103 protein-coding genes and 12 tRNA genes are annotated in these 115,343 nt (G+C 43.9%); 45 read left to right on the top strand and 70 right to left on the bottom strand.

The genetic code is table 11. The annotated features are described in order from the left end of the window. Positions 1-599 precede the first annotated feature (599 nt). From C6Y39_RS14635 to C6Y39_RS14625, 3 genes are read left to right on the top strand one after another with little or no spacing between them, the layout of a single operon-like run. Positions 600-869 (top strand): PepSY domain-containing protein, encoded by a 270-nt coding sequence (locus tag C6Y39_RS14635; RefSeq protein WP_105931968.1) that lies wholly within the window; start codon positions 600-602, stop codon positions 867-869. Between the two features lies 1 nt (position 870). Next, positions 871-1,545 carry a response regulator transcription factor gene (locus C6Y39_RS14630; protein WP_105931967.1) on the top strand — a complete coding sequence of 225 codons (675 nt, stop codon included), beginning with the start codon at positions 871-873 and terminating at the stop codon, positions 1,543-1,545. Further along, entirely contained in the window at positions 1,542-2,873 is a 1,332-nt protein-coding gene (locus C6Y39_RS14625) for an ATP-binding protein (protein ID WP_105931966.1), read from the top strand. Before C6Y39_RS14630 ends, C6Y39_RS14625 begins: the two co-directional genes overlap by 4 nt. A 263-nt stretch (positions 2,874-3,136) precedes the next feature. On the opposite strand, the gene C6Y39_RS14620 is transcribed toward C6Y39_RS14625, so the two are convergent. After that, positions 3,137-4,177, bottom strand: coding sequence for an AI-2E family transporter (locus C6Y39_RS14620; RefSeq protein ID WP_105931965.1), 1,041 nt, complete (start codon positions 4,175-4,177; stop codon positions 3,137-3,139). Positions 4,178-4,250: 73 nt separating this feature from the next. Here C6Y39_RS14620 and folX point away from each other — a divergent pair, with 73 nt between their 5' ends. Further along, positions 4,251-4,619 carry a dihydroneopterin triphosphate 2'-epimerase gene (gene folX / locus C6Y39_RS14615; RefSeq protein WP_105931964.1) on the top strand — a complete coding sequence of 123 codons (369 nt, stop codon included), beginning with the start codon at positions 4,251-4,253 and terminating at the stop codon, positions 4,617-4,619. Positions 4,620-4,642: 23 nt separating this feature from the next. After that, entirely contained in the window at positions 4,643-5,533 is an 891-nt protein-coding gene (locus C6Y39_RS14610; protein WP_105931963.1) for a TIGR01777 family oxidoreductase, read from the top strand. Between the two features lie 339 nt (positions 5,534-5,872). On the opposite strand, the gene C6Y39_RS14605 is transcribed toward C6Y39_RS14610, so the two are convergent. Together C6Y39_RS14605 and C6Y39_RS14600 are read right to left on the bottom strand one after the other, a co-directional pair. Continuing rightward, positions 5,873-8,395 (bottom strand): ABC transporter permease, encoded by a 2,523-nt coding sequence (locus tag C6Y39_RS14605; protein ID WP_105931962.1) that lies wholly within the window; start codon positions 8,393-8,395, stop codon positions 5,873-5,875. Then, entirely contained in the window at positions 8,396-9,094 is a 699-nt protein-coding gene (locus C6Y39_RS14600; RefSeq protein WP_105931961.1) for an ABC transporter ATP-binding protein, read from the bottom strand. 16 nt (positions 9,095-9,110) lie between these two features. On the opposite strand from C6Y39_RS14600, the gene C6Y39_RS14595 reads away from it, so the two are divergent. The 3 genes from C6Y39_RS14595 to C6Y39_RS14585 all read left to right on the top strand — a co-directional run bounded on the left by C6Y39_RS14595 (position 9,111) and on the right by C6Y39_RS14585 (position 11,319). After that, a complete protein-coding gene (locus C6Y39_RS14595) occupies positions 9,111-9,767 on the top strand; it encodes an arylesterase (protein WP_105931960.1) in 657 nt (218 codons plus the stop codon). A 45-nt stretch (positions 9,768-9,812) separates the two neighbouring features. Further along, positions 9,813-9,995, top strand: coding sequence for a hypothetical protein (locus C6Y39_RS14590; protein ID WP_105931959.1), 183 nt, complete (start codon positions 9,813-9,815; stop codon positions 9,993-9,995). Between the two features lie 349 nt (positions 9,996-10,344). Beyond that, complete coding sequence (locus C6Y39_RS14585; RefSeq protein ID WP_105931958.1) at positions 10,345-11,319, top strand: transposase; 975 nt, start codon at positions 10,345-10,347, stop codon at positions 11,317-11,319. Positions 11,320-11,339: 20 nt separating this feature from the next. On the opposite strand, the gene dusC is transcribed toward C6Y39_RS14585, so the two are convergent. From dusC to gltX, 9 genes are all read right to left on the bottom strand, one after another. Next, positions 11,340-12,278: a tRNA dihydrouridine(16) synthase DusC gene (dusC, locus tag C6Y39_RS14580; RefSeq protein WP_105931957.1), complete on the bottom strand. Its 939-nt coding sequence runs from the start codon at positions 12,276-12,278 to the stop codon at positions 11,340-11,342. Between the two features lie 305 nt (positions 12,279-12,583). Then, a complete protein-coding gene (locus C6Y39_RS14575; protein ID WP_105931956.1) occupies positions 12,584-12,754 on the bottom strand; it encodes a DUF1289 domain-containing protein in 171 nt (56 codons plus the stop codon). Then, positions 12,751-12,972, bottom strand: coding sequence for a hypothetical protein (locus C6Y39_RS14570; protein WP_105931955.1), 222 nt, complete (start codon positions 12,970-12,972; stop codon positions 12,751-12,753). The genes C6Y39_RS14575 and C6Y39_RS14570 overlap by 4 nt, the downstream gene beginning before the upstream one ends. A gap of 59 nt (positions 12,973-13,031) precedes the next feature. Next, on the bottom strand, positions 13,032-13,937 hold the full coding sequence (locus C6Y39_RS14565; RefSeq protein ID WP_105931954.1) for a M14 family metallopeptidase: 906 nt from the start codon (positions 13,935-13,937) through the stop codon (positions 13,032-13,034). Positions 13,938-14,264: 327 nt separating this feature from the next. Next, a tRNA-Glu gene (locus C6Y39_RS14560) sits at positions 14,265-14,340 on the bottom strand. 148 nt (positions 14,341-14,488) lie between these two features. Continuing rightward, positions 14,489-14,564, bottom strand: a tRNA-Glu gene (locus C6Y39_RS14555). Positions 14,565-14,712: 148 nt separating this feature from the next. Further along, positions 14,713-14,788 (bottom strand) — tRNA-Glu (locus C6Y39_RS14550). An 89-nt stretch (positions 14,789-14,877) separates the two neighbouring features. Further along, a tRNA-Ala gene (locus C6Y39_RS14545) sits at positions 14,878-14,953 on the bottom strand. Between the two features lie 85 nt (positions 14,954-15,038). Continuing rightward, positions 15,039-16,448: a glutamate--tRNA ligase gene (gene gltX / locus C6Y39_RS14540; protein WP_105931953.1), complete on the bottom strand. Its 1,410-nt coding sequence runs from the start codon at positions 16,446-16,448 to the stop codon at positions 15,039-15,041. A gap of 603 nt (positions 16,449-17,051) precedes the next feature. Here gltX and C6Y39_RS14535 point away from each other — a divergent pair. From C6Y39_RS14535 to C6Y39_RS14515, 5 genes are all read left to right on the top strand, one after another. Then, positions 17,052-17,127 (top strand) — tRNA-Val (locus C6Y39_RS14535). 36 nt (positions 17,128-17,163) lie between these two features. After that, positions 17,164-17,239, top strand: a tRNA-Val gene (locus C6Y39_RS14530). Positions 17,240-17,277: 38 nt separating this feature from the next. Continuing rightward, positions 17,278-17,353, top strand: a tRNA-Val gene (locus C6Y39_RS14525). Between the two features lie 38 nt (positions 17,354-17,391). Continuing rightward, positions 17,392-17,467 (top strand) — tRNA-Val (locus tag C6Y39_RS14520). Positions 17,468-17,858: 391 nt separating this feature from the next. Next, positions 17,859-19,481 (top strand): response regulator, encoded by a 1,623-nt coding sequence (locus C6Y39_RS14515; RefSeq protein ID WP_105931952.1) that lies wholly within the window; start codon positions 17,859-17,861, stop codon positions 19,479-19,481. Between the two features lie 44 nt (positions 19,482-19,525). On the opposite strand, the gene C6Y39_RS14510 is transcribed toward C6Y39_RS14515, so the two are convergent. Further along, on the bottom strand, positions 19,526-20,053 hold the full coding sequence (locus tag C6Y39_RS14510; RefSeq protein WP_105931951.1) for a GNAT family N-acetyltransferase: 528 nt from the start codon (positions 20,051-20,053) through the stop codon (positions 19,526-19,528). A gap of 125 nt (positions 20,054-20,178) precedes the next feature. Further along, the gene (moaA, locus tag C6Y39_RS14505) at positions 20,179-21,147 is read right to left on the bottom strand and encodes a GTP 3',8-cyclase MoaA (RefSeq protein ID WP_105931950.1); all 969 of its coding nucleotides are present in this window, start codon (positions 21,145-21,147) and stop codon (positions 20,179-20,181) included. Positions 21,148-21,497: 350 nt separating this feature from the next. On the opposite strand from moaA, the gene C6Y39_RS14500 reads away from it, so the two are divergent. From C6Y39_RS14500 to C6Y39_RS14490, 3 genes are all read left to right on the top strand, one after another. After that, positions 21,498-23,354, top strand: a complete 1,857-nt coding sequence (locus tag C6Y39_RS14500; protein WP_105931949.1) for an ABCB family ABC transporter ATP-binding protein/permease — start codon at positions 21,498-21,500, stop codon at positions 23,352-23,354. After that, positions 23,355-23,570 carry a DUF3820 family protein gene (locus tag C6Y39_RS14495; protein ID WP_105931948.1) on the top strand — a complete coding sequence of 72 codons (216 nt, stop codon included), beginning with the start codon at positions 23,355-23,357 and terminating at the stop codon, positions 23,568-23,570. Between the two features lie 73 nt (positions 23,571-23,643). After that, positions 23,644-23,967 (top strand): hypothetical protein, encoded by a 324-nt coding sequence (locus C6Y39_RS14490; RefSeq protein WP_105931947.1) that lies wholly within the window; start codon positions 23,644-23,646, stop codon positions 23,965-23,967. Here the strand turns inward: C6Y39_RS14490 and C6Y39_RS14485 are convergent. The 8 genes from C6Y39_RS14485 to C6Y39_RS14450 all read right to left on the bottom strand — a co-directional run bounded on the left by C6Y39_RS14485 (position 23,964) and on the right by C6Y39_RS14450 (position 31,753). After that, on the bottom strand, positions 23,964-25,328 hold the full coding sequence (locus C6Y39_RS14485; protein ID WP_105931946.1) for a TrkH family potassium uptake protein: 1,365 nt from the start codon (positions 25,326-25,328) through the stop codon (positions 23,964-23,966). The genes C6Y39_RS14490 and C6Y39_RS14485 overlap by 4 nt on opposite strands. Beyond that, the gene (locus tag C6Y39_RS14480) at positions 25,325-25,981 is read right to left on the bottom strand and encodes a potassium channel family protein (protein ID WP_105931945.1); all 657 of its coding nucleotides are present in this window, start codon (positions 25,979-25,981) and stop codon (positions 25,325-25,327) included. The genes C6Y39_RS14485 and C6Y39_RS14480 overlap by 4 nt, the downstream gene beginning before the upstream one ends. Continuing rightward, complete coding sequence (locus C6Y39_RS14475) at positions 25,981-26,676, bottom strand: response regulator transcription factor (protein WP_105931944.1); 696 nt, start codon at positions 26,674-26,676, stop codon at positions 25,981-25,983. Before C6Y39_RS14475 ends, C6Y39_RS14480 begins: the two co-directional genes overlap by 1 nt. 4 nt (positions 26,677-26,680) lie before the next feature. Beyond that, a complete protein-coding gene (locus C6Y39_RS14470; protein ID WP_105931943.1) occupies positions 26,681-27,679 on the bottom strand; it encodes a sensor histidine kinase in 999 nt (332 codons plus the stop codon). A gap of 145 nt (positions 27,680-27,824) precedes the next feature. After that, positions 27,825-29,168, bottom strand: a complete 1,344-nt coding sequence (locus C6Y39_RS14465) for a class II 3-deoxy-7-phosphoheptulonate synthase (protein ID WP_105931942.1) — start codon at positions 29,166-29,168, stop codon at positions 27,825-27,827. Between the two features lie 177 nt (positions 29,169-29,345). Further along, a complete protein-coding gene (locus tag C6Y39_RS14460; RefSeq protein WP_105931941.1) occupies positions 29,346-30,281 on the bottom strand; it encodes an ATP-binding cassette domain-containing protein in 936 nt (311 codons plus the stop codon). 10 nt (positions 30,282-30,291) lie between these two features. Then, entirely contained in the window at positions 30,292-31,263 is a 972-nt protein-coding gene (locus C6Y39_RS14455; protein WP_420808494.1) for a FecCD family ABC transporter permease, read from the bottom strand. Positions 31,264-31,279: 16 nt separating this feature from the next. Continuing rightward, the gene (locus tag C6Y39_RS14450; protein WP_105931939.1) at positions 31,280-31,753 is read right to left on the bottom strand and encodes a low molecular weight protein-tyrosine-phosphatase; all 474 of its coding nucleotides are present in this window, start codon (positions 31,751-31,753) and stop codon (positions 31,280-31,282) included. A gap of 93 nt (positions 31,754-31,846) precedes the next feature. On the opposite strand from C6Y39_RS14450, the gene pepE reads away from it, so the two are divergent. After that, a complete protein-coding gene (gene pepE, locus C6Y39_RS14445; RefSeq protein ID WP_105931938.1) occupies positions 31,847-32,569 on the top strand; it encodes a dipeptidase PepE in 723 nt (240 codons plus the stop codon). Here the strand turns inward: pepE and bioD are convergent. From bioD to bioB, 4 genes are read right to left on the bottom strand one after another with little or no spacing between them, the layout of a single operon-like run. After that, complete coding sequence (gene bioD, locus C6Y39_RS14440) at positions 32,540-33,301, bottom strand: dethiobiotin synthase (protein ID WP_105931937.1); 762 nt, start codon at positions 33,299-33,301, stop codon at positions 32,540-32,542. The genes pepE and bioD overlap by 30 nt on opposite strands. Beyond that, positions 33,298-34,308 (bottom strand): methyltransferase domain-containing protein, encoded by a 1,011-nt coding sequence (locus tag C6Y39_RS14435; RefSeq protein WP_105931936.1) that lies wholly within the window; start codon positions 34,306-34,308, stop codon positions 33,298-33,300. Before C6Y39_RS14435 ends, bioD begins: the two co-directional genes overlap by 4 nt. A 2-nt stretch (positions 34,309-34,310) precedes the next feature. Continuing rightward, the gene (locus tag C6Y39_RS14430; protein ID WP_105931935.1) at positions 34,311-35,684 is read right to left on the bottom strand and encodes an aminotransferase class I/II-fold pyridoxal phosphate-dependent enzyme; all 1,374 of its coding nucleotides are present in this window, start codon (positions 35,682-35,684) and stop codon (positions 34,311-34,313) included. Continuing rightward, complete coding sequence (gene bioB / locus C6Y39_RS14425; RefSeq protein ID WP_105931934.1) at positions 35,684-36,808, bottom strand: biotin synthase BioB; 1,125 nt, start codon at positions 36,806-36,808, stop codon at positions 35,684-35,686. The genes C6Y39_RS14430 and bioB overlap by 1 nt, the downstream gene beginning before the upstream one ends. Before the next feature lie 98 nt (positions 36,809-36,906). Between bioB and bioA the strand changes: the two genes are divergently transcribed. The 4 genes from bioA (at position 36,907) to C6Y39_RS14405 (ending at position 40,774) form a co-directional block, all read left to right on the top strand. Then, positions 36,907-38,172 (top strand): adenosylmethionine--8-amino-7-oxononanoate transaminase, encoded by a 1,266-nt coding sequence (gene bioA / locus C6Y39_RS14420; protein ID WP_105932054.1) that lies wholly within the window; start codon positions 36,907-36,909, stop codon positions 38,170-38,172. 116 nt (positions 38,173-38,288) lie between these two features. Next, positions 38,289-38,810 (top strand): DUF2937 family protein, encoded by a 522-nt coding sequence (locus C6Y39_RS14415; protein WP_105931933.1) that lies wholly within the window; start codon positions 38,289-38,291, stop codon positions 38,808-38,810. Between the two features lie 268 nt (positions 38,811-39,078). Next, entirely contained in the window at positions 39,079-40,290 is a 1,212-nt protein-coding gene (locus C6Y39_RS14410; RefSeq protein WP_167390665.1) for an ABC transporter substrate-binding protein, read from the top strand. 202 nt (positions 40,291-40,492) lie between these two features. Beyond that, the gene (locus C6Y39_RS14405) at positions 40,493-40,774 is read left to right on the top strand and encodes a hypothetical protein (RefSeq protein ID WP_105932053.1); all 282 of its coding nucleotides are present in this window, start codon (positions 40,493-40,495) and stop codon (positions 40,772-40,774) included. Between the two features lie 61 nt (positions 40,775-40,835). Here the strand turns inward: C6Y39_RS14405 and C6Y39_RS14400 are convergent, their stop codons facing one another. Both C6Y39_RS14400 and C6Y39_RS14395 read right to left on the bottom strand, forming a co-directional pair. Beyond that, positions 40,836-42,056, bottom strand: coding sequence for a GNAT family N-acetyltransferase/peptidase C39 family protein (locus C6Y39_RS14400; RefSeq protein WP_338065016.1), 1,221 nt, complete (start codon positions 42,054-42,056; stop codon positions 40,836-40,838). A gap of 107 nt (positions 42,057-42,163) precedes the next feature. Further along, the gene (locus C6Y39_RS14395) at positions 42,164-43,651 is read right to left on the bottom strand and encodes a RimK family protein (RefSeq protein ID WP_105931930.1); all 1,488 of its coding nucleotides are present in this window, start codon (positions 43,649-43,651) and stop codon (positions 42,164-42,166) included. Between the two features lie 251 nt (positions 43,652-43,902). Between C6Y39_RS14395 and C6Y39_RS14390 the strand changes: the two genes are divergently transcribed. Beyond that, on the top strand, positions 43,903-44,871 hold the full coding sequence (locus C6Y39_RS14390; protein WP_105931929.1) for a calcium/sodium antiporter: 969 nt from the start codon (positions 43,903-43,905) through the stop codon (positions 44,869-44,871). A gap of 114 nt (positions 44,872-44,985) precedes the next feature. On the opposite strand, the gene C6Y39_RS14385 is transcribed toward C6Y39_RS14390, so the two are convergent. Further along, the gene (locus C6Y39_RS14385; RefSeq protein ID WP_105931928.1) at positions 44,986-45,474 is read right to left on the bottom strand and encodes a hypothetical protein; all 489 of its coding nucleotides are present in this window, start codon (positions 45,472-45,474) and stop codon (positions 44,986-44,988) included. A 387-nt stretch (positions 45,475-45,861) separates the two neighbouring features. On the opposite strand from C6Y39_RS14385, the gene asnS reads away from it, so the two are divergent. Next, positions 45,862-47,259 (top strand): asparagine--tRNA ligase, encoded by a 1,398-nt coding sequence (asnS, locus tag C6Y39_RS14380; protein ID WP_105931927.1) that lies wholly within the window; start codon positions 45,862-45,864, stop codon positions 47,257-47,259. A 79-nt stretch (positions 47,260-47,338) separates the two neighbouring features. On the opposite strand, the gene C6Y39_RS14375 is transcribed toward asnS, so the two are convergent. Then, entirely contained in the window at positions 47,339-48,364 is a 1,026-nt protein-coding gene (locus tag C6Y39_RS14375; protein ID WP_240618907.1) for a phage scaffolding protein, read from the bottom strand. A 150-nt stretch (positions 48,365-48,514) separates the two neighbouring features. On the opposite strand from C6Y39_RS14375, the gene C6Y39_RS14370 reads away from it, so the two are divergent. The 7 genes from C6Y39_RS14370 (at position 48,515) to C6Y39_RS14340 (ending at position 58,265) form a co-directional block, all read left to right on the top strand. Next, positions 48,515-49,657, top strand: a complete 1,143-nt coding sequence (locus C6Y39_RS14370) for a paraquat-inducible protein A (protein WP_146128609.1) — start codon at positions 48,515-48,517, stop codon at positions 49,655-49,657. Then, positions 49,654-51,306, top strand: coding sequence for an intermembrane transport protein PqiB (gene pqiB, locus C6Y39_RS14365; protein WP_105931924.1), 1,653 nt, complete (start codon positions 49,654-49,656; stop codon positions 51,304-51,306). Before C6Y39_RS14370 ends, pqiB begins: the two co-directional genes overlap by 4 nt. Before the next feature lie 194 nt (positions 51,307-51,500). Further along, positions 51,501-52,100 (top strand): PqiC family protein, encoded by a 600-nt coding sequence (locus C6Y39_RS14360; RefSeq protein WP_105931923.1) that lies wholly within the window; start codon positions 51,501-51,503, stop codon positions 52,098-52,100. Positions 52,101-52,112: 12 nt separating this feature from the next. Continuing rightward, positions 52,113-53,240: a GGDEF domain-containing protein gene (locus C6Y39_RS14355; protein WP_105931922.1), complete on the top strand. Its 1,128-nt coding sequence runs from the start codon at positions 52,113-52,115 to the stop codon at positions 53,238-53,240. 118 nt (positions 53,241-53,358) lie between these two features. After that, positions 53,359-54,507: an efflux RND transporter periplasmic adaptor subunit gene (locus tag C6Y39_RS14350; protein WP_105931921.1), complete on the top strand. Its 1,149-nt coding sequence runs from the start codon at positions 53,359-53,361 to the stop codon at positions 54,505-54,507. Positions 54,508-54,516: 9 nt separating this feature from the next. Beyond that, complete coding sequence (locus C6Y39_RS14345; RefSeq protein WP_105931920.1) at positions 54,517-57,687, top strand: efflux RND transporter permease subunit; 3,171 nt, start codon at positions 54,517-54,519, stop codon at positions 57,685-57,687. Between the two features lie 89 nt (positions 57,688-57,776). Then, entirely contained in the window at positions 57,777-58,265 is a 489-nt protein-coding gene (locus C6Y39_RS14340) for a GNAT family N-acetyltransferase (RefSeq protein ID WP_105931919.1), read from the top strand. Positions 58,266-58,549: 284 nt separating this feature from the next. Here C6Y39_RS14340 and C6Y39_RS14335 read toward each other — a convergent pair whose 3' ends face one another. Both C6Y39_RS14335 and C6Y39_RS14330 read right to left on the bottom strand, forming a co-directional pair. Continuing rightward, entirely contained in the window at positions 58,550-60,625 is a 2,076-nt protein-coding gene (locus C6Y39_RS14335; RefSeq protein ID WP_105932052.1) for a TonB-dependent receptor, read from the bottom strand. A gap of 464 nt (positions 60,626-61,089) precedes the next feature. Then, entirely contained in the window at positions 61,090-61,704 is a 615-nt protein-coding gene (locus C6Y39_RS14330; RefSeq protein WP_105931918.1) for a TetR/AcrR family transcriptional regulator, read from the bottom strand. 211 nt (positions 61,705-61,915) lie between these two features. Here C6Y39_RS14330 and C6Y39_RS14325 point away from each other — a divergent pair, with 211 nt between their 5' ends. Beyond that, positions 61,916-63,004 (top strand): efflux RND transporter periplasmic adaptor subunit, encoded by a 1,089-nt coding sequence (locus C6Y39_RS14325; protein ID WP_240618906.1) that lies wholly within the window; start codon positions 61,916-61,918, stop codon positions 63,002-63,004. Positions 63,005-63,007: 3 nt separating this feature from the next. After that, positions 63,008-66,049, top strand: coding sequence for an efflux RND transporter permease subunit (locus tag C6Y39_RS14320; RefSeq protein WP_105931916.1), 3,042 nt, complete (start codon positions 63,008-63,010; stop codon positions 66,047-66,049). Between the two features lie 102 nt (positions 66,050-66,151). On the opposite strand, the gene C6Y39_RS14315 is transcribed toward C6Y39_RS14320, so the two are convergent. Next, positions 66,152-66,571, bottom strand: coding sequence for a CBS domain-containing protein (locus tag C6Y39_RS14315; RefSeq protein ID WP_105931915.1), 420 nt, complete (start codon positions 66,569-66,571; stop codon positions 66,152-66,154). A gap of 189 nt (positions 66,572-66,760) precedes the next feature. Continuing rightward, positions 66,761-67,258: a M48 metallopeptidase family protein gene (locus C6Y39_RS14310; RefSeq protein ID WP_105932051.1), complete on the bottom strand. Its 498-nt coding sequence runs from the start codon at positions 67,256-67,258 to the stop codon at positions 66,761-66,763. A gap of 389 nt (positions 67,259-67,647) precedes the next feature. Between C6Y39_RS14310 and C6Y39_RS14305 the strand changes: the two genes are divergently transcribed. The 4 genes from C6Y39_RS14305 to asd all read left to right on the top strand — a co-directional run bounded on the left by C6Y39_RS14305 (position 67,648) and on the right by asd (position 72,451). Further along, positions 67,648-68,889 carry a hypothetical protein gene (locus tag C6Y39_RS14305; protein ID WP_240618905.1) on the top strand — a complete coding sequence of 414 codons (1,242 nt, stop codon included), beginning with the start codon at positions 67,648-67,650 and terminating at the stop codon, positions 68,887-68,889. Between the two features lie 9 nt (positions 68,890-68,898). Further along, positions 68,899-69,342 carry a hypothetical protein gene (locus C6Y39_RS14300; RefSeq protein ID WP_240618904.1) on the top strand — a complete coding sequence of 148 codons (444 nt, stop codon included), beginning with the start codon at positions 68,899-68,901 and terminating at the stop codon, positions 69,340-69,342. Beyond that, positions 69,335-70,939: a sensor domain-containing diguanylate cyclase gene (locus C6Y39_RS14295; RefSeq protein WP_105931913.1), complete on the top strand. Its 1,605-nt coding sequence runs from the start codon at positions 69,335-69,337 to the stop codon at positions 70,937-70,939. Before C6Y39_RS14300 ends, C6Y39_RS14295 begins: the two co-directional genes overlap by 8 nt. A gap of 387 nt (positions 70,940-71,326) precedes the next feature. Then, positions 71,327-72,451: an aspartate-semialdehyde dehydrogenase gene (asd, locus tag C6Y39_RS14290; RefSeq protein ID WP_105931912.1), complete on the top strand. Its 1,125-nt coding sequence runs from the start codon at positions 71,327-71,329 to the stop codon at positions 72,449-72,451. 134 nt (positions 72,452-72,585) lie between these two features. Here asd and C6Y39_RS14285 read toward each other — a convergent pair whose 3' ends face one another. Next, positions 72,586-72,942, bottom strand: coding sequence for a VOC family protein (locus tag C6Y39_RS14285; protein ID WP_105931911.1), 357 nt, complete (start codon positions 72,940-72,942; stop codon positions 72,586-72,588). Positions 72,943-73,067: 125 nt separating this feature from the next. Between C6Y39_RS14285 and C6Y39_RS14280 the strand changes: the two genes are divergently transcribed. After that, positions 73,068-75,593 carry an ATP-binding protein gene (locus C6Y39_RS14280; RefSeq protein WP_240618903.1) on the top strand — a complete coding sequence of 842 codons (2,526 nt, stop codon included), beginning with the start codon at positions 73,068-73,070 and terminating at the stop codon, positions 75,591-75,593. A gap of 4 nt (positions 75,594-75,597) precedes the next feature. Here the strand turns inward: C6Y39_RS14280 and C6Y39_RS14275 are convergent, their stop codons facing one another. Beyond that, the gene (locus tag C6Y39_RS14275; RefSeq protein WP_240618902.1) at positions 75,598-76,788 is read right to left on the bottom strand and encodes an OprO/OprP family phosphate-selective porin; all 1,191 of its coding nucleotides are present in this window, start codon (positions 76,786-76,788) and stop codon (positions 75,598-75,600) included. A gap of 163 nt (positions 76,789-76,951) precedes the next feature. Next, positions 76,952-77,968 (bottom strand): 2-dehydropantoate 2-reductase, encoded by a 1,017-nt coding sequence (locus tag C6Y39_RS14270; RefSeq protein WP_014978771.1) that lies wholly within the window; start codon positions 77,966-77,968, stop codon positions 76,952-76,954. Positions 77,969-78,188: 220 nt separating this feature from the next. Between C6Y39_RS14270 and C6Y39_RS14265 the strand changes: the two genes are divergently transcribed. Then, entirely contained in the window at positions 78,189-79,250 is a 1,062-nt protein-coding gene (locus C6Y39_RS14265) for a patatin-like phospholipase family protein (RefSeq protein ID WP_240618901.1), read from the top strand. A 103-nt stretch (positions 79,251-79,353) separates the two neighbouring features. Here C6Y39_RS14265 and C6Y39_RS14260 read toward each other — a convergent pair whose 3' ends face one another. Then, on the bottom strand, positions 79,354-81,867 hold the full coding sequence (locus C6Y39_RS14260; protein ID WP_105931909.1) for a TonB-dependent receptor: 2,514 nt from the start codon (positions 81,865-81,867) through the stop codon (positions 79,354-79,356). A 448-nt stretch (positions 81,868-82,315) separates the two neighbouring features. Between C6Y39_RS14260 and C6Y39_RS14255 the strand changes: the two genes are divergently transcribed. Then, positions 82,316-82,750: a hypothetical protein gene (locus C6Y39_RS14255; protein WP_105931908.1), complete on the top strand. Its 435-nt coding sequence runs from the start codon at positions 82,316-82,318 to the stop codon at positions 82,748-82,750. 187 nt (positions 82,751-82,937) lie between these two features. Here C6Y39_RS14255 and C6Y39_RS14250 read toward each other — a convergent pair. The 17 genes from C6Y39_RS14250 to aspS all read right to left on the bottom strand — a co-directional run bounded on the left by C6Y39_RS14250 (position 82,938) and on the right by aspS (position 95,304). Then, positions 82,938-83,027 (bottom strand) — tRNA-Ser (locus tag C6Y39_RS14250). A gap of 122 nt (positions 83,028-83,149) precedes the next feature. Then, positions 83,150-84,205 carry a quinolinate synthase NadA gene (gene nadA, locus C6Y39_RS14245; protein ID WP_105931907.1) on the bottom strand — a complete coding sequence of 352 codons (1,056 nt, stop codon included), beginning with the start codon at positions 84,203-84,205 and terminating at the stop codon, positions 83,150-83,152. A 302-nt stretch (positions 84,206-84,507) separates the two neighbouring features. Beyond that, positions 84,508-84,583: transfer RNA gene (locus tag C6Y39_RS14240), tRNA-Lys, on the bottom strand. A gap of 38 nt (positions 84,584-84,621) precedes the next feature. Next, positions 84,622-84,697: transfer RNA gene (locus C6Y39_RS14235), tRNA-Lys, on the bottom strand. A gap of 24 nt (positions 84,698-84,721) precedes the next feature. Further along, a tRNA-Lys gene (locus C6Y39_RS14230) sits at positions 84,722-84,797 on the bottom strand. A 292-nt stretch (positions 84,798-85,089) separates the two neighbouring features. Then, a complete protein-coding gene (gene ybgF / locus C6Y39_RS14225) occupies positions 85,090-85,884 on the bottom strand; it encodes a tol-pal system protein YbgF (RefSeq protein WP_105931906.1) in 795 nt (264 codons plus the stop codon). Continuing rightward, positions 85,884-86,450 (bottom strand): peptidoglycan-associated lipoprotein Pal, encoded by a 567-nt coding sequence (pal, locus tag C6Y39_RS14220; protein ID WP_014948870.1) that lies wholly within the window; start codon positions 86,448-86,450, stop codon positions 85,884-85,886. Before pal ends, ybgF begins: the two co-directional genes overlap by 1 nt. Before the next feature lie 40 nt (positions 86,451-86,490). Then, positions 86,491-87,846 (bottom strand): Tol-Pal system beta propeller repeat protein TolB, encoded by a 1,356-nt coding sequence (gene tolB / locus C6Y39_RS14215; RefSeq protein WP_105931905.1) that lies wholly within the window; start codon positions 87,844-87,846, stop codon positions 86,491-86,493. 4 nt (positions 87,847-87,850) lie between these two features. After that, positions 87,851-88,720 carry a cell envelope integrity protein TolA gene (gene tolA / locus C6Y39_RS14210; protein WP_105931904.1) on the bottom strand — a complete coding sequence of 290 codons (870 nt, stop codon included), beginning with the start codon at positions 88,718-88,720 and terminating at the stop codon, positions 87,851-87,853. Positions 88,721-88,727: 7 nt separating this feature from the next. Continuing rightward, positions 88,728-89,147 carry a protein TolR gene (gene tolR, locus C6Y39_RS14205; RefSeq protein WP_105931903.1) on the bottom strand — a complete coding sequence of 140 codons (420 nt, stop codon included), beginning with the start codon at positions 89,145-89,147 and terminating at the stop codon, positions 88,728-88,730. Positions 89,148-89,176: 29 nt separating this feature from the next. After that, positions 89,177-89,866, bottom strand: a complete 690-nt coding sequence (tolQ, locus tag C6Y39_RS14200) for a protein TolQ (RefSeq protein WP_025254600.1) — start codon at positions 89,864-89,866, stop codon at positions 89,177-89,179. Next, complete coding sequence (gene ybgC / locus C6Y39_RS14195) at positions 89,856-90,254, bottom strand: tol-pal system-associated acyl-CoA thioesterase (RefSeq protein ID WP_105931902.1); 399 nt, start codon at positions 90,252-90,254, stop codon at positions 89,856-89,858. The genes tolQ and ybgC overlap by 11 nt, the downstream gene beginning before the upstream one ends. Before the next feature lie 597 nt (positions 90,255-90,851). Beyond that, positions 90,852-91,856 (bottom strand): Holliday junction branch migration DNA helicase RuvB, encoded by a 1,005-nt coding sequence (gene ruvB / locus C6Y39_RS14190; protein ID WP_105931901.1) that lies wholly within the window; start codon positions 91,854-91,856, stop codon positions 90,852-90,854. Positions 91,857-91,924: 68 nt separating this feature from the next. Beyond that, positions 91,925-92,545, bottom strand: a complete 621-nt coding sequence (gene ruvA / locus C6Y39_RS14185) for a Holliday junction branch migration protein RuvA (RefSeq protein ID WP_105931900.1) — start codon at positions 92,543-92,545, stop codon at positions 91,925-91,927. A 36-nt stretch (positions 92,546-92,581) separates the two neighbouring features. Continuing rightward, positions 92,582-93,100 carry a crossover junction endodeoxyribonuclease RuvC gene (gene ruvC / locus C6Y39_RS14180; RefSeq protein WP_105931899.1) on the bottom strand — a complete coding sequence of 173 codons (519 nt, stop codon included), beginning with the start codon at positions 93,098-93,100 and terminating at the stop codon, positions 92,582-92,584. Continuing rightward, positions 93,100-93,540 (bottom strand): dihydroneopterin triphosphate diphosphatase, encoded by a 441-nt coding sequence (nudB, locus tag C6Y39_RS14175; protein ID WP_105931898.1) that lies wholly within the window; start codon positions 93,538-93,540, stop codon positions 93,100-93,102. Before nudB ends, ruvC begins: the two co-directional genes overlap by 1 nt. Positions 93,541-93,543: 3 nt before the next feature. Next, positions 93,544-95,304 (bottom strand): aspartate--tRNA ligase, encoded by a 1,761-nt coding sequence (gene aspS, locus C6Y39_RS14170; protein ID WP_105931897.1) that lies wholly within the window; start codon positions 95,302-95,304, stop codon positions 93,544-93,546. A gap of 247 nt (positions 95,305-95,551) precedes the next feature. Here aspS and C6Y39_RS14165 point away from each other — a divergent pair, with 247 nt between their 5' ends. Both C6Y39_RS14165 and C6Y39_RS14160 read left to right on the top strand, forming a co-directional pair. Beyond that, complete coding sequence (locus C6Y39_RS14165; protein ID WP_105931896.1) at positions 95,552-96,403, top strand: DUF72 domain-containing protein; 852 nt, start codon at positions 95,552-95,554, stop codon at positions 96,401-96,403. A gap of 83 nt (positions 96,404-96,486) precedes the next feature. Continuing rightward, on the top strand, positions 96,487-96,963 hold the full coding sequence (locus C6Y39_RS14160; protein WP_105931895.1) for a GAF domain-containing protein: 477 nt from the start codon (positions 96,487-96,489) through the stop codon (positions 96,961-96,963). Between the two features lie 110 nt (positions 96,964-97,073). On the opposite strand, the gene C6Y39_RS14155 is transcribed toward C6Y39_RS14160, so the two are convergent. The 8 genes from C6Y39_RS14155 to C6Y39_RS14120 form a co-directional block, all read right to left on the bottom strand. Further along, positions 97,074-98,414, bottom strand: a complete 1,341-nt coding sequence (locus C6Y39_RS14155) for a sigma 54-interacting transcriptional regulator (protein WP_105931894.1) — start codon at positions 98,412-98,414, stop codon at positions 97,074-97,076. Beyond that, positions 98,411-98,995, bottom strand: a complete 585-nt coding sequence (locus C6Y39_RS14150) for a hypothetical protein (RefSeq protein ID WP_105931893.1) — start codon at positions 98,993-98,995, stop codon at positions 98,411-98,413. Before C6Y39_RS14150 ends, C6Y39_RS14155 begins: the two co-directional genes overlap by 4 nt. A gap of 1 nt (position 98,996) precedes the next feature. Then, positions 98,997-100,394, bottom strand: coding sequence for a sensor histidine kinase (locus C6Y39_RS14145; RefSeq protein WP_105931892.1), 1,398 nt, complete (start codon positions 100,392-100,394; stop codon positions 98,997-98,999). A gap of 61 nt (positions 100,395-100,455) precedes the next feature. Beyond that, the gene (locus C6Y39_RS14140; RefSeq protein ID WP_240618900.1) at positions 100,456-100,737 is read right to left on the bottom strand and encodes an EF-hand domain-containing protein; all 282 of its coding nucleotides are present in this window, start codon (positions 100,735-100,737) and stop codon (positions 100,456-100,458) included. 312 nt (positions 100,738-101,049) lie between these two features. After that, positions 101,050-103,119, bottom strand: a complete 2,070-nt coding sequence (locus tag C6Y39_RS14135) for a putative bifunctional diguanylate cyclase/phosphodiesterase (RefSeq protein WP_105931891.1) — start codon at positions 103,117-103,119, stop codon at positions 101,050-101,052. 171 nt (positions 103,120-103,290) lie between these two features. Next, positions 103,291-103,740, bottom strand: coding sequence for a tellurite resistance TerB family protein (locus C6Y39_RS14130; RefSeq protein WP_105931890.1), 450 nt, complete (start codon positions 103,738-103,740; stop codon positions 103,291-103,293). 151 nt (positions 103,741-103,891) lie between these two features. Further along, the gene (locus tag C6Y39_RS14125; RefSeq protein ID WP_105931889.1) at positions 103,892-105,568 is read right to left on the bottom strand and encodes a fused response regulator/phosphatase; all 1,677 of its coding nucleotides are present in this window, start codon (positions 105,566-105,568) and stop codon (positions 103,892-103,894) included. 21 nt (positions 105,569-105,589) lie between these two features. Then, a complete protein-coding gene (locus C6Y39_RS14120) occupies positions 105,590-105,895 on the bottom strand; it encodes an STAS domain-containing protein (protein ID WP_105931888.1) in 306 nt (101 codons plus the stop codon). A 169-nt stretch (positions 105,896-106,064) separates the two neighbouring features. On the opposite strand from C6Y39_RS14120, the gene yciH reads away from it, so the two are divergent. The 3 genes from yciH to pheA all read left to right on the top strand — a co-directional run bounded on the left by yciH (position 106,065) and on the right by pheA (position 108,752). Further along, positions 106,065-106,397 (top strand): stress response translation initiation inhibitor YciH, encoded by a 333-nt coding sequence (gene yciH / locus C6Y39_RS14115; protein ID WP_105931887.1) that lies wholly within the window; start codon positions 106,065-106,067, stop codon positions 106,395-106,397. A 61-nt stretch (positions 106,398-106,458) separates the two neighbouring features. Next, a complete protein-coding gene (locus C6Y39_RS14110; RefSeq protein ID WP_105931886.1) occupies positions 106,459-107,259 on the top strand; it encodes a response regulator in 801 nt (266 codons plus the stop codon). A 311-nt stretch (positions 107,260-107,570) separates the two neighbouring features. Beyond that, positions 107,571-108,752: a prephenate dehydratase gene (gene pheA, locus C6Y39_RS14105; protein WP_105931885.1), complete on the top strand. Its 1,182-nt coding sequence runs from the start codon at positions 107,571-107,573 to the stop codon at positions 108,750-108,752. A gap of 59 nt (positions 108,753-108,811) precedes the next feature. Here the strand turns inward: pheA and tyrA are convergent, their stop codons facing one another. Beyond that, a complete protein-coding gene (tyrA, locus tag C6Y39_RS14100) occupies positions 108,812-109,966 on the bottom strand; it encodes a bifunctional chorismate mutase/prephenate dehydrogenase (protein WP_105931884.1) in 1,155 nt (384 codons plus the stop codon). Positions 109,967-110,007: 41 nt separating this feature from the next. Then, positions 110,008-111,096: a 3-deoxy-7-phosphoheptulonate synthase gene (locus C6Y39_RS14095; RefSeq protein WP_105931883.1), complete on the bottom strand. Its 1,089-nt coding sequence runs from the start codon at positions 111,094-111,096 to the stop codon at positions 110,008-110,010. A gap of 473 nt (positions 111,097-111,569) precedes the next feature. Between C6Y39_RS14095 and C6Y39_RS14090 the strand changes: the two genes are divergently transcribed. Further along, positions 111,570-112,286 carry an enoyl-CoA hydratase/isomerase family protein gene (locus C6Y39_RS14090; RefSeq protein WP_105931882.1) on the top strand — a complete coding sequence of 239 codons (717 nt, stop codon included), beginning with the start codon at positions 111,570-111,572 and terminating at the stop codon, positions 112,284-112,286. Positions 112,287-112,362: 76 nt separating this feature from the next. On the opposite strand, the gene C6Y39_RS14085 is transcribed toward C6Y39_RS14090, so the two are convergent. The 5 genes from C6Y39_RS14085 to rpsP form a co-directional block, all read right to left on the bottom strand. After that, positions 112,363-113,013 (bottom strand): trimeric intracellular cation channel family protein, encoded by a 651-nt coding sequence (locus tag C6Y39_RS14085; protein ID WP_105931881.1) that lies wholly within the window; start codon positions 113,011-113,013, stop codon positions 112,363-112,365. 129 nt (positions 113,014-113,142) lie between these two features. After that, positions 113,143-113,502: a 50S ribosomal protein L19 gene (gene rplS, locus C6Y39_RS14080; protein WP_024015986.1), complete on the bottom strand. Its 360-nt coding sequence runs from the start codon at positions 113,500-113,502 to the stop codon at positions 113,143-113,145. A gap of 18 nt (positions 113,503-113,520) precedes the next feature. After that, positions 113,521-114,282: a tRNA (guanosine(37)-N1)-methyltransferase TrmD gene (trmD, locus tag C6Y39_RS14075; RefSeq protein ID WP_105931880.1), complete on the bottom strand. Its 762-nt coding sequence runs from the start codon at positions 114,280-114,282 to the stop codon at positions 113,521-113,523. Next, positions 114,283-114,804 carry a ribosome maturation factor RimM gene (gene rimM / locus C6Y39_RS14070; RefSeq protein WP_105931879.1) on the bottom strand — a complete coding sequence of 174 codons (522 nt, stop codon included), beginning with the start codon at positions 114,802-114,804 and terminating at the stop codon, positions 114,283-114,285. 23 nt (positions 114,805-114,827) lie between these two features. Next, complete coding sequence (rpsP, locus tag C6Y39_RS14065) at positions 114,828-115,079, bottom strand: 30S ribosomal protein S16 (RefSeq protein WP_105931878.1); 252 nt, start codon at positions 115,077-115,079, stop codon at positions 114,828-114,830. Between the last annotated feature and the right edge of the window lie 264 nt (positions 115,080-115,343).

Here is a 115,343-nt window from a genome sequence, read left to right as displayed (position 1 = left end):
ACATTTAATGATTACCGATCAAACTACTGCAACCTGGAGCCAGTTCAATTTTGAAGCACCTACCGCAGGAATAGAGCTGTGATTAGTCTTCCGATAGCCACTATGGACAGACACTTTTTTGCAATGCGTGAGTAAAGTTTACTCTGTGTTCCTGGGGGAAGTCGTCATAGCCACAGCGTGCGTAATTATGGACAGACACTTACTTCGTTGATCTGATGGGTTGTTGTTGAAATCGCGGGAAATCGTAAATAGAGAAACCGTGGACAGACACTCTTATTGCATTCGTTTGAAGATTGTTTTGAAAGTGCTCCTACTTTCATTGTCAATTAAGTGTGTGCCCTAAACTATCACTGCTCAAATGTCTGCCCAAAGCTTTCTAAATTTCTGTCCCAATTTTTCGAGAGAATTTTTTTAACCTCTAACCTTTTTAAGTGTCTGTCCGTTTTTTCTTGCGCCTTTTCTTGGTACGCAAGTAACTGATGCGTTATATACAGTTTTTGCTTGGCAAGGTAGACTTGACCTAATTCAGAATAGATTCAGTTTACCAAGTTATACTTATCTGTAGTTTGGCCTGAGTAGGACAATTATTGTGAGGGTGTATGACATTATCGCTTCGAATTTTGGTGTTTTGTGCAGCGTTAGCACTGTCAAGCATTGCCCCCGCTATGGCGTTACAAAGTTCAGGCGGTGATATCTCAAAAAGCGAGGCCGCTGAGCGTGCACGAATAGCAGCAGATGGTCGTGTTTTAAAAGTTGAACAAACCTCGCAGAACTACCGGGTTAAAGTTTTGAAGAAGTCTGGTCGCGTTGTCTCAGTCGAAGTCGACAAACGCTCAGGCAAGGTCAAACAAAGTAAAGGTAAGGATTAATATGCGTATTCTCGTAGCTGAAGATGATAGCCGACTATTGACCCAACTTGACGCTTTATTGCAGCAAAACGGTTATAGCGTTGACTTGGCAGATAATGGCGAACACGCGCTATTTCTTATAAAAGAATATAGCTATGACCTTGCCATTGTTGATATAGGAATGCCAAAGCTTGACGGGTTTGAGGTCATCAAAAAAGCGCGTCATGCCGACATTTCATGCCCTATTCTAATACTAACTGCAAGAGATCGGTGGCAGGAGAAAGTTGAAGGTTTGGATGCAGGTGCCGACGACTACCTCACCAAACCATTTCATAATGAAGAATTACTGGCCAGAGCCAAGGCGTTAATCAGGCGGGCTTCAGGACAAGCTAACCCGACGATACAATTTGGTCCTATTGCTTTAGATACGGTAAGTGAAGAGCTGTCGCTACATGGGCAAGCACTAGACTTAACGGCATACGAGTATAAAGTGATGGAATACTTGATGCTAAACCCCAATAAAGTTATTTCAAAAACTGAGCTTACTGAACACATCTACGATCAAGACTTTGATCTAGACAGTAATGTGATTGAAGTATTTATCGGTAGGTTGCGTAAAAAGCTCGATCCTTCGGGCGATTTGAAGCCAATTGAAACCCTAAGAGGTAGGGGCTATCGGATAAATAAACATTTATGAGACAATTGTCACTTCGCCTGCGAAGCATCTTTTTCGCGGTTGTTATTTTGGCATTTTTTGCGCCATTTACTGTTATCATTCTTGACGAAGCCTACACTGAAAGCCTGACACAAGCCAAAATGAGCGAACTTAGATTAATGAATTTAGGTTTGCTTTCTGCATTTGAGTTGGATGGTGACCAACCTTACATGCCTGAAATCCTTTACGAGGAACAATTAAATCTACCAGGTTCAGGATACCTCGGAGTTATCGTATTTCGAGACGAAGTCATTTGGCAGTCAGCATCTGCCCTCGAATACACCTTTTCATCACCAGAAATAGAGGTCGCGGTCGGAAACGAGCTATTTTTGGAGTCATTCACGCCAGCATTTAAAGAAAACGCTTCGTACTTTGTCTACGCTTTTACCGCAGAATTTGCTTCTAGTAGAGACTTTGAGCCAGTACGATTTTATATCTTTAATGACAAGGCTCTTTTCGAAAGCGAACGTCGTACTTTTATTAATACCACGTGGCAGTGGATATTCACACTCTGCTTCGTGCTTCTCGTCTTTATTATTGTTGGTGTAAGCGTGGTACTGCTGCCCGTAAGAAAGCTAATTGCTGAAATATCTCAAACAGCCAATGGTGTTAAACCACAGCTAAATTCACGCTATCCTGTGGAGTTTGACTCATTGAAACAATCTATCAATGGTCTACTTCAAAGTGAAGCGGCACAAAGAGCGAGGTATAAGAATAGCCTGGGTGACTTGGCTCATAGTCTAAAAACCCCGCTGGCTGTGGCCTCTGGCTACCCTCAGCTTCCGACTGAGGTGGATGAAGCGTTAAAACAGATTGACCAAATAATCAAGCGACAGCTCAAAAGAGCCAGTGCAGGAAAGTCTGGCTGGCAAAAAGCCGTTCCGATTACACCTCTTCTACACAAACTTGCCGATGCGATGGATAAAGTCTATCAAGAAAAAACACTTAACATTGAGTTTGACGTTGACGAAAACATTGCATTTAAAGGAGACGAAACCGATCTCATGGAGCTTTGTGGCAATCTTCTGGATAACGCATGTAAAGCAGCGAAACGAAATGTCATAGTTTACGGCGAGATAAATGAAAAGTGGCTTATTTTAAAAGTGGATGATGACGGGCCGGGGATCCCCGACGATAAAAAAGTATTTCTTTTAGAGCGAGGAGCACGCTTAGACACGTACGCTGAAGGACATGGCATCGGTATGGCGCTAGCTGCCGATTTAGTTTCTATTTACGAAGGAAGAATGCACATAGAGGATAGTACTCTCGGTGGCGCAAGCATCATTGTTGAATTCCCAAACCACGGTTAACATCGAGCTAAGATGTCTAGTGCATAAATTTCTTTAGTTTGAGGCGTTATTCAATCGAAAAAAATTAGGGACAGACACTTAGTCTCATGAAATGTGTCTGTCCAACCTAAACAATTTAATAAATGCTGTGGCTGTCCATTTTAGGCAAGCTTATCAACGTTCCCTAAATTGATGCTTAAATCACTTCTATATCAGCGCAAAAGAAAAGAAGTGTCTGTCCACTATTTCACTCACTATTTCACTACTCACCCCAAACACTGTGTTTATGATGAGGCTTTTTGGCCTTCACTCGACAGTAGTACAGCCAGCCACTTACTCTCTTCTCGTGACTCAAGAGCGATTTTCACAACCATTGTCAGCGGAACAGATAAAAGCATACCAACCGTCCCTAATAGCCATCCCCAAAAAATGAGCGAGAGAAATACGACAAGAGTCGACAACCCCATGCCTTTACCCATTAACTTTGGCTCTACCATATTTCCCATAATCGTATTAACTAGCACAAAGCCTAATGCAGCGAACCCTGCCGACGCTGGCCCTAATTGAACAAAGGCGATGAGTACTGCTGGAACTGCGGCAATGATTGAGCCTATGTTAGGGATAAAGTTCAGCATGAAGGCCAATACAGCCCACAGCATGAAGTGGTCTACGCCCATTACGTATAACCACGTACCTATAATTAAGCCTGTTCCAAGGCTTACCACTGTTTTTATTGCTAGATAACTATTTACAGACCTAATGAACTTATCAATATGCTGCAACTTCATGCCAGGGTCAGCTAGGGCAATATGTAAACGACGAGGTATGCTATCTGCTTCGAAAAGCATAAATATCACGGTTAGTAGTATCAAAAATAGGTTTGAAAGCACGCCCCCCATACCACTTATAAAGTTTGTTGCGACTGACATGGCCGTTGCAGGGTCCAAGTGAGAGGCAATCAGCTCTCTATTGATGTGAATATTGAATTCAGCAAGCTTGGCAACCACCCATGCAAATTCAGAATCGAGCTTGCTTCTGTATTCGGGAAGGTTCTCGCGAAATTCAGTCATTGACTGCCCTACTAGGCCAGCCAAAAGAAAACCAAATACCACTATGAGCAGTATAACAAAGGTAATCGAGAGCCATTTCGGCACGCCAAATTTAGAGGTCCAGCGAATTATTGGACTACAAGCTATGGCAATAAAAATAGATAAAAAGAAAGGTACCATAATTGTACTAGCGGCTTTTACGCCTGCCATTACAACCACTAAGCATGCTAAAACGATAAGAATCTTTGCTGTTGGCGAGCGTAGTTCCATTGACATATTGTGCTACATTCCTGACTGAAACGACTACACTTTACAACGACTTATAGACAACTACAAACAAGAGACTCCAATGAATTTTAATCTTGCCACTATAAAAATTAAAAACCTAAGACTACGTACTTACATTGGCATCAATGAAGATGAGATAAAAAACAAACAAGACGTTGTTGTTAATGTAAAAATTGACTACGACGCCGAAAAAGCTACTAATACGGACGATATGTCCGATGCTTTAAACTATAAGACCATTACAAAGGCGATTATTAAACTAGTTGAGGACAATCGATTTTCACTTTTAGAAAAATTAACAGCGGATGTGTTAAGTATCGCGGCTGAGCATTCATCAGTGCGTTACGCAGAGGTGGAAGTTGATAAACCCCACGCATTGAGGTTTTCTGACTCAGTTTCTTTAACGCTTTCATGCAATAAATCTGAATAGACTTATCCTCTAAGGAGCGTGTGTTGAACATATTAATGACTGGCGGCACCGGACTAATTGGCAGCGAGTTTATTCGACAATTTTCGGATGAACATACATTTACTGTCGTTTCCCGAAATATTGCTAAAGCAAAAGAGTTACTGGGGAACGGCGTTGAGTATGTGGAAAGTGTTGCCGCTGTTCAAAACTTCGATACGTTTGATGCAGTAATAAATTTAGCGGGTGAACCGATTACTGATAAACGGTGGACAGACACACAAAAAAAGAAAATTTGCGACAGCCGCTGGAACATAACTGCTGAATTGGTTTCAAAAATTAACGACAGCACTTCCCCTCCTGATGTCTTTATATCGGGCTCAGCTATCGGCTTTTACGGAAACCAAGGAGATAGGGTTGTTTCTGAGGATACGCCTCCTCACAACGAATTCACTCATGAGTTGTGTGCGAAATGGGAGGCAATAGCTAACAGCGTTGTTCAAGAAAACACTCGTGTAGTGACACTTAGAACAGGGGTTGTTTTAACCGAAAAGGGAGGTGCGCTAGACAAAATGGCTTTGCCTTTCAAGTTAGGTACAGGCGGAACATTAGGCTCTGGCAGACAGTATTTAGCTTGGATCCACCTGCAAGACATGGTTCAAGGAATTTCATTCTTACTTAATAACAGTTCATGCAGAGGCCCTTTCAACCTGACCGCCCCAGTTCCTGTGACGAACAAAGAATTTTCAAAGTCACTTGCAAAAGCACTAAAGCGGCCTTGTCTATTCAACGTGCCTAGCTTTGTGATGAAAATAGCCATGGGAGAATCTTCGACAATGATTTTAGAAGGCCAGCGAGTTATCCCTGAAAAACTAGTTGCTGCAGGATACAAGTTTACATTCCCTTCTCTAACAGAGGCGTTAAGCGACATTTATTAGTGCTACACCGCGCTAATCCAATAATAGTTCTCTCATTATGGACTGACACTTAATTGTAACAAAGTGTCTGTCCAATTTGCTTCTCAACTTGCTTCTCCGATTCTCTCCTCGTCTAGCTCCACCGCTAACACCAGTTATCCTTCTCAAAGAAATTTCCCGATGCTTATTATAAAACCGTACCGCTCTCGGAAATCACGATAAGAGTATTGACAGGGAAACTATGGACAGACACTTACCCCTGGTCATTTTAAAGCGACAGAACTTTTGGAGTAGCTGACAAAAGATAGCAACAGACAGACACCCATGGATTTAAAGTGTCTGTCCACAGTATTTATTTTCTTAAACCATATTACGAAGCATTTGACTGGTATTTAATTTCAGTAATCTCCAGCACCCCACTGCACCTAGAATACCGACCACTACAGCACCTACCGCCGGAGCTATAACCCAATATTCAGGGTGAAGACTAGCTTGCATCTGGAACACTGAGGTTTGAAGTAGGTATAAACTCAACTCATTCGCCATGGCTGCCATAAAGCCAGCAACCACACCTATGATCACGAATTCGAAGATGACGCTTTTGCGAATTAGTCTGCCCTTCGCGCCAAGGGTCCGTAATATCGCAATTTCCTGACTTCGCTCATCCATACTTGCCTGAACCTGAGCAATTAAAACCAAGCTTCCCGCGAGTAAGACGAGTACCAGAATAAACTCAACGGCCACAGATACTTGGTCAACAATCTCCCTCAATTGGTTTATCCGCGCATCAACATCAAACATAGTAATTGACGCAAAAGGCTTCAGAAGATTAGTCAATTCAGCTTTTCTTTCAGTGGGTAAATAGAAACTAGTGATATAAGTTGGACTGAATGCCGCCATTGCATCCGGATGTATTACAAAAAAGAAGTTTGGCTGCATAGTTTGCCAATTAACCTTACGCAAGCTCGTTACCTTCGTTTCAACTATTTCGCTCCCTACATTGAACGTTAGCCTGTCGCCCATCTGAATATTCAAACGTTCCGCAACGCCCTCTTCAACAGAGACGGGAAACAAGCCGTCGGCAAACGTCTCATCGCTATCGCCATGCCATTCACCTTCTAAAACTTCGTTTTCTTTTTGCAGCGTGTTGCTCCAAGTAAGGTTTGCTTCTCGACCTAGTCCTCTACGCCCTTCTCTATTGGGCTCGTCCTCTTTAGATACGTCGGTATTGACTCCTTCTCCGTTAACGGAAACGAAACGCCCTCGTATAACTGGATAAAATTCTTCTATCTTCACTCCGTTGTCAGAAAAGTGTCTGTCCAATTTTGGTTGGATATCAGGTGTGATATTGATCAAAAAGTAATTCGGTGTCCCCTCTGGCAGTTGTGAACGCCATTGCGAAACCATGTCATTTCGCATGACCAACACCACGAGTAGCAACATGATTGTGACCGAGAAACTGATAAGTTGAACACTGTTATCCATAGCGCGGCGCTTGATTCGGGCCCAAGCTAATTGCCATGGCCCCATTTTTCCGCTGCCAAGTTTCCGTCCCACCGCTATTAACCCAAACGTAGCACCGAGCAAACCAAGCACCAACGTCGAGCCAGATACAAACAAAATTGCGCTGATTTTTAGATCCTGACTATACATCCACATTAGCGTGAATATAGCGCCACCTGATGCAGCAAACTGAATACCTCTTGAGCGTAAATTGGTAGAAATATCCTTACGTAACACGCGAAGCGGGGGCACCGAAAATAGCTGAAGCAGTGGGTACAAGGAAAACAAGAGTGCGCAAGTAGCCCCCGTTGCAACTGCAATTACTAGCGGCCGCCAGTGCCAAACGTCAAGAGAAACATCAACTTTGTCTGCTACAAGTGAAACCACGATTTGCTGACCTATGAATCCAATCACCAAACCAATTAAAATCCCAAGAGCCGTAATCAACAAAATTTGATACAGATAAATTTTGCGAATAGTTGCACTGGTCGCGCCAAGTGTTTTCATTATTGCTACGGGGTCAAAGTGACGTTGTGCATAACGCTGGGCAGCAACGGCTATTGACACCGCAGCCAAAACGATTGCCAGTAGACTGGCTAAAAGGAAGTAACGCTCAGCACTTGCCACTGAACGACCTATCGCTGATTCATCGTCTTCAACCGTACGCCATGAATGCAGGTCATCGTTTAACTTCGGTAACAGCCAGCTGTTAAAATTACTAATATCACTCGCGTCACCAGCAAAAAATCCTACGTAACGCGCCCTACTACCCGGCCCTGTAACCGCTGTTTTTTCTAAATCTGCAAGGTTTATGAGTGCAATAGGATCAGTATTGAATACGCTGAAGCCTGCATCAGGAATGTCTACCAGCACCTTGGTAACGGTAAAGTTTCCGTCTCCAATTTCGATGCGGTCTCCGATAGATAAGCCAAGACTTTGAAATAGACGAGATTGAACCCAAGCCTCTCCGCTTTGTGGCAACTCTGAAGTGTCACGTTTCTCGCCAAAAGGCTCATCAGTAATGTTTACCGTTCCCTTCAATGGGTACGTGTTATTAACTGCTCGCAAGTCCACTAGCGACATTGCATCGCCGTTGAACACCATCGAGCGAGTTGATACCTGTTTCGCTGTCGATAAACCTTCTTGTTGCGCTTTGAGCAACCATTCCTCATCGAGCGGTTCATCTGATCGAAGTTGTGCGTCAGCCGCGATAAATGCCGCTGAGCGAGATTTGAGCGCACCCTGCAGTCGTTCACTAAAGAGTGATAGAGATAAAACAGCAGCTACCGATAATACAATGGCCAACAAGATGATAGTAAGTTCACCCCGTCTAGCCTCATGTTTAAAAAGCCGCCAGGCCAAGCTGAAAGACGTCGACATTTACACCGCCTCTTTCTTGTTCGCACTTTTACTTTGCGTTGTTTCTACAAGTTCGCCTGCGTTCATGGTTAACTGTCTATCGCAGTGTTCAGCAAGTTCATTATCATGAGTGACCAATACTAGTGTGGTCCCCTTTTCTCTATTCATTTGGAAGAGCAACGCCTCTATTTTCTCACTGTTTTTAGCATCTAAATTTCCTGTAGGTTCATCAGCGAAAAGGATTTTAGGGGAGGTGATAAAAGCACGAGCAATCGCGACCCTTTGTTGCTCCCCTCCTGATAACTGATTTGGAAAGTGATGGGCACGATGTTTAAGCCCAACTTGCTCTAAAATATCAATAGCAAGCGCTTTAGGGTTGTCAAGCCCAGCAATTTCCGCTGGCAACATCACATTCTCTAGCGCAGTAAGACTTTGAACCAGCATAAAGCTTTGAAAAATAAACCCTACTTTATTCCCCCTAAGTACCGCTCGCTCTTCTTCATCCATGTTGTGTAGCGCTTCGTTATCTAGGAATATTTCTCCCTCTGAAACTTGATCTAGTCCGGCTAACAACCCCAATAAGGTTGATTTTCCAGAACCTGACGCACCGATAACGGCAACTGACTCACCTGACTTGACTTCAAAAGAAATTGGGCGAAGGATCTGCAACGAACCTTCACTCGTATTTACAACTTTAGTTACTGAATTAGCTTTTATCATAAGGGGTTATCAATTCGTGTTAGTTAAGTTTCGTAATTTGTTCGTTTTTCTACTTATTCTTTTAATACCTTGCCACGCGTTATCAGATCAAGCTGAGCAGGACGATTCAGGCGAAAATGCGGTATTACTCATCTTGGGTGACAGCTTATCTGCAGCATATGGCTTACAGCAACATGAGGGATGGGTCAGTTTGTTACAAAACATGTGGCATGACGATGAGATTAAGATTGATATCGTAAACGCTGCGGTAAGTGGTGAAACGACTGATGGCGGATTAGCGCGTCTTCCTCGCTTGTTAAATCAGCACAATCCTTCCCACGTTCTAATTGAATTAGGCGGAAACGATGGTCTTCAGGGTCACAATATCGCAAAAATAAAAAGCAATCTAAATGCGTTAGTTGAAGTTGCTAAAGAAAGTAACGCAACCGTTTATCTTCAAGAAATGCAGATCCCCTCAAACTATGGTGGTCGATACACGAAAATGTTTACAGAGAATTACGAAAAGGTTGCTAGCGAAAACAACGTTGAGAAAATACCATTTTTTCTACAAGAGATAGCTTTGGATAAAGACTTAATGCAAAGCGATGGTATTCATCCAAATGCAAGTGCTCAGCCCTTAATAGCAACATTTATGGACAGACACTTAAGAAGTTTAATACTCGATGGTCAATAATTGTGCTACCCTATAAACTTAGAATTCATCTCGTGAGGTTCGGTTATGGACTTATCTTCAGTCAAGTCAACACCAGTTTCGACAATTTTGGAGTCTAGCCAACAAACTCCACAGCAGAACGCAACTAAAAGCGAACAAGAAACTCCCACAACGCAGCCGGAAAACACGCAGCAAGCGGCAACTACACCCGACAGTCGAGTGGGGTCAAGAATTAACGTTGTCGTTTGACCGCTAAATTCTGACCAATAAAAGAGTCGATATCGGTATATAAATCCCAAATTGAATCTGAGGGACAAATTGAATCTGAGGGACAGACACTTATTCTCTTCGATAATACTTAATTGTACTTAATTGGACACACACTCATCTTGAAGAGGCCACACATCTAGGTTTACAACGAGTGTCTGTCCAATGTTTTTAATTTAAACATAACGACTTTTATTTCCCTTTTCTTTTCCAGAAGGTTCCATAGGTATTACCTTTCAATTTATATTGCCTGTTTAAAACTGTCCCAAAGACCACTTAAATTTCATTTCTTACATTTCATAATGCAAGTAAATAACTTTGGGATACGGATATGCCTTTACCTAGATATAAACAAATTAATACTGATGTTACGCCTTTTTATCACTGTATCTCCCGCTGTGTGAGGCAATCCTACCTTTGCGGACGAGACTCTCGCACGGGTATTAGTTACGAACACAGAAGAAAGTGGATACAAGATAGACTGCATAATCTCTCACAGGCTTTCGCTATAGATTTATGTGCCTATGCGGTTATGCACAACCACGTGCATTTAGTTCTTCACGTAGCGAAAGGGAGAGCCGATAAGTGGTCGATGAAGGAAGTGCTGTTGCGCTGGAGGATGTTTTATAAATGTCCCCCCTTAGTACAGCGATATTTCGATGAAATTGATTCGATAAAACCTGATGAAATGCTTGAGCTAAAATCGCTTTCGGTAATCTACAGAGAACGATTGCAAAGCATCAGTTGGTTCATGCGAATGTTAAACGAATATATAGCCAGAAAAGCGAACAAGGAAGATAGCTGTAAGGGATATTTCTGGGAAAGACGCTTTAGATCGCAGGCAATACTTGATGAAAAAGCATTGGCCAGCGTTATGGCTTATGTAGATTTAAACCCCATACGCGCTAACATAGCCAATACACTCAATAGTTCTCACTTTACAAGTATCCAATATCGATTGAATGCACAACGTTCCAACAAAGTGCCAAAGTTCCTAATGCCTTTTAATGATAAACGCATAGATGGAAAACTAGCGCTACCTTTCGACTTTCCAGACTACCTTCAGCTTCTCAACAACACGTTAAAGCAGGAGAATTCAAGTATTAAACAAAACCTCCCTCAGTTTCCAAGCCGACTACTTACAAGAATCGGCATGACGAGAGAAAATTGGCGAATGGTAACCAGCAATTTCGAAACACTTTTCACTGGCCCAGTCGGATGCCCTGAGCTTATGGATAATTTTGCCAATTGCTGCGACAGAGGATGTCGTCCGAACGTGTCGAACGCTCGAAAGTATTTATCTTGAATTAATGCGACGATGTAATCCTATATATCGGCCTGACGGGCTAATACATCCACAATATCTTGAGATTTTGTCAGACGCCTAATGTCATTAAATAAGACGTCTGCTTCTGGATATTGTCTTTTTAAATAGCCACACCACTGCTTTATACGGTTGGGGTAATATTTTCCCTTATCGCCGAATATTTCATAACCCGAATATTGTATGAGTAAAGCTGCTAGCTCTGTCCATGGCATAGGTGCTTTATCACTTTTAATGCAGAGCGCTAGATTCGGCATAGCCAAAGCGCCTCGACCTATCATAAGGTTAGTGCACCCAGATTCGTCTTGGCATCGTTTCGCATCTGCTGAATTCCATATTTCACCGTTTGCCACGAGCGGAATATCAGTGTGCTGTTTAATTTTTGCAATCCAATCCCAGTACGCAGGTGGTTTGTAGCCTTCTGTTTTTGTTCTTGCATGCACCACTAGTTCGGAAGCTCCAGCTTCCGTGATTGCGACAGCATTATCGATAGCTAACGACTTATCTTCAAAACCTAGCCTGATTTTAGCCGATACAGGAATATCTGAAGGAACAGCATCCCTTACTGCTTTCACGATGTCGTAAAGTGTTTGAGTTTCTTTGAGTAAAACGGCGCCGCCCTTGCTTTTATTTACTGTTTTAGCTGGGCAACCAAAATTAAGATCAACGCCAGGAGAGCCAAGTTCTACTGCGGTTTGGGCATTTTCAGCAAGCCACTCTGGGTGCTGACCTAATAACTGAACTCGTACTGGAATTCCAGATGGTGTTTTTCCACCATTGTAAAGTTCGGGACAAAGTCTATAAAAGGTTTTTTTAGGCAGCTTTTGGTCAACGACCCTAACGAACTCAGTAACACATTGGTCGAAGCCACCTACGCGAGTCAGCATATCTCTCATCAAGTGATCTACAACGCCCTCCATGGGGGCAAGCATTACTTTCATTGTGTATTTCTCGAACTGCTAAAACAGAAAATTGGCGCGGGAGTGTACCAAAAAGCGACAATGCCAGCCAGGCTTTGGTGTTTTGTTTCGCAACTTATATGACTGTCCGGTTATTGGCAGACTAACCGCCATTCTGAACTGAGCATATGAGGTGGTTGTTTGCTCTCTGTTGGAATAAGCTGCGCTAATCAATCCTGAGTGCCTGTGTAGCGGGCAATATTCAACGGTCAATATCAAGTGTCTGTCTGATTATCAACTTAAGCCATGAAACTTGAGGTAGCTTTAAGTTTAGTCAAAAACGGTAATTAACTCGGCCTAGTCTTTTCTAGACTCGCTAGCCGAACGAATACAGCCTGCTTTTGATTTTCAGTGTATGTCCGCCAGTTTGTGATTTCTTCAATAGTGCGGTTACAGCCAGCACAAATATCGTCATCAGTTAGTTTGCAGAGAGCTTTACATGGAGATTCTAAATTCATAATACATTGGTTTTATCAAAATCTTCTTTTTTACTGTTTGACCGAGCAGCCTCAATAACCGCTAGCGTATTGGCTGAGAGCTCTTTGTTGGACCACAAACAAACGTGACAACCAAAACGAGAATCGAGATACGACGTAAATTCAGTGTCTGTCCCACATTCATGCCTCACTAAATTTTGCTTTTTACCGTCGTAAATAACCGCTGAATACGTAAACACAAAGAGCCTCCTAAAAAAGAGGCTCAAATATACATCTAGACGTCTAAACGTTCAAGCGTCTAACTTAAATAATCGAGTGCTGCACAAATGGCAGTTACCTGGGCGTCATTACAGTTTTCAGGTGTTGCATTATCACTATCAGGATAAACTTCTGTCGTTGTTACATACAGGGCATCTGTCATGCCCCCGCAAAGGTGCAACGCCTTCTTGTCATAGCAAATTACACCTTCACTCACCACATCTGCACCTATAATCTTTCCGTTCTCATCTGCTGGTGCGATATGTGTTACTTTTCTCACAGCATCAATCACAGCTTTTTGGAACTCTATTTGTGGACTTGGCGTGTTAGCAACCGTGTAGAAACCATCTGGAATGTTCCAGTTGTCATGGGTTACCCCATCCCGCGCAGCCAATGCTGGTCTAAACTCGCTGTTATCCGTGTCTGTCGTTTCGTGTAAATCAATATGAAGCGAAAGAGATAACGCTAAATCAGATACTAATTGCATAAGTTGAGCAGACTCTGGTGCAGGAGAGTCACCGTAAAACGAGCGATTTGGATCCAATGCTAACGGATTCCATCTGTTTATTGTTTCATATCCCCAAGGACTCACACATGGTACAACTATGATGTTTACTTGATCCGCATACTTCGACAGCTTAGTTTCAATAAACTGAAGTGCGCCTTGCACACCACTTGTTTCATAGCCGTGAACACCGCCTGTAACAAGCGCAGATGGCTTTTTAGCGTCAATACTCTTGGGGATTACGGCATATAGTGGATAGCGCGCAGTATCGTAGGGCAGCGCGCCATACTGCTTTAACTCAAACCCTTCAGGGATAATATTAAAAAGTTTATTAAGCACTTCCTCTTGATAGCTTCTTTTCACAGTCTGCTGTGCTTTCCATTGGGCTTTTTCTTCTTCGCCCCATGGCTCACCCGGAGTTCCAATTGGATAATTCTGCATATAGCACCTCTTTAGTAATTTAAAGATCATATCAGTTAGATGGGCGTGAGTATCTATTCCACTAAAGATTCATAAATGTTTATGACATGAGATCTTTACGCATCAAATCTTAATAATAGTTTTCGATTAAACGTGTTGACCATTCCTTGATAAGAATTTCCAAATTCTACAAAAGAGGATGGTGTAAACATTGGCTTGGTGGCTTAGGAAAGGAAAGACGAGTGTCTGTCCATCGCGTTTTAGAGGACAGAAAAGAAATAAATGTCTGTCCATTGCGTTTTAGAGGACAGAAACAAAAAAACCAGCCAAATGGCTGGTTTTTTGATATGGCGTCCCCTAGGGGATTCGAACCCCTGTTACCGCCGTGAAAGGGCGGTGTCCTAGGCCTCTAGACGAAGGGGACTGAAAATTTTACTTCGAAAGCTTTACTTTCGATAATTTTAATAAAACGAAGTTAGCTAAGTAACTTTTCTCTACCAAAATTTTCAGTCAGAAGTTGGATATCAACTCCAGCCTATTTCACAGTTTTAATCGACTGTGACGCGACAATATGGCGTCCCCTAGGGGATTCGAACCCCTGTTACCGCCGTGAAAGGGCGGTGTCCTAGGCCTCTAGACGAAGGGGACTGAAAACTTTTCTTCGAAAGATATACTCTCGATTATTTTAGCAAAGTGAAGTTAACTAAGTGACTTTTCTCTACCAAAATTTTCAGTCAGAAGTTGAAGAACAACTCCAGCCTATTTCACAGTTTTAATCGACTGTGACGCGATAAAATGGCGTCCCCTAGGGGATTCGAACCCCTGTTACCGCCGTGAAAGGGCGGTGTCCTAGGCCTCTAGACGAAGGGGACTGAATTCTTTTTTCGAAACTAAATTTTCGAATTTTCAGTCCGAAGTTTAAAAAACTTCAGCCTATATCAAACCACAGCTTAGTGTGACTTGGTGGAGCCAGGCGGGATCGAACCGCCGACCTCCTGCATGCCATGCAGGCGCTCTCCCAGCTGAGCTATGGCCCCATCATGGTACCAGTCATTTTGTGTGACTGTTCCGTGACAGCGGGGCGCATTCTAGGCATCCCCCCCTGTCATGTCAACGGTTTTTTTATGAATTTTCTCTGTTTGCTATAAAAGTAAGCGCTTTGTCGATTCTCTCGCCAATTTTCTGTTTTGAGATAAGATTCAACGTGATATCCAAAGACGGAGAATTACCTCCCCCGGTCACAGCTACACGCAGCGGCATACCTACTTTGCCCATGCCCACTTCTAATTCTTCCGCAGTACTATTGATGGCGGTCTGAATATTTTCTGGGTTCCACTCTTCTATTGCCATTAATTTATCTTTAGCAAGCTCTAACGGACCTCTAGCAACTGGACGAAGGTGCTTTTTCGCCGCGTTCGCTTCAAAATCTTCATAGTCTTGATAAAAGTACGTAGAAATCTCTGCCAGCTCTTTGAGTGTTTTTACTCTGTCGGCTTGAATAGCAATCACAGACTCAAGAGCAGGACCTGCCGTTAAATCAACATTTAACTCATCAAAATGCCATTTAGCATGTGAAGCAACTTCACTCGCTGGCAATGTCTTAATGTAGTGTTGATTTAACCAGATTAACTTTTCTGTATTAAATGCAGAGGCAGATTGACCGATGGCGTCTAGGCTAAATTTCTCAATCATCTCGTCCAGTGAAAAAATTTCTTGGTCGCCGTGAGACCACCCTAACCTAACCAAATAGTTAAGCACAGCTTGAGGTAAAAAGCCGTCATCGCGATATTGCATTACGCTTACCGCACCGTGACGCTTTGACAATTTTTTACCGTCGTCACCTAATATCATAGAGACATGGGCATATTCAGGGACAGGCGCACCTAGCGCTTCAAGGATATTTATTTGACGCGGCGTATTGTTGATATGATCTTCACCACGAACTACATGGGTAATTCCCATATCCCAATCGTCAACAACAACGCAGAAATTATAAGTAGGCGTACCGTCAGAGCGCTGGATGATAAGATCATCGAGTTCTGTATTACTAATTTCAATTTTTCCACGCACGTGGTCATTAATAACCACTTTGCCTTCTAGAGGGTTTTTAAAGCGGATAACAAAAGGCTGACCTTCAGGATGATCAGTTCTGTCTCTCCACGTACCTGGGTAACGAGGTTTCTCACCGCGTTCTTTTTGTGCTTCACGAATGGCGTCTAATTCTTCAGAACTCATGAAGCATTTATATGCCTTACCTTCATCTAGTAGTTTTTGAATTAGCTCTTTGTATCTATCGAAACGCTCTGTTTGATAGATAGGGCCAGTATCCCAAGTTAGACCTAACCATTGCATGCCATCTAATATTGCCTGCTTAGCTTCTTCTGTGGAACGTTCAATATCTGTATCTTCGATACGAAGAACAAATTCACCGCCCTTGCCTTTAGCAAGAAGCCAAGAATAAAGCGCAGTACGTGCGCCACCAACGTGAAGATAGCCTGTTGGGCTGGGTGCAAATCGTGTAACAACCGACATGGTCACTCTCTATTGTTAATGTATTTCTAAAGTTAAGTGCATTCTACCAGTGTCCGTGCTACTTCAAAAGTAAGTTAAGAACAGAAGAAAAAAGAAAGTCTAAGAAAGAATTGGGAATAGATAAAAATTGGACAGACACTTATCGTTGCAGCCCCCTTTCGCTTCGATGCTCATCCACCATTGTGGACACACACTTTTGTCCTCCTAGAGAACATCTTCTGTATGGTCGTTTGTTCTATTGTTGATGAGGTCACTAATGGAACGGATTTAAGGAACGTAATAGACAGACATTTATTATTTTTAAGTGTCTGTCCATTTTGCTTTTCATTTTGCTTTTCATTTTGCTTTTAAGATAAATTGTCTATGTTGAAACAAATAAGTGTCTGTCCATTTTTTCCATTTCACTTCTGCTTTTTTAATCACATAGTTTTTAAACGCTCACACACTTCTAAAACGCTGTTCTTTTCATCAATTTAGTTAAGATGCAGCCAGAGTGTCTAAAATTCGGGCACACAGTCATTTTTCTTTAATTTTATTGTTGACACTAACGGAACCGACTCTATAATACCGCCCCACTTGCTTAGGCAAGGTTTAAAGAAATATGGACGCTTAGCTCAGTTGGGAGAGCATCGCCCTTACAAGGCGAGGGTCACTGGTTCAAGCCCAGTAGCGTCCACCACTTTCTCACCGTGGTTAAACAGTGAAATCAAAATGCGGACGCTTAGCTCAGTTGGGAGAGCATCGCCCTTACAAGGCGAGGGTCACTGGTTCAAGCCCAGTAGCGTCCACCACTTTCTCACCGTGGCTAAACAGTGAAATCAAAAAATACGGACGCTTAGCTCAGTTGGGAGAGCATCGCCCTTACAAGGCGAGGGTCACTGGTTCAAGCCCAGTAGCGTCCACCACTTCCTCACCGTGGCTAAACAGTGAAATCAAAAAATACGGACGCTTAGCTCAGTTGGGAGAGCATCGCCCTTACAAGGCGAGGGTCACTGGTTCAAGCCCAGTAGCGTCCACCATCTCTCCTGGTTCGAAACTTATCTTAAACATTCCTTTCGTCATTCTGGACATTCACCAGGCGTAAAATGCATTAGATATTGAAAACATCGCAAATAAATCCAGTCTTTACTTGTATTCCCCCATTTCTTAGATAAATGTTCAAAGCAGTCCACGTTTTAATCTCTCTCAATAAATTCCCTTGTAGAATCCTCAACCGTCGTCAATAAAAACATCTATGCCCCTGTCCACTTCCCCTGTGTCAAAACAGATATGAGGGTTCAAACTCTCAATTTTGAAAGTCGTTATTACTATAAAGAGCCGAGTTATGCGATAGTCTTCATAAAGCACTATACTTAGACAGCCGATACCATGGTAAGGTAATAAAACTCCTGCTTCCGAGGCTTTCACTTTATGAAACTACAGTTAGCTAAAAACACCAAGCTATTGATTGCTGAGGATCAGGTTCTGGCCAAAAGCCACATACACTATGCGCTTGAGCAATTGGGCTTTAGGAACATGGATTATGTAGATAGGCCTTCTCATGCTTTATCTGCAATACAAGAGCATGATTACGACGCGATTATCTGTTCCTATAATTTACGCTCCGAGCAGGGTGGATATTTTTTACTAGAGCAGCTTAATGTAGCACATACCCTTCCCCTTACAAGCGCATTCATTTTCACAAGTGCTGACACTTCAACCGAAGTCGTACACGCTATTATCGAGCTACAGCCTGATGAGTTTATAGCAAAGCCTTTTTCAGTAAATGAGCTTGATAGAAGGCTCTCGCGAGTGTTATCTAGAAAAAAGGCACTGAAAAACGTCTATGCGTTCATGGATAAAAAAGACTATGAAAAAGCATTAGCTGAAATAGAGTTTTTCTTGTTGCAGCCTGAAAATGCTGACCACTTTCCACTTGCAATGAAAATTAAAGGGGACTTGTTTCTTCTCACTCAACAATATCAAACAGCCATCGCCTTCTTTGAATCTATTATTAATGTTCAAGATTTTAACTGGGCTAAAATGGGAATAGCTAAAAGCCTTATTGCGCTCAATGAATTCGATGATGCAGAAAGAGAGATTATCCAGCTGGCAACGCGTCCAGACTCTGCATTAGAAGCCTATGACCTTCTAGCGACGCTTCAAATCAAACTTGCGGCTTTCGATGATGCGTTAGAATGCACGTCATTGGCGTGCGCCATGTCTCCGCGCAACATAGAACGGCATCAACGAGCAATAAATTTAGCGCGAATAACCCATGACTACGAGAGTCAGTTCAATAGTGCTAAAAAAGTAGTGCGTTATGCGCGAGGTTCTATTCATGATAAGCCCGAGATTTATCTATGCGCAGCTCGCGCTGGCGTTGATTTCGCAATGACGTCAGAGCCAGAACATGTAAACAATATCGTTAAGCAGACCAATGAGTACTTGCGTCAATTAAAAAAGTCGCACCCTAGAGCAACGCTCAATGATGAATTGGCAGTAATAGACGCAAGGTTACATTATTTAAAAGATGACTCAGCTAGGGCTCAATCGCTGCTTTCAGACTTTCACGTAGATTACGACCAACACCATTCTACTGAAGCTTTGCTAGACAGAGCGAAAGCGCTGCATGAAGTGGGGATGAAAAAAGAATCACTCGCCATATTAGATGCCATCTCCACCAGAGAGGAACCGACCTCTGATGGCACAAACCTAATGAGCGCTTACCTAAAGCAAGAAAAGGCAGAAAAAGAAGCAATTTCACTTAGCCCCAAAACACTCAATAATACGGCTGTAGCACAATATAAACGGGGCGATTTAACACAGTCGTATACTACTTTTTCTCAGGCGTTTCGAGTGATGCCAAAGAATCCGTCCATTGCATTGAATTATCTGCAATCGATTATACGAGCAAGGAAATCAAATACTTCTTTGCCTCCTAATACTTTGGCTGATATTAGAAAATGCAGGGAAACGCTAGAGACAGCGCAACTATCAGCGGATCAGCAATCCCGCTATGACAACGTTAAAACTATTTTGAAGGGCGAATAATCGCGTTTAAAGCGCAATTCGCCATGTGCTTTAAGAAGGAAACGTTAGCTTTTGTAAACCACTACGGTTTCGTGGAAAATTTTGTCTTTATATTCTTGTTCGTGACTAAATGTCATTCCCAATTTTTTCATAATATTGATAGATGCACTGTTTTGGGGGTTGGCAATGGCAGAGAATTTTTCAACACCTATTTCATACAAAGCGTCTTTTACAGCTCCAGCTGCCTCAGTAGCGTACCCTTCCCCCCAAGTATGGCGCTTAAACCGCCAGCCTAACTCCATGTTGTCGCTTTCTGGGCTCTGAGTGAAGAAGCCGAAAGGACGAACTAAAATCCATCCAATACTTTCTTTATCCTCTAACGTCTCAACTCGCCATAGGCCCCAGCCTAAAGCAGGATTTGAATACGCTTGAAATCGTGGAACGAAAATATCAACAATCTCTTCTTTCGTTGACTTTCTGCCGCCATTAATAAACTTCATGACGAGCTCATCCTGGTCGAGCTCCCACAAAAAATCGGCATCTTTTTCGGTGATGTAATGATAGGAAAGGCGCGCACTGTCCTTGATATGCATAAACTTCCTTTATATTTATTATTTTACTTATACTTATAAAAGTGAATATAGCTTATTTCTGCAACAAACCAAATAAATTAAACCTAATATGTTACAGATTTTTGAGGACGACCAAGACCACAACACTATCCCCCAAGCATTGCTAGGTGCTTAGTTGCCCCTGTTTTTCCTTCATGTAAATAATGCGTTTCGTGCTTTTGTCCGAGCACGTTTTTCAAAAAGGCTATAACCTCGTCCACATCGCCCTTAGTCAGAAGCTGCCTCATATCGATTCCGTTTTCGCTAAATAAGCATAGATGCAGCTTTCCTGGGGCTGAAACACGAAGACGATTACATGATTTACAAAAGTCCTTGCTGTAAGGCATGATCAGGCCAATTTTTCCGGCATAGTCGGGATGGTAAAACTCTTGAGCTGGGCCAGCATCTTTTCTGCGTAGCAGAGGCTGCCATCCCATCTCCAACAAGGTGCGTTTAAGCGGCGATCCGCTTTGATGCTGCTTGTTGAAAAAGGTGTGTAAATCCCCTGTTTCCATAAGTTCTATGAAGCGAAGGGTTACTGGCATATCTTTAAGCCACGCTAAGAAACGATGAAGCCGGCTGTCAGAGAAATCATTGAGCAGTACAGAATTTACTTTTACATCAAGACCAGCATCGATCGCCGCATCTAAACCGCGGAGCACGGCTTTAAGCTTATCTTGACCAGTAATGGCTGCAAATTGGCGAGGATCTAGGCTATCAATGCTTACATTGACTTGGTCGAGACCCGCATCTTTCCATTGGTGCGCAAACTTTTCCATTCGTGCACCATGGGTTGTCATTGCTACCCGCTCAATTCCTGGTGTATGGCTGGTTAGGTGTAGAATATCGAGAAAATCTCGTCGTAACGTTGGCTCTCCTCCGGTTAAGCGCACTTTAGATGTGCCTAGCCTAGCGAAAGCCTTAAGCAAGGTGTCTATTTCATCGAGTGTCATGAACTGATCACTAGACGGACCTTCATATCCATCAGGCAAACAGTACTGACAGCGGAAGTTGCACGCTTCGGTCACTGACAAACGTAAATAGTGAAACTGTCTACCGAAACTATCTTCTAACAAACTAACTCCTTAAACGTGGACGATATCTCTTCGAATATGCTCGCAACTTGCTGAATAGAACGACAATCAAAAGGCTACTCAGCAAGGTTACTAAATTAAACTGCCTCTTAGTGTACGCGCCGCATAGCTAAAATTAAACACATTCATGGCTATAAATAAGACCGTTTTAATCTCTAGTCCATTTCAATACGTACACCAACCAGTAAAATTCACTATACTAGTAAGTGTTACTCTTCATCGGTTTAAAGAAATCACAACGTTGATTTGTGTTAACACCTTATCCAGCTAGCCACATATGTTGCAAACATCCAGTTAATTACTTTGAATTTAACAATTAAGCACAATATAAAATGAGAAAAAATCGTTTTCCTACTAATCACGATGAACCTGTTAAATGGCACGTTCTTTCGCAACTTTGGCCTTATTTACTTGAGTTTAAACAACGGGTTTTTCTGGCACTACTTTGCTTAGTAGCAGCTAAACTTGCCAGCATCGGTCTACCCTACGTGCTGAAATATACTGTAGATAGTTTGAATGGCGATTTAACTAAACTGGCCATCGCTGTCCCTATCAGCCTTATTGCGGCATATGGAACCTTGAGATTACTAAACGTTTTACTAGGCGAAATACGGGATACCTTATTCGGCCGTGTAACCGAGCGCGCTATGCGTCGACTTGGTTTAAAAGTGTTTAAACATTTACATAATCTCGATTTAGGGTTTCATTTAAATCGACGAACTGGTGGTCTGTCTAGAGACATTGAGCGCGGTACTAATGGCGTCAGTTTTCTCATGCGCTTTATGGTGTTCAATATTGTTCCTACGCTACTAGAAATAGCGTTAGTCGTCGGTCTATTATTATTTCAATTTGGCGTTTCTTTTGCCCTTATCATTGTTTGCAGTGTTATTGCCTATATTGGCTTTTCAATGAAAGCTACCGACTGGCGCACTCGCTTTGTTACTCAAATGAATGAAGCTGACTCAACCACCAACTCTCGCGCGGTAGACAGCCTGCTGAATTTTGAAACCGTAAAATACTTTAATAACGAGTCTTTTGAAGCTAATCGCTACGACACGGATTTAGCTGCGTGGGAAAAAGCGAGAAGAAAAAATCGCTTGTCTTTATTCGCCCTAAACGGTGGTCAAGCGGCCATTATTGCTATTGCGATGACTTCAATGATGGCGAACGCTGCCCTTGGGGTCATGAATGGAGAAATGACCATCGGTGATTTTGTGCTTATCAACGCTTTTACCATGCAGATATTCATGCCGCTAAACTTCTTGGGTTTTGTCTATAGAGAAATTCGCGGAAGCCTTGCTAATATTGATAAATTATTTGAACTACTAGCTCAAAAACCCGCCATTAAGGATGCAGATAACGCCACTGAATTAACCTGCACGAATCCAGCCATCGCCTTTAATGACGTGCTCTTTTCCTACAGCGAGAATCGCCAAATTTTGAAGGGCCTGAGCTTTGAGGTGCCACCCGGCTCAAAAGTTGCCGTTGTCGGTGAAAGCGGTGCAGGTAAATCGACGCTGATGAAACTCCTCTTTCGCTTTTACGAGCCAAATGAAGGGAACATTACTATCAATGGGAAAGACATTTCATTGCTCACTCAACAAAGCTTGCGCGCTCATATCGGTATTGTGCCGCAGGACACGGTGCTTTTTAACACCACGTTGCTGGAAAATATTCGCTATGGCAACCCCGATGCTGCTGATGAAGAAATACAACAAGTATTGAAGCTGGCTCACTTAGAGGCCTTTGTAGCAAGCCTTCCTGATAAGCTAGAAACCACTGTGGGCGAACGCGGCCTCAAACTTTCTGGCGGTGAAAAGCAGCGAGTTTCTATAGCCCGCGCATTGTTAAAAGGTGCTCCTATCATGATATTCGATGAGGCCACCAGTTCATTAGACAGCACGTCTGAGCGTGCTATATTGTCGGCTCTACGCGACGCGGCGAAAGGCCACACGAGTTTAGTGATAGCCCACCGACTCTCTACCATTGTTGATGCAGATAAAATATTGGTTTTGAAAAATGGGGCTATTGTAGAGGAAGGGACACACACCCATTTACTTGAGCGTCAAGGTGAGTACGCCACACTATGGCAAGCCCAGCAGCGCGACAGTGAAGAAGATATTGAGGAAAACGCTGAGAACAGTGTTGAAACTCACCCCAGCAATATCGGTGAAGGAGATAATGCATAGATGGATCCAATGCTTATTAAATCTGCTATCAATCAGGTTATGCCTTTTGGGAAATATGCTGGAAGGCGTTTATTTCATTTACCCGAGCCTTATTTGGTGTGGTTTCACAAACAAGGCTTTCCCGAAAACAAGCTGGGTGAACAACTTGCTTTAATGTATGAAATAAAGTTAAACGGATTGGAATCAGTTGTAGAGCCTCTGCTAGAAGATGATTAAATGTCAGCTGGAAAACAAAGAAGCATCGCCCTCGTAATGTTGAAATGCGTAAATTAAAGCGAAAAGACTATTTATGTTTGCAAGACCCAGAAAACAACGCCGAAGTGATGTAAACGAACGCATCAAAAAAATTCACAGTGCAATAGCCGACAAACTACTATCTCACCCAGAGCTTTTTGAGCACGCCGAACAAACCTTAGAAGCGCGTTATCAAAACAAAATGATGCGTTACGGCAGTTATCTGATGTGGAAGGGAATTATTGAAGCTCGCGATGAACCCGCCGTATTTAAAGCGCTTTTATTGGCTGACGATGAGCGTACAGCCAACTTAAGAAGAGAAACTATCTTTACCGGAATTTTGAGTGAAGAAGAACGCGCCGCTATTTTTGCAGGTTAACCAATTGCTAGCTTAGCTTCTGGGTATTTAATGCGGCTTATTCGAGGGCTGGCAATAAAATAAGCCAATGTTAAAGGCCCTAATCTACCCGCGTACATCAGTAAGATAATGATCCACTCACCACTGTTTGACAGCTCGCCAGTTAACCCTCTGGAAAGACCCACGGTCCCAAGAGCAGAAACCGCTTCGAACACGATATCCAAAAAGTCAGCTTTTTCTGACATTAATAAAAGAAAAATAGCTATCCACGTAATACCTATGGAAATCATCGTAAGCGCTAGCGCTTTGCTGATAGTGTCATTTGAAATTGTTCTACCAAAAAGTCGTGGCGCAGCTCCCCGCTGAATATAGTTATATGCGGCAATGATCAAAACGATGAAAGTCATAAGTTTTATACCGCTTGCGGTACTCATTGAGCCCCCGCCGATAAACATTAGCAACAACATTAATGCTGTCGTTGGATCTTCTAACGACGCTATATCCAGCGTATTAAATCCGGCAGTTCTTGGAGTAACAGCTTGAAACCATGATGCCCATAATGCGCTTTGAGTATCGAGGTTCGCCAAGGTTGCAGGATTATCACTTTCAATAATAAAGATAAGCAAAAAGGCGGTTACATTGACAATTAGCGTACCCAATATCATTGTCTTGGCATACACAGAGATGCGTTGCCATCTGCGCTTTTTATGAAGCTCTATCCAAACGGAGAACCCGAGACCACCAATAATAAATAATGCAGAAATAGTGATGTTGATAATCGGGTCTCCCACATAGGCGGAAAGACTATCCCCACTTAGTGCAAATCCTGCGTTGTTGAACGCAGAGATGGTGTAAAAAAACGCGTGAAATAACGCTTCACTTACTCCTTTTTCCTGCATCCAGTAGGCCGACAGAATACAAAAACCCACTAACTCAACGAAGAAGGCAAAAATCAGTACCGACTTTGCTGTAGACACAAGCGTTGATAAATCTGTTTGATTAAACGCCTCCTTCACTGCCGATTGCTGCAAGAAACTTATTTTACTTCCTAAGGCAATGAGCGTGACGATGGCAAACGTCATCAACCCTAAGCCCCCCAGCTGAATTAAAACCGCAATCACCGCTTGTCCAGCAGTTGTAAAAACAGATCCGGTATCGACTACCACAAGACCCGTTACTGTCACCGCCGATGTGGAAGTAAATAGGCTTTGGATCCACGAGATGGGCTCATGAGTCATTATTGGCAATTTTAGGATAACGGTGCCTAAGAAAATCACCGCCACAAAGCTTAGAGAGAGAATAAGGGGCGGCCCTACCTGAATTTTGTTGATACCTTTAGGCGAGCGCTCTATCGGTCTGTAGCCAGGATCCCATCTGTTCATTGTGCTAGCCTAGGCGCTATTTTAACAAGGTTCTCTCTATGGCCGCAGAGAATAATGGTATCTTTCGAAGTAACTTCAAAGTCTAACGATGGATTATGATGTAGCTGGTGACCTCGCTTAACTAACAAACAAGAGACTTGCCCCTTACCGACGGACAGCACGTCTTTTAAGCGCTGTGAAGAAAAGTGATCAGACAAAATGACATCAACGATATAAACGCCGTGCCCTATACCCAAGTAGTCATTCACCATTGGGTAGTTAAGCGCTTGCGCCACCCTTGCTCCCATCTCTTCTTCAGGATGAATAATTTTCGACACACCCAGCTTGGATAAAATAGCGTGGTGAGCAGAGCTATTAGCTTTCACCCAAATATTGGCTACGCCCAAGTTTTTTAGTGCCATTGTACACAGTAAGCTAGCTTGCATATCCTCGCCAATAGCAACAAGCACGGCTTCGCTCTGACACAAGTTTAATTCCTTGAGTGCACGCTCATCACTGGCATCACACACAACGCACTGCGTAAACTCACCTGCATACTGTTCAACCAGCTTTTCACTTTGGTCAATTCCTGTAACGGTGTGCCCCATATGAATTAACTCTAAACTGGCCGTTAAGCCAAACTTGCCAAGCCCAATTACACTAAAGTGCGACATTAATTAGCCTCCGGTTTATCAACCGCTATTCGGTAGCCTTGTTTAGGCATTGTCTCTATTAAATTTTTCTCGAACGGATCTGTTTTCTTTCTCAGCTGTCTTACAAGAACGCGGATGTAGTGGGTGTCTTCACTGTGATGTAGACCCCATATTCTTCTTAACAACTCTTGCTGGCTAATAAACGCCCCAGGCTGTTTTGTAAGCTCGTCAAGAAGCTGAACTTCTTTTGGGGCCAGCGCGATAACTTCGCCTTCAACGAGCAGCCGTCGCTCGGTAATATCCAATGCTATCTTGCCAATCTGTCGTGTGGGCGTTGTGGGCTCAACCACAGGATTGAAGTCTCTAAGCAGTACTTTCACCCGGGTGACAAGCTCTCTGATCCCAAAAGGCTTGCTAACATAGTCATTGGCCCCCCGGGACAACAGGTCGACTTTGTCTAACTCCTGATCTCTTGCAGACAACACGAGCACTGGCAGGCGACTGGATTCTCTAATGCGTTTAAGTACTTCACTCCCCTCACCATCAGGTAACCCTAAATCGAGTATGACAAGGTCAGGACGGTGCTGATTAAACAATGACAAAGCTTCTCGAACCGAAGCAGCTTCAACACAAAGGTAGCCTTCTGCACCTAGCGCAATGCTCAGCATCTGACGAATATTCGCATCATCTTCAACAAGTAGAATGGTGTGGCTCATTGCGCTAATCCCTTTTTGGAATTGTAATACTGACAAGAAGGCCTGGTGTGGTATTCGACAGCTTTATAGCACCGCCATGGGCGTGAACTATGCCTGCTGCTACGCTTAGCCCTAAGCCAATGCCGCCTTTTCCACTATCGCTGCGACGACTGGTTTGAAAAAGCTGTATTGGCGCTTGTAGCTGTTCATCGCTGAGCCCTTCGCCTTTATCAGCTATTTCAAACTCAAACTCTCCATCAGAGTGGCTAACCACCAGCAATACACTGTCATCGCTGAATTTAAGGGCATTATCAATTACGTTAAATAAAGCTTGTTCAAACAGTGATTCAGACACGGTTATACCGTGACTGTCACTGTTGTTGATCACTTTTAGTCGACCACTGTTAATACGACTTTCAAGGTTAGCTAAAAAGGCAGTCAGGTTTACATGGGTTAAATTTAGCGCTAACGCGTTATGCTCAATTCGTGTGGCTTGAAGCAGGTTCTCAACGTAAACATAAAGGCGTTTACCTTCATCGTGAACCCCTTTTAACAGTGCCTGTCTCTCAATGTCATCAAGCTTGTCTTGATATGTCATATAGGTTTCAACAGAACCGATAATGGTAGAGAGCGGCGTACGCAAATCGTGGGACACAGATCGCAGGACACTAGATTGTGTTTTAACAACCTGTAGTGCATGTTGTTGAGAATTGACGTAGACAGCAAGCTCGCTAATGAGGATGGCTACAATGATGAAAACGACAAAATTAATGCTGTCTTCAACTTCTGCAATTTGAAATGAGTGCAAAGGCTCGGTGAAAAAATAATTAAAGCTCAGTGCTCCGGCTACCCCTGCAAGCAAGCCGTAAAACCTTGAGGTCGTTAACGCCACAATGGCACACGCAAGCTGTAGAATGAGCAGAATACCGCCAAGCGGCAGTAACCAGTTACTAAGTGCTAAACACCCTAAAATAGCCACAGCCATAATAAAGAGTGTATAGAAACCGTGTTTAAATTGGGTCATAGGTCAATCGTGTTTACTTCAACACAATGAGCATATCAACCTAACCGCAAATATACGCGTAAAATTTAGGTAAAAAAAACGGCATCTCAATGATGCCGTTTCTTCAAATTGCCAATGCGATGTTGGTCACTTTAAGCATTACGCATTACGCATTACGCAAATGATCAGCCACCAAGAATGCCATTTCAAGCACCTGGTCTGCATTTAAGCGTGGATCGCATTGCGTTTTGTAGGCTTGCGCTAAGTCTTCATCACTTATTTTATATGCGCCGCCAGTGCACTCAGTAACGTGCTGACCGGTCATCTCAAGGTGAATACCACCAGCGTGCGTGCCTTCTGCTTCATGGGCTTGGAAGAACTGTTTAATTTCTTTCAAGATTGCATCGAAGTTACGGGTTTTATAGCCGCTAGAGGCCGAAAACGTGTTGCCGTGCATCGGGTCAGAGCTCCACACAACATGTCGGCCCTCAGCTTTCACTTTACGCAATAAGCGTGGCAAATTGTCGGCTAAATTATCGGCGCCCATTCGCGTAATTAGCGTTAAACGACCTGGATCGTTTAGCGGGTTAAGCGCATCAATCAAACGAATAAGCTCGTCTTCTTGCATGCTTGGCCCCACTTTCACACCAATTGGGTTGTGAATGCCACGGAAAAACTCAACGTGCGCATGGTCAAGTTGACGGGTACGCTCGCCAATCCACACCATGTGAGCCGAACAATCGTAAGGCTTACCGGTAAGGGTATCGATGCGTGTTAGCGCCTGCTCATAGTTCAACAGCAATGCTTCATGCGACGTGAACAGTGAGGTCTCGTGCAGCGTAGAACTGGTTTGTGCGTTAATACCAATAACATCCATAAACTCAAGGGTGTCTTGAATACGGTTGGCCATATCAGAGTAACGCTCTTTAAGCGGATTGTTTTCAACAAACGCCATGTTCCAGCGGTTTACCTCATGAAGATCAGCCAAACCACCTTGTGCAAACGCACGAAGTAGATTCAAAGTAGATGCACTGCGATGATAAGCTTCTAACAAGCGATCAGGGTCTGGACGACGGGCCGCTTCGGTGAATTCAAAGTTATTGATAATATCGCCGCGATAGCTTGGCAAGGTCACACCATCGCGGGTTTCGAAATCCGACGAACGAGGCTTAGCATATTGACCCGCCATACGTGCAACTTTGGTTACGGGGCAGCGGCCAGCAAACGTCAGTACGATTGCCATTTGAAGAATAACTTTGAACGTATCGCGAATTTTAGGTGCGTTAAACTCGTCAAACGATTCCGCGCAATCACCACCTTGTAAAAGAAAGCCTTTCCCCAGGCTTACTTCGCCTAACTGACGTCTTAGCTCACGAGCTTCAGCAGCGAATACCAGCGGTGGATAAGAACTCAGTGTTTGCTCTACTTCTTTTAAACGTACTTTGTCGTCGTACTCTGGTTGCTGAAGAATAGGTTTATTTCTCCAACTGTCTACTTGCCAATTACTCAACGGTGTTCTCCTGATAAAAATTACGTAGGGCAAACGTTTAAGTGAAAATATTTATTGAAGCCCAAGCTTCAATAGAAAGACTGTACCGCGCTTCTTTATATGTCTGTAGCGCTTTAATCTAATCAGTCTAATGTGAAAATATGAATCTAAAAAAATGCTGGAGGCACTTTACCACATTTATTCTAGGGAAATAGGTGCGCAAACTTGAATTTCTAGAAAGTTATCGCGCTTGCTTATAGCAAAATGGCATTCAAACACTTTTTCAAGGTTGGTTTGAGTTGCTACCTCGAGCGGTCTGCCCGACGCCACCATGCGACCACTTTGCATAAGCCATAAGCTGTCGCAATAGTTAGCGCTCAGGGCAATATCGTGAGACGTCATAAGTATGGTATTCCCTTTTTTACAAAGGAATTTCACTAAACTCGCTAAGGCATACTGATGCCTTATATCAAGCCCTTGTAATGGCTCGTCTAAAAGCACTATACCTTCGCCGTGTTCTAGCTGAGGCCAAATTTGCAATAGCGCTCGGCAGATTTCTACTCGCTGACGTTCGCCGCCAGAAAGCTGGGTGAGAATTTTATTGGAGAAGTCGGAGACTTCTAGCGCTTTTTCTAAAACAGCAGGTATAAGCACGCTTTGCTGGGCGGACGAATAAAAGCTTAAGTATTCCTTTACCGACAAGTGAAAACCACTCTCACTTTGCTGAGCTAGTAGGGTACGCACACTCGCAAGCGTTGCCAGCGACCAATTGTCCATTGGCTTGCCAAGCAACGTGACGTTGCCCTCGTCAGCTTCAATAAGGCCAGCAAGGATAAGCAACAGCGTTGATTTTCCTGCCCCATTTGGTCCTATGATATGAATACATTCGCCTTTTTTCGCACTAATCCCCTCAACCCAAAGCCGTGAAGCGACTTTCACATGCTGTACGCTCAAAACAATATGATCTTCCGCTTGGTTTTGGCCATCTGCTGCGCTCTTGTCATCAGCTACTTCGTCTTTGCTACTGACTTTTTGCTTGGAATTCGTGCCAATGATATCACCCTCAATAGCATTTATTTGTGGGTTAGTGGAAGAAACCGGGCGTTGCTGAGCTGTAAAATTCTTCGTCGTCATTTCACTTCCACTACCCTTTTATTTGACCTTTAGCTAAAGCCCAAATTAATAATGGACCGCCTAACGTGGCCGTTACCATAGATACCGGAAGTGTAATGGCACGGGTAAGTTCAGAACTTAACGCGACGAGTGTTAACAAGCTTGCGCCGCTTATTGCACTTAGCGGTAACAAATAACGGTTATTGTGCCCGATTAGTAAGCGTAAAATGTGTGGAACTAACAAGCCTACAAACGCGATAGAACCTGCCATAGACACCGCAGTACCTACAGCAACAGCACAAACAATGAGTGCGCGCTCAGTGAGTTTTTCTACATCCACACCACTACTTTTTGCTGCAAGCTCACCCGCGTACAGCTTGTTTAAATCGGCGGCAAAATGAAGCTGTAATGCAACAGCGGCAGCTATGAGAGGGCCCCCCACTGACAAAATTAACCAGTTAGTTTGGTACAAACTTCCCATTAACCAGAAGGTAAGGTTGCGAAGAGCATTGGCGTCGCTAAACATGTAAAGCCAAGCGATGACAGCGCCGCTTAGCGTAGAAATAGCAACACCAGCAAGAATGACGGCTGTAGAAGAGCCCAGCAACTTCCTCGCTATGCGGTAAATAATAAATGTGGAAAGCAGCGCACCAACAAAGCACCCTAATGGCAGCAGGTAATGAAGATATGCTGATGCCCACCGTGGTGTTAACAGCAACAAAAGTGCAGCGACCAAACTGGCTCCGCTAGTTATACCAATAATGCCGGGGTCCGCTAAGGGATTTCGCAACACCACTTGCAATGTTGCGCCGCTTACGGAGAGCGCAGCGCCAACAAGGCACGCTGTTAGTATCAACGGTAACTGTAATTGAACGGTAATATGCTGTTTTAAATCTAACGGCGCTTCAGAGCACCACGTCGACCCTATTATTCCCGCGACACCTAATAAGAGCGCTAGACTCACAAAAATTATTACAACATTGACGACGTTGCGCCTTATCAACGTAATTTCCGCCTTACTATATTTGGGTTTGTTTAATATGAGCGATTAAGCCGTCTGACGCTTCTTCAATAAGGTCTAATACGAGTTCAAAACCTCTTTTCCCGCCATAATATGGATCTGGGACTTCTTTATCTTCAACGTCGGCAAAGTCTAAGAATAGTTTGATTTTACTATGATGCTGGCCTGGCGCCATGCCGTGAAGGTTTGCAAGGTTGCTATTATCCATTGCTAAAATATAGTCAAAACGCTCAAAGTCGCTTTCATCCACACGACGACACTTTAGCCCTTTAAAACTATAACCGCGCTCTACACCGGCAGCCTGAGAACGCTTATCTGCGGGCTTTCCAATGTGATAACCATGCGTACCGGCTGAATCAATATCAATATCCAAACCCGCTTCCGCAGCTTTCTTTTTAAAAACGGCTTCCGCTGTGGGAGAACGACAAATATTTCCCAAGCACACGAATAACACCGATGTAGATTGTTTCATTCATTGTCCTATTTCAATGCAGTGACGGAGCGCGACTAAACTTTATAGTTCGTTTCACGTATGATACGCCGTCTGAAAAATTGTGGAGTTAGTATGACCGCACACGTACTTATGCTTAGTAGCTCTCGCCAAGGTGACGAGGCCTACCTAGAACACGCTAGAGCGCTTATTTTTGCACACTTAGGCGACGTACGCGACCTTCTATTTGTTCCTTATGCTGCTGTAACTCAGTCTTACGACGAATATGTAAGCGCTGTGGCCAATGCCCTCCCTGAGTGCAATGTGGTCGGATTGCACACCGTCGATGACCCCGTTACTGCCATCAATCATGCGAAGAAGAACGGGCAAGCCATTGTCGTAGGTGGCGGTAATACCTTTCATCTGCTTTCGACGCTTTATGCTAATGCGCTTATTGTGCCAATAAAGCACGCCATTGCCGATTGTACGCCGTATATTGGCTGGAGCGCTGGCTCAAACATTTGTGGGCAATCAATTAGGACCACCAACGATATGCCTATTATTGAGCCACCGAGCTTTGATGCGTTAGATATAGTGCCGTTTCAATTGAACCCGCACTATACCGACTACCAGCCACCCGGTCATAATGGCGAAACACGCGACCAGCGATTAGCCGAATTCACAGCGCTAAACCCAACGACACCCGTGGTGGCCATTCGCGAAGGTACAGCGCTTCGCCTATCTGAAAATCAACTTAAATTAGTTGGCGAAAAAGATGGTTTTATCTTTTTAGGTAGTGAAAAAGCACCAATTAATTCAGGTGATGATTTAACGTATTTGCTCGATAGCGGCGAATAACGCCTCTTCATTGGGTTCAGATTGATAGGGAGTTTCTGCTAGCAGCGGTTCGGGTAACATGGCTTTAAGAGAATAAAGATTTTCTTGGTATCGTGTCATGTTACCTGTAACGTCGTTTGCCACCCATCCTTTAATAGCAAGCCCATCAGCGCGAATTGCCTCTGCGGTGAGGAGTGCGTGATTCAAACAGCCCAAGCGCATACCCACTACTAAAATCACGTCCATTTTAAGCGATTTCACGACATCAGAAAGATAGTACGTGGGCGTATATTCATCGCCCACTGTTAGTGGTAACCGCCAACCGCCAGCGCCTTCCATCAGTAAGAGATCTGGCTGATAGGTTTTGAGCAAATCAAGCCCTTGCGCAATTTTGTCGAAAGTTAGCGTCACGCCTTCCTCAAGGGCCGCAATATGTGGCGCAATCGCTGGTTTGAGAGCAATGGGGTTTATTTGTCGCAAAGGAAGTGTCTGTCCACTTTTTCTGTTTTTATTGTCTGCCTTTAAGCCGCCAACATCTTCGATGACTTCGCCAACGCGTATTTTGGCGCTCGCTTTTTGAATATTCAACGCGTCTTCATTGACCCACTCACCATTTACCAACTCGCATCCGGCTGCGATAGGTTTGTAACCAATGGCACGTAGTGATAAGCGTTGCGCGGCGTTTAATAGTTGGCAGGTGACATAGGTTTTCCCTACTTCTGTGTCGGTACCGGTAATGAAATACTGCTTCATCGTTTTTCCAATCTAAAATGACTCACGCGGTAGGTAAGTGGCAACTTACTTTCTATACCACTCGCATTACGGTAAGCCATGGCTAACTTTTTGACATCTCTGCGATTTAGCGGGGGTTGCTTTCGCCCTGTTGCCCCTGCACCCACGCCTTTCACTGAGCGCAGCAGAGACATAATGTCGCTATGCATATCTACATAGTCTTTGGTGATGACCCGTTTTAACGAAAGCCCCGACTGCTTAAAGCTGTATCCCCACTGAGCTGCTGTTGGCATAACAGTATCCGCTTGCGCGAGCTGCGCTACTTTGCGCGCGGTTTTAAGCTCATCAAATGAACCAGCCACCATAATGGCAAGCTCAGCTACACCGCCTTTTTTTAGTACTCTCGCTATTTGCTTGGCTGCAAGACCTGTATCGCTAACCCACTGAAGCGCCATAGACGAAAACACCGTTGAAAATGTGTTCTCCGAAAAAGGTAAGTCAAGCACACTCCCCTGAATAAAAATGGGGTCAGAGTACTTTTTACGAGCAAACGCCAACATGCCCTCGGCAATGTCCACGCCGGTTGCAGCTGCCCCTTTATGATAAAGCGCCTGCGTGTGAATACCTGTGCCACACCCAATATCAAGGGCTTGCCCCTGCAAACGATGAGGTAAATTAGTCAGTGCCTGCTCGGCGATAACACGCTGAATAGATGCAATACTATTGTATTGCTTTGCGGCTTTAGAAAAGCGATGGGCGATATCTTTCTCGTTAATCAGTGGTACGGTATCGACGGATTGAGCTGCTGGGGAGCCATCAGCCAATAAAAGGCCATCAGCTAATAGAGAGCCATCAGCCAAAAGAGAACCACCAGCTGACAGAAAGCCATCAGCTGACAAAAAGCCCTTAGCTTGAAATGCCCCCTTAATGGCAAGAGTTCCAGAAGATGTATCATGAGACACTTTACCGTCAGGAGTACATAGAGGCTTTGAAGGTATAACTGGTTTTAGCGCGGAGCTTGATGACATCGCTAGATCTCGCTTTTACCGGTGTCATTTGGTACGCCAATTTCGGTACTCGCAGCGCTTACTATTGAACTCTCAGTTTCCTTCAAGCGATTCAACGATAGCTCAAAAGCATCAATTAGCACATCAATGTCTTGGAAGGTATGGTTTGCAGTTAAGGTTACACGCAATCTGTCTTGATTTTTCGGTACTGTAGGCTGCCTTATTGCCGTTACCCAAATACCGCGTTGCTTCAACCCTTCACTTAGCGCCAAGGCCCGTTCGGGGCTACCTACAATGATAGGCTGAATTGCACTTTGCGACTGCCCCAACGTTATTTCACCTGTTTCTTCTCGCTTTTCATTCACTTTAAGTGTCTGTCCAAAACGTTTATGAAACGATTCTCTGAAATAAACGATATTGTTATTCAGCGTTTCTCGACGTGCCGTATCGCTAGCAATATGAGTAAGGGAATACAAGGTTGCGACTGCTTGTGCCGGCGGCATAGCGGTAGAATACACATAGTGTTTTGAGAAGTTCACAAGGTAATCAATCAGCGTTTGGCTTCCTGCGATAAACGCACCAGCCGTGCCCACCGCTTTACCAAATGTCCCCATCACAATAGGCACCTGTTGCTGGCTTAAATTTAACGCTTCGGCTGTGCCAAACCCGTTATCACCTAGCACACCCATGCCATGTGCATCGTCTAATATGAACCACGCGTCATATTTAGAGGCAAGCTCTGCTATTCTCTCGCAGGGCGCCACGTCACCGTCCATACTGAATACCCCCTCACTGGCAACAAGAATATCTTGCTGATTTGTGTCAATGAGAGCATTTGAACCTCTATCCGCATCAGATACTTGGTTATGACATGCGCCCGACAGCAGGCTCTCTAAATGACTGAGGTCATTGTGCTTAAAGCGACGAAGCTTAGCGATTTCAGAAACACACTGCGCCCCTTCTAAAAACGATGCATGCATTAGCTTGTCAGCGATAATCAGACCCGAGCTCACGCCTCTTTTAACGTGAGAAATGTGGGGAAAAAGTGCCATGCACAAGGCTTGATTAGCGGCAAAGCCAGAGTTAAACAACAGCGCAGCTTCTCGGTTTAAACCATCGGCGATGTAAGCTTCAAGCGCCAAGTGGGCCTGAGTGTGCCCCGTTACCAAGGGAGATGCTCCGCTGCCGCCCCCAAATTGCGCCAGCCCTTCAACCCAACTTTGCAATACCCCTTCGTGCTGGCGCATGCCTAAATAGTCGTTGCTTGAAAAATTGAGATAATGCTCACCATTAATGCAAATAATGCTATCTTTTTCGTATTGTTGGCAGTGGCGCTGACGCAGCAAGCCTTGTTTGGCTCGAACATTCAGTGAATCGTTTAACCAATTAAAGGCCATTACGCCTCCGTAACGTGCTGTTTTCTTGCCGCTACCTTAGGCTTGGTTGCATCAATAAACAAGTCATTGCCGCCGCTAGCTTGCTCTTGTTGCTGAATGATTTCTTCTTCTAGCACCTGTTGATGTGCTTCATCCGAGAAGTCTCGCGTGCGCTCAGTGTTAATACCAAGCTTTTTGAAAAGCATGACATCTTCATGCGTATCTGGGTTTGAAGTAGTTAAGAGCTTGCAACCATAGAAAATGGAATTCGCCCCTGCCATAAAGCACAGCGCCTGCATCTGTTCATTCATGGCTTCACGGCCTGCAGACAAGCGCACATGTGATTTAGGCATCATGATACGGGCCACTGCAATTGTGCGAATAAACTCAAAATAATCCAGGTCTTCTACGCTATCCAGTGGTGTACCTTTTACTTTCACAAGCATATTAATTGGCACGCTTTGAGGCTGTTCGGGAAGATTAGCGAGTTGTACCAGCATACTAGCACGATCACTCACGGTTTCGCCCATACCGACAATACCACCAGAGCAAACGTTCATGCCTGCTGCACGCACGTTCTCAAGAGTATTCAAGCGATCTTGATAGGTACGGGTAGTAATGATGTCGCCGTAGTATTCAGGAGAGGTATCAAGGTTGTGATTGTAGTAGTCCAAACCCGCTTGTTTTAGGGCCACGGCTTGGTCACGGGTTAACATACCCAGCGTCATACAGGTTTCTAGACCCAGACTTTTGACCTCTTCAACCATTTTCAAAATATAAGGCATATCTCGGTCGCGGGGGTTTCGCCAAGCTGCGCCCATACAAAAACGCGTTGACCCCACTTGCTTTGCCTCTTTCGCTCGCTGAATGACCTTTTCAATTTCAAGCAGCCGCTCTTTTTCAAGGCCAGTATCATACCGGGCGCTTTGAGGGCAATATTTGCAGTCTTCAGGGCATGCCCCAGTTTTGATCGACAAAAGCGTGCTTACCTGCACTTCATTAGGATTAAAATGCTGCCTATGCACTACTTGTGCATCGAACAGTAAATCGTTAAATGGCATTGCAAACAAAGCTTCTACTTCAGCCTTGGTCCAATCGTTTCGAATAGTGGTAGTTTGCGCGGTCGGTGCGTATGCCAATGTCATTGACTGTCCTTTACTAATTATTATTGCTGGCTTAGTCTATGGCTCAATATCGAGTTGTCAACTCTGACCAATTCAAAAACTTTACTAATGGTTATTTTGTGAGCAATATAGAATTTGATAAACAGCATATCTGGCACCCATATACTTCCGCAGTTAATCCCCTTCCCTGTTATGAAGTCGTAGGCGCAAAGGGCGCAGAGCTTACATTAGCCAGTTCTGAAGTATTGGTAGATGGGATGTCGAGCTGGTGGGCAGCTATTCACGGCTACAACCACCCTGTACTTAACGACGCAGCGCACAAGCAAATTGACGCATTTTCTCACGTTATGTTTGGTGGCATTACTCATCAGCCAGCAGTGGATTTATGTAAATCTTTACTCAGCATGGTGCCTGCTGGTTTAGAGCGGGTGTTTTTAGCAGACTCAGGCTCAGTCTCTGTTGAAGTAGCGATTAAAATGGCGATTCAATACTGGGCATGTCAAGGAAGACCAGAGAAATCGCGCATTGTTGCACCTCGCAATGGCTACCACGGTGATACCTTTGCAGCCATGAGCGTTTGCGACCCGGTAAACGGTATGCATAGCTTATTTGAAGGCGTACTAAGCAAACAAATATTTGCACCAGCTCCCCAGACGCGCTTTGGACAGACTTTTAGTGAAGATGACATTCTTCCACTCGAAGAGATTTTCGAAAAGCATCACCACACCATGGCTGCTCTTATCCTAGAACCCATTGTTCAAGGTGCCGGAGGCATGCGTATTTATCACCCCGAATACTTAAAGCGCTGTCGCCAGCTTTGTGACACCTATGATGTGCTATTAATTTGCGACGAGATTGCTACTGGCTTCGGTCGTACAGGAAAACTATTTGCATGTGAGCATGCGGGTATTTCGCCCGACATAATGTGTTTAGGCAAAGCGATTACCGGCGGATATATGACGCTGGCGGCAACGCTATGTACAGAAGATGTGGCTCTCGGGGTGTGCCAAGGTGAGCCAGGGGTTTTCATGCACGGCCCAACTTACATGGGGAACCCTTTAGCTTGTGCCGTGGCAAACGCTAGTTTGTCATTAATTAATGAGAATCACTGGCAGCATCAAATTCCTACTATTGAGAAACAATTACAAACCGAGTTGGCAAAATGTGCAGACTTACCCCGCGTTGCTGATGTTAGGGTGCTAGGCGCTATAGGAGTTGTTGAGACGGTAAATCCCGTCAATGTTGCCGAAATTCAACGCCACTTTGTGAAACAAGGGGTGTGGATACGCCCTTTTGGGAGATTGGTATACATTATGCCTCCCTATATTATATCTCCAGACCAGCTAAGTAGGTTAACCCACGCTATCTATACGGCTTTGAAATAGTAAACGGGCTAGATAGCAAGCGCTGTGTTGGAAAGCTGTAATATCGGTGGCAACAACTATTCTCGTCATTGATATTTTGTGAACGAATTGAAATTAAGATCCATGGTGAGTGTTCAATGGTAGTGCGTATTCTCGATAAAGTGGTATTTGCAGTTTTATTCATTATCACGCTGCAGGTGCCTATTTTAGCCGATCACTACCGGCAATACTTAAACGGCTACTATGATGCGCTGCGAGATGAAGTCTCAAGTTCTTCTGAACTTGCCAAGCAATACGGCTTTTCATCAGTAGATGCTATGTTGGACAGCCTTCAAAAAAATAGCGAACCTGTAGTCAGAGAGAACGCCTCAATGAAAGCGTCTCGCTTTGCGCAAATCACCACTCTTGAACAAGGTATGAGAAAGTTAGAGCACGGACACTATTTTGAACAACTCATATTTATGGCTTCTCCTTCTCAGTATGGAACACTTAATCGCGTTTTAGACAACTTCAGACCATCAGTACCACTAACCCCATCTTCTATTGTATTTAGTTTAGTCACCGCTATTTTTTTAAACTTATTGATTTGGACACCGCATTTTTGCTATTGCCAAGTTAAAAAAGTAAGAAACAAGCCAAAACGCTATTCTTACAGATAGTGTCTTAGTCAGCGTGGGATAATTTTCTATAACCTAACACGATTTAATTTTCCTTTTTCGCAAAGCCATTCTCTTGTATCTATTTCATATACATACAAAAGTTGAATAGGCATATTGGATAAACTATCTATAGTTGTTGTATGGTCTTGGTTGCTGCATGTATAAATTAATCAAGGCTCAATACTGTTAAGGGAATAGTAGAAAAATAATGCTGAGACGCCGTTTTTATAATTTGCTTTTCTGTTTTGCAATGATCGTTTCGATTGCAATGATCACACAAAGTGTAATGATCACACCAAGCTTTGCACAACAGCTAAACGTTGGTGTCTCGGTATCAACAAGCGCACAAAGAGAAGCCTTTTACACACTAGCGCGCGATTTTGAAACCCTCCATCCTAACAGCAAAGTGCAGTTTACCGCGCTAAGTAGTGAAGATTATAAACTTGCGTTTCCCACTATGTTGGCCAAAGATAAACGTTTTGATGTGCTGTATTGGCATGCTGGGCAGAGGCTTTTTAATTTCGTCGAAAAAGAGTTTATTCATCCCATAGACGATTTGTGGCTGGAAAACGAACTTGATAATGCGTTCGACGGAAACGTCAGACAAAACCTTAGCTATAATGGCCGCTATTACGCTGTTCCCATCTCGTATTATCAAATTGGTTTTTATTATTCAAAAGAAATATTTGAGCGCTTATCGTTAAGTGAACCAAAGACGTGGCAAGAATTTATCGCCCTATGTGAAATCATCAAAGCCGACGGCGTTTCACCTATTTTTATTGGAACGAAAAGCAACTGGCCCGCCACTGCTTGGTTCGACTATCTTAACCTCCGATTAAACGGGCTCGATTTTCATCACGCGTTAACGCAAGGGAAAATTCCCTTTAATGATGAACGCGTTAGGGATACCCTCAACGTTTTGCAAGCGTTAAAAGCGAGAAAATATTTTATTGCAGAGCATCAAGATTTTCATTGGCGAGAAAGCTTACCGCTGTTATCAAGAGGCTTAGTTGGTATGTCGTTAATAGGTAATTATGTTATTCAGGATATACGAAAGGACATGCTACCTAAAATCGGCTTTTTCCCCTTCCCTCAAATTAGTGAAGGAGTTGGTAAATACGAAGAGGCTCCCATTGACGTACTTGTTATCCCCAAACAAGCGAAAAACTTATCTTTAGCCAAAAAGTTTTTAGCCTTTGCTGCAAGTCACGAGGTTCAAACCAAGCTAAACAAAAAGCTTGGCGTCATATCTCCAAATAAATCTTCACAGCAACAGACCTCACCGCTTACCAAAGAAGCCTATCTTGAGCTGTCAACGGCGGAAGGTTTCTCGCAATTCTTTGATAGAGACGCCAATGAAGCCTTTGCCAAAGAAGTCATGCCTATCATTGATGAATTCATGGTTCATGGCGACGTAACGATTGCCATTACAAAACTAGAATTGGCACGCAGTCAGCATTTTCCAACTACTACTCTCTAACGCTCCGCTTTCAAATACCTTCCTGTTACGACAAGGCAAATCAAGCTGCCTGAGTTTTTATTGAACATGGCATCAATAATGCAAACTTCTACATAAGAGCAAGAAGTGAAGATTTGAACGGTTGGTTTATTTAAAGCAACGAACTAAAACTTCATTTATATATCAGTAACTTGCTTAAAAAATGGAAAAAGGAGAAGTAATTATGCCAACAGATGCTCAATTATTGATCGGAAAAGTGTTGCAAATTAAAGACAAAATTACAGCTAAGCGTCATTGCATTCCAAGTGATTTAAAAGCGGAATGGCGTGCCTTGGACGCACAAACTGCGTGTTTTGAAAGTGAGGCGCTTTATAGAAGTGCAGTGAAAGGTCAGGAAATGAACAAGCACATAGACTATGCAGGTTCAGTGAAAGAGCTTTCTCAACTTGTTTCTAAGCTAAAAACGCTAAACAACAAGGTTAATGTTACACAAGTTCACCACTAAGGTCTCTTGACGCCTTTGTTATCTTAAGACCTTAGCTAAAACCTAACTTTTGTACTAGGTTTTATTTATTCAATTTAAGGAGGACCAATGTTCTTACTTTACGCGTGCCATAACTGGCAAGTCTTAAAAAATCATCGCGAGCAACCGGAATGTGCTGATACTCAACGGGTTGACCTTCGCTTGCGTCAGGATCATGAAGGTAGTAGCAGTGAGCGTCACAGCTCGTAACTGCTACCCAATGGGGCACTTTCTTTTTATCGAAAGCATATGTGCTAATAAGGCACAAAACAGCACCACCAGATTTTAAAGTTTGGTCAATGATATCGACGCGCCAGTCTGAAATTTCGACAGAGATCCCTCTGGCAGAAGCGTCTGTCATAAATTGTGCCTCGACGTTTTCGACAATCGCTTTTTTGTTGGAGTCACGTACGCCATCGACAAAAAGCGGCACATTTTGGTTGATAACCACATCTGCCGTGTAGCCTTCGTTTACTGCCGCTAACGCTAAGCCAACTGGATGGCATCCTCCGTGTCCCGACATCATGAAAATAGTTGTTGCGGTGCGCCACAGAGAAAGTTCTTTTTCCTGAGTCATTTCAAAGTTATTGTCTAGCGCGCACATTGCCATCATTAGTGCTGATGGGCCACAGGTAAAATCTGTAGTTTGCTGATACCAAGGATAAACCCCAGGTTTAACCGATTTACTTGGGACCAATACCTTTTGCATGCGTAATGCGTCTGTATGATCGTCGTAATAATCGGTATACATACCAAATTGACTGAACCCTAGCTTTTTATAAAGCGCAATGGCACCAGCGTTACCAACTGCCACTTCAAGGCGCATAAATCGCTTTCCCCGCAAAAGCGCCCGCTCCCCCAAGCTGTTTATTAACTTTTCAGCGATTCCCAAGCCTCTCGCTTCAGGAAGTATTGCAATAGAATACAGTCGGGTAAGCTGTGTACCACGACGAAGCAAAAGCAAACCGTAACCGACTATACTTTGCTCATCACTATCGCCTGTATGCACGCTTTCAAGTGTATTGTCAGTCGTTTGACCACTTTTCCCGCCCTTATTTTCTTCAAAGTCGCTTAGCGAAGTAGGCGATTCACGTTCGGCAATAATAAGCTCGGCATGCGGCGCCTCTATATAAAACTTAAATCGGCTTTTACTGAGCCTGTCTGTAGTAAAACAGGTTTTCTCAATGTGCTGAAGAGCCGCAAGATCTTGCAACGTGGCAACGCGTAGCGAAACCCTAGGCTTCGCACAAGAGACGGGTGACATTTCCCCTTCAGCGTTCGACGTATTATCAGGCAAGTTTTCCATCACCGGATTTTCGCTATTCATAGTATGCACACTGCCCTCTTTACTCACAGCTTCAGCCGATGTAATCATCGCCCTCTTTGCTCCAACCTGTCGGCAAACTCCTGCATAATTAACTCGTACAATTCTTTGCCTAAATATTTATCTTCTACACCCGAATCGATACTTGGATTGTCGTTCACTTCAATCACATAAACGGCGTTGCCGGTCTGTTTTATATCTACGCCGTAAAGACCATCGCCTACCGCTTTGGCGGCTTTGATAGCAGCTTGAAGTACTGGCTTAGGTACTTCAAACGTAGGCATTGTGGCAAATCCACCCGAAGAGAATCGATCGCCCTGGTGGTTATAGATTTGCCAGTGGTTGCGCACCATAAAATACTGGCAAGCGTAAATAGGTTTGCCACCTAGCACACCAATTCGCCAGTCGAACTCAGTGAAAATATATTCCTGAACTAAAACCAGCGCAGACTCTGCCAACATTTGTTCTAAGCGCACTTTCAACGCATCTTTATTTTCAGCTTTGTGTACACCACGGGAAAACGAGCTTTCCGGCAGTTTTAATACCAGCGGTAATCCAAAGTCAGCTATTAATTTATCGCACACTTCATCCGTGGCGCTTGATACGAAGGTCGCTTTCGGCGCTGGTACTTTTTGATAGGCAAATGCATCCTGCAAGTACACCTTGTTACAACAGCGCAGAATTGACTGCGTGTCGTCCATCACCACAATTCCTTCTCTTTCAGCGGCTCGCGCTAAACGATAGGTATGATGGTCAATTGCTGTCGTTTCACGAATAAACAGGGCGTCATAGTGTCCAAGCTCTTCTTGCGACAGGCGACTTACTACATCAGCCCGAAACCCCACTTTTTCAGCCGCTTTCACGAAATTTTTAATAGCACGTTCATCACTGGGCGGCGTGCTTTCTTCCGGATTAACCAAAATCGCCATGTCCCAGCGCGTTCTCTTGCTGGTTTTACCTGCTTTCCATTGAATTTTTGTATGTGCTTCGAGCTGCTCAATAAAACGAGCCTGTTGCTTGGCATCTAAATCTTTAAACGCTTTCGCCTGGACACTGGCAAAGCCTTCTATTTGAACCTTCCCACTGTTCTTGGGCGACATTTTGGTATCAGTAACCGTTGGACTTAAGAACAAAGCGGGATACGGATATTTTTCAAACGCCTGGCGTGCCAAACGCTTAAAACGCTGATCTTTCACTTCGCCAAAAAGTACTAATATAGGTTCATCAGTTAATTCAGTATTGTCTTGCGGTACCGACAACGAAAAAACAATGCGATCGATACTTTTCTCTTCCGCCATACGTAAATCATTTATGGTGTTTACTGAAGGCAATACAGAGTGATTACGTGCCTGGGCCAACAATGAACAATAGTAGCCCTCACTCAAATAGCGTGTGGTATCGCAGATGTTAATGACCCGCGTCTTGGGCTCGTTCAGTTTAGGGAATTCAGCAAGGTAATCCTGAAAAGTAAGCACGGTTAAAGCGGTGTTACGAAAAGGAGTAACATCATCAGTAACAATCAAGGTATTGTGCATGTATATCGCTTCTAAAAAATGTGTGGTTGGTTACAATTAGCTTAGTGCTTGCTTAAATAACAAACACAGTGAAAGTGGCGCTGAGTTTACGCTCAACTTATTTTTTTCAAAGCAGAATTAGCACGGCTTTTTTTCATCGTTAAGACAACAAAAACTTATGTGCTAATAAATCTATCGAAACAGCTTTTATTTATTAATTTTGCCTATACATAGAGGTGGGCAAAAAGACACAAATGGTTTAAGGAGTACATATGCTATTAGCCAGCTTGGCTATTTTAATCGGGTTACCGGTTTTACTTTGGAGCGCAGGGAAGTTCGTAGGTGGAGCAGCATCTGTCGCTAACCATTTTGGTTTATCGCCTCTTCTTATTGGCATGCTGATTATTGGGTTTGGCACATCTGCCCCTGAAATCATTGTTTCAATTTTTGCCGCCATTCAGGGAAACTCTGGCATTGCGTTGGGTAACGCCTATGGCTCTAACACAGCTAACATTCTACTGATCCTAGGCTTGACCGCGCTCATCAGCCCTATTGCAGTAAAATCTGAGATCATCAAAAAAGAGCTGCCTGTATTATTAGGCATTACATTTTTTGCAGTATGGCAAATATGGGATCTAAACGTTTCTAAAGACGATGCGTTTTCATTGCTAGGGTTATTCATCTTACTGATTTCATGGAGTATTTATCACGGCATGAAGGGCGACAAAGACGCCTTGGCTGATGAATATGATGAAGAAATCAATAGTAACGAAGGCACGGTTAAGACGCACGTAATGTGGTTAATCGCGGGACTACTCTTGCTGGTTGCAAGCTCTCGTATGCTGGTTTGGGGCGCGGTAGAGGTAGCAACTTTCTTCGGTGTAAGCGATACGATAATAGGTCTTACTATTATTGCTATCGGCACCTCATTACCTGAATTGGCTTCATCATTAATGGCGGTTAAAAAGGGTGAACACGACCTTGCCATAGGTAACGTGATTGGCTCGAACATGTTTAATACATTAGCGGTGGTTGGTATTGCCGGGACAATTCAGCCCATGGCGGTAGCATCAGATTTCTTGTATCGCGACGCCATGGTAATGTTTGCTTCTTCCATTGCTCTGTTTATTTTCTGTATCGGCATTAAACGCCAAGGACGCTTAAACCGCCTAGAAGGTGGCGCATTTGTGCTGGCTTATGCAGCCTATACATACTGGCTTATACAGGCTGCGTTTATTTAATTTTTAGGGCTGTTCAAGCGATTAGCAATGGTTTAGCTGAAGATGGCGGCTTGACTCTCTTGGGTCAAGCCGCTTTTGTTTATATTGCCAGACGGCTTTAATGTATTTTGAACGTTAAAGGCCTAACGTTGTAGCAAGCGTAATTAAGCTGATACCAGCAATGGCAAGCAAGATGAAAAGATTAATCCCAAAACTATCCGAGCGACGACGGTTTCTTCTTGCACGCATAATGATGCTTACCAGGGTAACGAACAAACATACTTGAAGCATGATGGTCATTGCAGAAAGGTGACTTTCAGACCAGGTTGTATCACCTTCTATGCCCCAGTATTGCTGTACGCCACTAATAAAATCTGGTCGGGCATAATGAAACAGCACCAGAACAACAACCATGCCAACCCAACCAACTATATTCAGCGCTAGCATGACCTTATAAAATGGCGTTTGAGAACGAGGCGTAGAACGACGTTCAGCCAGTTGTTCGTAAGTCATTTTACTTCTCTCATTTTCCGCATGATCAGAACGATTAATATCACGTTGAGAGTCGCTCGTCTCTTGTGCTTGCTGGGGCACTGACGTGCTTGAATCATTTTTATTTCCCATTTGTCACTCTGTTCTCTGGCATCCCGCTTTATGTTGGGTATACTAGCGTGCTATTGGATTGTAATTCATTGCTTATTTTTATATCACCTTAGCAAATTACGGTCGATAAAAAGCATGTTGCGATCGGTAAGCTATTCAACTTTCGTCAGGTTTTTCGCGAGAGTATTTTGCATCGCTAAAGAATGTTCCAAATTCGCCAACGTTTTTGAACAGATTAACAGCGTTACAGATTGTAAGTATTTATCGGCATCACAATCCAAAACATTGACTAAAACACAAATTAATATGTATCTAATCTTTTAACGGTAAATGATTAGATGCACTTGGTTGTTGGGCATTACTCAATAACAAGAAACTGCATAAAATCAGTAAGACGGAGAAATTAACATGACGCATGCGCCCGTAGTTGACGTACTTAAAGGTAAGTACGCCGTTGGCGAATCGGTAACCGTAAAGGGTTGGGTAAGAACACGCCGCGACTCTAAAGCGGGGTTATCTTTTATTGCACTACACGACGGTAGTTGCTTTGATCCTGTACAAGTTATTGCGCTAAATTCTCTGTCAAATTATGCCGATATCCAGCGACTTACTGCTGGTTGTTCATTGTCGGTAACCGGAACAGTGAAAGAGTCGCAAGGTCAAGGGCAAGCATTAGAGATTGAAGCTACAGAGGTAGAAATTGTCGGTTTGGTTGAAAACCCTGACACCTATCCCATGGCCGCAAAACGCCACAGCATTGAATATCTTCGCGAATATGCTCACCTGCGTCCCCGCACTAACGTTATCGGTGCGGTAACCCGCGTCCGTAACTGCTTGTCTCAGGCAATTCACCGCTTCTTCCACGAACGAGGTTATTTTTGGATCTCCACGCCAATTTTGACAGCTAGCGATACAGAAGGTGCTGGTGAAATGTTCCGCGTATCAACACTTGATATGATGAACCTTCCTCGCGACGACAAAGGCAACGTCGATTACTCAGAAGATTTCTTCGGTAAAGAAACCTACCTAACGGTATCAGGTCAGCTTAACGTTGAAACCTACTGTACTGCTATGTCAAAGGTCTATACCTTCGGTCCTACGTTCCGAGCGGAGAATTCAAACACCTCTCGTCACCTTGCAGAGTTTTGGATGATTGAACCTGAAGTGGCGTTTGCTGAACTCAAAGACGTCGCGCAGTTAGCTGAAGACATGCTGAAATATGTGTGTAAAGCCGTACTTGAAGAGCTGCCTGATGACATGGCATTCTTTGCTCAGCGAATTAAGAAAGATGCCATTGAGCGTTTAGAGAAACTAGTAAGCTCTGACTTCGTTCGCATGGACTACACTGACGCCATCGAAATACTGCAAAACTGCGGAAAAGAATTCGAATTCCCTGTTGAGTGGGGCATTGACTTGTCTTCTGAGCATGAGCGTTACCTTGCTGAAGAGCATGTTGGTGCGCCGATTATTATGCAAAACTATCCGAAAGACATTAAAGCGTTCTATATGCGCATTAACGACGACGGCAAGACAGTTGCAGCAATGGACGTACTGGCGCCTGGTATCGGTGAGATCATCGGTGGTTCGCAGCGTGAAGAGCGTTTAGACGTTTTCGATGCGCGTCTTGACGAAATGGGCCTCTCGAAAGAAGACTACGGATGGTATCGCGACCTTCGCCGCTACGGCACTGTACCTCACTCAGGTTTCGGTCTCGGTTTCGAGCGCCTTGTAGCCTATGTCACCGGCATGCAAAACGTACGTGACGTGATCCCATTCCCACGTACACCGGGTAACGCTAGCTTCTAGGTCAATCTAAAAGCCTGCTGACATGCAATTGTAAGCAGGCTTTTTTATGCTAAACAGCTTCGCGATGAAATGCTCTATGTCACGGAGTAACGCTTACCCCTATGGCGGCTGATCGGCATGGCTCTACCGAATAGACGTAGCCGTCTTCAGTTTCAGAAAGTTTCGCTATTTGCAAAATCTCATAGTCGTTGAGTTCAATTACCCGAGTCCCTTCCGGATGAGCACAGCGAGAACGAGAATCTGCCTCAAATTCATAGATGAAGCTGGCTAACGCTTGGCGCTGTGTTTTTTGGTAGTTAATACTTTTTTCTTTTGCATCATTTAACAGTGTCGTTAAGTCTTTTTCTAATTCAGAAACCTCTTCTGCCTGTTCTTCTATTAACTGTGTTTCATTACTTTCAAGCTGCTGTTTAGTCGTATCCTCAACGGTAATGAGAGGGTTGGCGCTTTCACTATTGAATTCAGAGAGTAATCCCACCTGCCCTGCTACAACGCCAAGTTGCAGTGCCACGCCTAGCGTCCAAACAAAGCGCGCTACGGCGGTAGATAAAACAAAACGATAGCCGGGTTTGTGCCATAGCCTAAGTACACCAAAAGGTTTTAGCAGTAATAAGAAAAACAAATAAATAAAAATGACGAGCATTCCGCCAACTAATGCCATTAATGTCGTCACAAAAAACCAGCTTGGCACCATAAGTATAAGCGCAAAATTATGGCTGTAGGGTAACGCGCTTGCAGAAACACCGGTTATGCTATTGACCAGTCCGCTAGCAGAAGCGAGCGCAAAATTAGCGATAATGGCATAAATAAACAAGATCACCGCTTTTCCAGGTAGGCTGTTCCAAAGCACCATGAACCTTGGCCACGTCTCGCTAACAATACCTGCAAGTGCAAAACCAAACATAACCGCTTCGAACAGCCTACTTTCGATACTAAAAAACAGCTGTAACAGGAGCATGCTGGTTGCTAAAAAGTAACAACGTTGGGCAAAAGTGATGCTTAGCCAAAAGCGTAAAAAGCCTATACGCCTTTTCAGAAACAAACGGTTTCCTTGTTTGTTTACTTTTTCAAACACACTACGAATTTCGCTTTTCATTTCCATCATTTAATCGTCAATTGTTATTGTTATACTTCTAAACACGACTGGCTTTACTTCCCGACATGCTCGCAATGCGTTATTCTGTTGATTCCAAAAATCAACAGGTTATATCTATAGACTGCTTGTTAGCATACTGAAGCAGTTTGCAAAAACCTTATGGCTGAATCTAATACATTATCTATAGTTTGTGAGCAATGCCATACTCAAGTGCACATACCTTTGCTGGCACATAGGCAACGGGCGGTGTGCCCAGTATGCAATCATACGCTATTATCTTATCGAAATGGCGCAAGCGAAAAGTTGTTAGCCTACACCACCAGCGCTCTCATTTTTTTACTGTTATCACTGCCGTTTAATTTTCTAACGTTTAAAGCTAGCGGGCAAAAGCACAGCATTGACCTACCGACCGGCATTACCATACTCGTTGAAAACGATTACCTATCGCTTGCTATTATCACTAGCTTGGCCACCCTTTTGTTACCGGGTATGGTGCTAGCTGGAATGCTTCTACTATCTTTGGCTCAAATTCAAAATCGCCGGCCGTTTTATTTACCTAGGTTGCTACAGCTTGTAAAAGCGCTATTGCCTTGGAGCATGGCTGAAATATTTCTAGTTGGTACATTAGTTAGTCTTATCAAAATTACTGAGCTTGCCGACGTGTCCATTGGGCTTTCATTCTATGCCTTCATCGGTTTTTCTGCTTTTACTGCACTCTGTATATCTCAGTTTGATGCCACCCGCTATGCAATGTGGTTGTCACAAGGTGTGCCACCACAACCCAAACCCTTGTGCGAAGCGCAGGCGAAAGCGAGTATTCAGCGCACGTGGGCCCTATTGCTTACCGCCTGCATTTTATATATCCCTGCCAACCTACTTCCAATTATGTATACTGAATTTTTTGGAGAGGAAACACCTAATACAATTATCGGTGGGGTCATCTCACTTTGGGAATCGGGTTCGTATCCCGTAGCCATTATTATTCTCGTTGCTAGTGTCATTGTGCCTGTGGCAAAGATTATTATTCTTGCCTGGCTTAACTTTTCCGTGCAGCGCGAGAAAACCACATCGAAACAATTACGTATACGTTATTACCGCATCACCGAAGCTATAGGTCGCTGGTCGATGATAGACGTTTTTGTTGTGGCAGTACTGGTATCCCTCATTCAAATGGGCAACACCATGTCAATTTATCCAGGCCAAGCGGCTCTCGCCTTTTGTGCCGTAGTATTTGTAACAATGATAGCCGCGATGACGTTCGATTCTCGGCTAATTTGGCAGCAGTGGAAGCAATTATCATGACCGCAAACGATCCGAATATAAACGAAGCGAGGGTGAAACCAACTTCATCAGTCTCTCGCATTTGGATTATTCCTATTTTGGTGATCATTATTGGCGGCTGGATGGTGTATTACCAGTGGAAGAATCAGGGCCCGCTTATTACGATTGAGCTTCACTCTGCTGCCGGTATTGAGATTAATAAGACCCCAATTAAAGTAAGAGATTTAGACGTTGGTCAGGTCAAAAAAATAACCTTGAAGCCCGATTTAGATGGTGTGCTCGTTACAGCCAGAATTGATGCGAGTGCGGCTCATCTACTCAACGAACATGCAAAGTTCTGGGTTGTTGCCCCGCGTATCAGCTTTTCTGAGGTATCAGGGCTCAACACTCTATTATCCGGCAGTTACATTGCCATGTCGGCAAACGACAAGGGCAAAGAGCAACTAAACTTCAAAGCGCTTGAGCGCCCCCCTGTTACCCCACCAGGGACGCCCGGTCTACATGTTATGCTAAAAAGCGACGATGAGTTCGCTTATAAGCCTGGCGACCCTATTATCTATAAGGGTTTCAAAGTAGGTGAATTTGAAGACGCCACTTTCAATATCGAAGAGCGTGTAGTGTATTACGATGCCTTTATTGAAGCGCCATATCATAAGCTAATTACCAACACGACCCGTTTTTGGGACGTCAGCGGCGTTAAATTATTACTTGAATCGAACGGTGTTAGCGTTGAAACCGGCAGTTTAGAAACACTTCTGGCCAACGGCATCACTTTCGGCATTCCAGAAGGCGTACCAAAAGGTGAGCAAGTACTCGATAACGCGTTCTTTACCATTTATGGAGACAGTGCCTCAGCCTCTGACGCGCGCTACAAAGTGGCGGCAGAGTACTTGTTGCTTATCGACGAAAGTGTTCGGGGCTTAACGGTTGGCGCCCCCGTTGAATACCGTGGCATTGAAATTGGTAACGTCACAGCAATAAATTCTTTCCCTGCAGTTGAAGGGAACATCCTTGAACGTGACTACCCAATACCTGTTCTTATCAATATTTACCCTGGAAAAGCACGACAGCCCGATACGGAAGAAGGGCTCAGCGCCATCAAGCAAACCATTAGAAATTGGCTTAATAGAGATCTTAGGGCCTCATTGCGTATGGGTAATATCCTGACCGGCGGCCTATATGTGGATTTACAGCACGTACCAGATGCAGGTAGCAGTGGCAAAATTGACGTTATCAACGGCTATGAAGTTATCCCCACTGTGAGCAATGAATTCACACAGCTAACGCAAAAAGCCGACGCAATACTCGACAAAATAAACCAGCTTCCACTTAAAGAGATGGTGGAAAATGTGCAGCTTGCGGTTGAAGACATGCGCCTTGCTGCCGAGTCTGTAGAGACCGCAAGTGATGATTTCGATGTTCTCATCGCTGACATTGATGCCAAAGCACTCAACAGTAACCTCAACCAAGTTCTTGTTAGCCTTGATGGACTGCTCAAAAACTACAGTGAAGGTGGCTTCAATCAATCAGAGATTAAAGAGACAGTGGATGCACTTCAAGAAACAATGAGAAATATGCAGCCACTTTTATTAAAACTCAATCAATCGCCTAGTAGCTTGATTTTTTCACAGGAAAGCGAAGCAGACATTCAGCCTAAAGCTAAAAATTAGTGATGCTCGTTTTATAAAGTTTGGAAATTTTTAAAACTTATCCGGCATGAAAAGTGTTTAAAAAACACTCAAAGTTACTAACATTCACAGCATGCCTATATTTGATTGCGCTATAGTCTAATGTGAAAGTTTGTAAGAACAGTGTAAATTATTACGATTACATCCGCCCATCAAGGATGAAGGATTCAAAACAAATGATAATGCAGTTTATAACGGGCTTGGCATTTTTAAGAAATAAAGCGTCGCAAGTCAGTATATTAGTAGTTTCATTTCTGTTAATACAGGGATGTACGTCGGCGCCGACTTCACTTAATTATTACTTACTTCATTCAACCGATAGCATGCCTTTAAAGCAAAGCGCTGCCAAACAAATCATTGTTTTAGATAAAATAACCCTTCCTGACTATTTAAAGCACAGGGGGTTGGTGTATCAAACAAGTGACACTAATCTTCACATTTCAACTAGTCATTTGTGGGCTGAGCCTGTCGAAGAAGGGTTGACGAAAGTGCTCTCAAGCGCACTGGCCGATAAACACATTTCACTTAATCGCGGGGACCAGTATTCCAAGGAAGAGTCAACGCACGTATCGTTGCATATCGGCGATTTTATTAGTACCTATGAGGGCGAGGTTGTGTTGTCAGGACAATATACGATCAGCAGCACAACGGACGGCACTTCTATTCACCCCTTTAAATTTAAGGCGTCATTAGACAGCGATGGATTTTCATCAAGTATTAAAGCCATGAGAAACACGGTTACCCAGTTGGCTCAACACCTTGAACGGAACCTTTAGAATTTTACAATTATGCTTAGTGCTTTAAAGCAATATGTATTTAGCGGTGTAAGTCGTCACTACAAAGACGAAACCAATAGACGGATCATGGTTGTCAACTTGTTCTCAGCTGTGGGGATGTCTATTACGTTTCTTCTGGGGTGTCGAGCGTTCTTCGCGGCAGAGTATCCCCTTTCAACAACTCTTTTCACCGCAAGCGTTGTCTTCGCCATATCTCAGCGATTGCAGGTACGTGTCGCAACGCCACGCGCGCGCACGGCCTCCATAACTTTATTAATCCTCTGCCTAATGGTCCTCACGTTATTGCTACTCATAACGGGCGGTAAAGATAACACAGGGCCTTTGTGGATATATTTAGTTCCACCTGTCACCATGTTTTTTGCTGGGTTTATTCGCGGATTATTCTCACTTATTGCGTTTACCGTAGTGAGCGCAATCGTCATGTTCGGATTCGATGAAGCTATACTGGTCACCCAATATACCTATGCGTTTAAGACAAGGCTGCTCTATTCGTTTATGACAGTCTCCTTTTTATCTGCGTTTTACGAGTATAGCCGCCAAAAAAGTTACGATACTGCACTGTATTTAAGCGAACAATTTGAGCGCCAGGCAAAACACGACCATCTTACTCAGTTATTGAACAGGCGCGGTGCACAGCAGTGTCTTGAGCGCGAATACGCCAGAATTGTGCGTAATAAGAGCAAGTTCTCAATTGCCATCGCCGATATTGACCGCTTTAAAAGCATTAACGATACGTTAGGTCACGAACAAGGCGACGAAGTACTGGTACAGATATCGAAAGTGTTTACCACACGCCTACGCACGCAAGATATATTGGCGCGGTGGGGCGGTGAAGAGTTTATGTTTATCTTTAATGATACTGATGAGGCGGGTGCTGTGGAGGCGCTTGAACAAATAAGAGAAACATTGAATCAAGCACCGCTTAATATCAACGGTCGTGAATTTCACGTAACGAGCAGCTTTGGCGTAAGTGAAGTGACGCCGGATATCGATATTTCCTGCGCTATACGATGTGCTGACAAAGCGTTATACCACGCTAAAGATAACGGTAGAGACCAAGTTTGTGCCATTTCTACCCTCAACTCCCCTCCCCTTTCGGAGCAACGCACTTCGTTTTAACGCACGACCTTTAATCTTTACACTAAATTGACTCACGTTTAGTTACATTTGCGCTGTATTCCTGAAACACTTTAGCGATACACTATATGAAGTATTCGCTTTAAAAGTAGATTTAGCTATGAAATGGATGAAGGTTGCATTGCCTATTGGTGTTTTACTGGTTGGCTATATGGGTATGAAAGGAATTGAGGCCTCAGCGTCTGACTCTGCGATAACAGAAGAAGTAGACACTCGCCCCACTGTAACAATTGAAGCTTTATCGCCAGAGGATGTACGGATTCAGCTAACCTCTTATGGCGAGATAATGCCTCTTGAAACGACTAATCTTGCAGCGCAAGTATCGGGTGAAGTTCAGCGATGGAACCCCAAGTTCGTTAGCGGCGGATTGGTGAGACGCGGTGAAACGCTTTTTGAAATAGAAGCCGATGCCTATGAAGCAGCCCTATTGATGGCCGAAGCTAACTTAGCCAGTGCGCAGGCTCAACTCATTCAAGAGCAAGCGCAAGCCGATGTAGCAGCAAAGGAAGCGAAAACGATGCCCAATGCTCGGGTTACAGACCTTTACCTTCGCAAACCTCAAGTCATGAGCGCAAAGGCAGCGCTTAAATCCGCAGAAGCACAACTTAAAATAGCAAGGCGCGACCTTGAAAACTGTAAGGTTAAAGCCCCTTACGATGCGTTAGTGGTAAGTAGAAATATCAGTACCGGCGACTACGTGACCCAAGGCACCCCCGTTGCGGTTATAAACAATATTGAGTATGCCGAGGTCACTTTCCCAATAGCTGGCTTCGACCGCGTATTCTTAGCTGATAATACTATAGGCAGCGAAATTGCTATCGAAGTAGACGATATCGAGGGCGCTACTGTTAAGGGCACTATCCACCGAGATACGGGCGTGGTAGACAACACAACCCGTATGAGTTATTTCGTTGCACGCATAGAAGATCCATACGCAATAAACACGTCAAAACCCATCATAAAGTTTGGCTCATATAGCACTATTGCTTTTGAAGGCAAGACGCTTAGTGATGTATATCGCATACCCCAAGAACTTATCACCAATCGCTTGATTTGGACGCTTGATGATGAAGACAGACTTAAATCACACAAAGTAAAGGTTGTTCGGGAAGAGAACGGCGACTTTCTTATTCAAGGTGATTTTAACGCGAAGAAAGTAGTGATGAGTTTACCCGAATATCCACAAAACGGAATGCCGGTTAGGGTGATCGAAACGACTAATGAACTTGTGACGGCTAACGCAAATTAAGGAGCTGTCATGGAAAATCATAATAACACGCAAAGCGGTATTTTAGCCTGGTTCGCGAGAAACTCCGTCGCCGCCAACTTACTCATGTTCTTCATCATTGTGATGGGGATAGCTAGCTACTTTACTATCCAGCGCCAGATGTTTCCCAACATCGAAATCAACTATATTACCGTTGAGGCAAACTATCCTGGCGCCTCTCCTCAAGAAATTGAAGAAAGTATTTTCATCAAGGTTGAGGAAGCAGTTAAGGATATCACCGAAATTAAACGCATCGTATCAAGAGCATTTCGCGGTGGTGGTGCGGTCACGTTAGAAATTGATACTAAAGCTGAACTTACCGATGTACTCGACAAGGTAAAACTGCGCGTGGACAGCATTGCCACCTTCCCAGCCGGAATGGAGCCTGTGAACGTGTCGCAAGTTGAGTTTCAACAGCAAGTTATCGAAATGCCTATTGTAGGTGATTTACCGCTGGCTGAACTGAAAGTACTGGCTAAAGAAGTTGAAGATGAGCTGTTGCAGCTAGGCTCCATTTCCTTAGTTGAAGCCAATACGCCCGATGATGAAATTGCCATTGAAATTAAACCCGATACGCTCAGAAAATATGGGTTAACAATTGGCGATATTACTCAGGCTATTAATAGTTATTCAGCCAATATTTCCGCAGGTCAGCTTAGAACCAATGCTGGTATTGTGTCGGTGCGAGTTGAGAACCAGTATTACAGCGGCGATGAATTTAAACAAATTCCCATTAAGATTGGCGCAGGCGGCGCTAAGGTCACGCTAGGTGATGTTGCTTATATTAACGACGGCTTCGTTGAGGGTGAACGCTACTTTAAATACAACGGCATGAACGCCATTTACATCGCCGTTAAAGCAACAAAAACCCAAAACACCATTCCCGTTGCAGAAACGGTTAAGACCTATATTGAACAGAAAAACGAAACCCTCCCTCAGGGCGTCAGTTTAGAAGTTTTAGTGGATATGACCTATTACCTAAACGCGCGCTTGGACATGATGCTGTCAAACCTCGTTCAAGGCTCTATTCTTGTAGCGCTTATGCTTACCCTATTCCTTCGCTTTAGATTGGCTGTGTGGGTGATGGTCGGTCTACCCGTGTGCTTTCTTGGCGCAATGATGTTAATGCCTATCTTCGGCGTAAGTATTAATATTTTGTCGCTGTTTGCCTTCATCATGGTACTGGGTATTGTGGTTGATGACGCCATTGTTATTGGGGAAAGTGCCTATACTGAAATTGAGAGTAAAGGTGGTGGCATCGACAATGTTGTAAGAGGCGCGAAACGCGTGGCAACACCCGCAACCTTCGGTGTTTTAACAACAATCGCTGTATTTGCTCCGTTTACGTTAAGCAGTGGTCCAGAAGGCGCATTTTTCTATAACATTGCCGTAGTTGTTATTCTCTGTCTGGCGTTTAGCTTAATAGAATCAAAGCTCATTTTGCCCGCCCACCTTGCCCACACGAAGTTTTCGCCCGTTAAGCATGATAGTTGGCGAGCCCGCTTTAATCGAGGTTTCTTTGCATTTGTAAATGGCCCTTATAAGCGCACCGTTGTCAAAGCCATTGAATGGCGCTGGGCAGTATTGATGATGTTTATCGCAATGTTGATGCTAAGCATGGGACTCATTGCTGCTAATTACGTTCGCATGGTTCCAAACCCCAAAGTACCTCATGATTTTCCTAGCGTAAAAATAGAAATGAATGAGAACGTGTCTGATTTAGCCACCATCAATGCACTGAAAATCGTAGAGCAAACTATTTTAGATGTTGAAGAGCAAATTATTGATGAGTTTGGTCAAGGTATGATCAGAGATAGACTCGCCTTTAATGAAGATAGAACCGAAGGTCGAATTTTAGCCCCTCTGGTAAACGAAGAAGATCGTCCCATCGATACTTTCGAGCTTGCCCGTCGCTGGCGCGAAGCTATTCCTGAAATTAGCGGCATGAAGTCCTTTACCGTCGTTGATGATGTAAACGGTGACGGCGATGACGGAGAGTTTGGTTATTTGCTGTTTGGTCCAGACATCGACACATTAAATGCGGCGGGTCTGAAGTTCATCGAAATGCTGCAACAGCAAGACGGACTGTTTGACGTAAGTTCTACTATCGACCCCCCAAGTAAAGAAGTACAGATGACGCTACTTCCTGTTGCTTATGATTTAGGCCTCACCCTTTCTAATATTGCATCACAAGTGGGTGCTGGGTTTTATGGCGGTGAAGCACAGCGCGTTATTCGAAATGGCGAAGAAGTGAGAGTCATGGTTCGCTATCCAGAATTAACTCGTGAGCGCTTCGCTGACTTGAAGTACTCATTGATCACTACGCCAGGCGGACAAGAGGTTATGCTAGGCGACGTGGTAGCGTTAGAGGAAAAACCTGGGATCAGCTATATTCGTCGCGAGGGCGGATACCGCAGCGTTTATATTTGGGGCAACATCGATGAAGAAAAAGTTGAACCTAATGAAATAGTTGAAGAAATTAAGGACAAACTTCTTCCTCAGCTTAAAGAGTTATTTCCATCGGTAATGACAGAGCTTGGCGGCGATATTGAAGAGCAGCAAGCGCAGCAAAATGAGCAGATACTGTTTTTCTTAGCTGCTATGATCATGGTGTATATATTATTAGCGGTGCCGTTAAAAAGTTATGGTCAACCGCTCATTATCATGTCGGTGATACCCTTTAGCTTTACTGGTGCAGTTTTCGGTCACTTTGTACTGGGCTTAGACCTGTCTATGATGTCTAACTTCGGCCTGATTGCCGCAGCAGGGGTTGTAATCAATGACTCGCTAGTAATGACGGACTTCGTGAATCAGCGTCGTGCGCAAGGCTACAGCGTAAGAGAAGCGGTTACAGAAGCAGGTACCGCCCGTTTTAGAGCGATTACCCTTACCTCTATCACCACGTTCGTTGGGGTATTGCCTATCATGTTTGAGACCAGCTTGCAGGCCGCGTTTGTTGTTCCTATGGCTGCGGCATTGGGTTTTGCCGTTCTGTATGCCACATTGGTTACGCTAATTTTGGTGCCTTGCTTATACCTGATTCTGCTAGATTTACATATCCCATATACGTTTATTAAAAGCAAAATTGTGCGTAAGAAGAAGTCTGATGGCAGCGACAATACTGTCTCCGCCCCTCCTCAGCCAAGTAGTTCAATTGACTAGCCTTTTTGGCTGATGATATAAACGAGCACTGTTACGTAAAAATGAGCCTCTAAAGGCTCATTTTTTTCATGTATTGAAAGGAAAATACAATGAGCAATTCAATTTCTATAAGACCCGCAACGCCCAGTGACATATCGCAAATTCGCCAGTTTATTCTGGAACTCGCCATTTATGAAAAAGCCGAGCACGAAGTTGAAGCCTCGGAGGCGGCGCTGTTAAAGACATTATTTGGAGAAGGAGCCACTGCTCACTGTGTAATTTGTGAAAACAATGATGCCCCTGTTGGCTTCGCCGTTTATTTCTTTAATTACTCTACATGGCAAGGACGAAATGGACTCTATCTTGAAGACTTGTACGTATCGCCTGCCTCTCGCGGCCTCGGCGCTGGCAAAGCACTGCTTCAGCATTTAGCCAAAACGGCAGTGGAAAACGACTGCGGTCGATTTGAGTGGAGCGTTTTAGATTGGAACAAGCCTGCAATTGATTTCTATGAGTCGCTTGGCGCGAAACCCAAAAGTGAGTGGCTAGGCTACCGCATGGATGGACAGACACTTATCGACTTTGCCAAACAAGGTTAACATTGCCAGTACAATAGGAAACTTGCTGACTTGCTGACTTGCTGACTTGCTGACTTGCTGACTTGCTGACTTGCTGACTTGCTGACTTGCTGACTTGCTGACTTGCTGACTTGCTGACTTGCTGACTTGCTGACTTGCTGACTTGCTGACTTGCATAGCGTCAAGGACAATCAACCATCACTGCAAGTTTTTTAAGCTCATTATCGATGCAATACCCTAAAATAAGAAAGCCATTCGCATACACGAATGGCTTTCTATCAATATATCAATTGTTGGTGCTTTACTTAGAAAGAACCAATTAGCGATAAGCGAGCATTGATTGGCGCACCTACCGTTGCCTGATGCGTAGAATGCGCATTAGGGAAGTAGAGGGTATCGGTTAAGTTTTCCACGTTTAACTGAAGACGCGTCTTGTCGCTAAGCGTGTAATATGCTGATGCATCAACGCGAGTATAGCTGGGTAGTACAGGTGAGTCTTCGCCTGTTACAACAAAACTTTCGTCTTGATATGTTGCACCAATACCGAAACCAAATACGTCATTGACTTCGTAGGTCGTCCATATAGACATGGTGTTTTCAGGCAGTTCACGAAGCGCAACACCACTGGCATTTTCGCCATCTAGGTTGCTGTAGTTCGCAGTAATATGCCACTTGTCAGTGATATATCCCTGGAGTTGGATTTCAAAACCTGAAATATCTGAATCTACTTCTATAAAGCGTTCAACGTCATTCGGGTCGTTATCAAGTGACGTTTGCTCATTTTCAAAGATAGCGGCGGTAAAGCTCATACTGTCGTTAAAATCCCACTTAATACCGATTTCTTGGTTAGTAAAGGTATCTGGGTCTAGTGCGTCTGCATCACCGTTGATGTTCGCATACTGCTCGCCACTGCGTGGTAGGAATGACTCGCTGTAGCTCGCATAGATTGAGATATTCTCTTGAGGCTTATAAACAAGTCCCGCTCGTGGCGATACTTCTTCGTCTTTTCTACTGCGCGTTTCTGCTGCAACAACGTTAAACACTTCGATATCGAAGCTATCGAAGCGTGCACCTAGCACTAAGTCGAAATTATCTGAAAGCGCTATTTCGTCTTGAACATAGAAAGAGTAAACATCGAGATCTACGCGGGTGTCATCGTTGATGTCAGAAAACGTTGCCGTTACTGTATTACCGTCTGCGTTAATGCCAGTTAGGCCGTTGAAACTAAGTGGACGAGATATAGTGAACGATTCTTTGTCACCACCAGTAGAATCAAATACTGGGTTGAAGCGGTCTTGATTCGATTTGGTATTAATAACCTCACCACCAAAGATTACCGTGTGTTCAATGCGACCTGTTGTGAATTCACCGACTAAGTTTGAAGATAAAATCAAATTTTCACGCTGGGTGTTATCTACATAACCATCAAGGGTTACTACTTCAGTGTCCGCGTCGTAACCAGCAGCATAAAAGTTTGCATAAACCTTGTCATAATCGCCATAAAAGGCGTTAAAGTTTCCTTTGAGGTTATCAGAGAAGGTATGTTCAACATTAGCACGGAATACATCGGCACCTAGTGTTTGATAATTGTTCTCTGGGTCGCCGAATACAATATCTTCAAACGCTTCTACTGGCTCACCATTAGCCGTTGGCACGCCACGGTCAATAAAACGTTCATGATCAATGTATTCATAAGAAAGGTCTACAATGGTGTCGTCGCTTACTTCAAAGCGAGCCGTAGGGTTGAAGCCATAGCGATCACCATAGAAAAAGTCGCGATGGTTATCCAGACTTTCGTACATAGCATTAATGCGAAGCGCGGACTTGTCGCCTGTATCAACGTTGGTGTCAAGCTGAAGGTTATACGCGCCAAACGTATTAGCAGATACGTTGTAATTTACAAACTTCTCGCCAGTTTTGGCCTTTTTAGATACGCGGTTTAAGATACCGCCAGTACCACCCCGTCCAAATAATAAGGCATTTGGTCCGCGAAGAATTTCAACTTGTTCTACGTTGTAAAGCGCGCGATAGTACTGAACGTCGTCCCGGTTGCCATCTAGGTAGAAATCAGCAGTCGAGCGCACACCGCGAAAAACCACAGCATCGCGATGCCCTTCACCTTGAGAAGTATTAACGCCAGGCGTGTAATCGATAATTTGACCAACACTCGTAATACCACGGGCGGTAATTTCTTCAGCTGTCATGATCGACAAGCTTTGTGGCACATCAATGATAGGAGTTGGGCTCTTTATCGAGTTAGACTGATTGACAGAAAGGTATTTCCCTTCAACCGTAAGTCGCTCTATTCCTTCCATATCAACAGCAAATGCAGCCGGGCTTAAAATTATCGCAGTAGCAATACTGGTTAGTCTAAAATTCAAAATTGCTCTCCAAGTGTTCTCAAACGTGTCGTGTGCTTTAAACAACCCATAATTCTTATTATTTGCCTGAGCGTTTAATGCCGCTTCTAATTGCGCCTGCAATTGCAAATAATAATAGTTGTCATTTGTGATGAGGATAATATAGAAAATTTTGCAAGATGACGAGACCCAAACAAGTAAAATTTGAAAACTCTTTATAAATTTTCTTAATTTTGCGTTCACACGGGGTTTGTGTGCTCGAAATTTAAACAAAACAGTATCTTTATGCCTGTTTCACCGTTTTCGAGGTATCTTTTGAAGTAGGATTTGAAATGCATTACTCAGGCATGAATTAAGAAATACAGGAAATTAATAGTGAGCTTATTGAAAACGAATAACGAAAAAACAAACGTAGAGGGGTGTAAGTGTTGAAATAAAATAGCTATCACATTACTCATGCAATAGCTTATTAGCTAGCAAGTCCATTACGCCACAGCGTAACGGCTTGTAATGAGAGCCACAGTGTTTTTAGCGATGTTTCGCTTATCTCTATCGCTTAATACGTCGTTTATCTTAAAAAGCTGCGGCCAAAAACACTGCCCTTTTACAAGACTGTCAATTTCATCGACAACCCGACTTAAGTCATCAAACTCAATTTTGTTGTCAGCTTTTGCAGCTTTTAACCAGCGATGCAGAGCCGTTTCTTGCGCCTTTAACTGCGCCACTTCGTCTTTGAGTTTCTCGGGCTCGTAGAAAAAATGCCCAATTGCAACCCTGGCGATATCCAAGTGCGACTCAGTTACGGTAAATTCGATATCTTGAAGAATTAGCTCACAGAGCTGTTCAGATAAATCGCGAGACGAATCGTACTCCACTGTTATACTTAACTTAGCTTCTTCAAACTGCTTGGTTATGAGGTGCATCACCAAATCTTCTTTCGTGGCGAAGTGATTGTACACCGTACGCTTAGACACATTCGCTAATTCAGCGAGCTTATCCATGCTTGTACCATTAACGCCGTATTCTTGAAACGCCTGTGTTGCTGCCTGAATAATTGCTTCGCGTTTTACGTCACTTCTCGTACGTGTGCTGCCCGTCATAACTTTGTTCTCGTATTAAGATACCTTCATTTTACACCGTGCAGTTTACTTTTCAATGTAGCCGCACTAAAATGCACTCACTAGTTTACTTTTAGATTTGGCGACAACATTACTTTGTCTAAAGTAATTTGTGTTTGGGTACTCATATTCACAGAGTCCTGAATGCACACGTCTATTTTCTATTTACCCTGACAATGGATTACATACACCTATGTCCGTGATGCGATTTACTCACATTTTATTTTTAAGCGTTGTTTCGGTTTCTATTCTTTCTGCCTGTTCTTCTGAAGAACCTGCCGAACAACAAATAAAGACTACTCCTCGCTACGTAAAGCTTGCCACTGTTAGTAACATACCTGACTTTGATGAATTCACCTTCCCTGCTGTTGTTTCAGCGGTGAAAACCGTAGATTTAAGTTTTGAAGTTTCAGGCAGACTTATTCAAACCGACTTGGTGACAGGTAGCGATATTGATAAAGGAAAATTGCTGGCGACTATCGACCGCAAGCCCTTTGAACGCCGTGTAGAAGAATCAAAAACGCGCCTTGAACAAGCAAAACGTGAGCTAGACAGAATCGAGAAAATTGTTGCTCAAAAGCTGGTTTCGCAAAGCTCATTGGATTCTGCGAAAACCTCTTACGAACTAGCGTTGATTGATTTAAAAAATGCAGAGCAGGATTTAAGCTATACACAACTTTATGCGCCTTTCGATGCGAAGGTGTCCCAACGATTAGTCGAAAATAATAGCTTCGTAGCGGCTGGTACTCCCATAGCCCGCCTGCAAGATGTATCTAAGATTTACTTCAACATCAACGTGCCCGAGCGTTTGCTCACCGCTAATATTGGTCGCGGTATCAAACAAGCTAGCGCTACACTGGCGACTAATCGCAATCGTTGGTATCCGGTTAATTATGTAGAGCATTCCACGCAGCCTGATCCTGTGTCGCAAACCTACGAAGTGGTATTTGCCATGGAACCACGCAAAGAGCTTCCTCTCACACCGGGTGCCCGCGCAGTGGTTAAAGTTAGCCTACAGGGAAGTTTATATCCCGAGGGCTTAGTGGTGCCTGTACAATCTTTGGTTGGCGATGAGGACTCAGGTTTCGCGGTCTGGGTATTTAACGATGAAACGAGTTCAGTGGTTAAACAAGCCGTCTCGGTTAAGCACATAGAAAACGAATTAGCCGTTGTTGAAGGCAAGGACGAAAGCGATATTACGTTGGGCCAACAGGTAGTTGCCGCGGGCGCTACACAAATGCGTGCAGACATGAAAGTACTTCCTTACCAAGGAGAGAAGTAGTTCATGGATATAGCACGCTATTCAATTGATAAACCCGTTAATATTTGGTTGATGGTCATCATTCTGCTTTTAGGCGGCATTTTGGCTATGAGCAAAATTGGTCGTTTGGAAGACCCTGCGTTCACTATCAAGCAGGTAAAGGTGTACACCAATTACCCTGGCGCCAGCGCTGAAAAAGTAGAGCGTGAGGTTACCGAACGCTTGGAAATTGCCATTCAGCAAATGCCGCAGCTAAAGGAAGTGACGTCAATTTCATCCCCTGGCCTCTCGGAAATTACGGTTGAAGTAAAAAGTACCTACGACAGTAACTTATTACCTCAGATTTGGGATGAATTGAGAAAGCGACTTCGCGACACGGCAAGTTCGCTGCCGACCGGTACGCGAGACCCAGTAGTATTCGACGATTTCGGTGACGTATACGGGCTTTACTATGCGTTAAGTGCACCAGACTTTGATACCCGAGAGCTTCGCGAGTTTGCACGAGTTATTCGACGAGACCTGCTAACCACAGAGGGTGTAGCTAAAGTTAATGTCACAGGCGTTCAGAAGGAACAAATTGTGGCGTATATCAACCCTTACCAATTGGCTGGGTTAGGTATTTCATTCCCTGATCTTGCTGCGCTTTTTGAAGAAAACTTGCGGCCATTTAACGGCGGCCGTATCAAGGTTGACGAGAAAAATGTGCGTCTTATCGTAGAACGGGAGCCAGATAGATTAGAAGAAATATCCAACTTAACCGTGGTGATACCCGGCACCACTCGCTCGCTTCGGGTTGCTGACATTGCCACGCTAAAACTAGAACCTGCCGACATACAGCCTGTTTACGTGCGCTACAACGGTGAGGAAGCACTTACTTTATCAGTATCTGCACTCACCGATGTGAATATTGTTGACGTAGGCGAGCGCGTTAACGCAAAAGTGGAGAAGCTACTCCAAGAGTTGCCTGTTGGTATTACGCTTACGCCCATATACGACCAAGCCTCAGTGGTTGATGAGTCAGTAACAGGGTTCATTAATAACCTGGTCATGTCAGTAGCCGTTGTTACCTTAACCCTGTGTTTATTTATGGGGTGGCGTTCTGGTGTAGTAGTTGGCTCTGTGCTGCTTGTTACTGTACTAGGTACTATTCTTGTGATGTGGCTCATGGATATTCAGCTACAGAGAATATCCCTTGGCGCCATGGTTATCGCCATGGGAATGCTAGTAGACAACGCCATTGTGGTTGCTGAAGGTATGATGCTTCGCATGGCCACCGGTTCCACGGCTAAAGAATCAGCCAGCTTTATTGTTAAGCGCACACAGTGGCCGCTACTTGGCGCAACCGTTATTGGTATTGCTGCATTTTCAGGCATCGGCCTTTCAAATGATGCCACCGGCGAGTTTCTTTACTCGTTATTTGCCGTAGTCTTAGTTTCACTAATGATCAGCTGGGTATTAGCAGTAACTTTAGTGCCCGTTCTCGGCGCGTATTTCTACCGCAAAGGTATGGGTCAGACTGCAGGCAACGAAATCTCAGCATCGCAGCGCTGGTTCAAGCGCACGTTGTTAGGCGCACTTAAACTTCGTTGGGTTACCATTGGTGCACTCTTTGTCATTACTATTGTGGCTTATGGAAGCTTTGGTATGGTAAAGCAAGGCTTCTTCCCACCATCAAATGCGCCGCTATTCTTTGTGCATTATTGGGGCCCGCAAGACAGAGATATTCGTGCAACAGAAGTTATCGCTAAGGAAGCGGAAAAACGTATTCTGGAGATGGAAAACGTGACGGCTGTAACCACCTTCATTGGCCAGGGTGCAGACAGATTCACCCTTACTTATGCACCTAAAAGCGCTAATGAAAACTATGCCTTTTTCATGGTTCGCGCAAACGAACTAGATAACATCCCAGCTATTCAAGAGAAGCTTAAAAGTAAGCTTACTGACTTAGACTTCGACGCCAATTTCTATATGGAACGCATGCAGTTTGGGCCCGGTTCTGGTGCAAAACTGGAAGCAAGGTTTTCTGGCCCAGATACTGAAGTGCTTCGTGAATTAGCGGAAAAAGCTAAAGCCCTGCTTTTTGCTGACGGTCAAGTTAAAGACGTTCGTCACAACTGGCGCGAAAAAGGCTTTGCTATCAACACGCAGTTTGACAACTACAACGCAGGTATTGCGGGCGTATCGCACAATGACTTTAGCCAAACTATTCAATACGCGAGTAGTGGTGTTCAGCTAGGCACAGTGCAAGACGGCGACTACGCCTACAGTATTATTGCGAAGATGGGTAAAGCGGAAGACACCGAGCTTCAGTCGATACGCGAGTCGCAGGTATGGTCTACCCAACAACGTCAGTACGTGCCTTTTACACAGGTGTCGCAAGGTTTAGAGTTAATGACCGAAGAAATGCGAATTCATCGCCGTAACCGCGTGCGCACCATTACTGTAGAAGCCGAGCCAGGTGACCACGAAACCGCGGCTAAAGCCTTGGCTAGAATTCGCCCGCTTATTGAAGATATTGACCTACCCGCGGGTTATGCTTTGGAATGGGGCGGCGAGTTTGAAAGTTCTAGCGATGCACAAAAAGCGCTGGGAGCCGGTTTGCCTGCGGGCTTCTTGGTAATGTTTATTATCTCGGTACTGCTGTTTGGTCGCGCTCGACAGCCCCTGATTATTTGGCTTGTGGTACCTATGGCTGTGGTGGGCGTAGTAACAGGCCTTCTTAGTACAGATATGCCTTTTGGCTTTATGTCGCTACTGGGCTTTTTGAGCTTGTTCGGCATGCTTATTAAGAATGCTATTGTACTAATTGAAGAAATTGACCTTCAAATTGAAGAAGGCCTGGCTATTCGACAAGCTATTGTTGACGCTACTATCAGCCGTGTACGTCCTGTGTCATTGGCGGCGGTAACGACTATCTTAGGTATGGCGCCGCTACTGTTCGACGCTTTCTTTGCCGATATGGCAGTAACTATCATGGGCGGCTTGGCATTTGCCACAGTACTTACGCTGATTGCAGTTCCTGTGCTTTACAGCCTGTTGTTTAAAGTCAGCTATCGTCAGAGCTAAGCCCTAAAAACTAATGGCCTCTTTACCGCAATATTTATAGACGCAGGTAGAGAGGCCACTGTTTTTTGAAAAACTCATAAAATAAAGATTAAGCGTACCGAGCTACCGCTTAGCCTCTACTCTACTTTGCATAAACTTCATCACATCGCGCCACGACACCATGCCAACTGGGTGCCTATCTTTATCGATAATGGGGATACAGGAAATCTTATGTGTATTGAAAAGCTCAATGGCCGCGAATACTGAGTCAGTAGGATTCAGCGTTATTACCTCACGGGTCATAATTTGATGGGCGCGTTTATCGAGCGTAGCGCGATCTAGCATACGCTCGCTTAACGTGTCGACGAAAGGACTAAGCGATTTCATTAAGTCTCTGTCGGATATAATACCCTGCAGTTTATTGTCGTGAACGACCACTAGATGATGAAAGCCCGTTGCAGCAAATAACTCTCTTAACGACTGCAAGCTATCATCCATGTGCACACTAACTACACGTGTAGACATAATTTTAGCAATGCTCATCAATACTCCTTATTCACTCAGCTTCTTTCTCTTGAAACATTCTGTCGCAACAAAAGTGTCGCGCTAGCTGTAGACGGCAACCACAATTCTGCATAATAGCTCGATAAATTAAGCTATTCAGCCTGCTAATAGTATTAGCTAGGCCCATTAACATAAAACACTCTTAGATAAATATCCGTTGCGTATACTTCAAACGTACGGATTCTCACCCATGGCCACCAAAACGCAGAATAACCGCAAGTCTAGTTCAAGCTGATGGTAATCAGGCTCCATGTAGCAACAAAGTTTATAGAAAGCTTTGTTGTGGTCCTTTTCTTTAAAGTGCGCCAGCTCGTGTACTACTAAGGCCTTCAATAAAGGCTCAGGTGCACGCAGCAAATCACTATTAATGGCTAAATCGTGCTTTCGCGTTTTACCTTGCATACGATAAGTATGTGTACCTAACGCATTGGTAACCATATCCCCTTGTTTCTTAAATGCTGCCCGACCAAATGGTGGCGCATTTTTTAAGTACTGCTTTTTAAAATCCGTCGCGTACTGGTAAAGCAACTTATCTGTAGTTATATCATGGGCTTTTGGATATTTTTTCAACAAGTAGCTTTTTAGCCGATTGTCCGAAATTAGCTGTAGGGCTTGTTCTACAATAGTTGAAGGGTAGCCATTAAAATACCGGGCATATTCATTCACGTTTAGTTCTCCTTTGCATAGAGAATTATAAAACATTTGAACGCTATTGATCACAGAGAGCGGCATGAAAAGTTTAAGCTTGAGTCTACTTAGAGAAAGTGCGTTACGTTTCTTCTTAAGGCTATTAAAAAATGACAAGCCAGTGCTCACAATGATTTCTTGGCTAAGCGGTTGGGTGCTATCAACTAAATGTATATAGCTAAATAGAATTATTTTTAAACCGCCTTAACTTGATGCATTTTATTAATTGGTTTTTAGGTACTTAAAATAAAACCCGTAATTTTTAAATTGCTTCTTCGTTTCTCTACTATGCTTGTACTAAAGTTAAATTGTCACGGATATGCGTTTAGGCAACAATCCAGCCAGACTTCAAATTGGGTAATAAAGTGATGAAAAAGCCGTACTTGTTTATCGCGGCCATCTTCAGCTTGCTGCTGGCTAACAGCGCGTCAGCAGAACAAGATAAGTTAAACATTAGCGGTTTTGGAACCTTGGCAACGGCTACCGCTGATACCAACAAATATCAATTTCGAAACGACCGGTCTCAAGCTGAGTTTGCAAAAAAAGATGGGGTTGCATTCAGGCCGTTAAGCTTAATCGGAGTACAGCTCGATTACAGCCTGTCAAACAATCTCGACTTTGTAGGGCAATTTGTTTATCGAGAGCAAGATGAGCAGAACATAAACTCGATAACGCAAATGGCGTTTTTGCGCTATGACGTAACGCCTTCATGGCAGATCAGAGCGGGAAGACTTGCAGCCGATATCTTCCATTTCAGTGATACCAGAGACGTATCTATCGCCTACCCTTGGGTAAAAGTGCCTACAGAAGTTTACGGCATTGTCCCGGCTAGAAGCCTTGACGGCGCTGATATTAGGTACTCTAAACGTTACGAAAACTTCAACTTATCGGTCAAAGGATTTTGGGGTAAAGGAGAAAGCGACTTTTCAAGTAAGGACTTTGAACCTATCACCTTTGAGAATTTACGCACGCTGGGCATTGAATTAACCGCTTTTGATTGGAGCGTAGCGTTAAAACACACGCGCACCGAAGCTGATAACGATAATTTCGATATAGCACAAGTCACCTCTGCCGTAGAGTTGTTACAACCTTTTTGGAGTGGAGCGGCTGATTTTTCGGATTCACTGCGACTGCGCGACGCGACTATTCAGTATACCTCTCTTTATGCCAACCGATATTTAGGTGACTGGGAAGTATCCGGTGAACTTTCGCATATTGATTCAGAATCTGTCGCACTAAGACCCTCTTTTAATGGCTTTCTAAATATTAGTTATCTTTATGGTGCGCATACCTTTTACGGACTATTTTCTTTTGCAGAAACTGATACCTATTTTCTCAGGGAAGAACAGCCTGAATTTCCCATCATTCCTGCTACAGCTGAACTCGCTATGTTTGTTGAAGAAGTGGCCAGCACACTAGCCCACCGACAGAAGTCATTCTCTGTTGGCTGGCGCTGGGACCTTAAAGAAAATCTAGCTTTTAAAGCCCAAATAGAACGCAGCGATATAGAAGCCAGAGGCACAGGCCTTCGGGCCAGAAATGGTTTAGTTGTGGATGACGAGGCGAGTGTCGCTCATACCCTTTTCTTTGCTTTAAGCTTCAGTTTTTAGGGGAGTATCGTGAGATTTTTTGATGGTTACTTTCTAATGCTTACGGTGCTACTTGGGCTGCAAGGTTTTTCTTGTGCTGTAAACGCCTCAGAGAAAATTGTCGTTGTGACACACCCCAAAAACACCGTGCAATTTTTAGACAAAAAAGGCCTTATTGATTTATTTATGGGTAAGTATTCAGCGTTTCCAAACGGCAAGCTTGCCACCCCTATTGATGTCGAAATTGAGACTGAGCTTAAAACCCAATTCTACCAGGCGTTGGTAGGGCTACCCTTAGCACGTGTAAATGCCTATTGGTCTAGGTTGAAATTTTCTGGTCGAGTAAAGCCTCCCGCAATCGAAAAAACTATAGACGATGTGAAACAGCGGTTGAAAGAAGATGAGTCTGCTCTAGCCTATGTTTATGAGTCCGCTGTCACTGACAGCATGAAAGTGGTATATCGTTTTGATTAATGTTCAAGGATTGGGCTTCCGCTTCTCGCTATTTTTAATCGCGGCGTCAATGTTAGTGGTATTTACCACCGCTGAATTTTTTTATCGCACTACCTATGAAAATGAAATTCGTGATGCCAATAATGATATTGAAGAGCTTTATCAGACGGTAGGGGCGACAGCGTCTATTGCGGCTTTTTTAGAAGATGAAGACTTAGCCAAAGAAGCCATTAATGGCTTGGTTAAAAGCGACAAAATTCTAGGGGCTTCAATAAAAAGCGACGCGCTGTACTATCAATTAAACGTAAACGAAGCCATTGATAGTAATATCAATCCACGTATTTTTATGGTGAGGCATCCCTTCATGCCAGAAGATATCTTGGCTGAAGTCAATGTATATCCCAATTTCGAGCATATTATTAATCAAGCAGAAAAAATCAGTATTGATAACAGCTATTCGCTTTATGCTGAAGCACTCGTGGTCGGCGGCGTAGCATTGTTAATCACATACTACATCATCATCTCTCCCATGCTTCGGGTAGGCCGCTCTTTAAACGAAATCACCCCTGGAACGTCACAGAGGATCCCAACGCCTAAATATCACTCCCGCAGTGAAATAGGTAAACTCGTTTACGACACCAACCAACTGCTGAATAAAGTTGAAGAGCAATTTACGCAAGAACGACAATTAAGAGAAGAAATCGAGTTTCTTGAAAAGCGGTTTAGAATGCTGTTTGAAAACGCCAAAACTGCAACTGTGTTAATGGCTGAGAATGGCACTATAGCGCTTCGAAACGAGGCGTTTAATGATTTAGTAGAGAAAACGGAGATTGGAATAAAGCAAGGCTATGGGGAACTGTTAGACGAACTATTCGAAACACCAGAAACAATGAAAGCTGCACTTCAAGAAGCCTTTGCGCGAAACGAGTTTGCGACGGGAGAGTACAAGCTAAAAAGTAGCGCAAATGACAATGCCATTTGGGTTCAACTTATTGCTAGCCCATTACTGACAGAAGAAGGTGAACGTTACTACCAGCTTACCTTGAATGACATTTCGAGTCGTAGACACGAGTTACAAAAGCTTGCGCTACAAGCAGATTTTGACGCTTTAACGGGTATCTACAATCGAAATGGCGGTGAAAAGCTCATAGCCAAACTCATGAGAAAGGAACACCAGTTCGCGTTGGCACTGATCGACCTTAACGGTTTTAAAGCGGTAAATGATATTTACGGTCACGATGCGGGTGACGAGGTTCTCATTTTTGTTGCTGAGCAATTGAAAGAAAAAATACGCAAAAACGACGTCGCGATACGTTGGGGCGGCGATGAATTTATGTTGTTACTGCAAGCGGATGATGAAACGTCAGTTCAGAAAGTGGTGGACAAAGTAAATAGTGGTGTTAAACAGCCCTTCTATTTTAACAATGATACAAGGCCTACTGTGGTTTCTATGAGTGTGGGCGTGGCTTTTTACCCTCAAACAAGCAGTAATATGCATGCGTTGATTAAACTCGCTGACATTGCCATGTATCAAGCAAAACAAAATAAGGTATCGGCACCTGACGACTACCTTATCTTTGCCAACCAATCTCGTTTCGATAATGGATATATGGATTAGAAAGCTTCTAACCACGATAAGATCCAGCCCCCTTGCCACTATTAATTTGTCAATAAAATGTACTGTCCTTCGACATCTGCGCGATGAACGCAGCATCAACAAAATCTGTACACTATCAACCGTCTTTTTCGCTGTATTTAAAATGCTTATATCAGCAATAGATTATTTATAAAAACCATCTAGCCAGCGAGATAAATAACACTTAGACTGCGAGGATAAAAATAAAAACGACAGGTATTGCGCCAGGGCGTTAGGCACGCGGCGTTCGACATCATTTTATGTTTTTTCACTACACGCTTATTAATTAAACGGTCCGTGTATTGGTCATTTACTATAAACATAGGTGATAAAGTACTTTTCATTTTAGTTACAAGGGTTCTCAATTTAATGTCACAACAAAAAGTAGGTTTAGTGGGCTGGCGCGGTATGGTTGGCTCAGTATTAATGCAGCGCATGCAAGAAGAGCAAGATTTCGCGCACATTGAGCCCACCTTTTTCACTACCTCTCAAAAAGGTAGTGCAGCGCCAGATTTTGCTGGAAAAGATGCAGGTGTATTAGAAGATGCGCACGATATTGAAGCGTTATCGAAGCAAGATATCATTATCACCTGTCAGGGCGGCGACTACACTAAAGCGGTATACGACGATTTAAGAGCCTCTGGCTGGAATGGCTACTGGATTGACGCAGCGTCAGCCCTTCGTATGAAAGACGACGCTGTTATCATTTTAGACCCTGTCAATCGCAAAGAAATTGATAGTGGCATCGCAAAAGGTATTCGCACCTACGTAGGTGGAAACTGTACCGTTTCCCTCATGCTGCTTGCGCTAGGCGGTCTGTTTGAAAAAGACCTTGTTGAGTGGGCTTCGCCAATGACGTATCAAGCCGCTTCGGGCTCTGGTGCAAAGCACATGCGCGAACTTATTAGCCAGATGGGCGCCATTCACAGCAATGTGAAAGAGAAGGTTGAAGACCCTGCTACTGCAATTTTGGAAATTGACCAGCAAGTATCTGAATTTATAAGAAGTTCAGACTACCCTAGCGAACAGTTCGGTGTGCCACTTGCAGGTAGCTTAATTCCTTATATCGATTCGCAACTACCTTCAGGTCAGAGCCGTGAAGAATGGAAAGCCCAAGCTGAAGCCAATAAAATCTTGGGAATTCAAGGCAGTGAAGTACCTATCGACGGAATTTGCGTGCGGGTTGGCGCTATGCGCTGTCATAGCCAAGCCATTACGCTTAAGCTTAAGAAAGACTTGCCTGTAAGCGAAATTGAAGAGATTCTTGCGGCTCACAATGAATGGGTAAAAGTGGTTCCAAACGACCGCGACGCGACCATGCAAGAGCTCACGCCAGCGAAAGTTACCGGCACGCTGTCTATTCCAGTTGGCCGTATTCGCAAATTGACTATGGGCCCAGAGTATATTTCGGCATTTACCGTAGGGGATCAGCTATTGTGGGGTGCCGCAGAGCCGCTTCGCAGAATGCTGCGCATTGTGCTTGAGCAAAACTAACTGCTAGCTATTAGCTAACTAAATAGAAATTAAAACGCCTTTCTGTATTACTACCAGCAAGGCGTTTTTTATTTAAGGCACGATGAAATACCGTGCTGTTTAGCGCTGAACTATTCCAAATGCACTTTTATCTACTAGGCTGTCTCAGACCAAACAGCAAGCTCATTACCACCAGGCTCGACAAAATGAAAGCGACAGCCCCCCGGGAAGTCAAACAGCGGTTTAGTAATTGCTCCACCTGCTTTTTCTACACATTCTTGCGATTCAGAAATGTTATTGGAATACAGCACCAATAAAGGCGCACCACTTTCTGCCTTCATCACACGTTGTGCAGAAAAAATCCCTCCGTCCATGCCAGCATTGCTAAACGCACTGTATTCACTGCCATAATCGGTAAAACACCAGCCAAACGCACTTTCAAAAAACGCTTTTGAGCGGCGAATATCTAGAGATGCAAATTCGACATAGTTGAGTTTGGTGCTTTCTTGCATGTCACTCTCCTCTTTTTAAAAATTGATGAGCTCATACTATCACCAACTTTAGACTTATTGGTTAAATTCTAAACGTGCTTAATCGTTTAACATAAGACAAATAGCATTTATTCGGGTCACTTAGTTTGCAGCATTTTATTAGTTTGGCTTTATTGCTTGCCCTAACTTGGAGTATGGGAACGGTTAGTGCTCATGCATCTATCTCAGACAAGGTCAGCGAAATTAAAGTGGACGTTGAAACCTTAGTGCCTATGCCTATAGGGGCAGCAATAGAAAAGCTTGAAGCTTGGTTGTTATCTGACACATTAACGCAAGATGAAAAAAGAAAAGTGGGCGCGCTTTATGTTCAGTACCAACTCTCGATACACCAACGCCCTTCCGAAAAAATCTTAAATTCGCTGATTGCGTTGCAAGACAACTCGAGTGAAGGGCTTACAATAGCTACTGGTGTAGCAAGAATGTATGGTATTTCAGCAGACTACGACAAAGCCTACGAGCACTTTAACCGCGTTGTTGCAACGCCTGATATTCCAACAAGCGTAAAGGCCTACGCGCTTATTTACCAGGTATTAACTTACAGCGAGGGGCAGGTTTTTGCGCCTAACGCTGAGCTTATCAACACGGTAAACGATATACTAACCAAACATACGCTTACCAAGCTTCGACCATTGTACTATGCAATTGTGGCAGACTACTATCAATCAGTCAGCGCTTATGACATTGCGCTGTCCTACTATGAAAAATCGCTTGATGGCGCCAAAGTTGAAAACCAGCGAATTTTGGTCAGTGACAACCTATACGCCATTGGTATTCTGTATAGAAATCTAGGAGACTATCGCAAGGCCATAGACTACTTTGAGCGCGCCATAGAATTCGATTCACAAATTGATATCAACTATTCTGAGTTCCTTGCCACTTACGGCATCGCCACCACCTATTATCGCTCAGGTAATCTCCAGAAAGCGCTGACACTGTCTGATATCGTTCTTGCTCATCCTCTCTCATCTTCTTTTTACAATAGCGAAATTTACCGTTTAAAAGCGGAAGCTCACCTTAGTTTAGGAGAACTGGATAAGGCGACCAACGCGCTTAATAAAGCACGTGAACTCTACGATGAAAACCGCGAAGCTGAGCAAACGACTTGGCGAGCTCAACTGGACAAAACAGAAGCCTACATCACCGCTGCGAAAGGTGATCACGCGTTGGCATTCAAACAATTTGAGGTTTTCCATGAAGCTTATTTGAATGCCAAGAAATATGAAGACTTAGAGCTAATAAAAAGCGCCAACTTAATTGATCAGATAACCCAAGAGAAAGACAGAGCAAATCAACTTGAGAATGAGAATAAAGCATTCGAGGAAGCGCTTTTGTTGAAAACAGAGGCTCAGCGCACCCAATCACTTTTTTCCACGTTGCTCGCCATACTTATCACACTCACACTAGTAACAATTGTTATCATTTTGATTTTATTGAGTAAATCAAGACAGGCTAATGCGCTTTACTTAACGGCGAAAGAAAAAGCAGAATTAAACAATCGGTTAAAGTCTGAGTTTATTTCTAATATTAGTCACGAGATTCGCACGCCTTTAAATGCCATTATTGGTTTTGGACAAACATTATCGAACCGTGCAGCAGACGTGCAAGCAAAGGATCTCACCAAGAAAATCGTCAATGCGTCTGAAATGCTGCTTCAACTTATTAACGACCTACTCGACTTTTCGAAGATTGAAGCGGGCAAGCTAACGTTGGCTATCAGGCCTCACGACATCAATGAAAGCCTGTGCACATTAGTCGACATATTTTCAGACCAAGCGGAACGCAAAGGATTAGTGCTCCAGCTTCATATCGACAAAAACCTTAATAACGATTTGATGTTTGACGAACTTAGATTTAAGCAAATATTGGCAAACCTAATAAGCAATGCCATCAAGTTTTCTGATAAAGGGATTATAGAAATTGGATTATCCGTATCAGAGTCGAACGATAGTCATTGTGCCCTGCACTGCTGGGTAAAAGACAACGGGATTGGTATTTCGAAGGAAAACCAAGTAAAGCTGTTTACGCCTTTTACGCAAGCTGAAAGCTCCATAGCGAGAAAGTATGGCGGCACAGGCCTAGGGCTTAACATCAGTAATAATCTGCTTAAGCTAATGGGCTCTTCACTAACGCTTGAAAGCGAATTAGAACGAGGCTCTACTTTTTCTTTTGATGTCACGTTTGCTGTTGCAGCAGATATTGATGTTCCGCTGTCTGAGACGACTCAGCAACACGTTACGCTAGAAGGCGCTCGTGTCCTCCTTGCAGAAGACAACGACATTAATGTTGAAGTAATAAAAGCGCTTCTTGATGAATTCCATTTAGATTTAACACACGTATCAAACGGACAAAAGGCCATTGATGCATTGAAAGCGTGCACTTATGATTTGGTACTAATGGATATTCAAATGCCTGAAGTTGATGGGCTTAGCGCCACACGGCATATAAGAAATGTGCTTAAGTTGAAAACCCCCATCATTGCCCTGACGGCTAACGCCATGCAGCAAGATATCGACAACTGTCATGCGGCAGGAATGGATGCCCATGTGGGCAAGCCCGTAGACAAGGCTCGCCTTGTTAACACACTAGGTGAGTTTCTTGCTCGCCCGGCGTGAGTAGTTAAAAACTGACGTCCCACTGCAGAGAGTAGATGGTCTCGTCCCCTACTTCAGTATCGAACTGATCCAGTGAAACCCTGCTTACCTCTGCGGTTAGTTTGTTTTCGTGGCCATTAAAAAAATAGTTTAATGCTACTGTCTTTTCAAAAAAGCGTTCGTCTTGTTCACTGTCTCGGGGCGAATAGGTCCCGAAGCGCGCAGCCATTTCAAGGGGCTCTGGCCACCAGCTGATTGATTCACTCAAAAAATAACCCGCCTGCACATAATAGCCGCGCAGCGTAGTTTCTCTATTGTTGTCCGCTAAATCCACAATATCTTTTTCATGATATTCCGCTTGAGCATTAAACCCTTTATAAAAATACGCACCATCAATCACAAACTGCTCAATGTCGTACTGACCTTCGATCTCGCCGGCACTAAAGTTGGCTAAATTACCAGCGCCAGACGATGAAAAACGCGTAAACTGGCTTTTGAACTTCGCCCCCGCTATTGCTAGAGCTGCTTTAGGGGTATCTGTTCGTTTAATGTCACTGTTTTTAAACCCGACAGACTCACCTAAGACATTCCACTGCAATCGCCCTGTATACATATTCTCGCCATCGTGATTACTATAATCACCACGGCCCGAGCCATTGAATACTCCTACCCAGTAATTGAAATTGGCCGCGCCTGAGCCATCAAAATTACCGTACAGGGATGCCCCCATTTGCCTATCAAGCGTAAATATTCTGTTGATGATTGAACGATCCATCATTTGCTGGCCGCCGCTGCTTACACTGCGCTCTCTGGAATACTCGACTTTCCACTGACCAACCTTAAACCGAAGCGCTTCATACTTTTCAAAAGATAGTGTAGCGGTCAGCGTGCGCTGATCGACAGCATCGTATTCCACACCATATTTAATCCAAGGCAATCCAATGTGACCGTCTAATTTGACCCGCGCTCTGTTAACGCCAAATTGATTACCGGCGTTATGCTCAAAGTCAGTACGCTCGGTAGGCTGGCTTATACCGGGATTGGCATAGCGAAACTGAAATCTACCGCGCACGCGCAGTGAGAAGGTATTGTTGTCGCTTTGAAATGAAAGGCCGTTGCCATTGTATTGAGAAAACGTTGCGCTAGATTCGCGCTCGACATCAACCTCAGACGCTACAACCGACGTATGGAAAAGCGACGCCCATAAAGCACTCAACAGAAGACAAGAAGAAAAACGATTTTGAAAAAGCAAAGCACACTAAATATAACGGAAGTTTGCGCGCAGGATATATACTTTATTTTAAGAATCAAGTGCACTGACATAAAAATGACACAAAACTGTAATATTTAACGTTGAAATACACCGTTAGATAGTCCTGTCACTTTAACAGTAAAGCATTTGCTGGTAAGTGCGGACTTCCTTTCTGAGCAACTTCGTGTTGTTTGATCAGGTTAACTATATGCTTATTCACTGGCGTAGCTATGTGATTTTTTTCACCGAGCCTGACTATCTCGCCGTTCAAATAATCAATCTCCGTTCGTCGCCCCAGCGCCAAATCTTCATACATTGATGAACGTGCTTCGGGATCTATTTTAAGCGTAGATGAAGCCACCACATTGAATAAAAAATTAGGTAGCTTCATAATTTTTGGCATCAGTTTGGGGATAACTTTACCGGTTCTTGCTGGTGCAATTCCTTCCGCTTTTAGTACTGCTAACGCCTCTGACAACACCTTTGCCATAACTAACCTATATTGCCTATCCCCTAGCTGTGATTTCAGCGGTATACCCGACAACGCGTTTACTGCGTTATTCAAGTTCATAATAAGTTTGCCGTACTGTACAGCTTTCATATCGTTATAAACCGTAACGGGCAACGACGCGTTGTTAAGCGCTTTTATGATGTCACTACATTGGTTATTGGGATCTTCAAGAGCAATATTACCCTCAGTACCACAGTGAAAATGGCCGTTACCTTTATAAAAAACATTGAAAGGCACCATACCTGCAATTACGCATTGTTTTATGTGCTGGCGAAGCAGGTGTGCATTACCCACTCCGTTTTGAAGACTGACTACGACTGCTGATTGCTTTGCATGCTGATTGATTATCGCAGCAGCCTGCTCTGTATCTTGGCTTTTAACGCAAAGCAAAATGACGTCAGCATCAACTAAACTATCGTTCTCAATTGAAAAAGCGATATGCTCAGGCTTTGTTAGCTGCTCACGCCCTTGCCAATCCGTTACTTTAAGACCATTGGCAGTAATATCATCATATAAACGCTGACGGCCAATGAGCGTAAGCGCATTAGCGGCGCTCAATGTGGGGTCAGAGGCTAACAGGCAGCCCGCTACATAACATCCAATACTTCCCGCACCTAACACGGCAATTTTCATTATTGACTCCCAATGAAAGTTTAGCTTTCAATACTTTGTTAGACTGCGATTAAACGATCAAAATGTAAACACAGAAATCACAATTAAATAACAAAAAGTGTTTCAGTATCAGTTATTTCCTATCAGTCCGATTTATTCTTTCAATTTTCCCCGGCGTCGTGTTCTCCCTACAATTAGACCAGGTAGTCAATTTATAGTCATGGTCAAATAGAGGGTTATCATGTCGGGTCAACAATCTGCTCCTTCTCTCGCTTATTCAAAAGCACACAATGCTGAAATGTCGAACAATGGCAAAGTTGCCTTGGTTGCGGAAGGTGGTGGTCAACGCGGTATTTTTACAGCCGGTGTACTTGATACATGGTTAGATGCTGGGCATGACCCCTTCGATATCCTTATTGGCACATCGGCAGGCTCGCAAAACTTAACAAGCTTTGTTGCACGTCAAAAAGGCTATGCAAAACGTCTTATTCGAGGCTTAACACGACACAAGCGTTTCTTTCAGATGGGCCGCGGTTTGATGGGCAAGCATATTGTCGATTTAGACTGGTACTTCGATAAAACCCAAGAAGCGAACCGTTTACTAGATTTAGATACGGCTAAAAGCAACGTGGCAGATAGAGAAATACTGTTTACGGCTACGAACTCTAGAGACAGAAAAGCATATTTTCTAAACCCCATGAAAAGCCAAAACACTTGGGTTGAATTGATTAAAGCATCGAGCGCACTGCCTTTGTTATACAAACAAGGTGTTCCGCTTCACACTGAAATCGAAACCAAACAGGCCGCAAATACCGATTTTTACTTAGATGGAGGTTTAGCCGCACCTTTACCTGTAACAGAGGCTTATAACCGGGGCGCTACAAAAATCGTGTTGATTAGAACAGTGGACGAAGGGTTTCAAGCACAATCACCTTGGCTACAAAAGCTGAGTGCAGTGATGTGTGCAACGGGTACCTGCCCAAAAACTATCGACTATTTACTACAGCACGAACATGCGTACCAAAAAGAATTAGCGTTTATAGAAAATCCACCTGAAGGCGTTGAGGTAATTCAAATTTTTGCTTCAGATAAGCTACAAAGTAAGCTTTTAGGTAGCACCGACGCGCAGCTACGTCATGACTATAAACTGGGAATAATGGCGGGATCATCATTTTTGAAAAAGATTGAAATACCTTCAATCGCGTATGACAGAAACATGCGCTTTACATCGCCAGAAGCTCAACAACCTTTGCAACCCAAGCCTGCTAGACCAGTTGCTGCATCACAGTGTCTAAGTGCTTAAAAAAACGGGTACAAAGGTTTTCAACACGATTAAAGCAGTAAAATAATAAAAAGCCAGCTATTTTCTGAGCATAGCTGGCTTTTCGCTGCGAAATTACGAGTTACTAGTCAAACATGTAAGATACTGTTGCGCCAAAAGTTCTTGGCTGACTTGGGTAAGCATTGAAGCTGCCAGCCTGTATGGGAGGTGGAAATGCTGACAAATAGTATTCATCATTGTTTAAATTCCTCACCCATAGTTGAACACTAATGCCGTTAGTAAAGGTTAATCCTGCACTGGCATTTAGCATATTAACTTCACGAGTGAGTTCAGGTGGAACATTCTCTACAAGTTGTGTTTCACTCTCATGTAGATAATCACTTCGAATAAAACCAGTAGTGCCATTTTCGAATTCTAAGTGATAAGTGAGGCCTGCAACGAAGCTTCGTTCATGTATGCCTGCGGGCTGCGTACCTGAAAGATCGATTGGCCCATTCACGCCATTTGCACCAACAAAAGAGTCGTAAACTGGGTCTAGAATTGTTCCGGCAAAACTAAATACTAAATTTTCTGTTACATCTAGGGTTGAATCAAATTCAAGACCCTGCGTTGACTGTTTCCCGGCGTTCGCCAACACGTACCCCGTACCTACAAATGTACTCGATTGAAAGCCTTCGATTGTTTGGTCGAACAACGTGACGTTAAATGCTCCTCGCTTGAACCTTGCTTTTACCCCCAATTCATAAACCGTTGACTCTTCCGGCCCAGCATAGCGGGTTCCATACGTCTGATTAACACGCGCCAAATTGACAGATTCCAGTGCCGATTGGTCAGACCCAAACGGCCGTGTGTCGCGGGAAAGGTTCCATGAAGAAGCTTTGAAGCCTGTAGCAGCAGTAGCGAATACGTTAAAGTTTTGATTAATCTCGTATGCGATACGCGCACTCCATGTCACTTTATCATCGTTAGTATTACCGTCTTCTACAGTATTAGGAAAAACGAGTTGCGGAGGCAAAAACTGAACGCCTTGGAGCGTGGGAATAAAACCAGCTAAAGCCGGTACCGCTGTTGATAACGGCACGCCGAAAACTGTGGGATCATTTATGATGTCGATAGAGGACAACACTTCGTTATTGTTTTGTTCTACCGATACGTCTTTCTCGTCTTCTGTGTAGCTGACGCCCACTGTTGTAGTGAGTCTATCCGAAATGTGATAATCAAGATTAAAGAACACAGATAACGCATCATTTTTTTGCAGAAACTCGCTATTCACGAACTGGTTTTCATTAAAAAAAGTCCCCGGCGCTTGACCATACAAAGGTTCAAACGCGCCAAGAAATCCATCTGGGAAAACCGCATCAAATGGCAACGGTGTGGGTAACGAAGCGAGTGCTTGTTCTACCCCCGAATTCAACAGTACGTCGAAATAAGACCGAATGTTTTGTCCGTAAAATAAGGTATCACCTGTGTCTACCTCTTCTGAGAAGTAGAACATCCCGAACATCCAATCCAATGTATTTTCACCAAGAGAAGTAAGACGAAGTTCCTGAGTGAAGGTATCTATCTCTGTGTGCCCTTCCTCTGACAAAATATCAAGCGATGTATAATCTACATCCGCGAAATAGTCAGATTTATTGTTTCTGTAAGCGGTGATAGAGGTTAACGCGAATGTATCAAAATCAACGTCGATTTGAAGAGAAACCCCGCCATCCTCTACCGTGTTACTGGGATTAAAATTCAGCGCAGATTTAAAAGCAAAGGGATCATCAGTATCTAACACGGTACCGCCTAATGCACGTACAACAGCCGTAGTAGGTCCATTAATAACGTCCGCGACAGTGCAACAGCGTTCATCAATCTCACTATAGTCAGCAATAAATCTAAACTTAACGTCGGTGCTAGGTTCGTATAACGCCTGCCCTCTTATATTCCACCTATCACGATTATTTAGCGTATCAACACCATCAACAACGCTTTCAGTATAACCATCACGTTTGTTCACTCCACCAGACAAACTAAAAGCAAACTCATCGGTTATGCCGTTGGTATAGTACCCTTTTAGCAATCGCTGATCATAATTGCCCACTCCTAGCGTCAATTTACCCTCTTCGGTGAAAGAGGGTCCTTGCGTTCGCACACTTATTACCCCAGCCGATGCGTTTTTCCCAAAGAGTGTACTTTGCGGGCCACTTAATACTTCAACCTGCTGGACGCGCGGTAAGTCGCCAATTTGTGCAGCGGCCCTTGAACGGTATACACCGTCAATAAAAACCCCAACAGAAGGTTCAATTCCCGTGTTGTTCGCACCATTACCAAAACCGCGAATCGAGAAATTGGTATTTGCTGAACGTTGTAAAGGGTTCACTCTTAATGTTGGTACTAACGCTTGTAAATCCTGAATATCTAGTACTTGAGTTTGCTCGATAGCTTCTCCACTAGTAACAGATACAGCGATAGGCGTTTCCTGAAGCCCCGTACTTCGCTTTGAAGCGGTGATTAGTATTTGTTCATACAACTCGTCTTCAGCTTGCTCGTTAGTTTCCTGCGACATAGCGGCGTGGCAATGCAAGCCTAGGCACAACGCAATTAATGTAGTAGTGCGGTTTAGGTTAAAGCGGGCGGGTAAGCGTTTACTCATCTTTCACAATTCTCTTGCTAATTTTTATTTTAAGGAGCCTCTGCTTACACGACACATTCCACATGGCTCAACATTTAGTCGTAATTACAATAACTAGGCATCAAACGAAATGTAAATAGAATGTATATAACATGATAATAAAAGTGATGACGGGTGAAACGATTACAATTTAGTCTAAAGCAAGAAAATAGAGGGATGTAGAGGAACTAGGTAGGATCAACAAGGAGATATTTAATATTTTAATATATAGAAATCATTGAAATCGATTAGGTAACGTCGATTTCGTCAAAGAAAGTGAATATTGCTAAATGTTTACCTTCGTTTTTCGGCTTACTAATATCAACGATAAAATGCAAGCGACTGATTATAAAGCGCATTTATCAACCAACTTGACAGAAGGTATTAAAAAAATTATAAAGCGCGTTTTTAGTATAAAGCGAAGTCAAACATGTCAGAATTATCAACACCTGGAAAACAAACTGAAGCACACAAACTTATTGAAGGTTTATTGAAATCTAGTGAGCCAGCGGCCGAACTAGACAAGATTTCTGAAGAGTACAACATCGCGAACTGGGGGCAAACAAATGCTGTTTCAGCCGACCTTTATGATGCAGTGCGCGACTTGCTTGGCAAGGGTGTAGTAACAGGTAACGACCTTGTTGCCGGCAAAGACACCATGGACCCAATTGTACATAAAGTACAGGAAGAGACAGAGAAGCTTATCGCTAACCCAAGCGAAGCAGACGCTGACCGTGTTCAAACCTTTGTACTTGGCTTTTTACGAACCTTCGTAAGCCAATTGCTTCACCCTGGTACAAAGAAAGCAATTTACGCGAAAAAACTTCCAGATCTAATTACAGTATATCAGCAGGTTGCGAAATAATAAGCAGCAGCGCGGAATCAGAGACGAAAAGCCATATGCTCAAGCATACCCGCGTCGCAATAAATGCGCTTAAAAAGAAACCCGCTACACAGCGGGTTTCTTTTTGCTTTAGCGAGAAGAATCCACGCATCATTCAGCGCTGATCGGTAGACACAAAAAAACCGGCGTAAAGCCGGTTCTTTGTATTTGGCGGAGAGAGAGGGATTCGAACCCTCGTTAGGTTTAACCCTAAACACACTTTCCAGGCGTGCGCCTTCAGCCACTCAGCCACCTCTCCAAATTTTTTATCAAGAAGATTTCGACTACGAAAATCCTTGAGCGCGCGTATAGTAGGTAAAGCCGCGCGCTTAATCAAGAACTTGCTGGAAATTATTCAACAAGTGCTTATAAAACGTGCGTTTACAGCCCACCTTTCGCTTTTAACTCAGCTGAAAAGTTAAGCATTCGATCTAGCGGAATAAGTGCCCCTTTGCGTAACTCATCATCCACAAAGATTTCATGACCGTCACCCTCGCCTGTTAAAGACGCCTTAATCGCCTCTAAGCCGTTCATCGCCATCCACGGGCAGTGAGCACAGCTTTTGCACGTAGCGCCGTTACCGCCCGTTGGAGCCTCTATAAACGTCTTCTCTGGCGTAAGTTGTTGCATCTTGTAGAAGATGCCTTTATCGGTAGCGACGATAAAGGTGTCGTTATCCATGGTTTGCGATGCTTTAATAAGCTGGCTGGTTGAGCCAACCGCATCGGCCATGTCTACCACGCTCGCCGGAGATTCAGGATGAACTAGAACCGCAGCATTTGGATACAAGGCCTTCATGTCTGCAAGTTTCTGTGCAGAGAATTCATCGTGAACGATACACTCGCCCTGCCACATTAGCATGTCGGCACCGGTTTGCTTTGCGATGTAAGAACCTAGGTGCCTGTCTGGACCCCAAATGATCTTCTTGCCCTGGCTGTCTAAGTGCTCAACAATTTCCAACGCTATGCTTGACGTTACTACCCAATCAGCGCGCGCTTTCACAGCGGCCGAAGTATTCGCGTAAACCACAACAGTGTGATCAGGATGCTGGTCACAGAATTCGCTGAACTCTTTCACTGGGCAACCAATATCAAGGGAACAGGTCGCTTCAAGTGTAGGCATTAGCACGGTCTTTTCCGGGCTAAGAATCTTTGCTGTTTCGCCCATAAAGCGAACGCCAGCAACAATTAACGTTTGCTCTTCTACATCTCTACCAAAGCGCGCCATTTCCAACGAGTCAGCCACGCAGCCGCCAGTCTCTTCAGCGAGAGCCTGGATTTCATGGTCTGTGTAATAGTGTGCGACAAGCACTGCGTTGCGGGCCTTAAGCAAGGCTTTGATCTCTGCCTTTAACTCAGCTTTACGTGCTTCTGATAATGGCTGTGGTTTTGCTGGGAACGGGTACTCTACCTGATCCACTCGAAATGCTACTGACATTAACCTACATCTCTGTTGCGACAAGGGTGCGGATTATACCCAACTGTCATAAAAATTACATACTACCTATTCAACATAAGCGTAATTAAATAGTCGTAGATGTGCTATCTGTTCTACTACATGGGGTTGGGTAAACCAGATCAAAGTGAAAATGAGATAAGTAACGTCTTGAAACGCAAACAGTGTTTAGATTTTAAATTGGGTTTGGATATTTATGTCGTTGATGCTGGGAATTTATTTTTAAAGCGGCTTTTAGATAATAGCCTAGATTCGGTACTGAATGCGTACGATATAAGACTTGATGGTGGGTCGTGCTGGATTCGAACCAGCGACCAATTGATTAAAAGTCAACTGCTCTACCAACTGAGCTAACGACCCATCAAGTAACACATAAAAAATTTCAGCAATTCAAATGATGGTGGGTCGTGCTGGATTCGAACCAGCGACCAATTGATTAAAAGTCAACTGCTCTACCAACTGAGCTAACGACCCATCATTTGTTGCTAGGAGAGAAAGTGGTGGGTCGTGCTGGATTCGAACCAGCGACCAATTGATTAAAAGTCAACTGCTCTACCAACTGAGCTAACGACCCTTTCTTTCCTGTTGTTGCCTATGTCTTGGCAACGGCGGCATATAATACTCAGATTTTTATTCGACGCAACCCATAACGTCCTTTTATTTTCATTTTTCTGTCAAATTACGACTAAACGGTCAAAATGAAAACAAATCGCTGGGTATTTATACCAGCCTTCGGTGAGTTTTCTCGATTTGTTACGGATAGAAGCAAGATTTGGTGCAGAAGATTTTAGCCGTCTAACTAGAATATTTCTAAAAAATAAAAAGATAAAACAATAAAAAAGCCTCTTTAAAAGAGGCTTTGTTCATTACAAGTTATTTAATCTAGATTCTGCTAAACGTTTTGCAGAAGAATCTGGGTATTCGTTTATAACTTGTTGAAACAGCTGTCGTGCTGTTGCGCTGTCCCCTGTCCGCTCTGCAATGACACCGAGTTTTAGTAAGGCATCAGGTCGCTTAGTCGAATCGGTAAAGCGATTAGCAACGATATTGAATTGTTCGCTTGCTTCACTCCACTGCTGTTTATTAAACAACAGTTGCCCCAGCCAATAGTGCGCATTCGGCGCATAGCCACTGTTGGGGAAGCGTGAAATGAACGATTGAAATGCAGGAATGGCTTTATCGTACTCACGAGACTTAAGGATCAGATTCACCGCACTTTCATAAGCTTCATCTTCACCCGCTTGTGGTGTTTGCGTTGGTGCAGAAGACGCTGGAGAGCTCACAGAGCCTGAATCAACGCCGGCACTTGGCATCGCACTACCCTGTAACGCTCCGCTTTGCTTAAGTGCTTCTACGCGCTTATCGATTTCAAGATAAAGCTCACGCTGACGCTCAAGTACTTTTTGAAGTTCATTGGTATTCACTTCAACCGCACCGCGTAGCTGGTCCACTTCCATTTGCATGTTGTCTAACTGGGTTTGCAGCCGATGCTGCATCTCAGTTCGACTTTTAACAATGCGCTCTAGTACAACGATACGCTGTTCCAATTCGCTGCCGCCGTTTGCGTCTACTACCGGCGCTTGCGCGAATGCGGCAGAAACAGCAAGGGCGGCACATAACGTGACGCCCATTTTTAATGTCTTATTCGTAAGAAAAGTCATTAGCGGTAAACAACCACTCCGCGACGGTTTTGAGCAAATGCATACTCAGTAGAACCCATCACTGCTGGTTTTTCTTCGCCGTATGAAACTACTGTTACTTGGCTGCTGCTTACGCCAGCATTAAGTAGGTAAGTTTCAACAGACTGTGCACGACGTTCGCCTAGTGCAATGTTGTACTCTGGCGTACCACGGCTGTCAGTGTGACCTTCTATGGTCACTTTAGTACTTGGGTTTTTCACCAAAAACGCCGCGTGCTTGTCTAGTATACGTTGGAACTCTGGCTTGATGCTTGAGCGGTCAAAGTCAAAGTAAACGGTTTGTTCGTTTTTCAGCGCTTCCATTTCTTGCTGAACCATTTCTTCTTGACGCTTCATACGCTGAGCAGCTTCTGCTTTAACACGCTGAGCTTCTGCTTCACGGGCTTCTGCTTCCGCAGCGGCTTGCTCTTGTGCTAGGCGGTTACGCTCAGCTGCCAACTCTTCTTCGCTAGGGCCTGAAGAACATGCCATCATTGTCACTACTGGCAATGCGATAATGAAGCTCTTCATCACTTTATTCATTTGCATCCTACTAATCCTTAAATTTTATTGTTTAGTCGTTAAATTGTTAGAACAAAAATGGTGACCAACTTGGCGATTTAACTTGCCCATTGGCTGCTGGTAACCTAGCTTTAAAACGCCCATCAAGAGAAACCAACGACAACACTTGGGTGCCCTCATGAAGGGTGCTGTATATAATCATGCTTCCGTTCGGCGCTATACTTGGAGATTCATCTAAGTACGTCCGTGTCAGTACTTGCGGTGAACCACCATCCAAAGACTGCTTGGCAATGTGATAGTTTCCATTAGTTTGGTTAACCATCACCATTTGCTTACCGTCTGGGGAAATTGTAGCGCCAAGGTTTTGTTCACCTACATAGGTGACTCGCCTTACTTTCCCAGAATTTAAATTTACGCTATATATCTGGGGTTTACCACCCCGTTCCGAGCTAAATATCAAACCACTGCCGTCGGGTAGCCATGCAGGCTCCGTATCAATCGCTCTATTGCGTGTAACTCGACGAAGATTTTTCGTCGCTAAGTCCATCACATAGAGTTCAGGGTTTCCATCTTTCGACAAAACCATTGCAAGTTGCTTGCCATCTGGTGAAAACACGGGGCTACTGTTTATTCCGGGAAAATCAGTAATTCGAGTGCGTTCACTGGTATAAATATCTTGGATGAAAATTTGCGGCCTGCGGTTTTCAAAACTAACGTAAGCTAGCTTCTCGCCATCTGGCGACCACACGGGCGACATGAGCGGCTCGGGAGAAGATAATAAGCGCGTCTCGTTTTCACCATCATAGTCGGCAATTACCAATTGATACGGTTTTTCAACCGTATCGCGGTCACGTACTATGACATAAGCGATTTTTGTAAGAAATGCGCCGCGAACCCCGGTTAGTTTTTCATACACAATGTCGCTAATTCGATGCGCGTACTGTCGAAAATCTCGCCCGTTTATCACCGCCTGACGGGCAGCTAATACATGGTCGTTACTTGACACTAAGCTACCGTTTTTGAGCACTTTCGCCTGACCGTTATCCACTTGCCCTTTCAAGATATCAATCAATTCGTAGCTTACCAAATAACGGTCGCCCTCTTGCGGCTCAATACTCCCAACCAATACCGTATCAACGCCCAGTGTTGCCCACGCTGTGTAGCTCACTTGCGCTACAGTCTCTGGGTACTGTGGCATTTTGTCGACAGATACCGGGTTAAACTTACCGCTTCGCATCAAGTCTGCCATCACAACTTTAGATATATCGCCAGGCATACTGCCCTGACCTTTCCATTTAAATGGCACAACCCCGATTGGACGTGCACTATCTACGCCCTCGGTTATCACAATTTCTAAGGATGCAAACACTTTGGCACTGAATGCCATCGTAATAAGCGCTATCCATAAACCTAGTTTTTTCATACCACTATAATTCCACTTTTAAAGTAATGTCTTTTAACTGCTCGTAAACGTCTGGCGCATCAGATACCGGTAACTTTTCGGCCCTGCGAACCGCGCTTTCAGCCGCTCTACACAGCGCATCATTGCCGCCGAGTACACGAATACTCGTAACAAACCCTGTCGTTGCTAACCGAATATTCAATCGACAGGTTTTACCTTGATAGCTGTCGTCTGAATACAAATTGCGCTTAATGGTTTGCTGAATTAGTGCGGTATAGCGCTCTACTTCAGTAAGTACCTGTTTACGCCTGCGTTCTTGCTGAGCAGCTTGCTCTTGTGCAAGCTGCTCTTGCATGATCCTTTCCATTTCAGCGCGTTCAGCCGCTTCTTTTTTCTTACGCTCGGCGTCAGCTTTCGCTTTTGCTTCCCGTTCTTTTCGCTCTTTTTCTTTCTGCGCCGCTAAGCGTTCTAGCTCTTTTTGACGTTTCGCTTCAGCTGCCTCGGCTTCACGCTTTTCCTTCGCGCGCTTTGCAGCAAGCTGCTGCTGGCGTTTTTTCTCGGCAGCCGCTTGCGCTTGTCTCTGTTTCTCTTGCTCTTCAGCTCTTGCTTGTGCTTCAGCTTGTGCCTGAGCTTTTTTCTGGTCGGCTATCGCTTGGGCATCAATAAAAGTCGCTTCAATTACAGGCGCATTCGACGGCATGCTCGGCAAAGGCTCAGGAGAGAAACTGACGCTAATTAGCAACAGAGCGGCGATAATGATATGCAAGCCAATCGATTTATATAAGCCCATTTGTTCTGGGCTTATATTGCTGGTCTTTTGCGTCTTCACATCGCCTTTTGCGCTACTGGATGCATTTGAGTTTGATGTGCTTTTCGACACTTCGGGTTTTGACATATCTATATTACTCAACCGGATCCGTCATCAACCCTACTGAAGGTACTCCAGCCTGCTGTAATAACACCATTAACTGTATGACCTCGTTGTATGCTACTTGCCCATCACCTTTAACCACTACGGGCGTATTAGGCTCTTTGGTCAATTGTGCTTTTACAATAGCACCGAGTTCATCTGCGCTAATTGGAGACTCCTGGTCTTCTCCTACATTAAGAAAATAGCGACCTTTTACGTCTACAGAAGCAATAATAGGCGGTGTATCCTCTTGTTCTATAGGGTTCGCACTTGCTTTAGGCAAGTCTACCTTTACCCCTTGAGAAATAAGCGGCGCCGTAACCATAAAGATAATAAGCAGTACCAGCATCACGTCGATATAAGGCACTACGTTTATCTCTGATACCGGCCTGCGACGTTTTCTTACATACATAACAAGTCCTCCGTTTGGATTGTAAACGCTTAGGCTTGTTGTTGTGCTTGCGCAGCAACGGCTTGGCGGTGAAGGATTGCAGAAAACTCTTCCATGAAGTTGCCGTAGCTATTTTCTAGCTTTTCAACTTGGTGACTGAAACGGTTGTATGCGATTACAGCTGGGATTGCTGCGAATAAACCAATAGCGGTAGCGATAAGTGCTTCTGCGATACCAGGCGCAACCATTGCAAGGGTAGCTTGCTGCACTTCACCTAGTGCGATGAAGGCATTCATAATTCCCCAAACAGTACCAAACAGACCGATATAAGGACTAATAGATCCTGCGGTGGCTAAAAAGGGTAAACGGCTTTCTAGCTCTTCAACCTGACGGGACATCGAAACGCGCATAGCACGGTAAGTACCATCGACGATCCCGTTTGTTGCGGTGTTTGACTTGCGCAAACGAACAAACTCTTTAAAGCCTGAACAAAAGATACTGCCCATGCCGGTTAAGTTAGTTCTTGCTGATAATTCTTGATAGAGGCGGTTGAGGTCTGCTCCTGACCAAAACTTGTCTTCAAACTGTCGCATTTCATTGCGGGCAGCAGAAAGGGCTTTACTACGTTGAAATATAAATGTCCAAGAAGCTACAGAGACACTAAGTAGTAAAAGCATAACGAGTTGAACGATAAAGCTCGCTTGTAAAAACAAGCCAATAAAAGTGAGATCAGATGACACGCGAAATTTCCCCTAACAAAGTACGTGGTAATCTTTTTGGCTTCATAACTGCCAAATCGACGCAGGCAACCTTAATATTTCCTGTTACTAAGGTAACACCTTGTTCATTTTTAATAATTTGTTGAAACGTCATACTAGCGCCTTTCAATTCTACAACGCGAGTTTCAATACTCAACAGCTGATTGAAACGTGCAGGCGCATAATTATGCATTTCAACGTGTTTGACGACAAAAGCGATGGATTGTTCCATCAAGGAATCTTGCTCAAACCCCAGCTCGCGAAGCCATTCAGTTCGCGCCCGCTCCATAAACTTTAGGTAGTTCGCATAATACACAATACCGCCTGCGTCAGTATCTTCGTAGTACACTCTTACCTGATGTAAATGCATAACTATTCCTTTACCTAAAGAATTAATAATCCAAACCAGAGTTAAATTAGCTATTTATCGCGACAAAATGCAGTTAAAAAACCGCCTTAAAACCCCAACAAAGCTAACATTTAATCAAATAAAAACCAATATTAAACACTTGGTTAACACATTAGATTTTCTAATTTAAAAACACAATTTTACTCAATTGTAGTTTTTTCTGCTCTCCCTATAATGCACAGCATCAGTCGTACAGAGCGTGATGGTGCTTAGCACGGTCATGCAAGAGACATTCTCCTGTTAGACATGAGTTCCCTGGATTTATTTCCTTCAACACTTGTTGTTTTAGCCCGCTCAATGAGCGGGCTTTTTTTTTTTAAAATATATTGGCTTTACTTCACGCTTGTCTAAGCAATTGAATATTCAATCTTTATCTGCCATATACTTTAAGCTTGCACTTCACAATAATTCTGCGCAAAACCCATGTGTAAGACGGCACTGATACGACAACGCATTCCTTATTCAAGCATTGACTTGTAGTGGTTAATACCAAAAAAAGCCCAGCAATCCTGCTAGGCTTTAATGACAACGTCGCTCTATTGCTAATTGAGTGGAAAATTACTCAGAGGGAGCGAAGCCAAAATGAAGATAGGCGCGCTGTGAAACAATACGGCCACGTGGCGTGCGCTGTAAAAAACCTTGCTGAATAAGAAACGGCTCAATTACGTCTTCTATGGTTTCTTTCTCTTCGCCAATGGCTGCCGCTAAATTGTCTAAGCCTACTGGACCACCATCAAACTTTTCGATAATAGCAGTAAGCAATTTGCGGTCCATGTAATCAAAACCTTCTTTGTCTACGTCAAGCATGTCTAGCGCTTTAGCAGCCGTGTCGGCTCCAACCGTACCGTCAGATTTAATTTCTGCATAGTCGCGGACACGGCGAAGTAGACGATTCGCAATACGAGGTGTCCCTCGAGAGCGCCGTGCCACTTCTTGCGCGCCTTCTTCGTTCATTTCTAAGTTAAGGTAGCTCGCACTTCTGGCAACAATACTGGTGAGATCTTTTACGTTGTAAAACTCTAAGCGCTGTACAATGCCGAAACGGTCGCGTAATGGCGACGTCAACGAGCCTGCACGGGTTGTGGCGCCTACTAAGGTAAACGGAGGGAGATCTAATTTAATAGAACGCGCTGCAGGCCCCTCACCTATCATAATATCAAGCTGATAGTCTTCCATAGCAGGATAAAGAATTTCTTCTACTACTGGGCTTAAGCGATGTATTTCATCGATAAACAATACATCATTACGTTCAAGGTTGGTAAGCAGTGCGGCCAAGTCTCCGGCTTTCTCAAGCACGGGGCCAGACGTGGTTTTAATGTTCACGCCCATCTCATTCGCCACAATGTTTGCAAGGGTAGTTTTTCCTAACCCTGGCGGACCGAAAATAAGCAGATGATCAAGCGCGTCATCGCGATTGCGCGCAGCTTGAATAAAAATTTCCATTTGCTCACAAACGTGAGGTTGCCCTGTATAGTCTGCTAGCATTTTAGGGCGAATGGCGCGATCGATGACCTCGTCTTCGGTACTGGCTTCAGGCGTAATCAGTCTGTCGGCTTCAATCATGATAGTTCTACTTTAAACGGTGATGCGAAGATAGCCTATCTCAACGTAGACATCTTCACTGTACGCCATTAAATGGCCGCTTTTAATGCTTCGCGAATGAGGGCTTCACTTTCCATACCCTCTTTATATACGCAGTCGACTAGCTTACTCGCTTGGGCTGGTTTGTAACCGAGTGCGATCAGCGCACTTTGTGCCTCTTCACGGGTGTCATTTAACGCTACTATACTGTTACCCGAAAGCAAGTCGCTGCTAGGTGGCGGCATAGTAATGCTTTGCGTTTTACCAAATTTAGCCAACCGGTCTTTCAGCTCTACCACCAAACGTTCTGCAGTTTTCTTACCTATACCCGGTAAGCTTACCAGCGCAGATACATCTTCATTTTGTACGCTCGCCAAAAATTGCCCTGCTGACATACCTGATAAAATAGCTAAACCTAGCTTTGGACCCACACCGTTCGCTTTAATTAGCTCTCGGAATAACCCTCTTTCCATTTTATCAGCAAAACCAAACAGCAACTGGGCGTCTTCACGAACCACAAAATGTGTATATACCACGACTTCTTCACCTACCGCAGGTAACTGATAGAAACTAGTCATAGGCATGTGAATTTCGTAACCAACACCGGCTACATCAACAAGAATTTCCGGAGGCTGTTTCTCAGCCAACGTACCGCGAATTCGTCCAATCATGAATTATCTCTGTAAAACCGTGAGCTTTAGGCAGGTTTAGCGCAAACGACCACGAACGGTTTTTCGTGCTTGTCCTGCCATGTTTATCAGGCTCTGTTCGGTATGTGCATGACACAAGGCAACGGCTAAGGCGTCGGCAGCATCAGCCTGAGGTGTGCCGCTTAAACTCAAAAGATGTTTAACCATATGCTGAACTTGCGTTTTATCTGCGCCACCTTTCCCTACGACCGACTGCTTTATTTGCCTTGCACTGTATTCGGCAACAGGAAGCTGCGCTTGCGTGGCAGCTACAATAGCCGCACCTCTCGCTTGACCAAGCTTTAACGCTGAATCAGGGTTTTTCGCCATGAATACTTGCTCAATAGCAAACTGTTCAGGTTTATATTGACGAATAATATCGCCAACGCCGGTAAAAATGTTAGCAAGACGAGAAGGCAAATCTGCCGTTCCAACGCGAATACATCCACTTGCCACATACACCAGTTTACCTTGCTTACGCGCAATTAAACCGTAGCCTGTAATCCGAGAACCTGGATCTATACCCAGTATAACCATTAAGGCACACTCGGTACAAACAAAGATACCGCTTCTCTATTTGAGGGAGACCATAAACGCGTGAGCGCTTCATCTTTTGACACCCATTCGTACTGCAAGTGCTCTGTTAAAACAATGGGTAAATCGCTGTTTATTTGAAGGGAAAATACGTGCTCTGTATTGTGCACAGTTCCTGGGGGATAACGGTGTAGCCAGCGGCTACGGATAACATATTTGTTTTGCTTACCGTGGTCGTTAACCACAAATCCGTGTGCTTTGGCATCGATGCCAATTTCTTCACGCACCTCGCGATATGCTGTTTCTAGGGGCAGCTCGCCATCTTCCAGTGCGCCTGTTACCGACTGCCAAAAGGTAGGATCGTCTTGCCGCTGTAAAAGCAGCACTCGGTAGTGTTGGTCATACAACACTACCAGTGCAGATTCAGGCTTCTTATACGCCATAAATTATGATTGCTTTTTCACCGTTGCAATAGCTAGCTCTTCAAGCTGCTGAGGATTTGCAGGACTAGGCGCCGATGTTAACGGACATGCCGCTGTAGTCGTTTTCGGGAATGCCATAACATCGCGAATAGAGGTTGCACCAGTCATAAGCATTACCAAGCGGTCGAGACCAAACGCAAGACCTGCATGCGGCGGCGCACCAAAACGCAGTGCATCAAGCAAGAAACCAAACTTGTTCTTCGCTTCTTCATCGTCTATGCCAAGAATGCTGAATACCGTAGATTGCATATCTTCATTGTGAATACGTACAGAACCACCGCCTAATTCAACACCGTTTAATACCATATCGTAAGCGTCAGATAAGGCTTCAGCTGGGTTAGCTTTAAGTTCATCTGGCGTTAGTCCACGTGGTGCTGTGAACGGATGGTGGATAGCGTGAAGCTGACCATCGAACTCTTCAAACATCGGGAAGTCAACAACCCAAAGAGGTTTCCAATCGCCTTCAAGAAGCTCAAAGTCTTCACCAAGCTTGAGACGAAGAGCGCCCATAGCTTCGGTAACCACAGTGTAGCTGTCTGCACCGAACAATAGAATATCGCCACTTTGCGCGCCAGTGCGTTCTAACATGGCGTTAGTGATGTCTTCCGTAAGGAATTTAAGAATTGGCGACTGCAAGCCTTCAAGTCCTGCACCCGCATCATTAACTTTAATCCACGCCAGACCTTTCGCGCCGTAAATACCGACAAATTTAGTGTATTCGTCAATTTGCTTGCGCGAGAGCGATGCACCACCTGGTACGCGAATAGCCGCTACGCGACCTTTAGGGTCGTTTGCCGGGCCGCTGAATACTTTAAAGTCAACGTCTGCAAGCAAGTCTGCTACGTCGGTTAATTCTAGTGGGTTACGTAGGTCTGGCTTGTCGCTACCAAAGCGCGTCATGGCTTCTTTATAAGTCATGCGCGGGAAGTCGCCAAGGTCAACGTTTAGCATTTTGTTGAACAAGTCGCGGATCATGCGCTCAGTAATTGACATTACTCCATCAGCGTCTAAGAACGTGGTCTCAATATCGATTTGGGTAAATTCTGGCTGACGGTCGGCACGTAAGTCTTCGTCGCGGAAGCACTTAACGATTTGATAGTAACGGTCCATACCCGACATCATCAGAAGCTGTTTGAAAAGCTGTGGCGATTGCGGAAGTGCAAAGAACTCACCTTTGTGCGTGCGGCTTGGCACTAGGTAGTCACGTGCACCTTCTGGCGTTGCCTTAGTAAGAATAGGTGTTTCAATATCAAGGAAACCTTCTTCTTCTAAAAAGCGACGTACAGCACCCGTTACTTTTGCACGGAATTGTAAGCGTTGGCTCATTACCGGGCGGCGAAGGTCTAGGTAACGGTAACGAAGGCGCTGTTCTTCTGAGTTTTCTTGGTTCCAGTCTAGTGGAAGCACGTCAGATTTATTGATGACTTCAAGGCCAGTGCCTAAGATCTCAACTTCACCTGTGCGCATGTCTTTGTTAACTTGACCTTCAGGGCGCGCGCGTACTTTACCCGTTAGCTTTACGCAGAATTCACCACGTAACGTGTTAGCTACCGATAGCACGTCGGGCAAATCTGGGTCGAACACCACTTGTACGATACCTTCGCGGTCGCGTAAGTCGATGAAAATGACACCGCCTAAATCGCGACGCTTGTTAACCCACCCGCAAAGGGTAACTTCTTGTCCAATGTATGATGAATCGATATTCCCACAGTAATCTGTGCGCATGGTCCTTGACCCCTGATGTTTTTTCTTGCTTCGCATGCAGTGAATTGGCGTTCAAAACCGCTTACTTTTGGGCTTAAGACTTTGCCAAAAATCGCGTAAACTTGCTGGCCAATTAGCTGGCCCGCCCACTACATGCATAATGTAATGATTTAAAGGTCGCATAGTATAAACAAATGCTTCATAAAGCCCAATGACAAATATGCACAATTCCGCTATATCCCGAGGAAATCTCTACATTGGGTTACCGATGTGGCAACACAGCCATTGGCCAAGCTCATGGTTTGCTAATTACCCCAAGTCTGATAATGGGTTGTCGCTATACGCAAAGGAATGTAATACGGTTGAAGGGAATACCACGTTTTACTCACTTCCCAACGAAGATGCTGTAGCGAGATGGTGCGAGTCGGTGCCCGAGGGTTTTCGATTTACTTTTAAGTTTCACCAGAACATTACTCATCTAAATCAATTGCAGTATTGTGATGAAGAAGTTGCCCAACAGCTTACTTTGCTAAGGCCGCTAAAAGAAAAGCTCGGGGTAATGATGTTGCAACTCCCCGCTTCTTTCGGCCCAGAAAAACTTTCCGTTCTGGATACATTTTTAGCCGCACTGCCGCAAGAAATAAACGTGGCGGTTGAAGTGCGACACTTGGCGTTTTTCGCTAAAGGTGATGAAGAAAAAGCACTTAACCAACTTTTAATTCGACACGGTGCAAATAGAATTATTATGGACACCCGAGCGCTATTTACTGGGTCTTTAGATGCAGGGGGAACAGTTCGACGTGCGATGTTTGAAGAAGTCAGGCAGAAAAAGCCCCGAGTTCCCGTAAACGTAATAGCTACAGGTAATACTCCGATTGTGCGCTTTGTAGGGAACGATGTGGATGAAGATAATAGACGTTGTTTATTACCTTGGGTGAAGAAAGTGTGTCAGTGGCAAGAAGAAGGAAAAGACGTGTATTTCTTCTGTCACCGCCCCGACAACAAAGACGCCCCCTGGCTTGCTCAACAGCTTATTGATATTTATAACGATTATTCATCACACTATAAGCTGAATAATCTTGCTTTAAGGTATCAACCCGCGCAAAATGCGCTGTTTTGATTTATTAATATTTTCTAATCTAAACCTTCAGAGCGCTAGCTAGGGCGCTTTTTCTTTCGGCTTGATTTAAATTAGGGAAGAGTATGGATATTCAGTATGAAAAAGAACGTCTAGATGCGCTGCATTCATTGAACATTTTAGACACATCGCCCGATGAGCGACTAGATGCGCTTACTAAAGAAGTACAAGCTGAATTCGATTGTAAAACTTGTCTAGTAAGCTTAGTGGCAGAAGACCGTCAATGGTTTAAGTCTAGACAATGTATGGACGTAGCCGAAACCCCGCGCAACATTTCATTTTGTACGTATGCTATTGCGGAGGAAGAATATCTTATCGTTCCGGATGCTACAGCAGATAAACTTTTTGCTAACAACCCATTGGTAACGGGTAGCCCGTTCATTCGCGCTTATGCGGGCGTTATTTTACGCAACCAGGATGGCTATGAACTAGGCACGCTTTGTTTGCTTTATGATAAAGCGCGTGAGTTTACTGAAGACGAAATCAATAAGCTAAAGCATTACGCTCGACTTGTTGAAACCATCATTTTTACAAAACCCTAAGAATCTGAGAATTAATGGGTATAACACCTCCCACCTTTGTTAAAACCAAAAAAAACGCATCGATAAATAAATTAAACGATGCGTTTTTTTGGTTTTAGATGTTATTTGACTTACCTAAAGTCAGCTGCATCCAGCTCGTGCTTTTTCATTAGCTTGTGCATATCAGTGCGGTTTCTGCCGGCTAACTCTGCCGCACGCGTCACATTTCCATCGGTCATTTTAAGAAGCTTGTGCAGATATTGCTGCTCGAAGGCATCCCGGGCTTCTGTGAGCGTAGGCCAGCTTTGCTTAGTTGCTGATAGCGCCTGCTCTACCAAATGAAGCGGTATCACTGGGGTTTGTGTTAACGCTACGCATTGCTCTACCACATTGACCAATTGACGCACATTGCCAGGCCATGATGACGTTACGAGCTGCTGCATCGCATCATCAGAGAACTGACTTGCGTTAACACCGTGTCGCTGTGCACTCTGTTGCAACAGAGAACGCGCAAGAAGAGGAATATCTTCACTTCTCGATTTAAGTGATGGAAGCTTTAAATTCACTACGTTTAAGCGATAGTATAAATCTTCACGGAAGGTGCCTTCTTCCATTTCTTTGTGCAAGTCTTTATGCGTTGCTGAAATGATACGCACATCGATATCTACATGCTTGCTGCTACCCACTGGACGAATCTGACGCTCCTGCAGCGCGCGCAATAATTTAACTTGGAGGGTCATTGGCATATCACCAATTTCGTCAAGAAAAAGCGTACCGCCGTCCGCTTCTCTAAATAAACCGGGATGCGCAGCAACCGCGCCAGTAAATGCCCCTTTAGCATGGCCGAAAAGTTCTGATTCAAGCAAGTTTTCTGGCAATGCACCGCAGTTAATCGCTACAAATGGTTTATCACTGCGGTTACTCGCTTTATGAATAGCATTAGCAAGTAATTCTTTACCCGTTCCACTCGCTCCACTGATAAGGACAGACACTTCTCGCTTGGCAATTCGAAACGCTTGGTCTAACACGTTTAGCATCTCTGGAGAACGGGTGATGATATCTTTTGCCCAGTCCCCTGGCTGTGCCGCCTGAGACTGACTAAGCGCTTTTTGCAGCAAGGCCCGTAATTCGTCATGATCCACGGGCTTTGGCAAGAAACCAAACACACCACGCTGTGTTGCTGCAACCGCATCGGCAATCGTGCCATGAGCTGTCATAAGGATCACAGGAATATCCTTTCTAATTCCCATGATTTCTTCAAACAGACTTAAGCCATCTAAGCCTGGCATCCGTAGGTCACTTAACACAACATCAAAACTTTCATTTTGAAGTTTTCGCAGTGCCGATTGCCCGTCTTCAACCGCGGTTACCTCATAACCTTCACCTTCTAAACGAATGGTTAGTAGGCGCAATAAGCTTTTATCATCATCAACCAACAATAAGTTAGGGTTACTACTCGCCTTTTCGCTCACTGTTGTGTACTCCTGTTTTTATCCATCAATGTCGCTTCTATTTGCAACAATTCTTCTAATTTTTTGCGCAGGTTATCTACTTCTTTTTCGAGCATTTTTAACTTCTCACCCCGAGACGTATTCTCTTGCTCTAACACAACCATCGCTGACTCTAGCTGCATAACCTGATTGTTTTGTGCACCGGCGACAACCCTTATTAACTCTTGCGCTGCTGGGGTAAGTTCATTTGCAATTGCATCAAGTGCTAATTGCGCTCTTAATCGATCTTGATAAGGCGTATCATTGGGCAGCGTTAAAATGTATGCGTGTAACGTATCGAAGGTCGACTTGCTCAAAGCACTCAACGTTTGCTTTCTCGCTAGCCAAGGTTGATTGGCAGCATCAATCCACGCATTTAACCAAAAGGTTGCATCGCAATTATTTTCAAAATTCTGTGGCGGCTCATCAAACAAACAAAAACCGCGCTCTACTTTCACTACAGGCGTTACCTTCTCAGGCTCACCTGCACTGTCATTGTTTCTGGTTAAACTCTGACATCCTGTCAGAACCAGTAAGGCGACAATTAAACCACTTATTCTCATTTTACTTTTCCTGCTGCGGAATGGTCACTCTAAAGCAAACATCGGCATAGTCTACATCTACCACGCGTACATCACCATGCATTAGTCGAGCACAATCGGCAACAATAGATAACCCAAGACCAGTTCCAATGACATTGTCATTTCTCGGCTCTGGACCACGAATAAAGGGTTCAAACAATGTAGGTACTGATTCTGGCGCTATGCGTTTACCGCGGTTAGCCACATCCAGCACTAGTTTTCCATTTTCGATGTAAAGATGAATATTGATTGGTCTACCCACTGCGCCATGGGCTACAGCGTTAGAGACTAGGTTATCAAGTATTCGCCTGAATAATTCTTCATCAACGTTTACATCAGTTGAGACGATATTTACGTCTACTTCTCTATCTTGAATAGCTAAGGCATAATCTTCTAAACACGCAGAGACCAACTTTTTCGCATCGCTTTTCACGACCTTCGGCTGAGCTTGCTGTAAGAGCAGATTGTAATCGAGTAACTTCTCCACCAGCGTATTTAAGCGATGTGTACTTGATGTAAGTAATGACAGAATTTCTCTTTGACTTTCATTTAAGTCTCCCACTACGTTTTCGGAAAGCAAACTACAGCCTTCTTTAATGCTAGCGAGTGGGGTTTTTAACTCATGAGCGGCATGTCGCAGCAATGCAGTTCTGATGTGCTCCAGCTGCTGTAAGCGGTCATAAAGCCAGTGTAAATCTTTTTCAACGTCGATAAGCTCTCTTGGCGCTTGGGTTGAAAGTGGCGGTAATTCACCGTCACTGTGCGCCATGATCCTAATAATTTTTTTGAGGTTGTTTACGGGGTTAACAATTAGCTGACTGCCCAGCAATATAAGTAGAAGCGAGACACTCACTAACATTGCTGTAGACCAAGCCTGTTTAGCTTGCATGGCATTGAGATCGTCCTGTTGAACTTGGACTCGCTCATTAATTACCGCTTCAACGTCGTCACGAAGTTGTTCCACGCTATCGCCTATCGAGGCCAAATAAGCATTAAGCAGCAGTTGATCTTCAATAGTACGGTAGTCTGCTAGCTGGTTTAGTTGGCCAGATAAGTGGGAACACGTAGTGGGAACCGACAATGCCTGACATAAGTTATCGGCAGCAAGTGTGAACTGCTCGATAGCATTATCCGATAGTGAGGCAACCTGATCGCTTCTCAGCACCGCGAACTGACGAATACTTCTCTCAACATCCACAACAGCGTTATCTAAGCGCTGCATATCGCCTACAACATCTACCACAAAACGTGTTTCAAGCGTTGTCATTTGCCCAACTTTGGCTAAGTCGCTCTGACTCTGCCAAAGCAGAGCAATAAGAGGAATAAGGGCCAGTAAAAAGCTAACTAACGTCAACTGCCTGAGCGAACCTAGCTGGACTATTCGCTTGCCAAACGAAACCTTGTTTATCAGAACCTTACCCTCTTATGCTTATTTGTTTGCGTTATTCACTTGCCGTGAGTTTTTCGTTTCCAGGCGTTAACTTACTTTTCGCTAATTCAGATTCTGAAAGCTTTCCGTCTTCGTTGTCGTCAATCAACCCAAAATTTCGAAGTAGTCCAGTATGACGAACCGCTTCTTTAAGTGAAATGAGCCCATCTTTATTTGTGTCTAATTGTTGCAAGAGTGAGCGTGCTGGGTTGGCATGCGCATCTGCTACCGATATGGCTTGTACTGCAGCTACAGCACAAAGTGCTAAGAAAACTTTTTCGAGACGTTTCATCATGAATCCTCCGCAAAATGCTTATAAAATCCTTCTCTGAACGCTTTTTCTAACTTCGAATTTGTAACGTTAAAAATAGGAAAAGCGTATAAATAGTATCACTAGTCTTCAATCAACCACTATCATAATTGACCACATTTTTACTATGCGATTTATATTATGCGATTTTTAGACCAAGAGGATAAAACACTTACAAATCAGTTTAATAAGTAATATTTTCTCACACCAACTCATATAAGAACATACAGTGTGTTGCAATTAAGAAACACACATATGAAAGAATGTCAGAGAACGTGAGTCTGCATTCCCGTGGGATCAGGCAAACTCTTCGCTATTAAAGTGGCAAGGGGAATCTATCAACGATGCAAGAGGAATGGGCTTGCTGAATAAGAAACCTTGAACGTTGTCGCAACCATGCTGTTTCAAATAGTCCCACTGATCAAGATTCTCTATGCCCTCGGCACACACTGATAGAGATAGGCGTTTTGCGAGGTCGATTATGGCCCCGGTTACTAGGCGACTTCGCTCTGACGTTTGAAGTTCCATTACAAATTGTCTGTCGACTTTCAGCGTATCTATGGTTATTTGAGTAAGGTAACTCAACGACGAGTAGCCCGTACCAAAATCATCAAGTGCTATTGCACATCCCATGTTTCCAATACGTCTAAAAAATTTATTAGAAAGTGCGAAATTTTCGAGATAGGCACTTTCCGTTACTTCAAACTCGAAATTTTCAGGATTAACGTTGTGCGCAGTAAAAGTACTATAAATATAATCGAACAGTTGCGTACTTCGTAAATCATGCCCCGATAAGTTAATAGACGCTCTAAATGGGGACGAAGCCCATTGCTTGAGGGTAGGCATATCAATGCAGACACGCTTTATTACCCAGCGGGTTATGGCAGTTATTTTGCCCCCCTGCTCTGCAATGGGAATAAACTCGTTGGGCATAACCAATCCAAATTCAGGATGCTGCCAACGAATCAATGCCTCTACGCCAATGACTCTGCCGTCATTATTCACTTTCACTTGATAGTAAAGCACGAACTCGTCATTGGTAAGGCCCTTTTCGATGCCGTTTGCCAAAAGCAGTTTTCGCTTATGGGATTCGACCATATCGGGCGTGAATAGCGTGTAGCTTCCTCTACCACGAGCTTTAGACCGATACATAGCCAAGTCAGCGTTGCTCATAAGTTCACTAAGATCATACGATGCATCTGATGCTTTAGCTATCCCGACGCTAAGCCCTACCGTTAAAGACAGGCCGCGAAGCTCAAAGGGTTCGTCAAAAGCTGTGATTAATCGATTGGCTAGACTCTGTGCGTGTTTTGTAGAGGCGTCTCTATCAGGAAGGACCAAAAATTCGTCACCACCTAAACGGGCAAACAAGTCACCATCGCGCAGTAAACATTGCACTCTGTCGGCCACTTCGATAAGGATAAGATCGCCTGTTTCATGCCCCAAAGAATCGTTGATCCCTTTAAACCCATCCAAGTCAAAGAACAACAGAAGCAAGTCTTCTTCATTTCTTTTGGCTCTCGCCAATTCTAACCTTAGATTGTCGAGAACGAACTGCCTATTGGGTAACCCTGTTAAGCTGTCAAAATTAGCAAGTCGTGACATGGTTTCTTGTTGGTCAACTAGCGTTTGTTTTTGCTCAAAATTCACCAGTAATTCAACTTCAATTGCATCTAGCAAGTTATTGATATTGCGAGCTAGTTGACCAATTTCATTTGAAGCGTTTAAAGAGTTTCTCAAGGCATAATCTTTTGACTCAAACACTTCTTGAGTGAATCGACAGAGGGAGGTAAGAGGCGACACTAATCGGTATAAAATGAATATGCAGATGCTCATGCACAACAGCCAAATGACGAGTATGACTGGCAATTGTCTAAGAATTTCGCGAGCGGTATCTTTCGTTTTTGCGCGCTCAACATCAATATAAAGGACCATATGTCCCATTGGATAAAGGCTACTTCCTACAATCTGATGCGCCACAAGCACATCGTCGTATTGTGTAATGCCAAAAGGAGCATCTTCTGGCAACTGGGGAACACGTTGGTCCTCGATTTCAGTAACGCGTTCGCCATTTATCGTTGATATAACATTATAATCGTTATCGTAAAGCGTAGCTGATAACAAATATTCATGGGCTTTAATTGGCTGGAATACGGAGGATAGCAGCGCGTTATTTCCAGGGTTCCTTTCCATCAAAACCGCGAGCTGCAGGGCCACAGAATTACTCAACGCAGCAGTGTTATCCCTTACAACATCAATCACTGACTTATTGCGATCTACTTTGTTTACTACAACAATGGACACAGCCAATATCGACATAGTCGCTACGATCACAAGACCAATAGAAATCTTCAGGGTTTTAAACACACATGTGTCCTTCACTTACTACTTAACGTTTCTCTCGCGAACTATACACGTAACAATAAATAGTTCTATCTACCGTGTATGGTCGCCTACTTTTTTGTTCACAATAGTAAGGCAGGCGCAAAGAAAGTAAAACGGAAATTTAAGAAAGCCCTAATTACTCTCTTTACGGTTTTAATTAGCAGGCGTGTTCTCAACGACAGAAAGCTTTGTTTTTATAAACTCGCTGTGTGGTACATATAACAGATCTGCAATTTGCCTGATCGTGCTCTCTTCAAGCGGCGCGAGAGACGAATCGGCATAGGCGATTATCCAAAGGCTTTTTACAACGCTAACTTTTTCATCCGCACTACAATGTTTATTCAACACTTGAGTAAAATGCACAAGGTCTACCGCTTCTTCTGAAGTCTCTTGTCCTCTTTTAAGAAGAAGCGCCATTGCATCTTCGTCCACATTCACATGCTTCCTAAGTTGCTTTTCATATTCTTCTCTTTCAACGTCAGTAACTTCGTTATCTGCATTAACTATCTCACTCAGTAACGCCGCGGTTGCCAATTCGACCGTATAAGCAGGGTCCCTGTCTTTGTGTGAATCTTCAAATAATTTTAAAAATGATTTCAGCATAAATCCTCAGTAATACATTGTGCAACCTTGCTAGTGGCACGATAATTTCTTTAATTTCTACTTGAGGAAAGGAAAATTCGATTAATAGACCGATTATCTAGATTATCGAGTGAATAGTGGCTAATTGAGAAAATTACTGAATAGAAGAGGCTCAATACTCGGTATCAAGCAGGCAAAGGACTTTTTTGCCTCCATCCTCAAACCAAACCTTTTCGCAAAGTGCATGAATTAGGGGTAAACCACGGCCATGACTTAATTCTTGCCCATTATTTTGAACTGATAAGGTTCGACCTCTATCCCAACTAAACCCTTCGCCACTGTCTTGTACTTGTAACAGTACTTTACCCTCTGACGGTAAAGATTCGATACGAATATTAATTCGGCCATGGCTTAGCGTCTTTAGAGAAGCGTCTCGCTCTGCGTAGTACTGATGAAAACCTTCGCTGTCAGTTTTAACTTTAGATTCAAGCTTTAAAATGCCGTGGTCTAGCGCATTGTTGAAAAGCTCCGTAAGAACAGTGTATAAAACGGAACGTATGTTTTGTATGCCTTCGCACTGCCCAGCCAGTTGCAATATTCGCTGAAGAATATCAGGCTGCTTTAAGTGAGAGGCATTAAGGGCAATTTCATGGACGGAGGGCAAGCCCTCGCCCGCATTACGAAAAGTGGATATATTTAAAGGCTTAGCATTGAAAACCACTAGAGTAACATCGTCACTTAATGTGGATGAAGAACAGTGCGCTTTGGCTTGACGAAAGAGCGACTGGGCATCTACTTTTCCTTGTTCCTGCATTTGCGCTTTTATGATGTTAGCTAACCCTTCTTCCTGAAGCATTTCTCCGTTTGCATCTGCTATTTCAATCAGACCATCACTGTAAATAACGAGCTGCTCGTTATGCCCTAAATTAATTGTATCGTAGTCTGTATTGAGCTCACTTTCATCTAGTATTCCCAGGGCCATATGCCGAGAGGGTATCGTGCGAAATGCAATATCAGTCTTCGCTGGAACGACCACTTCTGGCATTCCCCCCTGCCATAGATTTACGCGATTACCCGCCACATTAATTTCTCCTATGACGGCAGCCATAAACATGTCGCTTGGAAGAAAAGTTAAAAGGATCCGATTTAGTTCAGAGGTGATCTCAGCGATGGAAACACCTTGCTGGGTCAATTCCCGAAATGCTCGGGTTACTGGCAGTGCGCCAATTGCTGACGCTAATCCATGCCCAGTAAAGTCCCCTACCACGAAGTAAATTCCTCCACTTGGACTTGCCTCGCACAGGAACAGGTCACCATTGAACGTCTCAGCTGGTTTTAATAGACAATCAAAGTGTGACAAAACTTCAGGGCGATTAACGATAGCATGGCTAAATATATGCTCAACGATGGCGTGCTCTCGCTCAACCCGCTGATTAAACAAACGAAGTGTTTTGTTTTGTTGCTCAATGCGATCACTCAACGCCCGTATCTGCAGATGCGCTCTTATTTTTGCAATGAGAATATGACGGTCGAAGGGCTTTGTAGCAAAATCGTTTCCGCCAACTTCAAGACAGCGCACTAAGCTTTCTTTGTCTTCAAGTGCCGTAATAAAAAGAATGGGTAGGTAAGTATCATCGGCAAGATTTCGAATTTTTGGCGCAACGTCAAAACCAGACAACCCTGGCATTACTACATCGAGTAACACTAAGTCAGGCTTTTCTTCTACAAACAGCTCGATAGCGTCTACGCCATTTGCTGCTTCAACACAATCTTTATAACCCGCGTTATAGAGCATGTTGGCCAACAGTGTACGATTTATACTCTCGTCATCGACAATAAGAATTTTCACGGGGTGTGGATCTCTTAATGATTATTTGATGTCAAATTTCTTGTCGAAGCGAGATATTTGTAGGATTTTAGCAACCTGCGGACGCGCATTCTCGATGCTGTAACTCAGTTCTCTGCCTGCTAGTGATTTTTGCATGTTCAGCAGCATGCCTAATGCGGAACTATCCATGTATTCGGTGCGTGATAGATCAACACTGATGTGTGAAACATTGCTATCGAGATCGGAATAGGCGTTTCTGAAGGCCTCAACCTTACTGAAGTCGAACTTGGCGCCGACATCAATCACTAATGTTTTTCCTTGGTTTTCAAAACTTGACGTTATTTCCATACCCGTTCCTTAAATGTGATCATAAATGCTTCATCTGATGCTTTTATCTTTGCTATCCTTATCTTAGTTGAAGTTTTCTACATAGCCATCGTTGCTGTCTACAACTTTTGTATAATTGTGTTGTTTTCGATGTAATTAAGATGGAAAGACGAATTTTATTGAGGTATTTATGCAAGACTGGCAAGACGCACTTTTAGTTTACAGTACTGAAAGCGGCAAAATAAAGCCTGAGCAGAAAACAGAGCAGCGCTCGGTTTCTTCGGACGGTATCGTTCGTATTCATCGAGAAACTAAAGGGCGCAAGGGAAAAGGCGTATCTTTAATCAAAGGCTTAGACCTTCCCACTGACGAGCTAAAAAAACTTGGCTCAGAACTTAAAAAGAAATGTGGTTGTGGCGGTGCAGTGAAAGACGGTGTAATTGAAGTTCAAACCGATGACAGAGAAAAGCTGCGCTCACTTCTAACAGATAAGGGTTATAACGTTAAACTTGCTGGTGGCTAGTTGGCAACAACCAATAGTGAATGTTCCCTTTTTCATAAACATATAACAAAAAGAGTCTGAAATGGAAAAGCTGTCAATTTCTGATTTACATATAATTCTTGTTGAGCCCTCTGATACTCAGCGGAAAATCATTACTACGCTGCTGTTGAAAGAAAACGTTAAGGAAATTGACCCTGTCAGTACCCTTTCGGAGGCGCGTTCTGCAGTGAAAGCCCATGGCGCTGACCTTATCGTGAGTGCTATGTATTACGAAGACGGGACCGCGCTAGAACTGTTAAAGTTTATCAAAGAGAATGATGATTTTAAGAGTATTCCTTTCATGCTTGTATCGAGTGAAAACCGATTAAGCAAACTTGAAGAGTTTAAGCAGGCAGGCGTAGCCGCAATCTTACCCAAACCGTTTGAGCCGCTTCATTTATCCCGCGCGCTGAACGCAAGTTTAGATTTGATTAATCACGATGAGCTAGAACTTGAGCTATTCGATGTTCACGATGTGCGTGTATTGCTTGTAGATGATAGTAAATTGGCAAGAAATCATATCAGACGTGTACTGGAAGGAATGGGTCTTCAGCGAATTCAAGAAGCAGAAAATGGCGCGACGGCATTGACGCTAATCAAAGATCAGGCCTTCGACTTAGTTGTGACTGACTATAATATGCCGGAGATGGATGGGCGTGAGCTTTCTGAATTTATCCGCTTCAACCCAGAGACCACACATATACCTATTATCATGGTGACTTCTGAATCAGCAGACAGCGCGCATATGGCTAACATTCAGCAAACAGGCGTTAACGCATTATGCGACAAACCCTTTGAGCCAAATGAAGTACGTCAAATGCTTTCTGCACTGTTAGGAAATTAAGTTGTTGGGGTAAAGCATGTATAAGCGAGAGTGCTAGAGTTTGTGCGCAGCAAATAAATGCAGCAAACTCATTTTCTTTGCTTTTTCAAGCCCACAACCTAAAAAACAGTAATACATTTTGTAAAAATGGGTTGACACACATAGGTGTTCAACATACATTCAACGTATGAAACAGAACATAAAGCACGTAGCAGTATTCTTTTTTGCGTTTATATCCTTAAATTAGGGAGGCGCGGCTACATGCATAAAACCTCCCATCTGGGAGGTTTTTTTTTAACAGCACTTTATTACACGTTACGCACGGGAACACTATGTCAGACAATGCATTAGATACTGTTAGAGAGCGGATTACCGCTTTAGACAGTGAACTACTTAACTTACTTGCAGAACGCAGAAAACTCACTAACGAAGTCGCTGAGACCAAAATAAAACACCATATCCCTGTGCGAGATCAGAAGCGAGAAGAGCAGCTCTTAGTTCGCTTAATAAAAGAGGGTCAAGGCATTGGTCTAGACCCTCATTACGTAACGCAAATCTTTCACGTCATAATTGAAGACTCAGTGTTGAATCAACAAGCTATGTTAGCTGAGCGTGCCAACCCCGGCAGCACTCTCCCGCTTAACCGTGTAGCGTTTTTAGGTGACAAAGGCTCGTATTCGTACCTTGCAACTCAAAAGTACTTCTCTCGTCGACCAGGCGAGCTTTTAGAAATTGGCTGTCAAAGTTTTGCAGAAATAATTCATAAAGTAGAAAGCACTGAAGCTGACTATGCTGTACTCCCTATAGAAAATACGACCTCTGGCAGTATCAATGAAGTATACGACCAGTTGCAGCACACTCAATTAAGTATTATTGGCGAACTTACACACCCCATTCGACACACGCTGCTGGTAGGCACAAATACCAGCATTGATAAGATAAAAACGCTTTATGCCCACCCCCAGGTTTTCACCCAATGCAGCCATTTCCTTGCTGAGTTGGGCAATGTAGAAGTGAAAACGATGGACAGTACGTCATCTGCCATGTTGACGGTAAGCGAGCTTAAACGGGATGATGTGGCTGCAATAGGAAGTGAAGCCGGTGGTAACTTGTATGGCTTGATGGCCATAAAAAGTAACCTTGCTAATCAGAAGGAAAACCACAGCCGCTTTATCGTTGTGGCGCGTAACCCCGTTGTAGTGCCGCTTCAGGTACCAGCAAAAACGACTCTCGTTATGTCCACAATACAAAAGCCTGGCGCATTGGTTGAGGCCTTGTTAGTGCTAAGAGAAAATAGTATTAACATGACAAAGCTTGAATCTCGTCCTATCCCAGGGAACCCGTGGGAAGAAATGTTTTACATTGATGTAGAAGGCAATGTAGAAGATGGCCCAGTACAAAACGCCCTAGACGCATTACGCGGAATTACGCGCTATATCAAAGTACTTGGCTGTTATCCAAGCGAAGAAATAAGCCCAACAAAAGTCGCTGCAGCAAGCGCCCTAGCCAACTAAAATAGAAAGGCGAGCGCTCGGGCTCGCCTTTCCTTTGAGTGTTTTAAAATTTAAGCGTGTTACTTATCCCTTAAAAGTTGGCCATCATCAGCTTTAAGTAACATTTGCTTGCTGTCTACCAAGCATTTTTTAGCATAATCACCAAACCAGCCCCCAACCTTCATAAACTGTTCAACAAACCCTTTTTTGTCTCCGCTTTCTAAAAGAGACAAGGCTAGACCAAATCGTTCGTAGAAACGACGCAGAAGCGCAAAATTGTCAGGGTTATTGAAAATAATATCGGCATAAAGCTGCGGTGACTGTGCAAACAGTCGCCCTACCATCGCGAGCTCTAACCGATAAATCGGTGAGCTAAACATGGTTAAAGACTCTAAATTCGGATCTTCGCCCTTGAGGTGTTGCCCGTAAACGAATGTGTTAAAGTGGCGCATAACCTGAATATAAGCCATTGCTTGGTCGTGTTCTTCTGCACTGGAGCCATGAATGGTGGCCCCCCAGATTCGCATTTGTTCAATCAACCAATCATATTTTTCACTGCCACGACCATCGCACACCACAACCACCTGCTTTATCATGCCAGGTGCATCAGGGCCGAACATAGGGTGAAGCCCTACAACGGGGCCGCTATGCACTGCAAGCATTGCCTCTAGAGGTTTGGCTTTAACACTGGTTATATCTGCTAGCACGCAGTCGTTGGGCAGCATAGTGAGCTTGCTAATCACGTCTTCTGTTAAATTAATAGGCACAGCAACGACAACTAGCGAAGCATGGCTTAACAGCGATGATGCTCTGCCATTTTCCCAGTCATCTTTTTCAACAACCGAAACCTTGTAATTACTTCTTTCAAACAAGCTTACAAACACGCGGCCAAGCGCCCCTGCTCCACCAATCACAACAACGTTATCGATGTCGGGTTTCACACAGCGGTATTTGTTATTTTGCGTATGGTAAGACTCGCGCATTACGCGACGTAGTAAATCTTCAGTTAGGTCGGGAGAGACCCCAAGAGATTCAGCCTGAGCACGACGAGAGGCTATTAGCGCTTTTTCTCGTTCAGGTACATAAACGGGCATGCCTGCTTCGGCTTTGATTTGCCCAACTTGGGTAGTGATTTTATTGCGTTTAGCGAGTAATTCGACGAGCTGGGAATCCAGCTCGTCAATACCTTCACGCAGCGTATCTAGCTTGTTTAACTGCTGCGAAATATCGGCCATTATGTCTTATCCTTGAATCACATGGCACGGGTTGAGTTAGCTTATGCCACCGTGCGCTTATTTTGACGTAAGGGTAACACAGTAATTAATTTATCTCTGGCTTGAGCAATTAAGTTTTCTGTAGTTTCCCAATCAATGCATCCATCAGTGATAGAAACGCCGTATTCAAGCTCTTCAGGTTTTTTACCTTCGGCTTTCTGATTTCCAGGCTTCAAGTGACTTTCAAGCATAACACCAATAATTGACTGGTTACCTTCAAGTATTTGATTCACGACATTCTGTGCCACCAAGGGTTGGCGACGGTAGTCTTTTGATGAGTTCGCATGGCTGCAATCAACAACTAAACCTGCAGTCAACCCTGCGTCTTGTAATTCGATTTCGCACTCAGATACGCACACGGAATCATAATTAGGCTGTTTTCCGCCACGCAAAATAATGTGGCCATCCGGGTTTCCACTGGTGCCAATGATACTTACTTGGCCCTGCTTATTAATCCCCATAAAACGATGCCCGGAAGCCGCAGATTTAAGTGCATTAATAGCAATATCTAAACTTCCATCTGTACCATTTTTAAAACCAACAGGCATTGAGAGGCCGCTTGCCATCTCTCTGTGAGTTTGCGATTCAGAAGTGCGCGCTCCGATAGCAGCCCAACTAAATAGCTCTGCTAGATATTGCGGGCTGATTGGATCTAATGCTTCAGTGGCAACAGGTAACTCTAATTCCGCTAACCAAATTAGCAGTTCTCTTGCTTTGCGAAGACCGGTTTCGATATCAAACGTACCATCAATGTGCGGGTCGTTAATAAGCCCCTTCCACCCTGTTGTGGTTCGCGGCTTTTCAAAGTAAACACGCATCACTATAAACAGAGTGTCTTTGCACGATTCATGTAGTTCTTTGAGCTTAAGTGCGTACTCTTTAGCTGCTTCAATGTCATGAATTGAGCAAGGGCCGCACACCACTAGCAATCTGTGGTCACGACGATGAATTATATCTGAAACAATTTTTCTCGAATCAGAAATTGCAGCAAGCGCCTTTTCTGAAACAGGCAACTCTGCGCTAAGCGCATCCGGCGTAATAAGCACATCTTCTGTACTTACGTGAACATTATTAACAGTGTCCTTGATCATGGGAGTTCTCTTACTCTCTTAACTACAAATAAAAAATTGAAAATAAAACGCCAAAAGAGTGTCCAATCTGCTTGTAAACTTTATTATACAGCGAGCTTATTCTATATTTCTTTAACGTCATTGACTTTTTAACAATTAAAGCCTAAAGAGGCAAGCATTAACGAATAATACTTTAATCTAGGGTATATTCTAAGTGTATGAGCATGACCGATTGTCCAACCTCCGCTTTCATTAGCACATTTTTTAACCGGCAGTGAGGCTTGCTCTTTTTTCCTCGATGGTAAGATGTTTAGCGTTAAGTCTTGTCCGCGATCACTTGGAACTAGCAAAAATAGTTCGTATCACGCCCTAACACCGTAATATATTTTTATGTCTATTCACCATAGATAATTGACCAACATAAATAAGCTAAATTTTTCATTTGTTGTTCGGGTTTTGTATTATTGCGGTAGATAAATAATAACGAGAACACAATGCAAAATTTAGCTATAACCTACACGGGCGACGTAGCCATTCTTACCATGCAAAGTGGTGAAAACCGTCATAATCCCCTTTTTGCCAAGGAAATGTTGTCTGCATTAGAAACAATCAAAAGCAAAGAAAGTTGCAAAGCGATGGTGATCACGTCCAACGATGATAAATGCTTTAGTTTAGGCATAGATACAGACTGGTTGATGCCTGCGATGAAGGCAGGTCGCACAGAAGAAATTAAGCAGTTCATGTACGATATGGATGAGGTGTTCAAAACTCTGCTTCTTTTTCCTCTCCCCGTGATTGCAGCCATCAACGGGCACGCTTTCGGTAACGGTGCGATCTTGGCTTGCGCCTGTGACTTTAGGTTCATGCGTTCAGACAAAGGTTTTTTCTGTTTCCCAGAAGTAGATTTATCTATTCCATTCCTTCCCGGGATGATTGAGTTTGTAAAGAAAGCCATGCCTTATCATAGATTCAATGAAATGAAGCTTTCTGGTAGACGTGTATCTGGTAAAGAACTGGAAAATGACCACGTTGTTGAAAAAGCCTATGAGACACAAGAGGCACTCATGGAAGGCGCACTTAACTACGCAAAATCATTTGATAAAAAGCGTGGAATTTTTGGTGAACATAAAAAACGTTTGCACAAACATATTATCGAAACTATCGATAAAGATAACGCCGCCCTCATCGATGCCCTATCTTTAATGGTGTAACCAATATAGACAGTGAAACGGTGGCGCTAGGTTTCACTGTCTTTGGTTGCTCAAAATAATAAACGTTTATCACACATCATAAGTCAGCATTACATTTCTTTTTAGATCGCGGTGTTCGTTTTCTGAATAAGTCAACCTTCACCCCCCAATGCAACGACGCGGTTCTTAGTAAAACCGTTACAAAGATAGAACCTAATATGCACCAAATATAGGGAATATCTAACGCGAATAACGCGGCATAGGAAAGCCCCCCTGCAAAACACGCGCTGGCGTATACGTCACCTCGCATCACATAGGGCACTTCCCTACAAACCACATCTCTCATCAAGCCGCCGAAAATACCTGTGGTCATCCCCATTGTCAGTGCGACTATCATTCCCGTTCCGCTAATTAAGGCCTTTTCTATACCTATGACGTTGAAGATAGCGAGTCCTATTGTATCGATAAGAATAAAGTAGAAATTCGAGGGGGATGGCATATAGCGAACGAACAGCACGGTTGCGAAGATGGCAGAATAAGTAGCTATGAGATACTCCGACGTTTCTACCCAGAATATAGGTTTGCCCAACAATAAGTCACGCAGGGTACCGCCGCCTAGCGCAGTCATCACACCAACCACGACGATGCCAAAACCGTTTATGTTTTTGTCGTGGCCGAGTAACGCACCCGAAACCGCAAAAAATGCAACGCCCAAAACTCCCAGTACAATAAAATATTCTGAACTCATCCTTTTCTCTATTAACAAATATTAATATTTGTAATTGATGAGAGGACAAAAGGATCGAATTGCGGGCACAAAAAAGCCCGCGTGAAGCGGGCTTTTTCGAAGTTAACAATAACGCAAGGATTAGTAATCTTAGTTAAGCTTCTCTTTGATACGTGCAGATTTACCTGAACGCTCACGTAGATAGTAAAGCTTAGCACGACGAACCGCACCGCGACGTTTAACTTCAATTGAAGAAACTGCCGGGCTGTGTGTTTGGAACACACGCTCAACGCCTTCGCCGCTAGAAATTTTACGCACGGTAAAAGACGAGTGCAGACCACGGTTACGTTTAGCGATAACAACACCTTCATAAGCCTGAAGACGCTCTTTGTCACCTTCGGTAACGCGAACTTTAACAACTACTGTGTCACCTGGACCAAACGCAGGAACATCAGTCTTTAGCTGTGCTTCTTCGATTTTTTTGATGATATCTTGACTGACTTTGCTCATCATATCCTCTCGTCCTAGTTAACTGTCATCTTGCTGCAGTTGCGCTTGGAATAATTCAAGCAAACGCTGCTGCTCCTCAGTCAGAGCTAGGTGATTTAACAAATCAGGGCGACGATGCCAGGTTCTACCTAATGATTGCATCAATCGCCACTGCCTAATTTTTTCATGGTCCCCACTTAGCAACACCTCAGGAACCTTTTGACCATCAAGTATTTCGGGCCGCGTATAGTGCGGACAATCCAAAAGACCGTCAGTGAAAGAATCTTCAACTGCTGAAGCTTTATGCCCCAACACACCGGGAACTAACCGTGCAACCGCGTCCATAAGGACCATTGCTGGTAACTCGCCGCCGCTTAACACGTAATCACCTATAGACACTTCTTCATCTACATGGCTTTCGATTACCCGCTCGTCGATGCCTTCATACCGGCCGCAAATTAAAATTGTGCGGTCGATGTTAGCAAGACGCTGAACGCCTGCTTGGTCAAGGGGTTTCCCTTGTGGTGATAAGTAGATCACCTTACTTTTTTTGCCGCCCACTTTCTTGGCGGCTTGTATTGCGTCAGTTAGCGGTTTTACCATCATCAGCATACCGGGTCCGCCTCCGTAGGGGCGATCGTCTACTGTGCGATGGCGATCATGTGTAAAGTCACGGGGGTTGAAGGTGTCAACCGATAAGGTTCCAGATTTAACTGCTCGACCTATAACACCCTGCTGGGTAAATGGGGCGAACATATCTGGAAACAGGCTAACAACACCGAACCACTTTTCCGGAGTCACTTAAAACCCCGGGTCCCAGTCAACTTTAATGACCTTCGCTTCCTTATCCACCTCTTGTACGACTTCGTCGAACACAAAAGGCAATAGTCTTTCTTTTTGACCAAAAGCATCGCCTACATTCGCTTTAACGTGAATCACGTCGTTAGCACCTGTATTAAACACTTCTTTCACCACACCCAAGTCGTAACCTTGCGTTGTTACTACTTTCATGCCGGTGAGCTCACGCCAATAAATCCCTTCGTCACCTAAATCAGGCAGCTGTGAAGCATTTATGTTGATATCCAAGTTTTTGATGCGCTCGGCATCATCTCGACTATCAACGCCCACAATTTTTGCAACGAGGCTTTTACCGTGCGGTCGCCACTGGTCAATTTGGTATTCTTTTTCTTCGCCAAGAAACCATGGCGCGTACTCAAATATACCTTCTGGCGTTTCTGTATAGCTGTTGATTTTGACCCAACCTTTAACACCATACGGTGCGCCAATTTTGCCAACAATCACTTTGTCAGACGCTAGACTCATCTATACCACCAGTTAATAACAGCTTACGCTGCAGATTTTTTCGCTTCTTTTACCAAGCTAGAAACGCGATCTGATAAGCTCGCGCCTACGCCAACCCAGTAATCTACACGCTCTAGATCTACGCGAAGACGTTCCGCTTGACCTTGTGCAGTTGGGTTGAAGAAACCGATGTTTTCAATGAAACGACCGTTTCTTGCACGACGGCTATCAGCCACCACTAGTTGATAAAATGGACGCTTTTTCGCGCCACCACGCTGTAAACGAATAGTAACCATAAATGCCTCAAACTCGTTGTAGCGTTACCGTTAACTTAAGCCTTCGAACAACGTCTAAAAAATAGACGCCAGCTAGAAGGCCGCCGAATTATACGGATATCGCTGTTTATTGCAAGTAAAAGTCTAAGATTGAAAGCAATAAACTCTGACATAGGGAATAGTTACGCTCAGATCACCGCAACCACAAAATATGATTTACGATCGGAGTCTTTTCTGTACTGCTGCTCTTTTAGATTGCTGTTAACCCAAAAATCAAACTAGAAA

The organism is Alteromonas gracilis (genome assembly GCF_002993325.1).
GTDB classification, from domain to species: Bacteria; Pseudomonadota; Gammaproteobacteria; order Enterobacterales; family Alteromonadaceae; genus Alteromonas; species Alteromonas gracilis.
The sequence above is the reverse complement of the archived record's forward strand: the minus strand, read 5'-3'. Positions and strand labels throughout refer to the sequence as shown.

What these genes read in the sequence shown, in the direction of transcription:
- ybgF (WP_105931906.1), bottom strand. Translation starts at nt 85,884, where the DNA reads ATGACTTTTCTTACGAATAAGACATTAAAAATGGGCGTCACGTTATGT.
- C6Y39_RS14485 (WP_105931946.1), bottom strand. Translation starts at nt 25,328, where the DNA reads ATGAACAGATGGGATCCTGGCTACAGACCGATAGAGCGCTCGCCTAAA.
- ruvC (WP_105931899.1), bottom strand. Translation starts at nt 93,100, where the DNA reads ATGGTTATACTGGGTATAGATCCAGGTTCTCGGATTACAGGCTACGGT.
- dusC (WP_105931957.1), bottom strand. Translation starts at nt 12,278, where the DNA reads ATGAAAGTAATGCTTGCCCCCATGGAGGGCGTTGTAGATCACTTGATG.
- C6Y39_RS14325 (WP_240618906.1), top strand. Translation starts at nt 61,916, where the DNA reads ATGTCCGTGATGCGATTTACTCACATTTTATTTTTAAGCGTTGTTTCG.
- nadA (WP_105931907.1), bottom strand. Translation starts at nt 84,205, where the DNA reads ATGTCAGTAGCATTTCGAGTGGATCAGGTAGAGTACCCGTTCCCAGCA.
- C6Y39_RS14500 (WP_105931949.1), top strand. Translation starts at nt 21,498, where the DNA reads ATGAGAAAAAATCGTTTTCCTACTAATCACGATGAACCTGTTAAATGG.
- C6Y39_RS14400 (WP_338065016.1), bottom strand. Translation starts at nt 42,056, where the DNA reads ATGTCACCCGTCTCTTGTGCGAAGCCTAGGGTTTCGCTACGCGTTGCC.
- nudB (WP_105931898.1), bottom strand. Translation starts at nt 93,540, where the DNA reads ATGGCGTATAAGAAGCCTGAATCTGCACTGGTAGTGTTGTATGACCAA.
- C6Y39_RS14110 (WP_105931886.1), top strand. Translation starts at nt 106,459, where the DNA reads ATGGAAAAGCTGTCAATTTCTGATTTACATATAATTCTTGTTGAGCCC.
- C6Y39_RS14120 (WP_105931888.1), bottom strand. Translation starts at nt 105,895, where the DNA reads ATGGAAATAACGTCAAGTTTTGAAAACCAAGGAAAAACATTAGTGATT.
- C6Y39_RS14430 (WP_105931935.1), bottom strand. Translation starts at nt 35,684, where the DNA reads ATGGCCTTTAATTGGTTAAACGATTCACTGAATGTTCGAGCCAAACAA.
- C6Y39_RS14575 (WP_105931956.1), bottom strand. Translation starts at nt 12,754, where the DNA reads ATGAATTTAGAATCTCCATGTAAAGCTCTCTGCAAACTAACTGATGAC.
- C6Y39_RS14165 (WP_105931896.1), top strand. Translation starts at nt 95,552, where the DNA reads ATGTGGCAACACAGCCATTGGCCAAGCTCATGGTTTGCTAATTACCCC.
- C6Y39_RS14370 (WP_146128609.1), top strand. Translation starts at nt 48,515, where the DNA reads ATGGCTGAATCTAATACATTATCTATAGTTTGTGAGCAATGCCATACT.
- C6Y39_RS14160 (WP_105931895.1), top strand. Translation starts at nt 96,487, where the DNA reads ATGGATATTCAGTATGAAAAAGAACGTCTAGATGCGCTGCATTCATTG.
- asnS (WP_105931927.1), top strand. Translation starts at nt 45,862, where the DNA reads ATGACGCATGCGCCCGTAGTTGACGTACTTAAAGGTAAGTACGCCGTT.
- rpsP (WP_105931878.1), bottom strand. Translation starts at nt 115,079, where the DNA reads ATGGTTACTATTCGTTTACAGCGTGGTGGCGCGAAAAAGCGTCCATTT.
- C6Y39_RS14510 (WP_105931951.1), bottom strand. Translation starts at nt 20,053, where the DNA reads ATGCATATCAAGGACAGTGCGCGCCTTTCCTATCATTACATCACCGAA.
- pheA (WP_105931885.1), top strand. Translation starts at nt 107,571, where the DNA reads ATGTCAGACAATGCATTAGATACTGTTAGAGAGCGGATTACCGCTTTA.
- C6Y39_RS14620 (WP_105931965.1), bottom strand. Translation starts at nt 4,177, where the DNA reads ATGTCAATGGAACTACGCTCGCCAACAGCAAAGATTCTTATCGTTTTA.
- C6Y39_RS14255 (WP_105931908.1), top strand. Translation starts at nt 82,316, where the DNA reads ATGTCAGAATTATCAACACCTGGAAAACAAACTGAAGCACACAAACTT.
- C6Y39_RS14090 (WP_105931882.1), top strand. Translation starts at nt 111,570, where the DNA reads ATGCAAAATTTAGCTATAACCTACACGGGCGACGTAGCCATTCTTACC.
- C6Y39_RS14330 (WP_105931918.1), bottom strand. Translation starts at nt 61,704, where the DNA reads ATGACGGGCAGCACACGTACGAGAAGTGACGTAAAACGCGAAGCAATT.
- C6Y39_RS14285 (WP_105931911.1), bottom strand. Translation starts at nt 72,942, where the DNA reads ATGCAAGAAAGCACCAAACTCAACTATGTCGAATTTGCATCTCTAGAT.
- bioD (WP_105931937.1), bottom strand. Translation starts at nt 33,301, where the DNA reads ATGAAGCAGTATTTCATTACCGGTACCGACACAGAAGTAGGGAAAACC.
- C6Y39_RS14345 (WP_105931920.1), top strand. Translation starts at nt 54,517, where the DNA reads ATGGAAAATCATAATAACACGCAAAGCGGTATTTTAGCCTGGTTCGCG.
- pal (WP_014948870.1), bottom strand. Translation starts at nt 86,450, where the DNA reads ATGCAAATGAATAAAGTGATGAAGAGCTTCATTATCGCATTGCCAGTA.
- C6Y39_RS14305 (WP_240618905.1), top strand. Translation starts at nt 67,648, where the DNA reads ATGAAAAAGCCGTACTTGTTTATCGCGGCCATCTTCAGCTTGCTGCTG.
- rplS (WP_024015986.1), bottom strand. Translation starts at nt 113,502, where the DNA reads ATGAGCAAAGTCAGTCAAGATATCATCAAAAAAATCGAAGAAGCACAG.
- C6Y39_RS14410 (WP_167390665.1), top strand. Translation starts at nt 39,079, where the DNA reads ATGATCACACAAAGTGTAATGATCACACCAAGCTTTGCACAACAGCTA.
- gltX (WP_105931953.1), bottom strand. Translation starts at nt 16,448, where the DNA reads ATGTCGGTTGTTACACGATTTGCACCCAGCCCAACAGGCTATCTTCAC.
- tolA (WP_105931904.1), bottom strand. Translation starts at nt 88,720, where the DNA reads ATGTCAAAACCCGAAGTGTCGAAAAGCACATCAAACTCAAATGCATCC.
- C6Y39_RS14270 (WP_014978771.1), bottom strand. Translation starts at nt 77,968, where the DNA reads ATGAAAATTGCCGTGTTAGGTGCGGGAAGTATTGGATGTTATGTAGCG.
- C6Y39_RS14085 (WP_105931881.1), bottom strand. Translation starts at nt 113,013, where the DNA reads ATGAGTTCAGAATATTTTATTGTACTGGGAGTTTTGGGCGTTGCATTT.
- C6Y39_RS14095 (WP_105931883.1), bottom strand. Translation starts at nt 111,096, where the DNA reads ATGATCAAGGACACTGTTAATAATGTTCACGTAAGTACAGAAGATGTG.
- C6Y39_RS14625 (WP_105931966.1), top strand. Translation starts at nt 1,542, where the DNA reads ATGAGACAATTGTCACTTCGCCTGCGAAGCATCTTTTTCGCGGTTGTT.
- yciH (WP_105931887.1), top strand. Translation starts at nt 106,065, where the DNA reads ATGCAAGACTGGCAAGACGCACTTTTAGTTTACAGTACTGAAAGCGGC.
- C6Y39_RS14415 (WP_105931933.1), top strand. Translation starts at nt 38,289, where the DNA reads ATGGTAGTGCGTATTCTCGATAAAGTGGTATTTGCAGTTTTATTCATT.
- C6Y39_RS14315 (WP_105931915.1), bottom strand. Translation starts at nt 66,571, where the DNA reads ATGAGCATTGCTAAAATTATGTCTACACGTGTAGTTAGTGTGCACATG.
- C6Y39_RS14355 (WP_105931922.1), top strand. Translation starts at nt 52,113, where the DNA reads ATGCTTAGTGCTTTAAAGCAATATGTATTTAGCGGTGTAAGTCGTCAC.
- tyrA (WP_105931884.1), bottom strand. Translation starts at nt 109,966, where the DNA reads ATGGCCGATATTTCGCAGCAGTTAAACAAGCTAGATACGCTGCGTGAA.
- C6Y39_RS14635 (WP_105931968.1), top strand. Translation starts at nt 600, where the DNA reads ATGACATTATCGCTTCGAATTTTGGTGTTTTGTGCAGCGTTAGCACTG.
- pepE (WP_105931938.1), top strand. Translation starts at nt 31,847, where the DNA reads ATGACCGCACACGTACTTATGCTTAGTAGCTCTCGCCAAGGTGACGAG.
- C6Y39_RS14475 (WP_105931944.1), bottom strand. Translation starts at nt 26,676, where the DNA reads ATGAGCCACACCATTCTACTTGTTGAAGATGATGCGAATATTCGTCAG.
- tolB (WP_105931905.1), bottom strand. Translation starts at nt 87,846, where the DNA reads ATGAAAAAACTAGGTTTATGGATAGCGCTTATTACGATGGCATTCAGT.
- aspS (WP_105931897.1), bottom strand. Translation starts at nt 95,304, where the DNA reads ATGCGCACAGATTACTGTGGGAATATCGATTCATCATACATTGGACAA.
- C6Y39_RS14320 (WP_105931916.1), top strand. Translation starts at nt 63,008, where the DNA reads ATGGATATAGCACGCTATTCAATTGATAAACCCGTTAATATTTGGTTG.
- C6Y39_RS14480 (WP_105931945.1), bottom strand. Translation starts at nt 25,981, where the DNA reads ATGTCGCACTTTAGTGTAATTGGGCTTGGCAAGTTTGGCTTAACGGCC.
- C6Y39_RS14405 (WP_105932053.1), top strand. Translation starts at nt 40,493, where the DNA reads ATGCCAACAGATGCTCAATTATTGATCGGAAAAGTGTTGCAAATTAAA.
- C6Y39_RS14460 (WP_105931941.1), bottom strand. Translation starts at nt 30,281, where the DNA reads ATGACGACGAAGAATTTTACAGCTCAGCAACGCCCGGTTTCTTCCACT.
- C6Y39_RS14490 (WP_105931947.1), top strand. Translation starts at nt 23,644, where the DNA reads ATGTTTGCAAGACCCAGAAAACAACGCCGAAGTGATGTAAACGAACGC.
- bioB (WP_105931934.1), bottom strand. Translation starts at nt 36,808, where the DNA reads ATGACATTGGCATACGCACCGACCGCGCAAACTACCACTATTCGAAAC.
- C6Y39_RS14350 (WP_105931921.1), top strand. Translation starts at nt 53,359, where the DNA reads ATGAAATGGATGAAGGTTGCATTGCCTATTGGTGTTTTACTGGTTGGC.
- C6Y39_RS14340 (WP_105931919.1), top strand. Translation starts at nt 57,777, where the DNA reads ATGAGCAATTCAATTTCTATAAGACCCGCAACGCCCAGTGACATATCG.
- C6Y39_RS14390 (WP_105931929.1), top strand. Translation starts at nt 43,903, where the DNA reads ATGCTATTAGCCAGCTTGGCTATTTTAATCGGGTTACCGGTTTTACTT.
- C6Y39_RS14375 (WP_240618907.1), bottom strand. Translation starts at nt 48,364, where the DNA reads ATGATGGAAATGAAAAGCGAAATTCGTAGTGTGTTTGAAAAAGTAAAC.
- C6Y39_RS14360 (WP_105931923.1), top strand. Translation starts at nt 51,501, where the DNA reads ATGATAATGCAGTTTATAACGGGCTTGGCATTTTTAAGAAATAAAGCG.
- ruvA (WP_105931900.1), bottom strand. Translation starts at nt 92,545, where the DNA reads ATGATTGGACGAATTCGCGGTACGTTGGCTGAGAAACAGCCTCCGGAA.
- C6Y39_RS14470 (WP_105931943.1), bottom strand. Translation starts at nt 27,679, where the DNA reads ATGACCCAATTTAAACACGGTTTCTATACACTCTTTATTATGGCTGTG.
- C6Y39_RS14590 (WP_105931959.1), top strand. Translation starts at nt 9,813, where the DNA reads ATGGACTTATCTTCAGTCAAGTCAACACCAGTTTCGACAATTTTGGAG.
- ruvB (WP_105931901.1), bottom strand. Translation starts at nt 91,856, where the DNA reads ATGATTGAAGCCGACAGACTGATTACGCCTGAAGCCAGTACCGAAGAC.
- C6Y39_RS14515 (WP_105931952.1), top strand. Translation starts at nt 17,859, where the DNA reads ATGAAACTACAGTTAGCTAAAAACACCAAGCTATTGATTGCTGAGGAT.
- tolR (WP_105931903.1), bottom strand. Translation starts at nt 89,147, where the DNA reads ATGTATGTAAGAAAACGTCGCAGGCCGGTATCAGAGATAAACGTAGTG.
- pqiB (WP_105931924.1), top strand. Translation starts at nt 49,654, where the DNA reads ATGACCGCAAACGATCCGAATATAAACGAAGCGAGGGTGAAACCAACT.
- C6Y39_RS14565 (WP_105931954.1), bottom strand. Translation starts at nt 13,937, where the DNA reads ATGCAGAATTATCCAATTGGAACTCCGGGTGAGCCATGGGGCGAAGAA.
- C6Y39_RS14605 (WP_105931962.1), bottom strand. Translation starts at nt 8,395, where the DNA reads ATGTCGACGTCTTTCAGCTTGGCCTGGCGGCTTTTTAAACATGAGGCT.
- C6Y39_RS14435 (WP_105931936.1), bottom strand. Translation starts at nt 34,308, where the DNA reads ATGTCATCAAGCTCCGCGCTAAAACCAGTTATACCTTCAAAGCCTCTA.
- asd (WP_105931912.1), top strand. Translation starts at nt 71,327, where the DNA reads ATGTCACAACAAAAAGTAGGTTTAGTGGGCTGGCGCGGTATGGTTGGC.
- C6Y39_RS14395 (WP_105931930.1), bottom strand. Translation starts at nt 43,651, where the DNA reads ATGCACAATACCTTGATTGTTACTGATGATGTTACTCCTTTTCGTAAC.
- C6Y39_RS14130 (WP_105931890.1), bottom strand. Translation starts at nt 103,740, where the DNA reads ATGCTGAAATCATTTTTAAAATTATTTGAAGATTCACACAAAGACAGG.
- folX (WP_105931964.1), top strand. Translation starts at nt 4,251, where the DNA reads ATGAATTTTAATCTTGCCACTATAAAAATTAAAAACCTAAGACTACGT.
- C6Y39_RS14150 (WP_105931893.1), bottom strand. Translation starts at nt 98,995, where the DNA reads ATGAGAATAAGTGGTTTAATTGTCGCCTTACTGGTTCTGACAGGATGT.
- C6Y39_RS14265 (WP_240618901.1), top strand. Translation starts at nt 78,189, where the DNA reads ATGTCGGGTCAACAATCTGCTCCTTCTCTCGCTTATTCAAAAGCACAC.
- C6Y39_RS14450 (WP_105931939.1), bottom strand. Translation starts at nt 31,753, where the DNA reads ATGAAACAATCTACATCGGTGTTATTCGTGTGCTTGGGAAATATTTGT.
- rimM (WP_105931879.1), bottom strand. Translation starts at nt 114,804, where the DNA reads ATGAGTCTAGCGTCTGACAAAGTGATTGTTGGCAAAATTGGCGCACCG.
- C6Y39_RS14600 (WP_105931961.1), bottom strand. Translation starts at nt 9,094, where the DNA reads ATGATAAAAGCTAATTCAGTAACTAAAGTTGTAAATACGAGTGAAGGT.
- C6Y39_RS14495 (WP_105931948.1), top strand. Translation starts at nt 23,355, where the DNA reads ATGGATCCAATGCTTATTAAATCTGCTATCAATCAGGTTATGCCTTTT.
- C6Y39_RS14260 (WP_105931909.1), bottom strand. Translation starts at nt 81,867, where the DNA reads ATGAGTAAACGCTTACCCGCCCGCTTTAACCTAAACCGCACTACTACA.
- C6Y39_RS14385 (WP_105931928.1), bottom strand. Translation starts at nt 45,474, where the DNA reads ATGGGAAATAAAAATGATTCAAGCACGTCAGTGCCCCAGCAAGCACAA.
- C6Y39_RS14630 (WP_105931967.1), top strand. Translation starts at nt 871, where the DNA reads ATGCGTATTCTCGTAGCTGAAGATGATAGCCGACTATTGACCCAACTT.
- C6Y39_RS14585 (WP_105931958.1), top strand. Translation starts at nt 10,345, where the DNA reads ATGCCTTTACCTAGATATAAACAAATTAATACTGATGTTACGCCTTTT.
- C6Y39_RS14140 (WP_240618900.1), bottom strand. Translation starts at nt 100,737, where the DNA reads ATGATGAAACGTCTCGAAAAAGTTTTCTTAGCACTTTGTGCTGTAGCT.
- ybgC (WP_105931902.1), bottom strand. Translation starts at nt 90,254, where the DNA reads ATGCATTTACATCAGGTAAGAGTGTACTACGAAGATACTGACGCAGGC.